Below are 110,641 nucleotides of genomic sequence, written 5' to 3' on the forward strand. Positions count from 1 at the left end.
GACGCCGCCTGACGTCATCACGCAGGTGATCCTGTTCGTCGTGGTCTACGGCCTCTACGAGATTTCGATCCAGCTGGTGAAGCGGGTCGAGCGCAAGCGGGTCGAACAGCTCAGGGAAGAAGGCATCCTGGGCGAGGACGAGGACTTGTGGGACGACCTCGACGATGACGAGCCCGAGGACGATCAGCGGTGAAGGACGCGATGAGTGATCCGATGGAGCGCATCGCCGCGGCGCTGGAGCGGATGGCTCCGGCGCCGGCCGAGGCCCCTGACTTCGCCTCGGCCGACGCCTTCGTCTGGCACACCCGCCCCGACCGGCTGTCACCGGTCGGGAGCGTGAACCGGGTCGAGATCGACCTGCTCGTCGGCATCGAACGGGCGCGGGACATCCTTCTGGAGAACACGCGCCAGTTCGCCCGCGGCCTGCCGGCCAACAACGCGCTGCTCTGGGGCGCGCGGGGCATGGGTAAGTCCAGCCTCGTGAAGTCGGCCCATGCCGCCGTTCTGGCCGAAGGGCTGGACGTGAAGATCGTGGAGCTGCAGCGCGAGGACCTGCCGTCCGTCGGACGCCTTCTGTCGCTGTTGCGGCCCGCGCCGCATCGGTTCGTCCTGTTCTGCGACGACCTGTCGTTCGGGCATGACGACGAGCATTACAAGTCGCTCAAGGCGGTGCTCGACGGCGGGGTCGAGGGGCGCCCCGAGAACGTCGTGCTGTACGCCACGTCGAACCGCCGCCACCTGATGCCGCGCGACATGATCGAGAACGAGCGGTCGAGTGCGATCTCCCCGTCGGAGGCGACGGAAGAGAAAGTGTCGCTGTCGGACCGGTTCGGGCTGTGGCTGGGGTTCCATCCGTGCAGTCAGGACGAGTATCTCGACATGATCCGCGGCTATTGCGCGGCCTACGGCGTCGAGATCGACGAGCAGACGCTGCGTGCCGAGGCGATCGAATGGCAGGCCACGCGCGGCAGCCGCTCGGGCCGGGTTGCGTGGCAGTACTTCGTGGACCTCGCCGGGCGAAAGGGCGTGCGGCTTTAGCGCGGGCGGCCGCTCGGCCTCGCATGATCGGATGCCCGTCCGCCGCCTCCGAAGGGACGCGGCGGCGAAGGCTTGGCCTCACTCCAGATAGGGACCGGGATCGACGCTCTCGAAGCCTTCCAGCACCTCGAAGTGCACGAACGAGGGATCGCCCTCGCTGACCTCGGCGATCGTCTGGCCGCGCTGGACGCTGTCGCCCTTTTCCACGTTCAGCGCATTCACGCCGGCATAGACGGTCAGCAGGCCATCGGGGTGGCGCAGCACCAGGATCGGGACCTGGCCGGTGTCGCGGGTGATCGTGGCCACCGTGCCGTCCTCGGCGGCCCGCACCGGGGTGCCGGCGGCGGCCTGGATGTCGATGCCGTCGTTCTCGCCCTTCGAGAAGCCGCGGATGATCGGCCCGCTGACCGGCAGCGCCAGTTCCGAGGTGTCGGACACCTCGGTCGCCGATGTGCCGAGGTCGGGCGAATCCGGCGTCTCTTCGGCGGGGCCGGGCTCTTCGTCCTGTTGCGGCAGCGGTTCGTCGGCCGACGGCGGCGTCGGCGTGGCGGTGCCCTCGCCGGGGCGCGTCACGTCTTCGTCCTGCGGTTCGGGCGCGGGGGCGCCCTGGGCGACGGGGATCAGCAGGTATTGCCCCTCGCGCACGGTCAGGTCCGAGCCGAGCCCGTTCCATTCCCCAAGCGCCGAGACCGGGACGTCGTAGCGCCGCGCGATCGAGAACGCCGTCTCGCCGGGTGCGACCTTGTGGCGGACCGGCTCTTCGCCGGATTGTGTGGGCGCGGGGGCAGTGGGCTGCGATTGCGTGCGGCTGGCGGTTTGAGTCTGCGACTGCGATGAAGGCGTGTCGGCCCGGTTGATGGCGTCCCCGGCGAGCGTCTGGACATCCACGCTCTCGCTGCGGAGCGCGCCGGCCTGCGCCGAGGATTGCGACTGGCCGGCCGCCGTTCCCGAGGTGTCGTCGACACGGCGGGGCAGGGCGATCACCTCTCCCTGTCGCAGGGAGACGTCCAGCGGGATGCCGTTGTAATCGGCGATTTCCTGCGCGGGCAGGCCCACGCGGCCGGCGACGTCGGCCACCGTGTCGCCCCGCCGCGCCACGGCCACCTGGTAGTTGGGGTAAGAGATCACGCCGCGGCTGTCCGGTTCGGGCCGGTTCGAGACGGTGCCCGAGACCGCCTGGCTGGTGTCGAAAGCGCCGGTGAAGTTGTCGCGAAAATCGAAGTCCATGCCGCCGCTGCGGTCGCATGCCGCCAGCATCGTCAGCGCGGTCGCGCCCAGAACCACGCCCCGCATCCCGAGAGTCCCGTGTGCCATTCTGCCCGTCCTCGTATCCTCGCCGGACGGCCCCTCTTGTCGGGGGCGCGCGGCAATCTGGTTTGCGTCAGTCCTGGCCCAGCCCCTCGAGCAGAGGCACGAAGCGCACCGGGCGCAACTCGTCATAGCGGAAGCCCTCGGCCGTGCGCGTGACCTTGATCAGGCTCTGCACGGCATCCGACTGTCCCACCGGCAGCACCATGATACCCCCCTCGCGCAGTTCGGCCAAGAGGGGCCCCGGCGGATCCTCGGCGGCCGCCGTCACCAGGATCCGGTCGAACGGCGCCTGCTCGGCCAGACCGCGGCTGCCGTCCGCCGCGAAGGCGGTGACGTTCGCAAGGCCGAGGTCCTCGAACACCTGCCGTGCCTCCTGCACCAGCCGCCGGTGCCGGTCGACGGTATAGACCCGGCGGGCGAGGTGGCTGAGGATCGCCGCCTGGTATCCCGAGCCCGTGCCGATCTCGAGCACCTTGTCGCGCGGCTGCACGTTCAGCGCCTGTGTCATCAGGCCGACCACCGAGGGCTGGCTGATGGTCTGTCCGCAGGCGATCGGCAGGGGCATGTCGTCATAGGCGCGGGTCGCGAAGATGCCGCGCACGAACGCGCCCCGGTCGACCTTTTCCATCGCCTCGAGCACGCGCTTGTCGGTCACGCCCTTCGATCGGAGCGCGAACAGGAACTGCATCTTGCGTTCCGCGTCGTCGGTCATTCCAGGCGCGTTCCCAGCTCTTCTATCAGGTCGTGGGCGGTCAGATCGGCCCGCATCGGCGTGATCGAGATCCGGTCCTCAAGGTTGGCGGCCACATCGGTGCCCGGAGCGGTTGCCACGTCCTGCCGGCCGCCCGCGACATACAGGAACTTGCGCCCCGAGGGCGAGACATGGGGCATCACGCCGTGGCTGGTCTCCGTCCTCCAGCCCTGTGCGGTGACGGCGTGACCCTTGACCTGCGCCGCCGGGCAGGGCGGGAAATTGACGTTGTAGAACAGGCGGTAATCCGCGCTGTCCCACAGCCCGCGGTCGAGCAGGGCGCGCACGATGCCGGCGCCGTGGGTGGCGGCGGCTTCGAACGGGTTGTCGAGTTTGGCGTTGTCGGGTCCGAAGTACTGGCTGAGCGCGATGGCCGGCAGGCCCTGCAGCGCGGCCTCCATCGCGCCGCCGATCGTGCCGGAATACAGCACGTTCTCGGCCGCGTTGTTGCCGCGGTTGACGCCCGACAGCACCAGGTCCGGCGGCGCCGGCATGACATCGTGCACCGCCGCAAGCACGCAATCGGCGGGGCTGCCCTCGACCGCCACGCGCCGCGAGTCCAGCTCGGCCACCATCATCGGGTGGGTATAGCTGATGCAGTGGCCGACGCCCGATTGCTCGAAGGCGGGGGCGACGGTCCAGACCTCGCCGTTCGGGCCTGCGATCTCGTGCGCGATCGCTTCGAGAACCTTGAGGCCGCGGGCCGAGATGCCGTCGTCGTTCGTGATCAGGATACGCATGCTGCTCTGCTTCTCGCCGGGGGTTTGCCCTGAATAGGTCAGCGCGTCGGTGGCAGCAAGCGAGGCCATTTCACAGATCCAGCTGTTGCAGGAGGCGCGCGGCCTCGGTGTCGGGATGGGTCAGCGCGTCGCGGTCCTCTCCGGGGAAGAAGCGGGCGCGGACGGCCGTCGGCATCGGCTCGGGCGTCAGGATGTCGACCTTGGGTCCGATCCGCTCGCTCTCGGCGGCCCAGGACCGCACGAGCGCCATCTGTGCGGCCTTGCTGGCGGCGTAGGCGGAAAAGAACTTCTGCCCGACGCGCGGATCGTCGAAGAACACCGCCCGGCCGGCGGGCGCGGCGTTCAGCAGCGGCTCGACCATGCGGATCAGCGTGGCGGTCGCCGTGGCGTTGACGTCGAGGCTGGTTTTCCAGTCCTTCTCGGCCAGGTGCGGCGTCGGCGTCAGCGGCGGCGCGTGGACGGCGGTGTGCAGCCACAGGTCCGCGTGGCCCCACCGGTCGTAGATGCCCCGGCAGAGATGCGCCATCGCGTCGGCGTCGGTCACGTCCATCGGGGCGAGCGTCGCCGCGCCGCCCTTGGCCTGGATGCGGTCGTCGAGCTCTTCCAGCCCGCCGGTCGTGCGCGCGACGGCGATGATGTGATAGGCGGGCGCCAAAGCCAGGGCGAGGGCCGCGCCAAGTCCGCGGCTGGCGCCGGTGACGAGGGCGACGGGGCGATCTTCGGTGTCACTCATGGCCCGCCTGATGGCGGTTTCGCGCGCCGTTGGCAAGGTCGGGACGCTTGACGCCGCGCCTCTGCGGCCCGACAACGAGGATCGACACAAGATCACTCGCGACAGGAGCCTGCCCGATGAGCAACGACATTCCCCTTTCCCGTGCCGCCGGCCTTCAGAGCCTGCCGGTCAAGGCCTTCATGGTGGTGGCCGGCTCGGCGCTGATCGCCATCTCGGCGCAGGTTTCGGTGCCGATGTTCCCGGTGCCGATGTCTCTGCAGACGCTGGCGATCTCGATGATCGGCCTGACCTTCGGCGCGCGGCTGGCCGCCGTCACGCTGCTGGCCTATCTCGCGCAGGGCGCCGCGGGCCTGCCGGTCTTTGCGGGCGGCCATTCCGCGCCGGCGCTGATCGGGCCGACCGCCGGCTTCCTCTACGGCTTCGTCGCGATGGCCTGGCTGACCGGTTTCCTGGCCGAGCGGGGCATGGCGCGCGGCTTTGGCCGACTGTTCATCGCCGCGTTCATTCCCGCCACGCTGCTGTTCGTGCCGGGCGTGGCCTGGCTCTGGGCCGCGACGCCGCTGGACTTCGGCGGTGCGATGAATGCCGGCGCCATCCCGTTCCTGCTGGGTGACGTGGTCAAGTCGACGCTGGCCGCCCTGGCCGTCGCCGGCGGGTGGAGCCTGCTCGGCCGCCGCTGAGCCTAACGCTGCGCATTGCGCTGACAGGCCCGCCGGCGCGATGCCGGCGGGCCTTTTCTTTGTCCCGACCGGAGGTGGGGCCATGTTCAACGACACCGTACGCGACGAGGCGGCCGCTTCGGTCCTGTGCTGGCTGGCGACCGTGGACGGCGACGGCGTGCCGTCGGTCACGCCCAAGGAGATCTTCGCCCTCGACGTCGCGGACAGGGTTCTGATCGCCGACATCGCCTCGGCCGGGAGCGTGCGGAACGCGCAGGCGCACGGGGATGTCTGCGTCAGCTTCGTCGACATCTTCCGGCAGCGGGGCTTCAAGCTGATCGGGCGGGCCGAGGTCGTGTCGCCGGAGGATTCGGGCTGGGCGGCGCGCGTGGCCCCGTTGATGGCGAAGGCGGGGCAGGCGTTCACCATCCGTCATGTCATCGTCGTGACCGTGACGCGGATCGCCAGGATCCGAGCGCCCAGCTACCACGCCTTTCCGGACAAGACCGAACAGGACCTTCGCGCCGAGGCGTACCGCACCTACGGCGTGCGGCCGGCCGACACCTAGCCTGCGTGCAGCTCGGCCAGCGCGTCCTCGCAATAGCCCAGCGACAGCCACTGGCAGCCCGCGCACAGCGTGGCCAGATCTCCGGGGCGCACGTTGTCGCGGATGCGGCGCCGCGCTTCGCCCCAGCTCAGCCGGTCGCCCGGCGCCACCCCGAGCGCTTTGCCATGTGCGGCGTCGAGACGGTCGATCTTGTCCTGCGAGACGCAGCCCGCGCCGCGGCGCTTGGGGCAGGGGCCGCAGATGCCGTCGGCGCTGCCGGTGACCTCGATCACCGTGCCCTCGCCGCCGGGGGCGCGCAGACCGCCGACGATGCGGGCCATATTGGCGGTGAATCCGTCGGAATAGCCCGCGCCGCGAAAGCCCAGAGAACAGAGAAAATGATGCGGACGGTAGCGCAGCGTCACTCGGCCGCCTTCAGCGCGAAGCCCTTCTCGATCTGGTCGGTGGGCGTGACGGGATAGTCGCCCGAGAAACAGGCATCGCAGTATTGCGGGCACGTGGCATCGCGGCCATCGGCCTCGCCCACGGCGCGGTAGAGCCCGTTAAGGGTGATGAAGCGCAGCGAGTCGACCTGAAGATGCGCGCGCATCTCTTCCTCGGTCATGCTCGCGGCCAGCAGCTTGTCCCGGTTGGGCGTGTCGACGCCATAGAAGCAGGGCCACGCCGTCGGGGGCGAGGCGATGCGGAAATGCACCTCGGCCGCGCCGGCATCCAGGATCATCTCCTTGATCTTGCGGCTGGTGGTGCCGCGCACGACGCTGTCGTCGACAAGGATCACCCGCTTGCCGCGGATCAGGGCGCGGTTGACGTTCAGCTTGAGCCGCACGCCCATGTTCCGGATCTGCTCGGTCGGTTCGATGAAGGTCCGGCCCATGTACTGGTTCCGGATGATGCCCATCGCGTAGGGGATGCCGCTTTCCTGGCTGAAGCCGATCGCGGCAGGCGTGCCGCTGTCGGGCACGGGGCAGACGAGGTCGGCCTCGGCCGGGGCCTCGCGCGCCAGTTCCACGCCGATCTGGCGCCGCGTCTCGTAGACGGAGCGGCCGCCGAGAATCGAATCGGGGCGCGAGAAGTAGACATGCTCGAAGATGCAGAACCGGGGCCGCTCTTGGCGGAAGGGGCGGTGGCTCTGAAGCTCGCCGTTCTCGACGACGACCATCTCGCCCGGTTCGACCTCGCGCACGAACTCGGCACCGATGATGTCGAGCGCGCAGGTCTCGGAGCTGAGTGCATAGACGCCCTCGGAGATCCGGCCAAGCACCAGCGGCCGCACGCCCAGCGGATCGCGCACGCCGATCAGCTTGGTCCGGGTCATGGCGACGATCGAGAACGCGCCCTCGACCCGGCGCAGGGCGTCCATCATCCGGTCGGGCACCTTGCGCTGCAGCGAGCGTGCCATGAGGTGAATGATGCATTCGCTGTCGGACGAGGACTGGAAGATCGAACCGGCGTCGATCAGTTCGCGCCGCAGCGCCTCGGCGTTTGTGATGTTGCCGTTGTGGGCGATGGCCGCGCCGCCTAACGAGAACTCGCCGAAGAACGGCTGCACGTCGCGCAGCTGCGTGTTGCCCTTCGAGCCGGAGGTCGAATAGCGCACGTGACCGATCGCCAGCGGCCCCGGCAGGGTTTCCATCAGCGAGGCCTTGGTGAAGTGGTCGCGGACGTAGCCGAAGCGGCGGGCTGAGTTGAAGCCGTGCTCGGGGTCGTGGCTGACGATGCCACCGGCCTCCTGCCCGCGGTGTTGCAGGGCGTGCAGGCCGAGCGCGACGAAGTTCGCGGCCTCGGCGACGCCGGTCACGCCGAACACGCCGCACTCTTCGTGCAGGGCGTCGTCGTCCCAGGGCAGGGTCTTTTCGGATTCGGTGATGTCAGAGGTCACTGGGCAGCTTCCGGTTGCGGGGCGCTGAAGGAACGCGCCCCTGTTACCGGCTCGGCGCGGGAATGTCACGAAACGATAACGTCACGATACCGCGCGAGCGCGATCAGATTTCGCAGCTGCTCACCAGCTGCTCGTAGCGGCGCACGATCCAGCCCGGCGCGTCTTCGGGAATCTGTTCGTCGATGGTGTCCTGGCTTCGCGCGAAGATGGTGGCGGTGCGGCTGTTGTCCACCGACTCGACCCCGTCTGTCGTCACGACGCGGTCGTAGACCACGAAGGCCACCGCGACGAGCAGGATGCCCCGCGCCGCGCCGAACAGGAAGCCGAGCCCCTGGTCCAGCCCGCCGAGGGCGCTGTCGCGGACGGCGGACGAGAACAGCGGCGTGAACAGCGACACGATGACCAGCGCCACGGCGAAGACCGCCGCGAAGGCGGCAATGATCGAAAGCTCGCACGAGTCGCCGAGGAAGCCCCCGATCACGGGAAGTTCGGTCATCAGCGGTTCGACGGTGGGAGCGAAGATGAAGGCCACGATCGCCGCGGCGATCCAGCCGGCGATGGACATCGCCTCGCGCACGAACCCCCGCGAATAGGCAAGGATCGCCGATATGACGATCACGGCAGCCACGATGCCGTCGACGACAGTGAAACCTTCCATCAGCGTCTGCCTTCAACCCGCCCCGAACATGTCGCCCACCAGAGCCGCCAGATCGGCGTGCGGGCGCAGGGTCAGATCGGTGCCGGGACCGGTCTTGCTGCGCGCTGGGACGATTGCGCTGGTGAAACCAAGTTTCTGCGCCTCTTTCAACCGGTTTTCGGTCTGACCCGCGGGCCGGAGCGCCCCGGACAGTGAGATCTCGCCGAAGACGACCGCCTGCGGGGGCAGGGCGGCATCCTCGCGCGCGGACAACAGGGCGCAGGCCACGGCGAGGTCGGCGGCGGGATCGCTGATGCGCAGGCCGCCGGCGACGTTGAGATAGACGTCGAGTCCGGCGAACGGGATGCCGCAGCGCGATTCCAGCACGGCCAGGATCATCGCCAGCCGCCCGCCGTCCCACCCGACGGTGGAGCGGCGCGGCTGGCTGTGCGGGGTGGGCGCGACGAGGGCCTGGAACTCGCAGAGAACCGGCCGCGTGCCCTCGATCCCGGCGAATACCGCCGAGCCGGGCGCGGGATCCTCGCGGTCGCTCAGGAACAGGGCCGAGGGATTCGCGACCTCGGACAGGCCGCCGCCGGTCATCTCGAACACGCCGATCTCGTCGGCGGGGCCGAAGCGGTTCTTGACCGCGCGCAGGATGCGGAACTGGTGCCCGCGCTCGCCCTCGAAATAGAGTACCGTGTCGACCATGTGCTCGACCACGCGGGGCCCGGCGATCTGACCCTCCTTGGTGACGTGGCCGACAAGCACGACGGCCATGTTGTTGCGCTTGGCGAAGCTCGTCAGCTCGTGCGCGGCGGCGCGGACCTGCGCGACCGAGCCCGGCGCGCTGTCGACCTGGTCGGACCACATGGTCTGAACCGAGTCGATGATCGCGATGTCGGGCTTTTCGGCCTCGAGCGTGGTGAGGATGTCGCGCAGGTTGGTCGCGGCGGCCAGTCGGACGGGGGCGTCGGCCAGGCCGAGCCGTTGGGCGCGCATGCGGACCTGCGCACTGGCCTCTTCGCCCGAGACGTAGACCGCGTCGAGGCCGCCGCGCGCAAAGCTCGCCGCCGCCTGAAGAAGAAGGGTCGATTTGCCGATGCCGGGATCGCCGCCGACGAGGATGGCCGAGGCCGGAACGAGCCCGCCGCCCAGCACCCTGTCCAGTTCGGCGATGCCTGAACTGGTGCGGGGCGGGGGCGTTTCGGCCGTGGCGAGATCCACGAGAGTTAGGGGAGTTCCGCGCACCGCGCCCAGCGTCTTGCCGCCGGGGCCCGAGCTGAGCGGTTTCTCTTCCTGTATGGTGTTCCAGGCGCCGCAGGAATCGCAGCGCCCGGACCACTTGGCGTGGCGGGCGCCGCAAGCGGTGCACACGTAGTCGAGCGTCTTGGCCATCGCCGCCTTGTGCCTCAGGAGGCGCGGGCCGACAAGCGGGCGTTACTCGGCCGCCGTGACGTGGGGCAGCTTGATGACCGCGGCGCTGTCGTCGCCCCCGCACTGGCGCCGGGTGAAGCCGAGGTATTCCAGCGTGTCGCCAAGCTGTTCCTCGAGTTGGCGCAGCTGGCTCTCGGCGGTCGCCTCTTCCATTTCGACCTGGTCGAGCCAGCGGCGCAAGCGGTGCGCCTGGGCGGTCGCGTTCTCGATGCGAGCCTGGAAGGTCTCGATCTCTTCCTGGCGCGATTTTAGGAAGCGTTCCGCGCGGGTCACGTTCTCGTCCGAATAGGTTTCGGCCAGCTCGTGGCTCACGGTGCTCATCTCGGCGGCGGCCTCCATTACCTCGGGCTCGAGATTGCCCAGGTCGGGATGGCGGCGCAGGAACTGGATGCGCTCCTTCACCTGATCGAACTGTTCCGACATGGTGAAGGCGTCAGCGCGGTCGGCCGCGTGGCAGACGCGGTAGGCCTCGGCGACGTCGCTCATGGTGATGGCAAAGTCTCGGTGACTGCGCTCGAGCGCGGAGACGCGATGGCTTGGCGCGACGAAGGTGGTCATCAGAACGAGGAAGGCCGCGATCCCCGTCTGGACGACGATTCCGGCCTGCGGGAAGGTGGTATCACCAAAGGTCAGGGGCAGGTTCAGCCAGGGCATCATGCCCAATCCGGCGAAAATACATGTTGCGACGGCCCCAGCCGCAATGAGAATCAGTATAAGGCTCGCGATCCAAAGGCCTTGCGAGCGCAGTGACTGGCCGGGCTGGCGATGCTGATGAGCCATTTTCTTCCCCCGCTATTGCTTGGTGGGCAATTTGTTGCCTGTCGCAAGAAAGCGTATGAGCGGGAAATGGTTCCCGATAGGCTCTATTTAGAGGTAGATCGTTCGGTTTAGGCCTATCGGACCGCCTCGATCGGGCCCTCTGCGCGGCCGTTCACGAACTGGTCGAGATACGGGTCTCCGCTGTCGTCAAGCCGGCTGACCGGGCCGTGCCACTTGATCACGCCGTCATGCAGCATGGCCACGCTGTCGGCGATGGCGCGGACGCTGGACATGTCGTGCGTGATGGTCACCGCGGTCACGCCCATCTCGGTCACGATCTCGCGGATCAGGTCGTTGATGACGCCCGCCATGATCGGGTCGAGCCCGGTCGTCGGTTCGTCGAAGAAGATGATCTGAGGCTCGGCGGCGATTGCGCGGGCAAGGCCGACCCGCTTTTGCATGCCGCCGGACAATTCCGCCGGATACAGGTCCGCCACATCCGGACGCAGCCCGACCCGGCGCAGTTTCTCGATCGCGATCTCGCGGGCCTCGCGACGCGGGCGCTTGAGCGTGCCGCGCAGCAGGCGGAAGGCGACGTTCTGCCAGACCGGCATCGAATCGAACAGCGCGGCGCCCTGGAACAGCATCCCGAAGCGCGCGAGGAAGGCGTCGCGGTCCGTGCGGGTGACATCCTGTCCGTCTACGCGGATGGTGCCCGAATCCGGCATCGCGAGGCCAAGCACGCACTTTATGGTCACAGACTTGCCCGTGCCCGATCCGCCGATGATGACGCAGCTTTCGCCCTTGGGAACCGACAGGGTGACGCCGCGCAGGACCGGCGTGCCGCCGAAGCTCTTGTGGATGGCCGACAGCTCGATCATGCCGAGAAGAACGCCTCGGTCAGCAGGAAGTTCGCCGCCAGGATCAGGACGCTGGCGCTGACGACGGCGTTGGTGGTGGCGCGGCCGACGCCCTGCGCGCCGCGGCCGGAGTTCATCCCGTGATAGCAGCCCATGAGGGCGACGATGAAGCCGAACACCGACGCCTTCACGAGACCCGACAGCACGTCCCAGAGTTCGAGGAAGTCGACCGTGTTCTCGAGATAGGCCTGCGCGTTGAAGTCGAGCCGCGCCACGCCCACGACGAAACCGCCCAAGACGCCGATGGAATCGCCCACCGCGACGAGCACCGGCAGGACGAGCGTCGCGGCCAGCACCCGAGGCGCGGTCAGGTATTTCATCGGGTTGGTCGAGAGCGTGACCAGCGCGTCGATCTGCTCGGTCACCTTCATCGTGCCGATCTCGGCGGCGATGGCGGCGGCGACCCGGCCCGCGACCATCAGCCCGCCCAGGACGGGGCCCAACTCGCGCACCATGCCGATGGCGACGATCGAGGGGACGACCGACTCGGCCGAGAACCGCGCGCCGCCGGCATAGATCTGCAGCGCCAGCGCGCCCCCGGTGAAGAACGCGGTCAGGCCCACGACGGGCAGGCTGAAATAGCCGATCGCCAGAAGCGCGTGGCCGAACTCACGGAAATAGAAGGGCGGCCGCACGATGTGCCCGATGGCCGCGCCGGCAAAGATCGCCACCCGGCCGATCGCGGCCAAAACCCCTATGACGGCCCGGCCGAGCCGCGCCAGCCAGCTCATCCCTGGCCGCCGGAATAGCGCCGCGCATAGCGCGCCCCGAGGGAGGTGAGGATCTCGTATCCGATGGTGCCCGCGACATCCGCGATGTCGTCGACGGTCTGATGCTCGCACAGCAAGTCGAGATGGCTGGGCACGTGGTCGAGATGGGTGATGTCGATGGTCAGCAGGTCCATCGATACGCGGCCGACGAGGGGGCAGGGCACGTCGCCGTCGAACAGCACCGCCTTGTTGCCCATCGCCCGGATGATGCCGTCCGCATAGCCGCCCGAAACGGTCGCCACGCGGGTCGGCTCCTCGGCGGTCCAGGTGCAGCCGTAGCCCACCGGCTCGCCCGGTTCGACGTCGCGCGTCTGGATCACCGGAAGCGAGAGATGCGCGACCGGGTGGGCGTCGTCGAACGGCGCGCCGCCATAGAGACCGATGCCGGGGCGCGTCATCTCGAGATGGTAGTCCGGCCCCAGCAGGATGCCGCCCGTCGCGGCGATCGATCGGGGCGTGTTCATGCCTTCGGTCATCTCGATGAACTGCTGAAGCTGCGCGCGATTCATCTCGCTGTCGGGCTCGTCCGCGCAGGCGAGGTGCGATTGCAGCAGCGCGGGGCCCTGCGCCTCGACGATGGGGCGTGCGGCGGCCCATTCCGCGGGCTCCAGGCCCAGCCGGTTCATGCCCGAGTCGAGCTGCACGCCGAACGGATGACCCGGCAGCGCCTCGAAGTGGCGCGTCAGTTGCTCGATCGAATTGAGCATCGGCGTCAGGTGCAGGTCGCCGATCATGTCCGAGTCGCCCGGCATGTGGCCGGAATAGACGAAGATCTCGGGGCTCGGCCCCAGCGCCTCGCGCATGGCGGCGCCTTCCTCGGCCACGGCGATGAAGAAGCGGTTCACGCCGGCGCGGGACAATGCGCGCGCCACCTTTCCGACGCCCAGCCCATAGCCGTCGGCCTTGACCGTCGCCGCGGTTTCAACCTGCGCTCCGCTGGCGGCGTCCAACGCCTTCCAGTTCGCGACGAGCGCGTCGAGATCGATCTGTAGATGCCCGGTACCCATGGCGCTCTTTTGACAGAGAGACGGTGGCGGTCAAGGGCCGCCGCGACGGTTCGGCGGCCCACCCCGCGGCAACCTGTCGGGCGTCAGCGAAAGTTGTCGCGACCGAAGCTGCGGCGCCACATCTTTTCGCCGGCAAGACAGTCGTAGGAGGGCGTCTCGTATCCCTCGAACTGGGCCGGAACGATCATCGGATCGCGGCCCACGAGTTCGAGCACCAGCTTGCGCCGGACCGCCCCGGCGAAATCGTCCCAGTCGGTCACCGGGATCACGAAGGCGCCGGGACCACCGATCACGCAGGCCTCGTAGTAGAGATCGAGGTCGGCGAGGTGCCAGCGGCTGCCGGTGCCCTCCTGCGTCATCAGCGGAAGGCCGTTGACGACGATGCCGCTGCCAACAACCGCGTCGCGGGCGTCGGTGACCAGGGGGCCGGTGTTGTTCGGCCCGTCGCCCGAGATGTCGATGACGCGTCGCAACCCCGCATAGCCGTTGCCCGCAAGGCTTGCCGAGCCATGGGCCAGCGCGCCCGAGATCGAGGTGCGTCGCAAGGCCCGGCCCACGCCGATGCGCAGGTCGTCGGCGAAGGCCTCGGCATCCGCGCGGGTGCGCAGCAGGCGCCAGTCGATGATGGTATTCTGGGAATGTGCGCCCGCCCATTCGATGAAGGTGACGGCGACCTGTCCGATCAGGCCCGAGCCGATGGCATCGACCACCTCGTCGCTGCGCAGCGCGTCGGCATAGCCGCGGCGCTGTATCTCCATCTCGCGCGGGGACATCGACCGCGAGACATCGACCATCAGGACGAGCTCGACATCGACCTCCACGGGCTGCGCCCGCGCCGGAGCGGCCAGCGCGAGGGCAGAGAGAATGAAGAGCGCGATGCAACGCATGCTTGAAGATCCGGAGCGGACGCGCCGTTGTCCAGCTTCAATACAATCTACACGCGAATTTGAGGCGTCTGCCTCACTCTTGGGCATCCGGGGCGCGACGGCGTCCGGAATCGGGCGCCGCGCGTCTCTCCGGTGCCGGAACCGTCAGCCGAAGTCGCCGCCGCCGGCCTGCCACGGTTTCACAAGGTTGCCGAAGCGGGTGAAGCGGCCCTCGAAGGCCAGGTCGACGGTGCCGATGGGGCCGTGACGCTGCTTGCCGATGATGACCTCGGCCTTGCCGTGCAGCTTCTCCATCCGGGCCTGCCATTCGGCCATCTTGTCGAGCTGGTCGTCGCCGGGCTTTTCCCGTTCGACGTAGTATTCCTCGCGGAACACGAACATCACAACGTCTGCGTCCTGCTCGATCGAGCCCGATTCACGCAGGTCGGACAGCTGCGGGCGCTTGTCCTCGCGCGACTCGACCTGGCGTGACAGCTGTGACAGGGCCACGACGGGCACGTCGAGCTCCTTGGCGATGGCCTTGAGGCCCTGGGTGATCTCCGAGACCTCGTTGACGCGGCTGTCCTTCGCCGAGGCAGGGCGGACCAGCTGCAGGTAGTCGACGAAGACCGCGTCCAGACCGTGCTCGCGCTTGAGCTTGCGGGCGCGGGCGGCAAGCTGGCTGATCGGCAGCGCCGGGGTGTCGTCGATATACAGCGGGCAGGCCTCCAGCGCCTTCGCCGCCTCGACGAAGCGGCGGAACTCTTCCTCGGTCATGTCGCCGCGCCGGATCTGCTCGGACGGCACCTCGGACGCCTCGGACAGGATACGTGCCGCCAGCTGTTCGGCCGACATCTCGAGGCTGAAGAACCCGACCACGCCGCCGTCGATGGCGCCCTCGTTGCCGTCGTGCTTCTTGCCGCGGCGGTAGGCCTTGGCAATATTGAAGGCGATGTTGGTGGCCAGCGACGTCTTGCCCATCGACGGGCGCCCGGCAAGGATCAGCAGGTCCGACTGGTGCAGACCGCCGAGCTTCTTGTCCATGTCGACGAGCCCGGTCGACACCCCGGCCAGCCCGCCGTCCCGCTGGTAGGCGGCGTTGGCGACGTTCACGGCGTCGGTGACCGCGCGCAGAAACGACTGGAAGCCCTGGCTAGCCTGTCCGGCCTCGGCCAGCTTGTAGAGCCGCTGCTCGGCCTCGACGATCTGTTCCTTGGGTTCGCTCTCGATGTCGACCTTGGCCGCCTTCGACGAGATGTCGCGGCCAAGCGCGATCAGTTCCCGCCGGATCGCAAGGTCATAGATCATCTGCGCATAGTCGCGCGCCGCGAAGGACGAGATGGCGGCGTGGGCAAGGCGGACGAGGTATTGCGGGCCGCCCAGCTCGGCCAGGGCGGGGTCGTCCTCGAGAAACGCTTTCAGCGTGACCGGCGAGGCGAGGGCGTTCTTGGCGATCCGCGAGGCCGCGACCTCGTAGATGCGGCCGTGGACGGGTTCGTAGAAATGCGCGCCCGAGATCGTGCTGGCCACGCGGTCGTAGACGTCGTTGTTCGTCAGGATCGCGCCCAGGAGCTGCTGCTCGGCCTCGATATTGTGCGGGAGGGTTTCGCCATCGCCGCCGGTGCCCTCGCTCTGGCCCGCCACGGCCATGCCCTTGGCTGGAAACTGCGCCAGGTCCGTCATTGCCCACCTCTGTTCTGCTCAGGGCCACCTCTTATCCGCGCCGGGGCGTCCGCGGCAAATTGTATGTTTTTGTGGGCGGCCTGTGGATAAGTGCCCAACGTCCGCATCTTGCGGCCAATCCGTGCATCGGGTCAACATCTGGCGGCCGGCGGGGCCGGCCGGCCAGCGGCTCCGTGCCGGGCGAGTTACGCGCGGCGGTTCGCCTCCTGCCAGGCGCGCGGGTCGTCCAGGAAGCTCGCTACCTCGTCCAGCGTCTCGGAATCGAAGCTCTCGCGCCGCCGGGCCTCGGCCAGGACATCGTGCCAGGTGCACAGGCCGTGCAGCCGGACGCCGTGACCGCCCAGGATGTCGTCGGTATCCGGGAAAATCCCGTAGGAGAAGATGACGGCGGTATGCCCGCATTCTCCGCCCGCCTCGCGGATCGCGTCGACGAAGGACAGCTTGGAGCCGCCGTCGGTCGCCAGGTCCTCGACCAGCAGCACCCGGTCGCCGTCGCCCACGACGCCCTCGATCCGGGCGTTGCGGCCGTAACCCTTGGGCTTCTTGCGGATATAGGCCATCGGCAGGCCGAGCCGCTCGGCGACCATCGCGGCAAAGGGTATGCCGGCGGTCTCGCCCCCGGCGATCACGTCGAACGCCTCGTACCCGGCCTCGCGCGACACGGTGGCGGCGAGGAAGTCCATCAGTGTCGCGCGGATGCGCGGGAACGAGATCAGTTTCCGACAGTCGACATAGGTGGGCGAGGGCAGGCCCGAGGCCAGGGTGAACGGTTCGCGCGCGTTGAAGTGAACCGCGCCGACCTCCAGCAGCATCCCTGCGCTGAGCCGCGCGATCTCGGTTCTCTCTGCGGTCGCCGTCATGCGCCCATCCCCTTGCTGGTGATCCGGTGGCCCGCCCGGGCCGGGAGCCGGTTCGTGAGTTCGGTCGGTGTCGCCGAGGGCGCTACACAATCCGGGCGCGCGTGACCAGTGGTCATCTCCGTGCGGGAACGGCTGCCCAATTTTTGGGCGTCGCGGGCGAAGGTGCCGAAGATTCTTCCGCAATCGTCCCGCCGCCCGTTGCGCCCCCCGGCGCGGTGCCTAGCGTGGGGCCGCGAAAGGATGCCCATGTTCGACGACACCGGATCACAGACGATGCAACGGGTCCGCGGCCGCGCGGCCGTGGGGTTCTCGTCCCGTGCGGACGGATCGTGCCGGCTGTCGCAACTGGATCAGGCAGGGTCGGCCAAGGCGTTCCTGCCGTCCACCCACCGGGCGGTGCCCGAGGTCGTGTTTCTCAACACCGCCGGCGGCCTGACATCGGGCGACCGGCTGGAATACCGGATGACGGTGCCGCAGGGCGGTGTGGTCACGGCGACGACCCAGACCGCCGAGCGGGCCTATGACGCGGGCGGGGGGCCTTCGGCCGAGGTCTCGGTCGGCGCCGAGGTGGCTGCGGGCGGGCGGCTCGACTGGTTGCCGCAGGAGACGATCCTCTACGACGGTGCCGCGCTGACGCGGCGGACCGAAATCGCGCTGTCAGGCGATGCGACCTGCCTCTTGGCCGAGACGCTGGTCCTTGGCCGTGCGGCGATGGGCGAGACCGTCGGGCGGCTGGCCCTCTTCGACAGCCGGCGCGTCCTGCGGAACGGCATCCCGGTCTTTGCCGACCCGGTCAGGCTTGCTCCGGATGTTCTGTCGGACGACGGTCCGGCCTTGCTGGGCGGGGCACGCGCGCTGGCGACGGTTGCCCTGGTCGGGCCCGGTGCCGAGGATGCCGCACACGGCCTGCGCGCCCTGACCGCTCCGGAGGGCGTGCGATGGGCGGTCTCGGGCTGGAACGGACGGACGCTGATCCGGGCCGTGGCCGGAGACGGATTCGAGATGCGCCGCGCGGTGGCGCAATGGCTGCAACACCTGCGCGGCGGACCGCTGCCGCGCGTCTGGCAAGGATGACGAGGAACGGCGATGAACCTGACGCCTAGGGAAAAGGACAAGCTCATGGTCAGCGTGGCCGCGATGGTGGCGCGCGGGCGACTTGAGCGTGGGGTGAAGCTGAACCACCCCGAAGCGATCGCGCTGATCACCGATTACGTGGTCGAGGGCGCGCGCGACGGGCGCGCGGTGTCCGACCTGATGTCCGCCGGGGCGCAGGTCGTCGCCGCCGAGCAGTGCATGGAGGGTGTGCCCGAGATGATCGAGTCGGTGCAGGTCGAGGCGACCTTCCCCGACGGCACCAAGCTGGTCACCGTGCATCACCCGATCCGGTGAGCGGACCGGATCCACGACAACAGGCGGGAGCGACAGGATGATTCCAGGCGAAGTGATGACGGCCCCGGGCGAGATCGAATTGAACGCGGGCCTCGACCCAGTGACGCTGGAGGTGGCCAATACCGGCGACCGGCCCGTGCAGGTGGGCAGCCACTACCATTTCGCCGAGGCGAACGCCGCGCTGGAGTTCGACCGCGCGGCGGCGACCGGCATGCGGCTCGACATCGCGGCGGGCACGGCGGTGCGGTTCGAGCCGGGCCAGCGGCGCGAAGTCCGGCTCGTGCCCTATCGCGGCGGTCGCCGGGTCGTTGGCTTCAATCAGAAGGTCATGGGCGCGCTCTAGGCGGAACGCTTTCCGCACTGCGGCATTGAGGTCGGTCACAGCCGAGGAGCCTGACGATGCCGCGTCCCCACACGATCCACGACTACTGGGTTCTCCAGACCAAGATGGCCACCATGATGCTGAACGCGCAGACCGTGATCGGCATGCGCATGTTGGGCATGGCCGGTCTCTGGCCCGTCACGGCCGGTGAGAACGACCGCATGGTGAGTGAAAAGTCCACCGCCTTCGCGAAGGCCGCGACGGCAGCGTGGGGGGCCGCCCTGTCGGGCAAGCGGCCCGATCAGGTCACCTCGGCCTGGCTTGCGCCGATCTCGCGGCGGGCGGCGTCGAACCAGCGGCGGCTGTCCGGGCGCCGCAAGCGATAAAGCACTGCGGGGCTCCACTCGACCATGCTATCGTTCCCCTGTTTTCAGACAGACCGATTTGAGGAACGACATGAAATTTCTAGCGCTCGCGGCCTTTCTCGCCGCACTTCCCGCTTTCGGGGCGGCGCAGGGGTACTGCCCCGGCGCCACCCAGATCGATATCAACTTCTGCACCAAGGCCCGCTGGGAGGCGGCGGATCGCGAGCTGAACCGTCTGTGGTCCATGGTCAAGCCGGCGGCCGACGCGCGCGGCACCGGGCCGCAACTGCTGCAGGAACAGCGCGCGTGGCTGCAACGCCGCGATGCGGCCTGCGAGCCTGAGCTCTCGTCCGGCGGCAGCGCGGCGGCGATGTTCTACTGGTCCTGCATGGAGGATCTCACCGTGCAGCGGAATACCGCGCTGCAGGCGATGCGGTAGCGGCGCCGGCGGCGCTGCTGAAAAAATGGGCGCCCCGCTCCGGAAACCGGCCATTCCGGCGCTCCGGGGCGGGGCACGCCTTGTCTGCCGCGGTCGGCTTTGCGCAGTCTGCGCCTGACGCACGACAACGGAGCCCCCGCCGATGCCCGCCACGATTTCCCGCGCCACCTATGCCGACATGTACGGCCCCACCACGGGCGACCGGGTGCGGCTGGCCGACACCGACCTGATCGTCGAGGTCGAGCGCGACTGCACCACCTACGGCGAAGAGGTGAAGTTCGGTGGCGGCAAGGTGATCCGCGACGGCATGGGCCAGAGCCAGGTGAGCCGCGCCGACGGGGCGATGGACACGGTGATCACCAACGCGCTGATCGTCGACGTGACCGGCATCTACAAGGCGGATGTCGGGCTGCGGAACGGCCGGATCGAGAAGATCGGCAAGGCCGGCAATCCCGACACCCAGCCCGGCGTAGACGTGATCGTCGGGCCGGGCACCGAGATCATCGCTGCCGAGGGGCGCATCCTCACCGCCGGGGGCTTTGACAGCCACATCCACTGGATCTGCCCGCAGCAGATCGAAGACGCGCTCCATTCCGGCGTGACCACGATGCTGGGGGGCGGCACTGGACCGGCGCACGGCACGCTCGCCACGACCTGCACGCCGGGTCCCTGGCACATCGCGCGCATCCTGCAGGCGATGGACGCTGTGCCGGTCAACATCGCCCTGTCGGGCAAGGGCAACGCCTCGACCCCCGACGCCCTGGTCGAGCAGGTGCACGCCGGGGCGGCGGCGCTGAAGCTGCACGAGGACTGGGGCACGACGCCGGGCGCGATCGACAATTGCCTGTCGGTGGCCGACGAGTGGGACGTGCAGGTGATGATCCATACCGACACGCTGAACGAGTCCGGCTTCGTCGAGAACACAGTCGCCGCGATGAAGGGCCGGACGATCCACGCCTTCCATACCGAGGGGGCGGGCGGGGGGCACGCGCCCGACATCATCAAGGTCTGCGGGCTGGAACACGTGATCCCGTCCTCGACCAATCCCACGCGCCCGTTCACCGCGAACACGCTGGAAGAGCATCTCGACATGCTCATGGTCTGCCACCACCTCGACAAGTCGATCCCAGAGGATGTCGCCTTTGCCGAAAGCCGCATCCGCCGCGAGACGATCGCGGCCGAGGATATCCTGCACGACATGGGCGCGTTCTCGATCATCGCGTCCGACAGTCAGGCGATGGGCCGCGTGGGCGAGGTGCTGCTGCGCACCTGGCAGACCGCCGACAAGATGAAGAAACAGCGCGGGCGCCTGGCGGAAGAGCAGGGCGACAACGACAACCTGCGCGTCCGCCGCTACATCGCGAAATACACCATCAACCCGGCCGTCGCGCACGGGATGTCGGCCGAGATCGGTTCGATCGAGCCAGGCAAGCGGGCAGACCTGTGCCTTTGGTCGCCGGCGTTCTTCGGGGTCAAGCCCGAGATGGTTCTGGTCGGCGGCACCATCGCGCTGTCGCAGATGGGCGATCCCAACGCCTCGATCCCGACGCCGCAGCCGGTCTATTCGCGGCCGATGTTCGGCGCGATGGGGCGCGCGGTCGAGAATTCGGCCGTGCTGTTCGTCAGCAAGTCGGCGGACGAGGCCGGAGTGGGCGCCGCGCTGGGGCTTGCGAAACAGACGGTCCCGGTTACCGGCACGCGCGGCATCTCCAAGCGCGACATGGTGCTCAACGACGCTCTGCCCGAGATCGACGTGAACCCCGAGACCTACGAGGTCCGCGCCGATGGCGAGCTTCTGACCTGCGAGCCGGCGGACGTCCTGCCGATGGCGCAGCGATACTTCATGTTCTGAGAGCGATACCGCGGTGCAAAGCGTTGCACGCGGCGCATCGCGGGATCCCGCAGATGTCTGTGGGGTCGGACCTCCCTGATCCCTATGTCTTCGATCCGAGGGTAACACGCACGGACATGAAAGACTCGACCAATGACTTCCATCACCTTCACGAACCACACCGTTGCGCATGGCAGCGTCGTGCGCCAGACCGCGCAACGGTTCGCCGCGGCCGTCGAGGCGTATGCGGCAGCCTACTTCGCCCGCATCTCGCGCACCGACGAACTGGAGCGCCTGCACGCGATGGACGATGCGCAGCTGGCCAAGCTCGGCATCACGCGCGCCGGGATCCCGGCCTACGTCTTCCGCGACAAGTGCATGTGGCAGTAACGGCGCGGGGCGCCACGGCCAAGACGCCCCGACGAGCCTTGCACTTGCTGCAACGCGGCATCCAGAAAACGGAAGTTTTCGATGGCCGCACCGCGGCATACCTTCATGGCCAAGGGGGGAGACCACCGAAGACACATTCTGGGGTTTCCAATGGCACAGACGACTTTCGACCACAGCGCTGGCACAATCAGCCGGCCCAACTTCTTCTCTCGTGCTCTGGACGGCGTTGCCCGTTTCATGGAGTACTACATGCAGGCCCGCGACCGCTCCGAGCAGGTCCGCCGCCTGCAGGCCAAGAGCGACGCGGAACTCGCCCGCATGGGTCTGACCCGCGAGGGCATCGTGTCCCACGTCTTTCGCGACGTGATGTGGCTCTGACCGATGCGGCGCGGAGGCCCGCATGACGGGTCTCCCGCGCGCCTCCCGCATCGATCGGAACGCCGCACCGGCGGCGGATCATATCGACCTGACGCACGAGGCGCGGTTCCTGCGCCGCAAGCGTCTGACGGCGGCCAGCGGCCTGGACTTCCTGGCCGACCTCGCCGAGGTCACCGACCTTCACGACGGCGACGCGTTCGTGCTGGACGACGGCACCCGAGTCACGGTCCGGGCCGCGCCCGAACGCTTGATGGAGGTCACGGGGCCGAACCTCGCCCGGCTGGCATGGCATGTCGGCAACCGGCACACTCCCTGCGAAATCGGTGAAACGGCGCTGCGCCTCAAGGCCGACCATGTCCTGCGCGGCATGCTCGAGGGGCTGGGCGGCACCGTGAGCGACGTGGTCGCGCCCTTCCGTCCCGAAGGCGGCGCGTACGGGCACGGGCGCACCCTTGCGCACAGTCATGGGCCCGGCGATGGTGACGCCGATCATCACCATAACTACCACGACTGACACTGGCAGGCATGACCCTTTTCCATCCCGGCAACCGTCACAAATCCGGCGACCACGAACGCATCTGGGCGATCACCGAGATCGTCTACACGATCGTCGACTTTCTCGCGGCGTTCGCGTTCGTGATCGGATCGGTGTTCTTCTTCTACAAGTCGCTTCAGACCGCCGGCACCTGGCTGTTCCTCATCGGGTCGATCTTCTTCGCGGTGAAGCCCTCGATCCGCCTGGCGCGCGAGCTGAAATATGCGGCGATGGGCGACGCCAAGGATGTCGCGGACAAGTTGGAGGGCTAGGACCGGCATGCGGCACGCGGACCTCCTGACACTGGCACAATGGCTGTCGCCGTCCTTTCCGGTGGGCGGGTTCGCCTGGTCGCACGGTCTGGAAAGCGCCATCGCCGCCAACGAGGTGCGCGGGCCGGATGATCTGTTCGCATGGCTCGACGGCGTGCTTCGCCACGGCAGCGGGCGCGTCGATGCCGTTCTGCTCTGCGCCGCGATGGCGCCCGGGGCAGATGCCGTTGCGCTGCATGCCGAGGCCGAGGCTCGCGCCGCCGGGTCCGAGCGCTGGGCCGAAACGCTGGCGCAGGGCGGGGCGTTCGCGCGCACCGTCTCGGCCCTTGGCGGAGAGGCCGTGCCAGAACTGGCGATGCCCGTCGCGGTGGGCGTGGCCGCGCGGCGGCTTGATCTGCCGCCCGGCCTTGTCGCCGCCCAGTACCTGCAGGCGTTCGCCGGCAACCTCGTGCTCGCGTCTGTCCGGCTGATCCCGCTGGGGCAGACGGATGGGCAGGCGGTGGTCGCGCGCCTTTCGCGCGTCTGCGAAGCGGTCGCGCAAGAGGCGGCGGTCAGCCGGCTCGAGGATGTCGGCGGGGCGGCTGTCCTGTCCGACCTTGCCGCGATGGATCACGAAACGAAGGACGTGCGCCTGTTCCGCAGCTGAGGGCGCCAGGTAGGAGATGGCAATGGCGAGCGAACACGGTCCGCTGCGCGTCGGGATCGGCGGGCCGGTCGGAGTCGGCAAGACCACTCTGACCGCCGCGCTGTGCCGCGCGATGGCGCCGCGATATTCCATGGCGGTGGTCACCAACGACATCTACACCCGCGAGGACGCCGATTTCCTCGTTCAGATGCAGGTGCTGTCCGAGGATCGCATCCGCGGAGTCGAGACCGGGGGATGCCCGCACACCGCCATCCGCGAGGACGCGTCGATCAACCTCGCGGCCATCGCGGACCTGCGCCGGAGCTTCGATGACCTGGACCTCGTGCTGATCGAATCCGGTGGCGACAATCTGGCGGCGACGTTCAGCCCCGAGCTGGCAGATCTGACGATCTACCTGATCGACACCTGCGCGGGGCAGGACATCCCGCGCAAGCGCGGGCCCGGCGTGACCCGTTCGGATCTGCTGGTGGTGAACAAGACCGCTCTGGCGCCACATGTGGGCGTCGATCCGGACTTGCTGCGCGCCGATGCCGAAGCCTCGCGCGAGGGCCGGCCGTTCGTGATGGCGGATCTGAAAGAAGGACGCGGCGTCGACGAGATCGTCGCCTTCCTCGAACGCGAGGGCGGGCTGGCCTAGCCGGCGCCGTCGCGTTGGGGGGGCAGGTGGAGTCCCCGCCCGGCAAGCTGAGCGGTCAGTTCGTCCAGTCGCTTGCGATAGCGCTTGCGCCCCTGCTGCTCTGCCAGAAACCGCACGACGATCGCCTCGAGATACGGGCGGCCCGCGGCATCGAGCCGCCGCACCAGCCGCCGCAGGTAGGGGCCGTGATTGTGGCGCGCGCGTAGCGCCGTGTAGAATTGCTGCGCCGTCAGCGTACCCTCCATCGCTTCGGCAACGATGTCGTCGAGCACGCCGAGTTGGTCGAGCGTCGCGTCGAGGTCGGGGCCCAGATGCCGGCACTGCAGGGGGAGCGTCACGTCGCTTGCAAGTGCCTCGGCATGGCGCCCGTCCTCGGGGATGGTGGGGTCGAACGGCAGGAGGATGCTTTCCGCCACTTCGAGATGGTCGGCGCTCGGTACGTAGCGGGCGGCGAAATCGACACCGTTCGCCGCGCCGCCGAAGCGCGTGTCCCAAGGCGCTTCGGGCCCCAGCGCCGCCTGCGGGGCCAGCGCCAGAACGCGGGCCATTGGCGCCGTGATGGCAAAGGACAGCGCGGCATGGCCGCCCGACGAGGCGCCGTAGAACAGCACGTTCTCGAACTGGTCCAGCAGGGTGCCGTCGACGAGCGCGTCGAAGAACCCGATCACCTCGGGGCGGCGGAACCACGTGTGCCCGCGCGACACCAGCGACAGCGTCGACCACTCCATTTCCTGCGCGAGCGGGTCGAGCCGCGGCGTCACCGCTTCGAGCGGGGTCTCACCGTCCATCGTGGGCTCGAACGACACCAGAAGGTTCGGTCCCCGGCGCTGGAAGCGGATGAAGTGATCGGCGTCCAGCGCATAGGCGAAGGAATCAACGTCCGCGCCCTGCGCGCCGTCCATGTCTTCGTCGGACTCTTCCGGTATCGATGTATCCAGAGCGCTCATGCGGTCACGCCTTTCGGAGGGGCGGTAATCGGTCGCCCATATGTAGCTGTGAATTACTATCTCAATGCGTAAAGAATATGCCTTTTTTCGCCGTATTCCAAATCTTGCCCGCCGGGTTCACCCTGGGGGCGATCAGATCCAGTCCAGGTTGATGTGGCGGGGCGAATAGGCCTGTGCGATGCGGCTGCGCAAAGCGCGGTAGCGGGGGCGAAGCTCTTTGAACTTCCGCTCGTGCGTCTCGGCGACGAGGCATCGGATCGCGCGCAACATGTCGCGCCGCTCGAGCTCTTCGAGGATCTCCAGCTCGGCCCCCTCGATATCCATCTTCACGAAGGCGATCTCGCCGCGGCGGGCGATCTCGGCTTCGAGAATGTCGATGAAGTTGCGGATCGGAACCTCGACCGCGTGGCCGTCGTCCATCCTGCGCCCGCCGTCTAGGATCGTCGACTTGACCGAGGCGCCGTCGGGGTTGTCGGCAAAGTTGTCCGCCCGCCGCAGGGTCGCGGTACCCGCGCGGAGGCCCACCGCCGCATTGTCGAGTGAGATGCCCGGCTGATCCGCGAACCGGGTTTCGAGATGCGCGAAGGCATGGGGGTCGGGTTCGAACGCCATCACGTCGGCCCCCGTCCGCGCGAGGATCGCGGTCACCACGCCCATGTTCGCGCCGCAATCCATCGCCACGTCGCCGGGCCGCAGCATCGCCGCGACGCCGTCGAGAAAGCCCTCGGCCCGCGCCTTGCGCAGGTTCCGGTCGTGACGCTTGAGCACCTTCTCGGCCCGGCGTTCGGCCTCGGTCCTGTCGGGGGGCGCGTCCGTCACGTTTGCGCCTCCTGCGTTTGCAACGCCTCGGGCACCAGGCGCCGGACATAGGGCACGCCCGTTTGCGCCGCGAGCATCGACTTGGCGTAGGAGTATAGCCCGACCTCCTTCAGCACGCCGCGATTGCGGTAGTGCAGGGTGTGGATCGCCCTGTCCTGCGGCAGCGGCTGCTTCCTGATCCTGCCGCCGAGAATGTAGTGCTGTTCTTCCGGCAGGATGTTCCACCTGCGCTGTGACCGCAGGATCGCGGCAGGCAGGGACATCTGATCGAGATAGGGACGGGTGTTGTCGAGCCCCTCGATCCGGTCGACCCGGCGGGCGGTATCGTACCAGACCTCGGGGAACGGGGTCGGGCCGCCCTCTTCGAACGTGACTAGCCCCGACGAGAAATAGGGCAGCACCGGCCCCACGGGACGCCGCATGTATTCGATCCGCTCTTCGGGTAGCGGCAGGTCGAGTGCGGCATAGATCGGGGGCCAGAGGTCCTGGTCCGCCCAGACCATCGATGCCGCGACCGAGCATGAGACGTGGCCCGGCTTCGTGATGGCGGCGGGGGCGTTCTCGCGGATGAACAGGACGTCGCTGTCCACGAAGGCCGACCACGCGCTGTCCCGCGGCTGCATCGCGGCGATGATCTTGTTCCCGTGGGGGTAGGGCGTGTCCCACATCCCCTCGGTCCGCACCGGCCGGATCTCGGCCCCCATCATCGCGTGCGCCTTGAACACGGCCGGGTGCAGATCGTCCCAGCGATGTTCGGGGCAATAGCCCACCGCCGCGACGTCCCTTCCGAAATGCGTCCGGATCGAGGCGAGCAGCGTGCAGGCCAGGATCTGATAATCTGGCGGCTCGACGATGTAGAAGAAGGTCAGACCGGCCTTCGCCACGCGCTCACTCCAGTGCCTGCGACGGGTCCACGCCGACCTCGCGGCACATCCGCTCGGCGAACGAGCCCTCGAGCGGCGGGTTCTTTCGCCACCAGGGTTTCGTGCCGTTGGTATAGAGATGCACCGACAGCGTGGCGTCGGTGAACCATCCCTCGACGTTCGAGTGAGGGTCGTAGAACACGTCGTTGAGCTGGAACGGCACGGGATAGAGGACATCCGCGCCCATGGCGCGATCGTAGTCGCCCGTTTGTCCGGCGAACCAGGTGAAGGCCTGCGGGCCGAAGGCCGTCCGCTCGGTCCGGTAGATCTTCACGGCGTGGGACAGTTCGGGTTCCTTCTTGTGCAGCCGGTCGATCTTCTTGTGCTGGTTCTTGTTCCACCACGGCGGTGCGGGGGGCAGGTTCTCGTAATAGTCCAGCAGCATGTCCATCAGCTCCCCCTCGCGGGGAATCTTGACGACGCCGCAGTTCAGCGCCCCGCGGAACCCGTGGCCGGCGAAGATGTGGTCGGTGTCGTCGGGAAAGGGCCGGTGGCAGAACGCGTCGCAGTCGATCCAGACCGCGTCGGTCTGGCGGATCATCCGGTAGCGGAATACGTTCGACAGGAACGAGGCCGAGGTCTGCTCGACGATGTCCAGATCGATGTCCATGATGTCAGTCGCCGGCCGCACCCGGACCCCCTCGGGCACATTCGTCACCCCGTGCGTGCAATAGAGCGTCGTGGGGTGGCCGTGGCGCACGTGGCTCAGCAGACAGAGCTGATTGAGGTACTGCAGCCGCTCGCCGATCCAGAGCGATGCGACGGGCCTGCGTTCCGGTGTTGCCATCTCTGTCCCTTGTGTCCGCCGCTAGAGGGCGGGAAATGTTGAATTCTTCGCGCGGAAGATGCCGGATCGCCAACATACTGTCCAGTTGCGCAACGGTCGGGCGCACCGAGTTGTGCCGCGCGCGCCAGCCCGGTTATCGTCGGACAAAGTGAAGAATTCGGGGCGAACTCCCGAAGAGTTCCGGGCGGCAAGGACGAACATGGACGGAGCGTCGAGCGATCGGAAGCCGCGACTGCCGCAGAAGCCCGTCAGCCGGCACGGTTGCATCACGGCCGTGTCGATGATGAAGGACGAGGGCCCGTTCGTGCTGGAGTGGATCGCGCACCACCTCGCCGTCGGGTTCACCGATCTCGTGGTGTTCACGAACGACTGCACCGACGGCACCGATGACATGCTGATCCGGCTCGAGGAACTGGGGCTGGCGCACCACCGCCGCAACATCATTCCGGAGGGCGTGAAACCGCAGCCTTCGGCGATCAAGCATGCCCAGGCCGACCCGCTGGTGGGGCAGAGCGACTGGCTGATGGTCTTCGATGCCGACGAATTTCTGTGCGTCCATTACGGCGACGGCACACTCGACGATCTGCTCGACGCTGTGACCGCCGAGGGGGCGAACGGTCTGGTCGTGACGTGGCGGATCTTCGGCTCCGGCGGCGTGCAGCACTGGTCGCGGCAGCCGGTGACCGAGCAGTTCCTGAACGCCGCGCCGCCGATGTGGAACAAGGGCTGGGGCGTCAAGACGCTGTTCCGCCACGATCCCGAAAGGTGGAAGCTCGGCATCCACCGGCCGAGCATGAAGAACAAGGTCCTGGACACGGACTATCCCCACGGCATCAAATGGCTGAACGGCTCGGGGCAGGAAACGGAAGAGTATTTCAAGTTCCGCGGCTGGCGGTCGATCATGCGGACCGTCGGCTATGACTGGGTCCAGATGAACCACTACGCAGTGAAGTCGATCGACGCCTTCGCGTTGCGGCGTCTCAGGGGCAACGTGAACAACAAGGCGAACAAGTACGACAGCGGATACTGGGCCCTGCAGGACCGCAACGAGGTGCGCGACGACTCGATGCTGCGCTATTCGGCCGCCCGAAAGCACATCTTCGACGGTCTTCTCTCGGACCCCGTGCTGAGCCGCCTGCACCATGCCGCGCTGGACAGCGCCGAGGCACGGCTTGCGGATTTCAAGGACAGCGCGGCCTACGAGCCGTTCGTGGCAGAGCTGAAGGCCGCCAGCCAGGTGCCGATCACGGCGGTGTCGGCAAAACCGCCGAAGGAGCGTGATCCCGAGAAGATCGCAGCGCGGATGTCCGAGATCGAGAGACGCGCGGGCGCCCGTCATGCCGCCGAGCGCCGGGCGGACGGGCGCACCGAAGTCCGTCCGACGGGCCTCTATGTCCTGTCGGGCGTCGACATGTCGACCGAGCCGCCGATGGAGCGGGCGATGAACCACTCGATCGAGTTGCCGGCCGACCCAGGCATCTTCACGCCGCCGGCACTGACGCAGATCATGGAGGGCAAGTTCGAGCGCAACCTGGCGCGGAACCTGCCCAAGCTGCTGCCTCGCGGCGCCCGCTATGTCGAGATCGGGGCGGCCTCGGGCTTTGTCGCCGGCCATCTCCGGAACGAACGGCCCGACCTGGACCTGACCGTGCAGGAGAGCGATCCCGAGAGGATGCGGTTTATCGGAAAATTATGGAAAGCCAATGGCATAGATGTCACTCATCAGGTGAGGCTTGAAGGCGCGCCGGTCGCTGCGGACGCCGCCACCCTGGGCCGGTTCCTTGCCGACAGCCGGCCCGACGTCCTGGTGCTGGGCGATCCGGTTCTGGACGCGGAAACCCTTGAGGCGGCGGTGGCGGCCTCCGGCCTCGCGCCGCCCCGGCAGGTCTATCTTGTCGGCCGTCTCTGGAGCGAACGGTACCGCGAATTGCCCGGGTTCGAAGAGGTTCTTCACCGGCTCGGCTTCACCGAACGCCTCGGCCTCGATCCCCAGGTCGCCGCAGGCTATCGTCGGGACACGGCTTTGGCCGCGAGCCATGGCGACGGCGCATGATGGCGCCCGGTGTCGCCGTCTATTTCGTCGTCGAGGGCCGGCATCTCGAAGCGCAGGCCGTGCTGCTTGCGTCGTCCCTGCGGCGTCATGCGGTGGGTGAGGTCGATCTTATCGCCTACCGGCCGGCGGTTTCCGACGCGCCGGAACTGACGGCGGCGACGCGGGCGGCGTTCGACCGGGCGGGCGTCCGGGTCGAGACGTTCGACGTGCCGCCTGACACCTGGAAGAAGCCTTATCCGCACGGCAACAAGATCCTTGCCAGCCGCGCCCCGCGCGATGCGGACGCCCATGTCTTTCTCGACACCGACATGGTCGCCTGCGCTCCGCTGGATTTCACTGAAATGCTGGGTTCCGGCGCGGTGTCGATGGTGCCGGACGGGACGCCGAACTGGGGCAAGGACGGCGACCGGTGGGCGCGCGTCTACGGCCATTTCGGGCTCGACATGCCGGAGGAGCGCGTGCGTCTGACACGGCGGAAACGGATCGCCTTCTATCCCTACTTCAACGCCGGGATGATCGCCTACTGGGACAGCTACGCGGGCGGGCGGCAGACCTTTCCCGAGACGTGGTACGAGACGGCGCGCGAGATCGACTTCAACTGTCGCGTCGGTGGCAAGCGGCCGTGGCTGGACCAGATCGCCCTGCCGATCGCGCTCAGGCGCCACGCGCTGCGCTACAACGTTCTCGAAGATCGCTACAACTTCTCGATCTCGGCCCGTGCGTTCGAGCCTGACGCGGCCCCCGTTCTCATCCATTACCACTCGTTCCGCTACACGGCGGAGTGGCCGCAGGTCGTGAAGGAAAAAATCCGTATGTCAGAATTTTACGGGGTGCAGTTGATGTCCTGTCTGGCCGCCCAGTTCGGCGCGTTCTGGTATCCCAAGACCACCCCCGCATGACCCGCTTTGCGGTTGTCACGGCGATGCGGAATGAGGGGCCGCATCTTCTGGAATGGGTGGCCCACACGCGGGCGGTCGGGGCCGACGATATCCTCGTGATCTCGAACGATTGCGACGACGGAAGTGACAACCTGCTGGATGCCCTCGCAGCAGGGGGCGCGGTCACCCATCTGCGGCAGGAGGTGCCTCGTTCCAGGACGCCGCAATGGGCGGCACTGCGGCTGGCCGGCGAACACCCTGCAGTGCGCGACGCGGACTGGATCGCCGTGCTCGACTGCGACGAGTTCATCAACCTGCGCCCGCCGCTTAGCCGTCTCTCCGACCTGGTCGCGCGGGTCGAGGCGGACGCGATCGTGCTGCCATGGCGCCTGTTCGGCCACGCGGGCCACACCACGCGGCCCGCGGGCGGGACGCTCGCCTCGTACACGAGGGCGATCCCGGACGATGCGCTCTATCCGCCGCTCAGCCGCTTCTTCAAGACGCTCTATCGCCGCCGGGGGCCGTTCCAGAAGCCGGGCGTGCACCGGCCGAAGCAGCGGCCCGATAGCGTCCCGCACTGGGTCGACGGGTCGGGGCAGGCCTTGCCCGACAGCTTCGCCGCGGCGAGCGACCGGATCATGCTGTGGGGCGCGCCGCTGGCGACCGGGCTGGTCCAGCTCAACCATTATTCGCTGCGCTCGGCGGAAGACTTCCTTCTCAAGCGCGCGCGGGGCCTGCCGAACCGGCACACCAAGCCGATCGACATGACCTACTGGGTCGAACGGAACTTCAACACGGTCGAGGACACCTCGATCGCGCATCTTCGCCCGGCCATGCAGGCCGAGGCGGCACGCCTGCGTGCGCTGCCCGGCGTCGCCGAGGCCGAGGCCGCGTGCCTGTCCCGTGCCCGCGCCGCGTTCGAACGGCTGCTGGACGATCCCGAGACGCTTCAGTTCTATGGCCGGCTGCTGCTTGCAGCCGATAGCACGCCACCGGATGCCGAGACGGCGCTGCGGCTTGTCCGACGCTTCGCGGCGGCGCGCGGCGCGGGCGCTTGACGCGCCTTCGGGCAGATGCAGCAATGCGCCGAGCCGCGTGCCGGGAGGAGCAGCATGAGTCAGTTACCCCAAGATATCGACGCCGTGGAGCGCCTGCTGACGGATGAGGATTACGTCTGCGGACGCCCCCTGGCGACGGTCGTCTTCCTCGCGCTCAAGCTGGGCCGGCCGCTGTTCCTGGAAGGCGAGGCGGGCACCGGCAAGACCGAGATCGCCAAGGCCCTGAGCGCGGCGATGGGCCGCCGCCTGATCCGGCTGCAATGTTACGAGGGGCTGGATTCCGCATCGGCAGTCTATGAATGGAACTTCGCCGAACAGATGATCGCGATCCGCACGGCCGAGGCGGCGGGCGGCGCCGACCGTGACGCTCTAAAATCCGAGTTGTTCACCGACGACTACCTGATCGCGCGGCCGCTGCTCGAGGCGATGCGCCCGCAGCCCGGCGGGGCGCCGGTGCTGCTGATCGATGAACTCGACCGCACCGACGAGCCGTTCGAGGCGTTCCTGCTGGAGGCGCTGAGTGATTTCCAGGTGACGATCCCCGAACTCGGCACCGTGCGCGCGCCCGAGCCGCCGATCGTGATCCTCACCTCGAACCGCACGCGCGAGGTACACGATGCGCTCAAGCGGCGGTGCCTCTATCACTGGGTAGACTACCCGACCTTTGATCGTGAGATGGAGATCCTCTCTGCCCGCGCGCCAGAAGCCTCGGACGCCCTCAGCCGCGAGGTCGTCGCCTTCGTCCAGCGGCTGCGGACCGAGGACCTGTTCAAGAAGCCCGGCGTGGCCGAGACGATCGACTGGGCGAAATGCCTGCTGGCGCTGGACGTGATGGAGCTGAGCCCGCAGGTCATCGCCGACACTCTGGGCGCGATCCTGAAGTACCAGGATGACATCCAGCGCATCCAGGGTTCCGAGGCCGGCCGTATTCTCGACGAGGTACGCGCCGAACTCCGGACCGCCTGATGACCGAACTTCCCGCACTGGAGCTGCCCGAGCATCCCAAGCTCGCCCACAACATCACGTGGTTCGCCCGCGCCTTGCGCAAGGCGGGGCTGCCCTTGGGCACCGGGCGCGTGATCGACGCGATCCGCGCGGTCGAGGCGGCGGGGTTCACCGACCGGCGCGACTTCTACTATACTCTCCAGGCCTGTTTCGTCTCGCGACCCGAGCATCGGGCGGTTTTCGACCAGGTGTTCCGGCTCTACTGGCGCGACCCGCGGTATCTTGAGCAGATGATGTCCTACATGCTGCCGGCGGTGCGGGGCGTGCAGGAAGAGCGGCTGGCCCGCGCGGCCGAGAAACGAGCGGCGGAAGCGTTGCTCGACGGTGTCGATCGCGAGGTGCCGGAGGCGCAGGACCAGGGCGAGGAGGTCGAGATCGAGATCGACGCCTCGCGGACCATCTCTGGCGAGGAGCGGCTGCGCACGCTCGACTTCGAGCAGATGTCGACCGAAGAGATGGCGGCGGCCCGACGGCTTCTGGCGCGGATCAGCCTGCCGGTGAAACCGCTCACTTCGCGCCGGACGCGGGCCGATGCCCATGGCACGATGCCCGACTGGCGCGGCACGATGCGCGGGGCGATGCGGCGCGGCGGCGAAGTACAAGCGCTGGCCCGCCGCAGGCGGCGCCAGCGCTGGCCCAACCTCGTCGTGCTCTGCGACATCTCGGGGTCCATGTCGCAGTATTCGCGGGCGGTGCTGCACTTTCTCCACGCCGTCTCGAACCAGAAGGGTGCAGGCTGGGCGCGGGTCCATGCCTTCACCTTCGGCACGCGGCTGACCAACATCACCCGCCATTTGCGCACCCGCGACGTCGACGCCGCCCTCGCCGCCGCCGGGGCCGAGGCGCGGGACTGGGAGGGCGGCACGCGCATCGCCTCATGCCTGCACGCGTTCAACCGCGACTGGTCGCGTCGAGTCATGGGTCAGGGGGCGGTCGTCCTGCTGATCACCGACGGGCTGGACCGCGACCCGAACGGCGGTCTGGCGCGAGAGATGGAGCGGCTGCATCTATCCGCCCGGCGGGTGATCTGGCTCAATCCGCTGCTGCGGTGGGAGGGGTTCGCGCCAAAGGCCGCGGGCATCGCCGCGATGCTGCCCCATGTCGACAGCTTTCGTGCGGGACACAGCATCGCCTCGCTCGAAGCCCTGGCCGCCGCCATCTCGCGCCCGGACGATGTCGGCGAAAAGGCGCGCCTGATGGCGTCGCTGCCGAATTAGAGGAACCCTTGCACGGTTTCTGGGCGTTATAGGGCACAGTCGACAGGAAAGGTGCCCGACATGCGATACTCCCTGAGAACCACCACGGCGCTCGTCGCCAGTGTGTCACTTTCGCTGCCGGGAACCTTGCCGGCGCAAGAGGCGGCCGGACCGGCGCAGGCCTGCGCCGCGGGCGACGCCGCCGCGTGCCAGCAGGTGCAGGATCCCGCGATGCTGCAATCGCTGTGCGACGAAGGGGTGGCCGCGGCTTGCGCGATGGTCGAGTCCTCGGGCGCGGCCGAAGAGCAAGCTCCGGAGGCGACGCAGGAAGCTCCGGCCGACAATGCCGCCGAGGGTGGCAACGCTCCGGTTGGCGAGGCGCAGGCGCCCGATCCTTCGGGCGCGGCCGAAGGGCAGGCGCCGCAAGCGCCGGCCGCTAACGCTGCGAACGGCAACGCCCCGGCCGGCGAGGCACAGGCGTCCGATCCCGCGGCCGCGGCCGACGGTGGTGGTGCCGCGACGGACGGAAACGCACCGGCGGATGGCGGTGCTCCGGCAGACGGCGGCACGGCGGCTGAAAGCGCAACCGCTACGGATGGCGCGGCCCCGGCCGACGGGGGCGACCAGACGCCCGACGCGCCCGCCGATGCCGCGCAGAGCGCAGGCGGCGAAGCCACAGCCGAGAGCGATGGCGCGATGGCCGAGGAGCCGGCCCGGAATCCGGCTCAGGGCGAGACCGCCGCGCCGGCGGCCGAAGGCGACCTGACGTCCGACGAACCGGCGGATGCCGCGCAGATGGACGGCGGAGAAGCCACCGTCGAGAGTGAAGCCGAGGCGTCGACGCAGACCGAAGACGGCGCTGAGACCCAGAACGGCGCCGCCTCCGGCGCGGGTGCCGGTGGCGGCGCAGCCGGGCAGGCGGGTGGCGCCGTTGGGGCGCAGGGTGGCAATGCCCAAGGGAATGCCGACAGCGCCCCGGTTGGTGGCGCCGAGGGGGCGCCCGCCACGGATGTCGATCAGACCTCGGACGAGCCTGCGGACGCCGCGCAGCGTGACAACGGCGGCACGTCCGCGGAGAGCGACGGCGCGATGACGGATGAGCAGACCGGTGCTGCCGCGCAGGACCCGGCCGCGTCGGACGCGGAGGATAACCAATCCTCCGATGCGCCGGCCGAGGCCGCTCAGGACGGTGCCGAAAGCGACAGCGGGGAGCAGGGCGGCGCGGACAGCGACGCCGCGGCGGGCGATGACGGCACCGAGGGCGCCGACGCCACGCCGGAGGCTCAGCAATCCGCCCCCGATCAGGCCGGGCAGGAGACTGTCGAAGACGACATCCCCCAGGTCGAGAGCGAAGCCGTCGCCGAGGGAGAGCAGACGGGCGAGGCCGACTCCAGCGCGCCGCCGGCGGCCCTGAACGCCGAGTCCGAGGCAAGCGAGGTCGAGAGCGAGACGGTGACCGAAGAGACCGCCCGCTCGAGCGACGAGGATTTCGACAGCCAGATTCAGACCGAGCAGGATCAGGCGAGCTCGGAAGAGGATGACGAGGACGAGGGCCTAAGCACCTTCGAGCGTGCGCTCCTGGTCGGTGCTGGGGCGCTGGCGGTCGGCAGTCTCGTCAGCGGCAACCGCGAAGTGGTCAGCCGGTCCGATGACCGGGTTGTGCTCCAGCAGCCGAATGGCGAATACCAAGTGCTGAAGGATGACAACGCGCTGTTGCGCCAGCCCGGTGCCGAGGTGCGGACAGAGAACTTCAACGACGGCTCGAGCCGTACCATCGTGGAACGCCAGGACGGCAGCCGCATCGTCACGATCCGCGATTCGAACCTGCGGGTCGTACGCCGCGTGCGCATCCTTCCCGATGGACAGGAGGTCGTCCTGATCGACGACTCGCAACAGGCCGAGCAGATCGACGTCACGCAACTGCCGCAGCCGCAGCAGTCGCGCGTCCAGAACTATGATCCGAACTCGGATGTCGAGGCGCTGCGCCGGGCCCTGCAGGCCGAGGCGGGCGTGAATCAGGCCTACACGCTGGCCCAGGTGCGTGACACCGAGCAGTTGCGGACGCTGGCCCCGGCCTTCGACCTCGACAACATCACCTTCGCCACCGGATCGGCGGCGATCACGCCGGAGCAGGCCGAACAGCTGTCGAGCCTCGGTCAGGCGATCAGCGAGGCGATCGACGAGAACCCGCGCGAGATCTTCCTCGTGGAGGGGCACACCGACGCCGTGGGCGGTGCGGTCTACAACCTCGCCCTGTCCGACCGCCGGGCCGAATCGGTGGCGCTGGCGCTGACCGAGTACTTTGGCGTACCGCCGGAGAACCTCGTCGTGCAGGGCTATGGCGAGCGTTTCCTGAAGGTGCCGACCGAAGAGGCAGAGCGCGCCAACCGCCGCGCGACGGTCCGCCGGGTCACGCCGCTCCTGCGCTCCGCCGCGGCGAACTGATCGGCGTGCGCGGCAGGGTGGACACCACCGCCGTGCAGGCGCAGATTGGCCCCCGTCACACGTGACGGGGGCCTTTTCATCATGACGAACCGTGACTTCGACGCGATCCCAGAGTCGGCGCTCGACTGGCACCGGCAGGGCGCTGGGGCGGCGCTCGCCACCGTGGTCGAAACCTGGGGCTCGGCCCCGCGGCCGGTCGGCAGCCAACTTGCCATTTCCGGGGAGGGCGAGATCGCCGGCTCGGTCTCGGGCGGCTGCGTCGAGGGCGCAGTCGTGGTCGAGGCGCTGGAAGCGCTCGACGACGGCAGACCGCGCATTCTGGACTTCGGCGTCAGCGACGACGAGGCCTTTGCCGTCGGGCTCGCCTGCGGCGGGCGCATCCGCGTGATGGTCGAGCCGGTCGGCGACGCCCTTGCGCCCGACCTGCTGGAGCGTCTCGTCGCGGCCCGTGCGGACCGGAAGGCGGTGGGCTACGTGGTCGACACCGTCGCCTGGGACCGCCGGTTGGTCGGGCCCGACGATTTCCCCGACCGGTTCCGGATGGACCGCTCGGGCTTCGAGTCGGACGAGTCGACCTTCGTGGGCATCCACAATCCGCCCTTGCGCATGGTTGTCGTCGGCGCCGTCCACATCGCCCAGCCGCTGTTGTCGATGGCGCGGTTGGCGGGCTACGATCCGTTCCTCGTGGACCCGCGCGAGGCCTTTGCCAGCGAAAGCCGCTTTCCGGGCGAGGCGATCAGCACGGAATGGCCCGACGCGGCGCTGGCGGCCCACGGGCTCGACGCGCGGACGGCGGTGGTGACGCTGACCCACGATCCCAAGCTGGACGATCCCGCCATCGTCTCGGTGCTGAACTCCGAGGCCTTCTATGTCGGCTGTCTCGGCTCGACCCGGACCCATGCCAAGCGCGTGGACCGGTTGAAGGACTCGGGCCTGGGCGACGCGCAGATTGAACGGATCCATGCGCCGGTCGGCCTCGATATCGGCGCGCGCTCTCCGGCCGAGATCGCGATCTCGATCATGGCCGAGATCACCCAGCGGCTCAGGCAAGGCTGATGGAGTTCGGAAGCGTGCCGCTCGACCGCGCCGAGGGTGCGGTCCTGGCCCATTCGCTGGCGACGCCGCAGGGGCGGCTGAAGAAGGGGCGGGTGCTGTCCGCGGCCGATATCGACGCGCTGCGCGAGGCGGGGGCCGACGAGGTCGTCGTCGCCCGGCTTGGGGCGGGGGACGTGGGCGAGGACGAGGCCGCCCGCCGCATCGCCGCCGCCCTGGTCCCCGATGCCGACGCCGCGCGGGTCCGCGTGACCGCGGCCTCGACGGGGCGGGTGAACGTCTACGCGATCGGGCCGGGCGTGCTGGAACTCGACGCCGCGCGGGTGCACGCGATGAACCGCGTCGACCCGATGCTGACCCTCGCGACGCTTCCGCCCTACGCGGCGACCCAGGAGCGGACGATGCTGGCGACGGTCAAGGTTATCTCGTACGGCGCGGCGGCCGAGGCGGTCGACCGCGCGGCCGAGGCGGTGCGCGATGCGCTGCGGGTCCGGCCCGTGGTGATGCGGGATGCCGGGCTGATCCTGACCGATCTGGGGCAGGGACCGGGCAAGGGCGAGGCCGCGATGGAGGGGCGCCTGTCGGCGCTCGGAATGACGCTGGCCGAGACGCGCGTGGTGCCGCACCGCACCGAGGCCATTGCCGAGGCGCTGCGGGACCTGCCGGGCGAGATGGCGCTGATCCTGACGGCCTCGGCCACCTCCGATGCGGCCGACGTGGGGCCCATGGCCCTGCAGCGGGCCGGCGGGCGCGTGATCCGTTTCGGGATGCCGGTCGATCCCGGCAACCTGTTGTTCGTCGGCGATCTGGCGGGGCGGCCGGTCATCGGGCTGCCCGGCTGCGCGCGGGCGCCGGCGCTGAACGGCGCGGACTGGGTGCTTGAACGCCTCGTCTGCGGCCTGCCCGTCGGGGACGCCGAGATCGCCGACATGGGGGTCGGCGGGCTCTTGAAGGAAAGCCCCGCACGGCCCCACCCGCGCGAGCGCGCGGGCCGAAAGGGCTGAGCGCGGCGGCTGCCAGAAATAATTGTTGGAAAACGCGCGCCTCCCTGCAATTCTGCCGCCATCGGGAGGAGACTTCGAGGGTCCGGTGCCCGGCCGGACGGCCGTGGCGCCGGGCCCGAGAGGCCGCCCGCGCCAGGCAACCCGCCCAGCAAGGAGTGACGCGATGGAACTCAAGGACAGTCGCGAGGTCGCAGCCGAAAGGCCCGTCGTCTGGGCGGCGATTCTGGACCCCGAGGTGCTGAAGGCCTGCATCCCCGGCTGCACGGAACTCGAGGGCAGCGTCGAAGAGGGTTACGCGGCGACAGTCGTGCAGAAGGTCGGCCCCGTGAAGGCCACGTTCAAGGGCACCGTCACGATCTCCGACATGGTCGAACCGACGAGCCTGACGATCACCGGCGAGGGCAAGGGCGGCGCGGCCGGATTCGCCAAGGGCGGCGCCGACGTGACCCTGACAGAGACGGACGGAGGCACGCGGCTGGACTACGACGTCGAGGCCAAGGTCGGCGGCAAACTCGCCCAGCTGGGCAGCCGCGTGATCGATGGATTCGCCAAGAAGATGGCCGACCAGTTCTTCACCCGCTTTCAGGAGGCCGTCGAAGGCCCCGCCGACCCCGACGAGGCGCCCGAGGCCGAGGAGACGGGCGGCAAGAAGGGATGGTTCAAGCGGCTCGTCAAGAACTGAGGCGCCCGCCCACATAGCAAGATCGACTTTAGGGAGAGAAAAATGGCATCGGTAACGATGAACGTGAACGGAAAGCCGGTCACGGGCGAGATCGAGGGGCGGACGCTACTTGTGGAGTTCCTGCGCAACGGGCTGAGCCTGACCGGCACCCATGTCGGCTGCGACACGTCCCAGTGCGGCGCATGCCTCGTCCATGTCGACGGCGAGGCGGTCAAGGCGTGCACGATGTTCGCCGCCGAGGCCGAGGGCGCCGAGGTCACGACGATCGAGGGCGTGTCGAATCCCGACGGGTCGCTCAACACGATCCAGCAGGCGTTCCAGGATTACCACGGCCTGCAATGCGGCTTCTGCACGCCCGGCATGGTGATGTCCGCCGCCGCGCTCTTGAAGGACAATCCCAGCCCGTCCGAGCAGGAGATCCGCGAGTACCTGCAGGGCAACATCTGCCGCTGCACCGGCTATCACAACATCGTCAAGGCGATCATGGCCGCTTCGGGACAGGATGTAAGCCGGATCGCCGCCGAGTGATCCGCCACCGGCGGCCCGTTGGGGAGGCGGGCCGCCGGACCTGAACATTGTACGAGGACGCGGACCGGGCGGTCCCCGGCGGGCGATCCTCAGGGAGGAGTGAGATCATGCCCAAGGATACCGGCATCGGCGCCAGCCCCAAGCGGCGCGAGGACGTGCGTTTCCTCACCGGCGACGGCAACTACACCGACGACATCAACGTGCACGGCCAAGCCTACGTCCATTTCCTGCGCTCGGACGTGGCGCACGGACGCATCACCAGCATCGACACGGCCGAGGCCGGGGCGATGCCGGGGGTCGTGCGTGTCTTTACCGGCAAGGATTTCGAGGGGGTCGGCTCGATTCCCTGCGGCTGGCAGGTGACGGGACGCGACGGCAAACCCATGCAGGAGCCCGCGCATCCTGTCCTGGCGCAGGGCAAGGTGCGTCACGTGGGTGATCCGATCGCCGCCGTCGTGGCCGACACCCCGGCGCAGGCTCGCGACGCCGCCGAGGCGATCATGGTCGACATCGAGGATCTGCCCGCCGTGGTCGACATGAAGGCCGCGGTGGCCGACGGCGCGACGAAGGTGCACGACGATCTCGAGAACAACCTCTGCTACGATTGGGGCTTCGTCGAGGACAACCGCGACGCCGTCGACAAGGCGATCAAGGACGCCGCCCATGTCACGACGCTGGAACTGGTGAACAACCGTCTCGTCGCCAACCCGATGGAGCCACGTGTCGCCGTCGGCGTGTGGGAGAAGGGCACCGATAACTACACGCTCTACACCACGTCTCAGAACCCGCATGTCATCCGCCTGCTGATGGGGGCCTTCGTGCTGGGCATCCCCGAGCACAAGCTGCGCGTTGTCGCGCCGGATGTGGGCGGGGGCTTCGGCACCAAGATCTTCCATTATGCCGAAGAGGCGTTCTGCACCTTCGCCGCCAAGGCCTGCCGCCGCCCGGTGAAATGGACCGCGTCCCGGTCCGAGGCGTTCATGTCGGACGCCCACGGCCGCGACCACGTCACCAAGATCGAGCTGGCGCTGGACGCCGATCACAACTTCACCGCGGTCCGGACCGAGACCTATGCGAACATGGGCGCCTACCTGTCGACCTTTGCGCCGTCCGTTCCGACATGGCTGCACGGCACGCTGATGGCGGGGAACTATCGCACACCGCTGATCTACGTGAACGTGAAGGCCGTGTTCACCAATACCGTGCCGGTGGACGCCTATCGTGGCGCCGGCCGGCCCGAAGCGACGTTCCAGCTGGAGCGGGTGATCGACAAGGCCGCGCGTGAGCTGGGCGTCGATCCGATCGAGCTGCGGCGGAAGAACTTCATCACCGAGTTCCCCTATGCCACGCCGGTCGCGGTGGAATACGACACCGGCGACTATCCCGCCACGATGGACAAGCTGTCCGAGATTGCCGACCTCTCGGGCTTCGACGCCCGCCGGAAAGAGAGCGAGGCCAAGGGCAAGTGGCGCGGTCTCGGCGTGAACTGCTATATCGAGGCGTGCGGCATCGCGCCCTCGAACCTGGTGGGTCAGCTCGGCGCCCGGGCCGGTCTCTACGAAAGCGCGACGGTCCGCGTGAACGCGACCGGCGGCATCACCGTGATGACCGGCAGCCACAGCCACGGGCAGGGGCACGAGACCTCGTTCCCGCAGGTCATCGCCGAGATGATCGGCATCGACGAGAGCATGGTCGAGATCGTGCACGGCGACACCGCGAACACGCCGATGGGCATGGGCACCTACGGCTCGCGCTCGATCGCCGTGGGCGGCTCTGCGATGGTCCGCGCGGCCGAGAAGGTCGTGAACAAGGCCAAGAAAATCGCGGCGCACCTGCTCGAAGCCTCCGACAGCGACATCGAGCTGAAGGAGGGCAAGTTCAGCGTCGCCGGCACCGACAAGTCCGTGGCCTGGGGCGATGTCACGCTGGCCGCCTACGTGCCGCACAACTACCCGCTCGAGGATATCGAGCCGGGCCTCGAGGAGACGGCGTTCTACGACCCGGCGAACTTCACCTATCCCTCGGGCGCCTATGCCTGCGAGGTCGAGGTCGATCCCGAGACGGGACAGGTCACGATCGAGCGTTTCGCCGCGGCGGATGATTTCGGTAATGTCATCAACCCGATGATCGTCTCGGGGCAGGTCCATGGCGGGATCGCCCAGGGCGTCGGCCAGGCACTGCTCGAGAACTGTTCCTATGACAGCGAGGGCCAGCTTCTTAGCGCGTCCTACATGGACTACGCCATGCCCCGGGCGGCCGACCTGCCGATGTTCACGGTGGATCACTCCTGCCAGACGCCCTGCACCCACAATCCGCTGGGTGTGAAGGGCTGCGGCGAGGCCGGCGCGATCGGCTCGCCCCCGTCGGTCGTGAACGCCGTCATCGACGCGCTGCATTCGGGCGGCTGCAAGATCGACCATATCGACATGCCGCTGACCCCGTCGCGGGTCTGGGCCGCCATGACCGGGGCGGCGGCCGCGGGCCACGGCACGGCCGAGGGCCGCTCGGTCGGCGGCGAGGTCTGAGTTCCGCTCCCGGCGGCCGCGGGGCGGCGGCCGGGAGCACGATCGAAATGCGAAGCAGAGGGGCGGCGCCCCTCATGCGAGGAGAGAGACGAGATGTACAATTTCGACTTCGAGCGGCCCAAGAGCGTGGCGGATGCGGTCAAGGCCCTGCAAACCGAAGAGGCCCAGCCCCTCGGCGGCGGCCAGACCCTGATTCCGACGCTGAAACAGCGGCTTGCCATGCCCTCCAAGCTGGTGAGCCTGGCCGGCATCGACGAGATCAAGGGCGTCTGCAAGGACGACCAGAACCGGCTGTGTATCGGCGGCGGTACCGTGCACCGGGTGATCGCCGAAAAGGCGATGTCCGAGGGCTTTCCCGGTCTCACCGGCCTTGCCTCGAAGATCGGCGACCCGGCGGTGCGCAACCGCGGCACGATCGGCGGTTCGCTGGCCAACAACGACCCCTCGGCCTGCTACCCCGCCGCCGCGATGGCCACCGGTGCGACCATCGTGACCGACCGGCGCGAGATCGCGGCCGACGACTACTTCAAGGGGCTGTTCGAGACCGCGCTGGAAGAGGGCGAGATCATCACCGAGGTGAAGATGCCGATCCCCGAGGCCTCGGCCTACATGAAGTTCGAGCAGCCGGCCTCGCGCTTTCCGCTGGTCGGCGTGTTCGTCGCGCGGTTCTCCGACCGCGTGGGCGTCGGCGTGACCGGCGCGTCGGAGAGCGGTGTCTTCCGTTGGACCGAGGCCGAGCGGGCGCTCGGCTCGGACTTTTCGGCGGATGCGGTCAAGGGGCTGAGCGTGCCGGCGGACGGCATGATCTCGGACCTGCACGGCACGGCCGAGTACCGCGCCCACCTCGTCGGCGTGATGACACGCCGCGCCGTGGCCGCCGCACAGTGATCCGGCCGCGCCGCCCGCTCCTTGCAGCGGGCGGCGCCCGGCTCAGCTGGGCCGGGCCTTCGTCATCACCATGAGCGTCATCATTCCCAGCGGCGGGATGCTACGCTGTTCCTCGACATGCAATTCGGGCTCCTGCAGCACCGTCTCGATGCTGAAATCGGGATGCCAGCCCAGCACGTTCGTCAACGGTGCGGTCATGCGCTCGATTGCGCCCATGACGCCGCCGGTGCTCATGAAGTGGTTGGTGATGACGACCTTGCCGCCAGGCCGGCAAACCCGTGCGATCTCGGACATCACGCGCTCGGGCTCGGGCACCACCGACAGGACGTGCATCGCCGCCACCGTGTCGAACTGGTCGTCCGGAAAGTCGAGATAGCGCGCGTCCATCTGGCGGAGCGACACGACGTTGTCGAGCTTCTGCTGCGCCACCTTCTCGCGCGCCTTTTCCAGCATCTCGTCGCTGTAGTCGACGCCGGTCACCGACAGGTGCGGCGCATAGTTCTCCAGCGCCAGCCCTGTGCCCACGCCAAGCTCCAGCACGCTGCCTTTGTGGCTGTTGATGATCTCGACCGCGCGGCGGCGGCCGCTCTGGGTCACCGCGCCGAAGGAACGGTCATAAATCCGGGCCCAGCGGGCGTATGATGTGCGTACGGCGTCGATGTCCACTGTCTCAGTGTCCCCGTTTCTTCTTCAGTCTGTCGTCGACAAGGGTCCAGGTGACCGCTCCTGCATAGATGAGGCAAAGCGCCGTCAGGGCAACCCAGGCGAATGTCAGAAGTGCCGCGCAGAGGGCGGCGAAGCCGACGAGGAAGAACTTGACGTTCTCGCGCGAGATCCGCGTGGCCTTGAACGACCATGTGGGCACGCGGCTGATCATCAACAGCCCCATCGCGATCATCCAGGCCCCGATCAGAGCGTCGGGCAGCAGCGGCGCGTCGGTGAAGGCGAACGAGACATACATCGGCATCATCGACATCAGCGCCCCGGCGGGGGAAGGCACGCCGACGAAATACTTCTTGCTGTCCTCGTCCGCGGGGATGTCCGACTTGCCGGCCACGTTGAATCGCGCCAGCCGCATGACGGCGCAGACGGCGAAGATCAGGACCGACAGCCACCCCGCGCCGCCGGCATCCTGCAGCGCCCAGAAGTACAGCAGCAGCGGTGTCGCGATCCCGAAGTTCAGGAAATCGGCGAGCGAATCGAGCTCGGCCCCCATCCGGCTGTCCGAGCCCATCAGCCGCGCGAGCCGCCCGTCCAGCCCGTCGAGCACCGCCGCCGCCAGGATCAGCAGCACCGCCTCGAGATAGGCCCCGTGCACCCCAAGCCGGATCGCCGTCAGCCCCGCGCAGATCGCCGCGACGGTCAGCATGTTCGGCACCAGATGGAACAGCGCGAATTCCTTGCGCAGCTTCTTGGGCTCGGGACGTTCGATCATGGCTCAGCCTACCGCGTGGGCGGGTTCGGCGGCCAGATTGGCCAGCATGGTTTCGCCGGCCACCATCGTCTGTCCCTCCCGCACCAGCGGGACGACACCCTCGGGCAGGTACACGTCGAGCCGCGATCCGAACCGGATCAGCCCGAACCGCTCGCCGGCCTCCAGCGTGTCACCCTCGGCGGTGAAGCACAGGATGCGTCGCGCCACGAGCCCCGCGATCTGCACCACGGCCAGCGAGCGCCCGTCGGGCAGCGTGAGCGTGACGCTGTTGCGTTCGTTGTCGTCGCTCGCCTTGTCCAGCGACGCGTTGAAGAACTTGCCCGGACGATAGGCCACCTTGGACACACTGCCCGCCACCGGCGCGCGGTTGATGTGGCAGTTGAAGACACTCATGAACACGCTGATCCGCGTCAATGGCATGTCGGGCAGTCCCAGCTCCGCCGGCGGCACGGCGGGCCCGACCTGCGAGACAATCCCGTCGGCGGGGCTCAGCACCAGGTCGGGACGGTCCGGCGGCACCCGCTCGGGGTCGCGGAAGAAGTAATAGCACCAGACCGTCAGCAGCACGCCGATCCAGCCGAGCAGGTCCGAGATCAGGAATAGCACCAGCGTGACGGCGGCGAAGATCGCGACGAAGCGGCGTCCTTCGGGGTGCATCGGCTTGGCGAAGGTAGCGAGCATCGATGCCGACATGGTAGCCTCCCGGTTGCAAGATGTCCGTTCTAGGCGCTTGGCGCCGCGTTACAAGGGGCGGGGCCGCGCAGTCCGGCTCAGCGCCGAAAGAGGATCAGCCTGTTGTCGGCGGGCATCGTCACGATCGCCGCCCGCGCCAAGCCGGCGGTCGAGGCCAGCTCCTCGATCCAGGCGAGGTCGCGCAAGCCCCAGTCCGGATTGTCGGCCCTGAGCCGCGCGTCGAAGGTCCTGTTGCCGTCGCCCAAGGGCCGGCCGGGCTCCGAGAAGGGGCCGTAAAGGGCCAGCAGTCCGCCGGGCGCAAGAACACGCCCCGCGCCCGCGACGATCCCCTCTGTCACCGCCGGGGGCGCGATATGGGTCACGTTCATCGCCAATAGGCACGAGAGCGGCGCGAGGTCGCCCACGCTGTCCGGCCAGCCGGAGTCGGACGCGTCAACGTCGCGCGCCGGGCAGGGCGGCAGCCGGAGCGCCACGCGCCACGCATCCGCCGACCGGCGGTGCGCCGGATCGGGGTCCGAGGCGTGCCAGGACAGCCCGGGGAAGGCGAGCGCGAAGTTCGCCGCGTGCTGCCCCGTGCCGGACCCGATCTCGAGCGCCGCGCCCCGCGCGCCGTTCAGCCATGGCGCGAGGGCCGCGATCACCGGCGGCCCGTTGCGCGCGACAACGTCCGCCACAAGGCGGCCGTCGGCATGACTGTCGGAGTTGTCGGGGGAATAGCGCGCCGCGTGGGAAGAGGTCGGCGCGCGCTCCATCGTTTACTTGATCGTCGGCCCGATCATCATGACCATCTGGCGGCCTTCCATCTTGGGCATGTTTTCGACCTTGCCCAGTTCCTTCACGTCGCTGGCCACCCGCTCGAGCAATTCGCGCCCGAGGTTCTGGTGCGCCATCTCGCGACCGCGGAAGCGCAGCGTCACCTTCACCTTGTCCCCCTGTTCGAGGAACTTGACCACGTTGCGCATCTTCACATCGTAGTCGTGGGTGTCAGTGTTGGGCCGGAACTTGACCTCTTTGACGTCGATGGTCTTCTGCTTCTTCTTGGCCTCGCTCTCGCGCTTCTGCTGTTCGTACTTGAACTTGCCGAAGTCCATGATCTTGCAGACCGGCGGCGTCGCGTTCGGCGAAATCTCGACGAGATCCAGACCAGCCTGTTCGGCCAGCTCCATGCCCCGGGCCGGGGCGACCACGCCGACATTCTCGCCCTCGGGGCCGATCAGACGGATCTCGGGCGCCCGGATGCGTCCGTTGACACGGGGGCCGGTGTCGCGCGTGGGAGGCGCGTTATGAGGTCTGCGAGCGATGGTGGTAATCCTTTCATTACTCAGGGATGGCGGACAAAATAGCCTCCGCTCAGGTCCTGTTCAAGAAGGCAAATCCAAGGTTGCGGTCCGCCTGGTCGAAATTTTGGGCGCCCTGCCGCCCCCGTGGCCCGTCACGGGACGGAAACGGGGCGCGGCGAAAAAATCAGGAACAGCCCCGAGGTCCGCGCGTTGCGCTCCTTAACCTACAAAAAGGGGAGACAGGACATGACCCAGCGTATCAGGACGATCCTTGTCGGCAGCGCGGTTGCGACACTGCTCGGTGCGGCGGCAGTGACGGCTCAGACTGCCGAGATGGGCAGCGGCATGACGATGAGCGATCTCGGCGTCGACACCCAGGCCGGAGAAAACGACGGCCCGCCCGCGGCCCTGACGGTGGAGGGTTTCGATGCCGCCGAGGTCCGCTCGAGGATCGAAGAGGCCGGAGCGCTCGGCACGGACCGCCGCGATGCGCTCCTGTCGCGTCTCGACGAGGTCGGGCCCGGCGACGACGATCTCGCGCCCTTCCTCGAAGAGGTCCGCGGCGCGCTCGACATCTGATGATCCCGCGCGCCCCGGTCCCGGCCGGGGCGCGGGCGACGGTCTCAGCCCACGAAGGCCTTCTCCACCACGTATTCCGCCGGCTCGCTGTTGGCGCCTTCGCGCAGGCCGTAACCCTCGAGGATTTCCTTCAGGTCGGTGTTCAGCCCGATCGAACCGCAGACCATCGCGCGGTCGGTCTCGGGCGACACACTGTCGATCCCGAGGTCCCGAAAGACGGTGCCGTCCTTCAGAAGGTCGGTGATCCGCCCCATACGCGGGCTCTCTTCCCGCGTCGTGGTGGGATAGTAGCGCAGCTTGTCCAGCCCGTCGCCCATCAGTTCGCGCAGCATCTCGTCGTTGCGCACGTTTTCGACCAGTTCCTTGCCGTAATCCAGCTCCGCCACGTCGCGGCAGGTATGGGTCAGGATGACGTCGTCGTAGTTCTCGTACGTCTCGGGGTCGCGGATCAGCGACGCGAAGGGCGCGATGCCGGTCCCGGTGGCGAACAGCCACAGCCGCTTGCCGGGCAGCAGGGCGTCGTGCACCAGCGTTCCCACCGGCTTCGGCCGCAGGATGATCTGGTCGCCCGCCTTGATGTGCTGCAGCTTCGAGGTCAGCGGCCCGTCCTGCACCTTGATCGAGTAGAACTCCAGCTCGTCGTCCCAGGACGGCGAGGCGATCGAATAGGCCCGCAGCAGCGGCTTCTGCTTGCCGGTCTTCGGATCGGGATCACCCATCAGACCGATCATCACGAACTCGCCCGAGCGAAAGCGCAGCGTGGCCGGGCGCTCGACGCGGAACGAGAACAGCCGGTCGGTCCAGTGCTGGACATGGGTCACGGTGGCGGCATCGGGCATGGCCTTGACGGCGGTCTGGTCTTGCACGGGTCTCATCTCGGTCATGGTCGTCCTTTCGGGCGCGGGCAGGCGCGCCCGGCCTCTCCTTTATCTCTATCTGCGGTGAAGGGAAACCTCAGGCCCGCAGACGGGCCTGGTAATGGTTGGCTTTCCACTGCGCCCGGCGCAGCCACTGGTCCTCGGGCTGCCGCGCGGCAAGGTCGTCGTCGATCTCGACCTCGTCGAATCCGGACCGGCGCGCCATGGCATATTGATCGGCGATCACGTGCCCCTTGGCCCGAAGCCGCCCGGCATAGCCCATCCGCCGCAGGCGCGCCGCGACGGTAAAGCCGCGCCCGTCGGCAAAGCTCGGGAAATCGACGCGGATCATCTCGATCCCGTCGAGCCGCCCCTCCAGGTCCGCGGGGTCCGCGTCCGAGGGCACGTCCACCGACAATGCCTGCCCGGCCTCGTCGCCGGGAAAGTCCTGCAATGGGATATAGCCGGCCTGCCAGTCGTCGGCCCCGAACCCCGTATCGGTCACGATCACGCTCATCCTGTCTGCCTTTCCGGGGGTCGTCCCCCGACTTCATCTTCGCGGAAATACTCACATGTCCAGGCGTCGACGCTCACGCGGCGGTGCCGCGGACCATCTTGCCGTTGACGAAGTGGATCCCGCATTCGTCCTTATCCTGGCCGCGCCAGCGGCCGGCACGCTCGTCCTCGCCATCGGCCACCTTCGAGGTGCAGGGCCAGCAGCCGATTGAGGGATAGCCCTGCGTCACCAGCGGATGCCGCGGCAGGCGGTTGTTCAGCATGTATTCGCGGATGTTGTCCTTCGCCCAGTGGGCCAGTGGGTTCACCTTGATCCGCTCGGTGCCGGGTTCGACCTCGAAGAAGTCCAGCGTCTCGCGTGCGCCGCCCTGGAACCGCTTGCGCCCGGTGATCCATGCGTCGAATCCCTCCAGCGCGCGCTGCAGCGGCTCGGTCTTGCGAAAGCCGCAGCAGGCGTCGGGATCGGTCCGGTGCAGGGTGCCGTCGGGGTCGAGCCGGGCCGCCGCGTCGGGATCGGGCCGGACCACCTGCACGTTCTCGAGCTCCAGCTTCTCGGCCACCTCGCGCTGGTAGGTCAGGGTCTCCTCGAACAGCATCTCGGTGTTGATGAACAACACCGGGGTCCGGGGGCTCATCACCGACAGCATGTGCAGAAGCACCACCGATTCCGCCCCGAAGGACGAGACGAGCGCGATGCGGCCGACCTGCGGATCGGTCAGGGCGTGCTTGAGCACGTCCGAGGCCGAGTGGTGCGAGTAGTGGCGGTTGAGATACTCCGCCCTCTCGGCCACCGGCGACAGCGGGGCTTCAAGCGGCATTGCGGGCCTCTTTTTCCGCCTGTTCGGGATAGAGCGCCGCCTTGAACGGCGCCTGCCCCAGCCGGCGGTAGGCTTGCAGGAAGGTTTCCTCGGGCCCGTCGCGGTGCTCGAGATAGGCATGGACCAGCCGCTCGATCGCCGGCACGATCTCGTCGGCCGAGAAGCCGGGGCCGGCGCGTTCGCCGACCGCCGCCGTCTCGGTCCCGTCGCCGCCGAGCGTGATCTGGTAGTTCTCGACACCCGCACGGTCGAGTCCGAGGATGCCGATATGGCCCATGTGATGGTGCCCGCAGGCGTTGATGCAGCCCGAGATCTTGATCTTCAGCTGGCCGATGTCGTGCTCGAGCTTCAGCTCCTCGAACCGGGTGGCGATCTCCTGAGCGATCGGGATCGAGCGGGCGGTCGCCAGGGCGCAATAATCCATGCCCGGGCAGGCGATGATGTCGGAGATCAGGCCGATATTCGCGGTGGCGAGGCCGGCCTCGCTCAGCGCCGCGTGCAGCTCGGGCAGGTCGCCCTTGTGGATGTGGGGCAGGATCACATTCTGCTCGTGGCTGATGCGCAGCTCGTCGTGGCCCAGCCGTTCGGCAAGGTCCGCGAGCAGGCGCATCTGGTCCGAGGTCGCGTCGCCCGGCGTGTCGCCCTGCTTCTTCAGCGAGACCGAGACCACGGCGTAGTCCGGGTTGCGGTGGGCGGTCAGGTTCGTGTCGGCCCAGGACCGGAACACCGGATCCGCGTCGTAGAGCTTGGCATAGGCGTCGGTCGGCGCCTCCTTCCACTGCGGCGGGGCAAAGGCCTGCTCGATCTCGGCCAGCAGCTCCTGGTCGACGCCGCTGAACTCGGGCCGCAGCTCCGAGAACCGCTCCTCGACGAGGCGTCGGATCTCGTCGATGCCGGTCTCGTGGACAGTGATCTTGATCCGTGCCTTGTACTTGTTGTCGCGCCGGCCCAGCCAGTTGTAGACGCTGAGGATCGCCTCGACATAGGGTAGCAGATCCGCCTTGGGCAGAAACTCCCGCACAACCTGGCCGATCATCGGCGTCCGGCCCAGGCCACCGCCGACCAGCACTTCGTAGCCCGGCTCGCCGTCGCGCTCGACCATGCGCAGGCCGATGTCGTGCGCCCGCGTCACGGCGCGGTCGTTAGGGCTGCCGGTGACGGCGATCTTGAACTTGCGCGGCAGGAACTGGAACTCGGGGTGGTCGGTCGACCATTGCCGCAGCAGCTCGGCCGTGGGGCGGGGATCCTCGATCTCGTCCGCCGCGGCGCCGGCGAAGTGGTCCGCCGTCACGTTACGCACGGTGTTGCCCGAAGTCTGATGCGCGTGCATCTCGACATCCGCCAGCGCCGACAGGATGTCGGGCACGTCGGCCAGCTTGGGCCAGTTGAACTGGATGTTCTGGCGCGTGGTGAAGTGGCCGTAGCCGCGGTCCCAGCGGTCGGCGATCATCGCCAGCTGGCGCATCTGGCCGCTGTTGAGCGTGCCGTAGGGAATGGCGATCCGCAGCATGTAGGCGTGCAGCTGCAGATAGAGCCCGTTCATCAGGCGCAGCGGCTTGAACTCGTCCTCGGTCAGGGCGCCGTCGATCCGGCGCTGCACCTGGCCGCGGAACTGGTCCACGCGCTCGCGCACGAAGGCTTCGTCGAAATCGTTGTACTTGTACATGCTTGCGTCCTTTCCGGGCTGGCGGCGGCGGGCCTCAGGCCTGCCGCTCCGCCTGCTTGCCGAGGAAGTAGTTGGAGGGTCCGCGGGTCCGGAAATCCTCGCGGAAATGCGTGGGCTCGGGGCCTTCGCGCCCCATCTTGGCGTTCGCCAGGTAGGCGCCGACGACGACGTTCGGCTGGCTCTGCGCGTCGAGCAGGCGCATCTGTGCGTGGGCCTCGTCCTCGAGGAACTCGGCCTCGCGCATGTCGCGGGTCCAGCGGTCGTCCTCGGTCAGCCAGACGGCGTCGCCCTCGAGCAGGTGATTGGCGGTCACGACCTTGGGGGTGAATTTGCGGCTCATTGCACGGCCTCCTGCAGTGCGGTGTCGTCGATTGCGGCCAGCGCGGCGCGGGGCGCGAGGCCATAGAGCATGAGGGCGGGGCCGGTCATCGCCGCATCGCGCAGCGCGGGTTCCAGCTGAGACAGCCGGGTGGAGAGGATGCGCTGGTCGGCACGCGAGGCGTTCTCGATCACCGTCACCGGGGTTTCCGGATCGGCGCCGTGCATCAGCATCCGGCCCTGGATGAAACGGGCGGATTTCTTGCCCATGTAGATCGCCGCGATCTCGCCGGGGCGGGCCAGGGCGCGCCAGTCGTGCTCGGCGAAGCCCTTCATGTCGTGACCGGTCAGGATGCGCAGGGACGAGTTGCGGTCGCGCTTCGTCAGGCTCTGCCCGATCCCGGCCACCGCGGCGCTCGCGGCGGTGATGCCCGGCACGATCGACCAGCGCAGGCCGGCCCCGTCGCAGGCCTCGATCTCTTCGTCGAGCCGGCCATAGACCGTGGGATCGCCCGATTTCAGCCGCACGACCTGCGCGCCGTCCGTGGCGTGGCGCACGATCAGCGCGTTGATGTCCTCCTGCGTCATCGAGGGGCCGAAGCCGGTCTTGCCGGCCTCGATGATCGTCGCTTCGCGGCGGGCCAGTTCAAGCACGCCTGCCGGGACCAGCCGGTCGTGGATCACCACATCGGCCTCGTGCAGCGCGTTGCGGGCCTTGAGCGTCAGCAATTCTGGGTCGCCGGGACCGGCGCCCACGAACGACACATGCGTGTCGCGACCGTTCTTCGCCTTGTAGCTCGCGAGCAGCCCGTCGAGAGCCTCCTGCGCGCCGTCGGCGCCATTCTCGGCCACGGCCCTGGGTCCCTTGTCGAAGTAGTACTCCGACCAGAAGTCGCGCCGCTTGCGACCCATCGGTAGCGCCTCGACCATCGGGCGGAACGCCTTGCCGATCCGCGCGAGCAGGCCGAGCGCCGAGGGCAGGCTCTCTTCGAGGTCCTTCTTGATCTTGCGGGCCACGACCGGCGCGGCGCCCTCGGTGCCGATCGCGACGGTAACCGGATCGCGGTCCACGATCGCCGGCGTGATGAACTCGCTCTCGCCCAGATTGTCGACCCAGTTGACGAGGGCGCCGTCGGCGCGGGCCAGGGCGGCCACGCGCGCATCCTCGGCGTCGTCGTCGTTCGCGGCATAGAACAGCGCGGCGCACAGCGCGTCGCCCGGCTCCGCCGCCCGGCGGACGAGGCGCAGCTTGCCCTGGTCGGCCCATCCCTCGATCTCGGGGACTGGGTCGGCGGCAAAGACCGTGATGCGGCCCTCGGTCTTCATCAGCAGGCGCAGCTTGGCCAGGGCGGCGTCTCCGCCACCTGAAAGAACGATGCGCCGGCCCTCGACGGCCAGGAAGATCGGAAAGTGTTTCATGACTCGGCCTCTCCGCTGCTTAGGTTGCAACATAGGATATTGTTCCGGTTTTCTGCTAGACGGCAGCGGGAATAAGGACGTATGTTCCTCCAGATACCGAAAGAGGAACACATGTCGCACGAGCCGGAAGACAGGCGAATGAGCGTTCGGATCGACGAGACCGACCGGAAAATCCTTTCCGAGCTGCAGCGCGACGCCTCCCGCTCGCTCGACGAGATCGCCAAGGCGGTGGGGTCGTCCAAGACCCCCGTTTGGAACCGGATCCGCAAGTTGCGCGAGGCCGGGGTGATCGGTCAGCAGACCGTCGTGCTCGATGCCGAGAAGCTGGGATTCGATGCCTGCTTCTTCGTCCTGGTCCGCACCTCCGAGCACGAGGCCGACTGGCAGCGCCGCTTTCTCGAGGCGCTCCGCGCCCGCCCCGAGGTGCAGGAGGCGCACAGGCTGGCGGGGGACATCGACTATATCCTCAAGGTCCGGGTGCCCAATGCGCGCGCCTACGACGCCTTCTACCAGGCGCTGATCGGTGAGGTGAAGATTCACAACGTCACCGCGCTTCTGTCGATGGAAGAGCTCAAGTCGACGACGATGCTCCCGCTCTGAGCTGCGTCTGGCCATTGCCGCGCCGCCGGGGCTAGAGTTTCACGATGACCCGGTTGCTTCGCCCGCGCGCCCTGATCTTCGCCGCCTTCGTGGGGGTGGTGGCGGCCGTGGCCGGCGCGGTCTGGTGGGGGGCCTACGATTCCGCGCTGGACCGGCTTGAGGAACGCGGCCGCTCGGACCTGCGTCTGGCGGCGGACCGGTTGGTGGGCGAATTGCAGCAGTACCGCGAGATGGCGGTGCTGATGGCCGACCATCCCGTGCTGCATGACATCGCCACGGGGCAGGGCAACGCCGCGCGGGCCGAGGCGCTGTTGCGCGACGTGGCCGACAAGACCGGCTCGCTCGACGTGTCGGTGATCGGTGGCGCGGGCCGGGTGCTGGCCTCGGCCGGGGGCGCGTCGCGCGACCGCTCGGACAACCCGGCCGTGCGGCGGTCGCAGCAGGGCGCGCTGGGGGTGCATCACGGGCTGGACGGGGTGTGGGGCGACCGGGTGTTCACCTTTGCCGCGCCGATCTTTGCCGAGACGGGGCGGGTCGCGGGTGCGGTCGCCGTCGATGTCAGCGTGCGCGCGGTCGAGGGCGCCTGGGTGGGCGAGCCCGAAGCGGTCTTCTTCACCGACACCGCCGGCGTGATCTTCATTTCGAACCGCGAGGAACTGCTGCTGCGGAGCCGCGGCGACGCCGCACCGACGATGGCCGAGCGGATGCGCCACGGCTACGGGATCACGGCGGTGCGGCCGTTCTACGAGGTGGCCCGCACCTGGCGGGCTGGGCACGAGATCTGGCGCATCAACGCCGGCCGTTACCTGCCCGATCGCGCCGTCCATCTCAGCCTGCCGCTGCCGGTGATCGACATGCAGGGCGAGCTTCTGATCGGCACCGGTCCCGCGGCGCGGATCGCGGCGTTGCAGGCGCTGGTCGCCGCGGCGCTGTGCCTCGTCGTGGGCGCCGCGTTGTTCCTCGCCTCCGAGCGGCGCCGCGCCCTGGCCGAGCGGCTCGAGATCGAGGCGGCGGCGAACGCGGCGCTCGAGGCGCGGGTCGCCCGCCGCACAGCGGAACTGAGCGCCGTGAACGCCGACCTGCGCCGCGAGATCGCCGAACGGGAAGAGGCCGAGGCCGCGCTGAAGAAGGCGCAGGCCGACCTCGTGCAGGCGGGCAAGCTCAGCGCGCTGGGGCAGATGTCGGCCGGGATCAGTCACGAGCTGAACCAGCCTCTCATGGCGATCCGCTCCTTCGCCGAGAACGGCGCGCTGTTCATCGACCGCGGCAAGCCCGAGACCGCCCGCCAGAACCTAGACCGCATCTCCGAGATGGCGCGGCGCATGGGGCGTATCATCCGCAACCTGCGCGCCTTCGCCCGGCAGGAGAGCGAGCCTGTGGGCGATGTCGACCTTGTCGCCGTCGTCGACGCCGCGCTCGAGATGGCCGTGGGGCGGGCCCAGCAGGCGGATGTCACGTTGGACTGGCGGCGCCCGGATGCGCCCGTCATGGTGCGCGGCGGCGAGGTCCGGTTGCAGCAGGTGGTGATGAACCTGGTCTCGAACGCAATCGACGCGCTCGCCGGCGCCGACGAGCGCCGCGTGACGCTGGAAGTCGAAGCTGGCGATGTCGTGCGCCTGAGCGTGCGCGACACCGGGCCCGGCATCTCGGCGCCCGACCGCATCTTCGACCCGTTCTATTCCACCAAGGAGGTCGGCGCGTCCGAGGGCATGGGGCTGGGCCTGTCGATCTCGTACGGTCTCGTGCAGTCCTTCGGCGGCGCGATCCGGGGCCGCAACGCCGAGGACGGCGGCGCGGTGTTCACCGTCGAACTGCATCCCGGCGGCGCCGGGGCCGAGGAGGCCGCATGATCCGCAAGGTGCTTCTGGTCGACGACGAACCAGCGGTGCGCGAAGCGCTGGCGCAATCGCTGGAGCTGGCCGATCTGGAACCGGTGACGGCGGGCTCGTTCACCGTGGCGCGCGACACCATCTCGGCCGAGTTCGACGGCGTCATCGTCAGCGACATCCGGATGCCCGGCAAGGACGGCTTCGTCCTGCTGGACCATGCGCAGAACGTCGATCCCGAGCTTCCGGTGATCTTCCTGACGGGGCAGGGCGACATCCCGATGGCCGTGCGGGGCATGTCGGCGGGGGCGTTCGATTTTCTCGAAAAGCCCTGCGCGGCCTCCGATCTTGTCGCCGTGGTCGAAAAGGCGCTGCGGACCCGCGCACTGGTGCTCGAGAACCGCCGCCTGAAGCTCAAGCTCGAGACCGGCGATGCGGCCGCGCGGATGATCTTCGGCGAAAGCCGTCTGGCCGCCGCTTTGCGCGACCGTGTCCGCGCGGTCGCTCGCACCACGGCGGAGGTCCTGCTGACCGGGGCGCCCGGCTCGGGGACGGGGAAGGTGGCCGAGGTCATTCACCTGTTGTCCGGCGCGGCACAGCGACCGTTCCAGAAACTGCCCGGCGCGCTGGCCACGCCCGAGACCCTGCGGGATGCCTTCACCGCCGGTCGGGGCGGCACCGTGTTCATCGACGAGGTGGCCGAACTCACGCCCCCGGCGCAGCACGCGCTGCTCGATCTGCTGGAGGCGCGGGAAGGCGCGCGCGTCGTCGCCGGCACCTATCGCGACCTCACCGAAGAGGTCGAAGCCGGCCGCTTCAACGCCGACCTGTTCTATCGCCTCGACCTTGTCCGCGTGCGCATCCCCGCGCTCAAGGAACGCCCCGAAGACATCCCCGTGCTGTTCCGCCACTACGTCTCGCAGGCCTGCGAGCAGGCGGCCCTGCCGCAGCCCGAGATCGACCCCGAAACCCTCAGCCGGCTCATGGAGCAGGACTGGCCGGGCAACGCGCGTGCGGTGATGAACGCGGCGATGCGCTTTGCCATGGGCCTGCGCGAGGACGACGGCGAGGCGGGGGAACTGGGCCTGAGCGAACGGCTGGCGCAGGTCGAGCGCTCGCTTTTGATCGACGCGCTGCGCCGGGCGGGCGGCAACGCGACCGAGGCCGCCCGCGGGCTGAAGCTGCCGCGCAAGACGTTCTACGACAAGCTCGCTCGGCACGGGATCAGCGCCGGGGTCTACCGCGACTCGTGACTGTGCGGTTTTCCGCACAGCTCGCTCACAGAGTTGTGTGGGATTATGCCCAGTTTTTCGGCCCGCCGTCCTACTGACAATTGATGTATCAGTTAATGCGCTGATTTTTAATAGTTATCCGGAACATGGTCCGCATGTCGCGTCGGCGCTTGATCGCTTCCGTCGGCCCGCGCATCACTTTCGCCAGTCGCCGCTCCGGGAGGGAGCGGTGCGATAGAGACCACTTCGGGAGGATAACTCGACATGAAATTCATGATCACCGCCGCCAGCGTCCTTGCTCTCACCGCCGGTGCCGCGGCTGCGCAGGAGGCCGGCGAAGAGTGCAGCGATGGCGAGATCGTGGTGAAGTTTTCCCACGTCACCAACGCCGACCGCCACCCCAAGGGCATCGCCGCCTCGCTGCTCGCCGAGCGCGTGAACGACGAGATGGACGGCACCATGTGCGTGCAGGTGTTCCCCAACTCGACGCTCTACAACGACGACCAGGTGCTCGAGGCGATGCTCCAGGGCGATGTCCAGCTCGCCGCCCCGTCGCTGTCCAAGTTCGAGACCTTCACCAAGCAGTTCCGCCTGTTCGACCTGCCATTCATGTTCAAGAACATCGACGCGGTCGACGCCTTCCAGAACTCCGAGGCGGGCGCCGAGATGAAGGACAGCATGCAGCGCCGCGGCCTGCAGGGGCTGGAATTCTGGCACAACGGCATGAAGCAGTTCTCGGCCAACGTGCCGCTCGAGACGCCCGAGGACGCCGCCGGGCTCAAGTTCCGCGTGCAGCCCTCGGACGTGCTCGTGGCCCAGATGGAGGCGCTCGACGCCAGCCCGCAGCCGATGGCCTTCTCCGAGGTCTACGGCGCGCTGCAGACCGGCGTCGTCGACGGGCAGGAGAACACCTGGTCGAACATCTACGGTCAGAAGTTCTTCGAGGTGCAGGACGGCGTGACCGAGACCAATCACGGCGTGCTCGACTACCTCGTGGTGGCCAGCGTCGACTGGCTCGACAGCCTCGACCAGGATGTTCGGGATCAGTTCACCACGATCCTGTCCGAGGTCACCCAGACCCGGAACTCGGAATCCGCCGCGGTGAACCAGGAGGCCAAGCAGGCGATCATCGACGCCGGCGGCACGGTGCGCACGCTGTCGCCCGAGCAGCGCCAGCAGTGGGTCGACGCGATGAAACCGGTCTGGAGCGAGTTTGAGAGCGACGTGGGCGCCGAGAACATCGAGGCCGCCCAGGACATCAACGCCTCGAGCTGAGCGCGTCGCGCCGGGCCCCGCGCGGGGGCCCGGCCCACCGGAACCCGCCGGCGCCGGACGCGCCGGCCGACGGGATCGCGGTGCCGCCGCGGTCCCACCCGTTCCGGCCCACATCCAAGGGAGGAGTGAAGTCATGTCCGGTTCGTCCCGCTCGGGCCTCGGCCGCGCCGTCAACGCGTTCGAGGAGACCGCCATTGCCGTGATCCTGGGCCTGATGACGCTGGTGACCTTCGCCAACGTCGTCCTGCGCTACGGCTTCAACGAGACGCTGATCTGGGGGCTCGAGGTCACGCTGATCCTGTTCGCGTGGCTCGTGATCTTCGGTGTCAGCTACTGCGTGAAGATCACCGCGCATCTCGGGGTGGACGCGCTGATCAACGTGGTGCCGTCGCGCCCGCGGCGGATGCTCGCCGTCCTGTCCGGCCTGATCTGCTGCGCCTACGCGTTCCTGATGCTGAAGGGCGCGTGGGACTACTGGGCGCCGTTCGCCGCGCTGCAGCCGACCGAGGGGCGCTGGTTCCCGCTGGGCTTCGCCGAGGGCGTCCGCGACCGCGCCTTCTACGTCACCGACCAGGTGCCGATGCTGGGCATCTTCCGCTGGCTCGAACCCACGATCAACTACGGCGAAAGCTACGAGAAGCTGCCCCGCGTGATCCCCTACGCCATCCTGCCCGTCGGCGCCGCGCTGCTCCTGTTCCGCTTCGTTCAGGCCACGGTCGACGTCGTCCGCGGCCGCCGCGAGAGCCTGATCGTCAGCCACGAGGCCGAGGACGCCGTCGCCGACGCCGCCCGTGCCAACCGCGAGGAGTGAAGAGAAATGGATGTCGTTCTCCTGTTCGCGATGGTCATCGGCCTCTTGCTGATCGGCGTGCCGATCGCCGTATCGCTTGGCCTGTCCTCGATCATCTTCCTGCTGGTGTTCTCCGACACCTCCCTCGCCTCGATCGCGCAGAGCTTCTACCAGGGGATGGCGGGGCACTACACGCTGTTGGCGATCCCCTTCTTCATCCTGGCCTCGTCCTTCATGTCGACGGGGGGCGTGGCGCGCCGGATCATCCGCTTCTCGATCGCGCTGGTGGGGCACCTGCCGGGCGGTCTGGCCATCGCCGGCGTCGTCGCCTGCATGATGTTCGCCGCGCTGTCGGGCTCGTCCCCGGCGACGGTCGTGGCGATCGGTTCGATCGTGATCGCCGGCATGCGGCAGGTCGGCTACAGCCGCGACTTCGCGGCGGGCGTGATCTGCAACGCCGGGACTCTGGGCATCCTGATCCCGCCGTCGATCGTCATGGTCGTCTACGCCTCGGCCACCGATGTCAGCGTCGGCCGGATGTTCCTGGCGGGTGTGATCCCGGGGCTGCTGGCGGGCCTGATGCTGATGTCCGCGATCTACATCATCGCGGTCAAGCGCGACCTGCCACGCGGCGAGTGGCTGGGCTGGGGCGAGGTCTGGGCCTCGGCGCGTGACGCGGGCTGGGGCCTGTTCCTGGTTATCATCATTCTCGGCGGCATCTACGGCGGCATCTTCACCCCGACCGAGGCGGCCGCGGTCGCGGCGGTCTACGCCTTCGTCATCGCCTGCTTCGTCTACCGCGACATGGGCCCCCTCAAGCACGAACCCGAGTCCGTCGCCGCCCCCTACGTGCAGCCCTCGGGCGAGCGATCGATCGGCGCGGCCGAGGCTCCCTCGCAGCTCGGCAACAACTACACGCTGATGCAGAAGCCCTGGGCGCTGGTGACGGCCTTCGTCCACCGCGACGTACGCGACACCCTGTTCGAGGCGGCGAAGCTGACGGTCACGCTGATGTTCATCATCGCCAACGCGCTGATCCTCAAGCACGTGCTCACCGACGAGCAGATCCCGCAGGAGATCGCCGGCGCGATGCTGAATGCCGGCTTCGGCGCGGTGATGTTCCTGGTGATGGTCAACGTGATCCTGCTGATCGGCGGGCAGTTCATGGAGCCGTCCGGCCTGATCGTCATCGTCGCGCCGCTGGTGTTCCCCATCGCCATCGAGCTCGGCGTGGACCCGATCCACCTGGGCATCATCATGGTGGTGAACATGGAGATCGGGATGATCACCCCGCCGGTGGGCCTGAACCTCTTCGTCACCTCCGGCGTCGCCGGCATGCCGATGATGAAGGTTGTGCGCGCCGCGCTGCCCTTCCTCTGCGTCCTGCTGGTGTTCCTGGTCCTCGTGACCTACGTGCCCTGGCTCTCGACCTTCCTGCCGACCCTGTTCATGGGGCCAGAGCTGATCACCAACTGACCGACGCCAGGGGCCGGCACCGCGCGCCGGCCCCCGCACCACAAGAAGAACTCCCCCCTGCATACCAAGGGCCGCCCCCGACGCGAAACGGCCCCTTTTTCTTCTGCCCGAAAATATCCCCGCCGGAGGCGGTCCCGCCCTCAGCCGCGGTCCCGCCCGGCAAAGCGGGGCAGCATCGCCGAAAAATCGCGGCCCTCGCCGTCCTCGCGCTCGACGAAGGTCTCGTAGAGATCCCGCGCCGCCAGCCCCAGCGGCGTGTCCGCGCCCGCCGACTCGGCGGCGAGTTGTGCCAGCCGCAGGTCCTTCAGCATCAGGTCGGCCGCAAAGCCCGGGGTGTAATCCCGGTCGGCGGGGCTTTCGGGCCCGATGCCGGGGGCGGGGCAGTAGGTGGTGAGCGACCAGGACTGCCCCGACGAGGTCGAGACAACGTCGTACATCGCCTGCCGGTCGAGCCCCAGTTTGTCGGCCAGGGCGAAGGCTTCGCAGGTGCCGATCATCGTGATCCCGAGGATCATGTTGTTGCAGATCTTCGCCGCCTGGCCGTTGCCCGACGGTCCGCAATGGACCGCCTTGCGCCCCATGATGTCGAACAGTGGCGTGGCCTTGGCAAAGCCCGCCTCGTCACCGCCGACCATGAAGGTCAGCGTGCCGCCCTCGGCGCCGCCGACGCCGCCCGAGACCGGCGCGTCCAGCGCCGACAGCCCCGCGGCCAACGCCTGCTCGGCCACCGCGCGGGCGCTGTCGACATCCACGGTCGAGCAGTCGAGGAACACCGCGCCCGCGCGCATCGCCGGAACGATCTCGTCCGCGACCTTCCGCAGGATGTCGCCGTTGGGCAGCATCGTGATGACCACCTCGGCGCCCGCCGCGCAGGCGGCGGCGTCGCCTGCCGCGGTGACGCCCTCGGGCATCTGCGCCGCCGGGTCGAACCCCGTGACCTCGTGCCCTGCCTGGGCGAGGTTGGCGGCCATCGGACCGCCCATGTTGCCCAGCCCGATGAATCCGATCTTCATGCCGTTTCTCCCGGTTCCCGTGTTTCGTTGTCCAGCGGCGCCAGCATCGCTGCGACCTCCTCGTGCGTCACGGCGCGCGGATCGCCGTGTTTCCAGATCGGCGCGCGGTCCTTGTCGATGATCTGCGCGCGCACGCCCTCGATCAGGTCTCCCTGCTCGATGCAGCGCCAGGTGCAACGGTATTCCAGCTCGAGCGCGGCCTCGATAGTGCCGGCCTCGCGGCTGCGGCGGATCAGTTCCAGCGTGGTCGCCGCGGACAGGGGCGAGCCGCGCGACAGCTCGGCCTCGGCCGTCTTCGCGAAGGGCGTGCCGCTGGCGTCCAGCCGGTCGAGGATGCCCGAAAGCGTGTGCGCCTCGAACGCGTGGTCGATCTCACCGGCCACGGCGGCAAGCTCGGCCCGACCGGGATCGGTGGCCACGCCGGCGATCGCCGAGATGTCGCCGGTGTCGCATAGCGCCCGCGTCAGGCCGCGCCAGGCTTCCTGCGGGACATGGGCGTCGGCGAAGCCCGCGCGCAGCGCATCGGCCGGGCCCATGCGGGTGCCGGTCAGGCCGAGGTATTCGCCCAGCCGGCCCGGCGCCCGCGCCAGCAGGAGCGAGCCGCCGACATCCGGCACCAGGCCGATGGCGCATTCTGGCATCGCGATCTTCGTCGTCTCGCCCACCACGCGGTGCGCCGCGTGGCAGCCGATGCCCACGCCGCCGCCCATCACGTAGCCCTGCATGAGGGCGACGACCGGCTTGGGATGCCGCGCGATCTTGCGGTTCATCCGGTACTCGTCGCGCCAGAAGGCGCGCGGGCCGGCGAAGTCTCCGGTGCGGCCGGAATGGTACATGTAGGCGATGTCGCCGCCGGCGCAGAACGCGCGGTCGCCCTCGGCGTCGATCACGATCAGGCGGACGGACTCGTCCTCGGCCCAGGCGTCGAGCGCCGCCTCGATCTCCAGCGACATGTCGTGCGTCAGCGCATTCAGCGCCTTGGGACGGGTCAGGGTGATGCGGCCGGCGTGGCCGTCCGTGCGGATGTTCAGGTCTGTCATGCTGCCACCATCTGCCGCGCCACGATCAGGCGCATGATTTCGTTGGTGCCTTCGAGGATCTGGTGAACGCGAAGATCGCGCACCAGTTTCTCGACTCGGTACTCGGCGAGGTATCCGTATCCGCCGTGGAGTTGCAAACACTGGTCCGCGACACGGCTTCCCGCCTCGGTGACGAAGGCCTTGGCCATCGCGCAGTGCCGGGTGGCGTCGGCAGCGCCGGTGTCGAGCTTCCACGCGGCCTGCCGCAGGAACACCCGCGCGGCCTGCAATTCGATCTCGAGATCGGCAAGCCGGAACTGCAACGCCTGGAACTTGTCGAGCGTCCTGCCGAAGGCACGCCGCTCGGCCATGTAGGCCAGCGTGGCGTCCAGCGCCGCCTGCGCCGCGCCAATAGAGCAGGCGGCGATGTTCAGCCGCCCGCCGTCGAGTCCCGCCATCGCATAGGCAAAGCCGCGGCCCTCGTCGCCCAGCAGGTTCTCGGCCGGAACACGGCAGGCGTCGAACTGGACCTGGCGCGTCGGCTGCGCCCGCCAGCCCATCTTGTCCTCGAGTCCTCCGAAGCTGAGCCCCGGCGTGCCGTCCTCGACCACGATTGCTGAAATGCCGCCCGGCCCGTCGTCTCCTGTGCGGCACATCACGACATAGGCGTCGGAATAGCCGCCGCCCGAGATGAAGGCCTTGGTGCCGTCAAGCACCCACGCGTCGCCGTCCCGCATGGCGCGGGTGGTCAGTGCGGCCGCATCGCTGCCCGATCCCGGCTCGGTCAGGCAATAGCTCAGCACGCTGTCCATCGCGACGGCCGGGCCGAGATGCCGGGCGCGCAGCGCTTCGGCGCCGTGGCGGTCAAGCATCGCGGCGCACATGTTGTGGATCGACAGGAACGCCGCGACCGAGGGGCAGGCGCGGCTGAGCGCCTCGAACACCAGCGTCGCGTCCAGCCGCGAGAGGCCGACGCCGCCGTTCTCCTCGGCGACGTAGAGCCCGCCAAAGCCCAGCTCGGCCGCCTTCGCCCAGAGGTCACGCGGGATCGTGCCCTCTTTCTCCCATGCAAGGGCGTGTGGCGCGATGTGCTCGTCGCCGAAGGCGCGCGCCATGTCGAAGATCGCCGTCTGCTCGGACGACAGCGCAAAATCCATGTCTCCTCCCCCTGGCAGATCATGCCCGTGCCGAGATGTCTGATGTTCGCGCCGCCATTGCAAGCCGGTGGTGCGCCGGCCTGCGGGCGATTGCCCGTGCCGGAAGGGCCGGCGCGCGTTTGTCCTTGGGCCACGGCGGAACCGCGGGTACCCTTTCCCCGCGAAGGTTGCGGGGGGACGGGAATGGCACAGCGCTTGGCAGTCGCGGTGATCCACGGGATGGGCAGCCAGAAGAAGGCGCCTGACGACTCGAGCGCGACGCGCACGTTCTCGGCCGGCCTCCACGGTCGGTTGATCGCGCAGCTCGGCGCCGCGTGGATGGCCGATGTCGCCTGGCGCGAGATCTACTGGGCCGACGTGGTGCAGGCGCGCGAGGACGCCTTCATCGGGCGCCTTAACCTCGGTAGCGTATGGCAGTTTCCCCGTCGCTTCGTCATGCACCGCCTGTCCGATGCCGCGCTCTACCGCGTCTCGCGCGACCCCCGGCATCGCATCTACCAGGACATCCATGCGCGGGTGGCGACGGTGCTGGACGAGCTGCGGGCCGAGGTCGGGCCGGACGCGCCGCTCGTGCTCATCGCCCACTCGCTCGGCGGGCACATCCTGTCGAACTTCATCTGGGATGCCATGTCGGCCGGAGAGACCGGCTTTTCGGGGATGGAGACGATGCGATCGCTCGTCACCTTCGGCTGCAACATCCCGGTCTTCGTCGTGGGCTACGACGAGTCGGCGCTGGACGCCATCGCGCCGCCGGTCGCGCAGGCGCACCGTCCGGGCGATCCGCCGTGGTGGCTGAACTACTGGGACAGGCATGACGCGCTGGGCTTTCCGCTGGCGCCGCTCGGCGGCGGCTATGGCCGGCTGGCCGGGGCGGGACAGCTGGCGGATCACCGCGTCACGGCCGGTCTGGGGCTGCCGCTGCTGGCGCACGCCTTCGCTCACAACGGGTACTGGACGGATGCCGAGGTCACCTCGGGGATCGCCGGGGCGTTGCGACGCGCCGCCGGCTGAGGGCGGGGCCCGGTCGGCCCCGCCATGCCTTGGGCTCACTCCATCTGCTTGAAGTGGAATTCGCCGCCTTCCTTCAGGCCCGACGGCCAGCGCGCCGTCACGGTCTTGGTCCGGGTGTAGAACTTGAAGCTGTCCGGGCCGTGCTGGTTGAGGTCGCCGAAGCCCGACTTCTTCCAGCCGCCGAAGGTGTGGTAGGCCAGCGGCACCGGGATCGGGACGTTAACGCCGACCATGCCGATGTTGATCCGGTTGGTGAAGTCGCGCGCGGTGTCGCCGTCACGGGTGAAGATCGCCGTGCCGTTGCCGTACTCGTTGTCCATCGCCAGCTTCAGCGCCTCTTCGTAGCTGTCCGTGCGCACCTGACTCAGGACCGGCCCGAAGATCTCCTGCTTGTAGATATCCATGTCCGGCGTGACGCGGTCGAACAGGTGGGGCCCGACGAAGAAGCCGTCCTCGTAGCCCTGGAGCGAGAAGTCGCGCCCGTCGACCACCAGCTCGGCGCCCTGGTCCACGCCCGACTGCACGAGCCCGAGGATCTTCTCCTTGGCCTGCGGCGTGACCACGGGGCCGTAATCCACGTCGTCGCCCGCGGTGTAGGGGCCGACCTTGAGCTTCTCGATACGCGGCACGAGCTTGTCGATCAGCGCGTCGGCGGTCTTCTGACCCACCGGCACGGCGACCGAGATCGCCATGCAGCGCTCGCCCGCGGCACCGTAGCCTGCGCCGATCAGCGCGTCGGCGGCCTGGTCCATGTCGGCGTCGGGCATGACGATCATGTGGTTCTTGGCACCGCCGAAGCACTGCACCCGCTTGCCGTTCGCGCAGCCGCGGCCATAGATGTACTCGGCGATCGGGGTCGAGCCGACGAAGCCGACCGCCTGGATCGTCTCGTTGTCGAGGATCGCGTCGACCGCTTCCTTGTCGCCGTTGACGACCTGCAGGATGCCGTCGGGCAGGCCGGCTTCCTTCATCAGCTCGGCCAGCATCAGCGGAACCGAGGGGTCACGCTCGGACGGCTTGAGGATGAAGGCGTTGCCGCAGGCGATCGCAGGACCGAACTTCCACATCGGGATCATCGCCGGGAAGTTGAACGGCGTGATGCCCGCCACGACGCCGAGCGCCTGGCGCATCGAGTACATGTCGATGCCGCGGCCCGCGCTGTCGGTGAAGTCGCCTTTCAAGAGATGCGGAGCGCCGATGCAGAACTCGATCACCTCGAGCCCGCGCTGCACGTCGCCCTTGGCGTCGGGGAAGGTCTTGCCGTGCTCTTTCGACAGCGCCTCGGCCAACTTGTCCATGTCACGGTTCAGAAGGCGCACGAACTCCATCAGCACGCGGGCGCGGCGCTGGGGGTTGGTGGCGGCCCAGGCGGGCTGGGCCTCGGCGGCCTTGGCGACCACGGCGTCCAGCTCGTCCTTGGACGCCAGCGGCACCTTCGCCTGCACTTCGCCCGTCGCGGGGTTGTAGACATCGGCGGTCCGGCCCGAGCCCTTCACGTGCTCGCCGTTGATCCAGTGGGTCAGTTCCTGCATCTGCAGCTCCTCCTTGTTCGGTTGCGCGCAGGATAGGCTTGCGTATCTGCGGCGGAAAGCGGCAGTTTGCCAAAAGGGTTTTGCATTTTCGCAAAGAAAGGCACCGCATGAACTGGGACGACATGCGCATCTTCCTTGCCGTGGCGCGCGAGCAGAGCCTTTCGGGCGCCGGCCGCCTGCTGCGCCTCGACCCGGCCACCGTGGGCCGCAGGGTGGGGCGGCTGGAAGAGGACCTGGGCGTGCCGCTTTTCCTCAAGACGCCGCAGGGCTATGCGCTGACCGAAGCCGGCGAGCGCGCGCTGGAGCATGCCGAACGGGCAGAGACGGCCCTTGGCGGCGTGTCGAACGCGCTGAGCGGGGACGGCGAGGCGCTGACCGGGGCGATCCGGCTTGGCGCCCCCGACGGCTGCGCGAACTTCCTGCTGCCCCAGGTCTGCGCCCGCATCCAGAGCGACAATCCCGGACTCGACGTACAGGTCGTGGCGCTGCCGCGGGTGTTCAACCTGACCCGGCGCGAGGCTGACATGGCGATCGGCGTCTCCGCGCCGACCGCGGGGCGCCTGACCGTGCAGAAGATCGCCGACTATCGCCTGCACCTCGCCGCGCATCGCCGCTACCTCGACCGGGATGGACGGCCCGCCCGGCTGGCGGATCTCAGGGCGCATCGGATCGTCGGCTACATCCCCGACATGGTGTTCGACAAGGAACTCGACTACCTCTCCGAGACGGGCGCCGAACGGGTCGCGCTGGCCTGCAATTCGGTGTCGGTGCAGTTCCAGTGGCTGCGCCAGGCGGCCGGAATCGGCATCGTCCACGACTTCATGCTGCCCGCGGATCCCGAGATCGTGCGGGTGCTGCCCGAGGCGCTGTCGCTGACCCGGACCTTCTGGCTGATCCGGCACGAGGCCGACCGGCGGGTCGAGCGGCTGAACCGGTTCGCGGCGGCGCTGGTCGCGGGGCTCAGGGCCGAGATCGCCCGGCTCGAGGCCGCGGCCGGCGACGCGGGGGAGGGTCAGCGCGCTTGACAGCGCGACCTGCGCCGCGCCACGCTTCCTCAATGGAAATAGTTGCCGTGGGAGGAACCGCGACATGAAGGTGCATCAGATCCTGAAATCCAAGTCGGACGACAGCGTCGCGACGATTGAACCGGGCAAGACCGTGGCCGATGCAGCCGCGCTGCTGTCCGAGCGGAGGATCGGGGCGGTCATCGTCTCGGAGGATGGCACCTCGCCGATGGGCATCCTGTCCGAGCGGGACATCGTCAAGGCGCTCGGCGCCCGCGGCACCGACTGCCTGCAGGACGAGGTGCAGGCGATGATGACCTCGAAGATCGTCAGCTGCGCGCGCGAGGACGCGGCCGAAGATGTCCTCACCAAGATGACCGAAGGACGCTTTCGCCACATGCCGGTGATCGAGGAGGGGCGGATGGTCGGCCTGATCTCGATCGGCGACGTGGTCAAGGCGCGGCTTTCGGAACTGGCGATGGAGCGCGACGCGCTGCAGGACATGGTGATGGGTCACTGATCCCCTTGCATCCGCCTACGCAATAATGTTGCGTGCGCGGAGCAGGAAGGGGGAGTGCCATGCGCATCGGACTTTATCCGGGAACCTTCGATCCCGTGACGCTCGGCCATGCCGACATCATCGGCCGGGCGATGGCGCTCGTCGACCGGCTGGTGATCGGTGTCGCGATCAACGGCGACAAGGGGCCGATGTTCACGCTCGAAGAGCGCACGGAGATGATCCAGTCGGATTGCGCCGCGCTCGCCGCGTCGAACGGCTGCGAGCTGGTCGTGCATCCCTTCGAGAACCTGCTGATCGACTGCGCCCGCGACGTGGGCGCGGGCGTCATCATCCGCGGTCTGCGCGCGGTGGCCGATTTCGAGTACGAGTACCAGATGGTCGGCATGAACCGGCAGCTCGACGACAGTATCGAGACGGTGTTCCTGATGGCCGACGCCCAGCATCAGGCCATCGCGTCGAAGCTGGTGAAGGAAATCGCGCGGCTGGGCGGCGACGTCTCGCACTTCGTCTCGCCGACGGTGCGCGACGCCCTTATCGCAAAGAACGCCCGCTGAAACGCGAAGCGGGCCACGCGGGCCCGCCTTGGTTCGTTCGTAGGCTTGGCGCGACTCAGCGGCCGTAGACGGCCTGCCGCGCCATCAGGTCGGCGTCTTCGCGGGCCATGTCCAGGTCCAGCGCGACATCCAGCGGCATCGCGCGCAGCTCGCGGCGCGTGCGGTTGAACTGGCGGCGTTTCTGGAAGCCGGTCTGCAGGCGGTCGATCATGCTCATGGCGGCGTCTCCTCTGTTGTCGTTGGCGTGGGCCTTGGCCCCGTTTCACGACAGAATCTCGGGTCGGAGGACGCGATGAACAACGTCCGCAAGTGTCATGCTGCTATGCAGCACCGGCAAGGCGGACGCGAAAGGGCGCGGGCCGGCGAGACCGGCCCGCGCGCGCTGTCTTACACGTGCTTGCCCATCTCGACGGCCGTGTCGACCATGCGGTTGGAGAAGCCCCATTCGTTGTCGTACCACGACAGGATGCGGCACATCGTGCCTTCCATCACCTTGGTCTGCTCGGTGTGGAAGATCGACGAATGGGCGTCATGGTTGAAGTCCATGCTGACGAGCTTTTCGTCGGTGTAGCCCAGGATGCCCTTCAGCTCGCCGTTGGCCGCGGTGCGGATCGCCTCGTTGATCTCGTCGGCCGAGGTGTCGCGCTTGGCCTCGAAGGTCAGGTCGACGACGGACACGTTCGGGGTCGGCACGCGGATCGCGACGCCGTCGAGCTTGCCGGCCAGGTCGGGAAGGACCAGACCCACGGCCTTGGCGGCGCCGGTCGAGGTCGGGATCATGTTCAGGCCGGCGGCACGGGCGCGGTAGAGATCCTTGTGCATCGTGTCCAGCGTGGGCTGGTCGCCGGTATACGAGTGGATCGTCGTCATGAATCCCTTAACGATGCCGATCGAGTCGTTCAGCACCTTGGCCACCGGCGACAGGCAGTTGGTCGTGCACGAGGCGTTCGACAGGACCTTGTCCTCGGCCGTGATCGACTCGTGGTTCACGCCGTAGACGATGGTCTTGTGCGCGTCCGAGCACGGCGCCGACACCAGCACCTTCTTCGAGCCGTTCTCGAGGTGCAGGCCGGCCTTGTCGCGCGAGGTGAAGATGCCGGTGCATTCCAGCGCGATGTCGACATCGGACCAGGGCAGGTCCTTGGGGTCCTTGATCGCGGTCACGCGGATCGGGCCGCGGCCGACGTCGATCGAGTCCTCGGTCGACGTGACCTCGGCCGGAAAGCGGCCGTGGACGCTGTCGTAGCGCAGCAGGTGGGCGTTCGTCTCGACCGGGCCGAGGTCGTTGATCGCCACCACCTCGATATCGGTGCGGCCGGATTCAACGATCCCGCGCAAGACGTTGCGGCCGATCCGGCCGAATCCATTGATGGCGACTTTGACGGTCATGTCATGTTCCTCCGGGATGGTGGCCCGCGGGGGATCCGCGGCGCGTCTCGCCGCAGACACAAGGCAATTCGCGTCCGAAGGTCAACCGCTCTTAGCGCCAGAACGCCACCCACGCGACCAAAGCCGTGAACTCGCGCCCGAGATGGATGAGCGCGTCGGGCGCGTACCATGCCGTCAGCGCCAGCGCGGCGGCGAGTGTCAGGCCCAGTCCCAGGGCGATGGAATTGGTCATGTCGTCCCCTCGGGCTTGCCGGCCTCCCTGCCTTGTGCCATGCGCCGCGCGGCCGGGCCAGCCCCGGCGGGATGGAAGGGGCACGCCATGGCACGGGATCTCTGCGGGTTCGTGGGACGGCTATTGTTGGCGCTGTTGTTCCTCGCCGGCGCGGCGCAGAAGGCGCGTGACCCCGCGCCCGTGATGGCGCTGCTGGACGGTGCCGGCTGGCCCGAGGGGCTGGTGTGGCCGGCGCTTGCGTTCAACGCGGCGGCGGGGCTCATGCTGATCGCAGGGCTGTGGCTGACGCCGCTTGCGCTGACGCTTGCCGCCTATTGCGCGGTGACGAGCTGGTTCCACTTTCAGCCGGACGATCCCTGGCAGATCAGCATCTTCGTCAAGAACTGGGCCATCACCGGCGGCCTGCTGTGCTTGGCCGCGAACGGCGGCGGACGCTGGCGGCTCGGCCCGCGCTGATAGGGCGCTCCGGGGAGGGGACACGTGGTTCCGGTCGGCGTCCGCTCAGATCGTGCGGCGCGACACTTCCCGGCGATGTGATCGGCCTGACGGATCGCCAGCGCGAAGAGCCACTTGCCCGCCAAGTTCTCGCGATGGTCGAGCGCGGTCGGGGCGCGGCGCCCAAAAGGAGGCGCCGCGCCAGTGATGTCAGCGCTTGTGGCCGAGCAGCAGGTCGCGCACCTGGTCGGCCGCCGCGTCTGCGGTGATATTGAAGTACTTGTACAGTTCCTCAGCCGGGGCCGAGGCGCCGAAGCTGTTCATGCCGACGAAGCCGGCCTTGCCGCGGCTGCCGCGCTCGCCCAGGAGCCACTCGTCCCAGCCGAAGCGGACGGCGGCCTCGATGCCCACGCGGACGGGGCCCGCGGGCAGGACCTTGCGACGATAGCTCTCGTCCTGCTGCGCGAAGAGCTCCCAGCACGGCATCGAGACGACGCGCGTGCCGATGCCCTCGGCCTGCAGCATGTCGCGCGCTTCCAGGGCCAGCGATACCTCGGACCCGGTGGCGAGCAGGATCGCCTGCCGCTTGCCCTCGGCCTCGGCAAGCACGTAGGCGCCGCGCGAGGTCAGGTTGTTGGTCCGGTGCTTGGTGCGCAGCGTGGGCACGCCTTGGCGGCTCAGCGCCAGCACGCTGGGCGTGCTGGTCGAGCTCAGCGCCAGTTCCCAGGCCTCGGCGACCTCGACCGCGTCGGCTGGGCGGAACACGTTGATGTTTGGCGTCGCGCGCAGCATCGCCAGATGCTCGACCGGCTGGTGGGTCGGGCCGTCCTCGCCCAGGCCGATGCTGTCATGGGTCATCACGTAGGTCACGGGCGAGCCCATCAGCGCCGAGAGGCGGATCGCGCCGCGGGCGTAGTCCGAGAACGTCAGGAACGTGCCGCCATAGGGACGCAGGCCGCCGTGCAGCGCGATGCCGTTCATCGCCGCCGCCATGCCGTGCTCGCGGATGCCGTAGTGGATGTAGCGGCCCTTGCGGTTCTTGGCGTCGAACACGCCCAGATCTGCGGTCTTGGTGTTGTTCGAACCGGTGAGGTCGGCCGAGCCGCCGACGGTCTCTGGCGTCACCGGGTTCACCACCTCGAGCACCATCTCGGACGCCTTGCGCGTGGCGACCTTCGGCTCGGTCTCGCTGACCTGCTTCTTCAGCGCGCGGATCGTTGCCGACAGCTTTTTCGGGACCTCGCCGGACATCATCCGGTCGAAGGTGGCGCGGCGGCCCGAGCCGAGCCCTTCGAGTCGTTCCTTCCAGTCGGCATGGGCCTTGGCGCCCTGGCGGCCGACCTCTTCCCAGGCCTGCTTGATGTCGCTGGGGATCTCGAACGGGCCGTAGGACCAGCCATAGGCCTCCTTGGCGTCCTTGATCAGCTGCTCGTCGGTCAGCGCGCCGTGTCCCTTGGCGGTGTCCTGCGCCGAGGTGCCGAGCGCGATATGCGTTTTGCAGGCGATCATCGAGGGGCGGTTTGCGGCCTTGGCGGCGGTGATCGCGGCGTCGATCGCCTCGGGATCGTGGCCGTCGATTTCCTGCACGTGCCAGCCCGAGGCGGCAAAGCGCTTCTTCTGGTCGGTGGAATCGGCCAGCGACGTTCCGCCGTCGATGGTGATGCCATTGTCGTCGAAGAACACGATGAGCTTCGACAGGCGCTTGTGGCCGGCCATGCTCAGCGCTTCCTGGCTGATGCCCTCCATCAGGCAGCCGTCACCAGCGAAAACGTAGGTGTTGTGGTTCATGATCTTCGAGCCGAAGCGCGCCCGCAGGATCTCTTCGGCCAGCGCGAAGCCGACCGAATTGCCGAGGCCCTGGCCGAGCGGGCCGGTCGTCGTCTCGATCCCCTTGGCGAGGAAGCTCTCGGGGTGGCCCGCGGTGATCGCGTGGAGCTGCCGGAAGTTCTTGATCTGGTCGAGCGTCACTTCCCGGTCGCCGGTCAGGTAGAGCAGCGCGTAGAGCAGCATCGAGCCGTGGCCGTTCGACAGGATGAACCGGTCGCGGTCGGGCCATTCGGGGTCGGCGGCGTCGAACTTCAGGTGGTTGCGGTAGAGGACCGTCGCCACGTCGGCCATGCCGATGGGCATGCCGGAGTGGCCGGAACTGGCCGCGGCGACGGCGTCCAGGGCGAGGGTGCGAATGGCCGCCGCCATGTTCCAATGGTCGGGGTGGCGGTCGCGCAGCGTGGCGATGTCCAGCATGACAATCCTTCGTGGAAGACGTTGCGTTTCCTCGCCTGATAGTTAGCGGTAGCGCAGAGATCAAGCTCTGGAGGCCGTTTGCGCCCTCGTGCGGGGTTGCAGGAGGGGGCGGAAATAGGATTTGACTTGAGTTGACGCTAGGCCGCCGGCGCGCGGGGCCGCGACTCGCTGGCCCCGCCGGCGGCATTGGGACAGGAGAGGCGCGATGCAGGACGTCACCGAACTGGAACGGCGGATCAACGCCGCGCTCGACCGGATCGGGTCGGGCGTCGAAGCGATGGCGCCGCCACCGGCCCCCGAGGCGCCGGCCGCGGACCCCGAGGAGGTAACGCGCCTGCAGACCGAGCTCAAGGTTGAGCGCCAGGTCACCGCGCAGCTCGAAGAGCGGGTGCGCGCCCTCAAGGACCGTCAGGACGCGCGTGTCACCGCGCTGGAGGGCGATCTGGAGACCGCGCAGACCCGCATTACCGCGCTCGAGGCCGAGCGCGCGCAGCTCAAGAAGGTCAACGACGAGTTGCGCGGCAGCAATGCCGCCCTGCGCGAGGCGAACGCGGCAGGCCTGGCCGATGCCTCGCTCGTGGACAGTTCCGCCCAGGCCGAGCTCGAGGCGCTGCGCCGCGTCCACGAAAGCGACCGCGCCGAGCTGGACGAGATCCTGGCCGCGCTGCAACCCATTCTCGAGGAGACCGCCGATGGCTGATATCACGATCACGATCGGCGGCCGCGATTTCCAGGTCGCCTGCCAGGAGGGCGAAGAGGTGTTCCTGCGCGCGGCCGCCAAGTTTCTGGACGGCGAGGCATCGGTGCTGACGAACCAGTTCGGCCGGCTGCCCGAGGGGCGGATGCTGCTGATGGCCGGGCTGATGCTGGCCGACAAGACCGCCGGCCTGCAGGAGCAGGCCCGCGACCTGGAGGAAAAGCTGGCCGCCCAGACCGCCGAGTTCGAGGCGCTGAAGAACGCCCCCGCGCCCGAGCCCGAGCGTGTCGAGGTGCCGGTCATCCCCACGAGCGTGGTCGAGACGATGGCCGAGATCGCGGCCCGAGCGGAATCGCTCGCCGATACGGTGGACGAGAAAAAGGCCGGCTGAAGTTCAGCCGGCCTTTTTCAATTCCGATGCCTTGCCGGGGCGGCGCCCCGGTTCAGGCGTTGGCTTCGCGGATCTTCTCGGCCGCGGCCTTGTCGAACGAGATGCCCTTGTCGGCCAGCATCTGATCCAGTTCGCCCGACAGCGTCATCTCGGTGATGATGTCGCAGCCGCCGACGAATTCGCCCTTCACATAGAGCTGCGGGATCGTCGGCCACTCGCTGTAGTCCTTGATGCCCTGCCGGATCGCATCGTCGGCCAGCACGTTCACGTCGGTGTATTCGACACCCATGAAGTTCAGCACGCCGGCGACGCGGCTGGAAAAGCCGCATTGCGGCATCGACTTGGTGCCCTTCATGTAGAGCACGACGTCGTTGCTGGTGACGGTGTCTTGGATCTGGTCTTCGGCGGTCATGGTATCCTCTCCGTTCTGGCGGGGCGGCCGGTCAGTCGGGCACCTTGGTGGTCAGCGCCAGCGCGTGCAGCTCGCCTTGGTTGCCGTCCATCTTGCCCTTGAGCGCGGCGTAGACCGCCCGCTGCTGCTGGACGCGATTCATGCCGCGGAAGCTCTCGTCGATCACCTCGGCAGCATAGTGGTTTCCGTCGCCGGCAAGATCCGTGATGGTGACCCTGGCGTCCGGAAAGCTTTCCCGGATCAGGTCCTCGATCTCGTGCGCCTGCATCGCCATCGTCTTATCTCCCGGAATGTAATCTCGATCTAAAGTTGGCAGGCCGATGCTGCAAGGGGCGCCGCTCAGGCGAGCGCCCCGGCAAAGGCCGTACGGTAGAGGGCGGCCAGTTCCGCCAGCGGCGCCTTGGCACTCCCCAGCTGCACCTGGTCGCCGCCGAAGCGGCCCACATGCAGCAGCGGCACGCCGGCCTGGCCGGCGGCGACCATCAGCCCCTCGGCGTTGTCGAAGGGGCAGGCCACGAGATAGCGGCCCTGATCCTCGCCGAAGAGGCTGGCGGTCGTCTTCTGGCGGTCGATGCTGACGCCGATCCCGGCGCGTTCTGCCATCCGGAACGCTGCCAGCGCGAGCCCGCCGGTGGACAGTGGCGCCGCGCAGGTCACCCAATCGCGATGGGCCAGCAGGAATTCTCCGTTCTGACGCTCGACGCTGAGGTCGACGGGCGGCGGCGGGCCGTCGCTGCGGCCGAAGGCGCGGGCGAGCAGGGCGCTGCGGCCCAGGTGGCCGGTCGTGTCGCCGATCACCAGCGCGAGGTCGCCGTCCCGGGGTGTGCAGCCGATGATCTCGTCGAGGCTGTCGATCAGGCCCACCGCGCCGATCGTCGGCGTGGGCAGGATCGCGGCGCCGTCGGTTTCGTTGTAGAGCGAGACGTTGCCCGAGACGATCGGCATGTCGAGCGCCCCGCAGGCCGCGCCGATGCCCTCGATCGCGCCGACGAGCTGGCCCATGATTTGCGGTTTCTCGGGATTGCCGAAGTTCAGGTTGTCGGTCGAGGCGAGCGGCTTGGCGCCGGTGGCCACGAGATTGCGGTAGGCCCCGGCGACGGCCTGCTTGCCGCCCTCGACCGGATCGGCCTGGACATAGCGGGGCACGACGTTGCTGGTGAACGCCAGCGCCTTGTCGGTGCCGTGGACCCGGACGATGCCCGCGCCGCGACCGGGACCGCGCACGGTATCGGCCATGACCATCGTGTCGTACTGTTCGGTGACCCAGTCCTTCGCGGCGTGGTCGGGGTGGCCGATCAGTGATTTCAGCCCCTCGATCGGGTCGATCTTCGGCGTGTCTTCCAGCGGGGCAGCGGGGGACGTCGGCTCCCACGGGCGGTCGTATTCCGGGGCCTCGCCCGACAGCGCCTTGAGCGGAAGGTCGGCCTTCACCTCGCCGCCATGCATCACGAGGAACCGGTCCTCGGCGATCGTCTCGCCGACGATGGCGAAATCCAGGTCCCACTTGTCGAAGATCGCCTTCGCCTCGGCCTCGCGGTCGGGGCGCAGGACCATCAGCATCCGCTCCTGGCTCTCAGACAGCATCATCTCGTAGGCCGTCATGCCCTGTTCGCGGCACGGCACCGAATCGAGGTCGAGCCGCACGCCCAGGCTGCCCTTGTCGCCCATCTCGACGGCCGAGCAGGTGAGCCCGGCCGCGCCCATGTCCTGGATCGAGATCACGGCGCCGGTGGCCATCAGTTCCAGGCAGGCCTCCATCAGCCGCTTCTCGGTGAACGGGTCGCCGACCTGCACCGTGGGCCGCTTGTCTTCGATGCTCTCGTCGAACTCGGCCGAGGCCATCGTCGCGCCGCCCACGCCGTCGCGCCCGGTCTTGGCCCCGAGATAGACGACGGGCATGCCGACGCCCGACGCGGCCGAATAGAAGATGCCGCCCGCATCCGCGAGACCGGCGGCAAAGGCGTTGACCAGGCAGTTGCCGTCATACGCGGCGTCGAAGCGCACTTCGCCGGCAACGGTGGGAACGCCGAACGCGTTGCCGTAGCCGCCGATCCCCTCGACCACGCCGGACACGAGGTGCCGCGTCTTGGGATGGTCGGGCCGCCCGAAGCTGAGCGCGTTCATCGCCGCGATGGGCCGCGCGCCCATGGTGAACACGTCGCGCAGAATGCCGCCCACGCCGGTCGCCGCGCCCTGGTAGGGCTCGATATAGGAGGGGTGGTTGTGGCTCTCCATCTTGAAGACCACGACCTTGCCGTCGCCGATGTCCACCACGCCCGCGTTCTCGCCGGGGCCGCAGACCACCTGCGGGCCGTCGGTCGGCAGGGTGCGCAGCCATTTCTTCGACGACTTGTAGGAACAATGCTCGTTCCACATCGCCGAGAAGATGCCGAGTTCGGTGAAGGTCGGCGTGCGGCCGATCAGGTCGAGGACACGCTGGTATTCGTCGGGCTTCAGCCCGTGCGCGGCGATCAGGTCGTCGGTGAGGGTCGGCTCGGCCATGGAGGGGTCCGCGGTCTTTGGAAGGGCGCGCCCTCTGTAACGGCAGCCGCCGCACGGCGACAAGCGGTTTCGCCGCCCCTGCGTCACACGAGGCGCATGGCGCAAAAAAAAGGGCCGGACGCGAAGTCCGGCCCAGTCCAACAGGGAGGTAAAGACAGGGGCGTCGCCCCAGCGTCTTCACGGTTCATCTATGGGGCGAGGCCGCGCGGCTCAAGCAAAAGATGCAAACAATCTGTGCAAATCGGGTATGCTACTTGTGCATGACCGGTGAAAATCGCGACAGAATGTTAACGCTCCCGCTCTGCGGTCTGTAGCCTGCGGCGGTGCTCGAAGATCTCGTCGACGACGAAATCGCGGAAGGCGGCAATCCGTTTCGATTGGCGCAGTTCCTCGGGATAGGCGAGGAAAACCGGCACCTCGGCGGATTCGAGATCGGGCAGGACACGCACGATCGAGGGGAAATCCTCGATCACGTAGTCCGGCAGAAGCCCCACGCCGAGCCCCGCGATCGTCGCCTGCAGCACACCGAAGTAGTTGTTCACGGTCAGCATCGAGGGGATGTCGTGAGTCAGAAGCTCCTGGACCATCACGGCGCCGGCGCTGACCTGGGGGGTGTTCGGGCTCTGGCAGATCAGGCGGTGGTTGCTGAGATCGCTGGCCTTTTCCGGGGTGCCGCGCTGCGCGAGGTATTCGGGCGAGGCGTAGAGCCGCATGCGGATCGTCATCAGCCGCTTGCGGATCAGGTCCGCCTGGCTCGGTTCCTTCATGCGGATGGCGATGTCGGCCTCGCGCATGGGCAGATCCAGCACGCGCTCTTCCAGCATAAGGTCGATCTTGAGATCGGGGTACTTTGCATAGAGCGCGGGCATCCGCGGCGTCAGCCAGAGCGAGCCGAAACCCGTCGCCGTCGTGACCCGCAGCTCACCGAACACCTCTTCCTCGCTGTCGCGGATCCGCGCGGCGGCGGTGTCGATCCGGCGGCGCATGGAGCTGGTGGCGTCGAACAGCAGCTCTCCCTGCTCGGTCAGGATCAGGCCGCGGGCATGACGGTGGAACAGCGTCGTGTTCAACGACTCTTCCAGGGCCCGGATCTGCCGGCTGACGGCCGATTGCGACAGGTGCAGTATGTCCCCGGCGTGGGTCAGGCTGCCCGCATCCGCAACCGCGTGAAAAATTCTCAGCTTGTCCCAGTCCATCATTCCGGTTTTCCATGAGATAGCAGGTATCGCGCACTTACATGGCTGGACCCTAGAGCAAAAGCATCAATGTCGCCCGGTCCGGTGCAGGCGCGCTGCCGCGTGCGCGGGCGTCTGCCCAAAATCTGGCGCCCAAACCTTAAGAAAGGTTATTCAATGGTGCGCCAGGATGTCCGTCTGACCGACCGCTTCGATCTCGAAAAAGAACACGTTCTGCTGAACGGCACGCAGGCTCTCGTGCGGCTGATGCTCATGCAGAAGGCCCGCGATACCGCGGCGGGGCTGAACACCGCCGGCTACGTGACCGGCTATCGCGGCTCGCCGCTGGGCAGCGTCGACCTGCAGATGGCGCGGGCGGGCGAGCTGCTGAACGCCTCCGACATCCGGTTCGAGCCCGGCCTGAACGAGGACCTTGCCGCCACCGCGCTCTGGGGCAGCCAGACGGCCGAACTGCGCGGCGAGGGCAAATACAACGGGGTCTTCGGCCTGTGGTACGGCAAGGGGCCGGGGGTCGATCGCTCGGGCGATGCGATGCGGCATGCGAACATGGCCGGCACCTCGCCCCATGGCGGCGTGCTGATGGCGATGGGCGACGACCATACCGGCGAATCCTCGACCACCTGCCACCAGTCGGACTGGGCGCTGGTCGATGTCTACATGCCGGTCCTGTCGCCCGCCGGTGTGCAGGAGATCCTAGACTACGGCGCCTATGGTTTCGCGCTCTCGCGCTTTTCGGGGCTGTGGTGCGGGCTGAAGCTGATGAAGGACACCGTCGAAGTGACGAGCGTCGTCGACGGGCGCCCGGACCGGATGCGCTTCGTCACGCCGCAGGATTTCGCGATGCCGCCCGACGGCCTGAACATCCGCCTCGGCGACCACTGGGTCCCGCAGGAGGCGCGGATCATCGACCACAAGCGGTTCGCGGCCGAGGCCTTTGCCCGCGCCAACGGGATTGACCGCCGCGTTCACGGCAAGCCCGGCGCGAGGATAGGCTTCGTGGCGGCGGGCAAGAACTGGCTGGACCTGCAGCACGCGCTGTCGCTTCTGGGGATCGACGACGACACCTGCGACCGGCTGGGGCTGACGACCTACAAGGTCGGCCAGACCTTCCCGCTGGACATGGACGGCTTCCACGACTGGGCCGAGGGGCTGGACCTGATCGTCGTGGTCGAGGAAAAGCGCAAGCTGATCGAGGTGCAGGTCAAGGAGGCGATCTTCGATGACCGGCGGGGCCGTCGGGTCTATGGCTGGCACAAGGGCGACACGTGGGAACACGGCCGCCGGATGGAGCTGTTCCCGACCCGCTACGCGCTGGACCCGACCTACATCGCCGATAAGCTGGGCGAGATCCTGGTCGAGGAGGGACGCGGCACCGACGCGATCCACGGGGCGCTTGCCCGGCTGGGCGAGGCGCGCAAGGCCGACGACGGCACCGAGATCTCGGCGCGGCTGCCGTATTTCTGCGCCGGCTGTCCGCACAACACCTCGACAAAGGTGCCCGAGGGCAGCCGGGCCTATGCCGGGATCGGCTGTCACATCATGGCGCTCTGGATGGACCGCGAGACGTCGGGCTTCACCCACATGGGCGGCGAAGGGGTGAACTGGGTAGGCGAGGCACCGTTCTCGACCCGGAGCCACGTGTTCCAGAACATGGGAGACGGCACCTACAACCATTCAGGCGTGCAGGCGATCCGCGCGGCGCTGATGTCGGGCGTGAACATCACCTTCAAGATCCTCTACAACGACGCCGTCGCGATGACCGGCGGGCAGAAGAACGATGGCGGGCTGACGCCGCAGCAGATCGTTGCCGAATTGCGGGCAATGGGCCTCACGAAGGTCTTTCTGGTCCACGACCCGAAGGAGGACCTCGACCTGTCGGTCTTTCCGAAGGACCTGGAGGTCTTCGAGCGCGACGACCTCGGCACGGTGCAGGAGCGCTGCACCGGGATCGAAGGTGTCTCTGCGATCGTCTATGTCCAGACCTGCGCAGCCGAGAAGCGGCGGCGGCGCAAGAAGGGCGCGTTCCCCGATCCCGATACGCGGGTCTTCATCAACACCGATGTCTGCGAGGGATGCGGCGATTGCGGCGTGCAGTCGAACTGCGTGGCGGTCGTGCCCGAGGAGACCGAGTTCGGCCGCAAACGCGCGATCGACCAATCGGCCTGCAACAAGGACTTTTCCTGCCTCAAGGGCTTCTGTCCGTCCTTCGTCACCGTCCACGGCGGCGAACTGCGCAAGGAGCCGACGCAGCAGGTCGAGATCGGCACGCTGCCGCAGCCCGACATCCCGACGATCGAGGGGACGCACAACATCGTCATCACCGGTGTCGGCGGCACGGGTGTGGTGACCGTCGGCGCGGTGCTCGCGATGGCGGCGCATCTCGACGGCAAGGGCGCGGGCATGATGGAGATGGCGGGCCTTGCGCAGAAGGGCGGGGCGGTGCACATCCATTGCCGCCTGGCCGAGACGCCGGACGGCATCAGCGCGATCCGCGTCGCCACCGGCGAGTGCGACGCCCTGATCGGCGGCGACCTCGTGGTCAGCGCCGGGGCCCGGACCCGCGGCTTGCTCGCGTCGTCGGCGGGGGCGGTGGTGAACAGCCATGAGATCGTCACCGGCGACTTCACCCGCGACCCCGAGTTCCGCATCCCGGCGCCCGACCTGACCGGCGCGCTGCGCGACCGGCTGGGGGAAGCCCTCTCGCTGTTCGACGCGACAGCCCTGGCCGAGGCCACGCTGGGCGACACGATCTATGCCAACATGCTGGTCTTCGGGGCGGCGTGGCAGAAGGGGCTCGTGCCCGTGTCGCTCGACGCTCTGACCCGCGCGATCGAGATGAACGGCGCCGCGGTGGAGCAGAACCTTCGGGCCTTCGAGATCGGGCGCTGGGCGGCGCACGCGCCGGAGGCGGCCGAGCGGCTGCTGGCGGCCGAGTTGGTCGCGCTGCCAAACACGACCGAGGACCGCGTCGCCCATCGCGCCCGGCACCTGGAAGCCTATCAGTCTCGCCGCCTGGCCGACCGGTACCTCGAGCGGGTCAACGCGATCGAGGACGCCGAACTGCGCGAGGCGGTGGCGCTGGGGTATCACAAGCTGTTGTCCTACAAGGACGAATACGAGGTCGCGCGCCTTCTGCAGGAGACGCGCGACAAGGCGCGGCACACTTTCACGGGCGATTTCCGGCTGGAGTATCACCTCGCCCCGCCGGTCCTGTCCGGCACCGCCTCCGACGGCCGGCCGAAGAAGCGCGCCTTCGGCCCCTGGATCGAACGCCTCTTCCCGCTGCTGGCGCGGTTTCGGACCCTGCGGGGGACGGCGCTCGATCCCTTCGGCTACAGCGCCGAGCGCCGGATGGAGCGGGAACTGATCCGCCAGTACGAGCGCGACCTGGACGAGGTGCTGCCGCGCCTGACGCCCGGGACGCGGGATGCGACGATCGCGCTGGCGCGGTTGCCGCTGTCGATCCGCGGCTTCGGACCGGTGAAGGCCGCCAACGCCGAAGCTGCCGCGCGGCAGAGGGAGGATCTGCTGGACACGATCCGCGCCGGCGGGGTGCAGCTCGACAGCGCGGCCGAGTGAGGCGGCGCGCGATGATGGACTTCCGGCGGCAGGCGACCTATGCGCTGGGAACGAGACCCTCGATTCGGGATCGGGGATCGCTGCAAGCTGCGAGGCGACATGGCGGTTGGCATTTTCGATAGCGGGCTGGGCGGCCTGACGGTTCTGGACGCGGTGCAGAAGCGTCTGCCCGACCTGCCGCTGGTCTATCTGGGCGACAACGCGCACGCGCCCTACGGCGTGCGCGATTCCGACGACATCTACGGCCTGACCACGGCCGGCGTGCAACGGATGTTCGATTCCGGCTGCGATCTGGTGATCCTGGCCTGCAACACCGCCAGCGCCGCCGCCCTGCGCCGCATGCAGGAGGCGTGGATGCCACAGGGCAAGCGGGTGCTGGGCGTCTTCGTGCCGCTGATCGAGGCCCTGACCGAGCGGCAATGGGGCGACAACTCTCCGCCGCGCGAGGTCGCGGTCAAGCATGTCGCGCTGTTCGCCACCCCAGCCACCGTGTCGAGCCGCGCCTTCCAGCGCGAGCTGGCGTTCCGGGCGATCGGCGTGGACGTCGAGGCGCAGGCCTGCGGCGGGGTCGTGGACGCGATCGAGGACGGCGATCTGATCCTCGCCGAGGCGCTGGTGCGCTCGCATGTGGAGGCGCTGAAGCGCAAGATGCCCAACCCGCAGGCCGCGGTGCTGGGCTGTACGCATTACCCGCTGATGCAGGAGGCCTTCCAGGAGGCGCTGGGCCCCGATGTCGAGGTCTATTCGCAGGCCAACCTCGTGGCCGAGAGCCTGGCCGACTATCTGGGCCGGCATCCGGACATCGCCGGGGGTGGCGCGCCCGCCTTTCTCACAACCGGCGACCCGCGCCGGGTGTCGTCCAAGGCGACGCAGTTCCTGCGACGCGGGATCACCTTCGAAGCCGCGTAACGCTTGACCCAGACCGACAGCCGCGGCCTGCACTGGCCCGCGGCGACCGTGCCCGCGCCACAGGCGGGCTGAGGAGACAGACCATGCCGCACAACATCGCCATTCTCGGCGCTTCCGGATACACCGGGGCCGAACTCGTCCGCCTGATCGCGGGGCACCCCGAGCTCGAGATCGCTGCCCTCTCTGCCGACCGCAAGGCGGGGCAGACAATGGCCTCGGTCTTTCCGCATCTGCGCCATCTCGATCTTCCCGACCTCGTCCGCATCGAGGAGATCGACTTCGGCGGAATCGACCTGTGTTTCTGCGCCCTGCCGCATGCCACCTCGCAGGCGGTGATCGCCGAACTGCCGCGCGACGTGCGGGTCATCGACCTGTCCGCCGATTTCCGTCTGCGCGACCCGGCGGATTACGAAAAATGGTATGGCAAACCGCACGCCGCGCCCGAGTTGCAGAAAGAGGCGGTCTACGGCCTGACCGAATTCTACCGCCCCGAGATCGCCGCCGCGCGGCTGGTCGCGGGCACGGGGTGCAACGCCGCGACGGGGCAGTATGCGCTGCGCCCGCTAATCGCGGCGGGGGTGATCGACCTCGACGACATCGTGATCGACCTGAAGGCCGCTGTCTCCGGGGCCGGACGGTCGCTCAAGGAGAACCTGCTGCACGCCGAGCTGAGCGAGGGCTACAACGCCTACGGCCTTGGCGGCACGCACCGGCACCTGGGCGAGTTCGACCAGGAGTTCAGCCTGATCGCCGGCCGCAAGGTCGAGGTGCAGTTCCAGCCGCATCTCGTTCCCGCCAACCGGGGCATCCTCGCCTCGGTCTATGTCAGGGGATCGGTGCAGGCGGTGCACGACACGCTGGCCGGCGCCTATGAGGGCGAGCCCTTCCTGCATGTCCTGCCGATGGGCGAGGCGCCCTCGACGCACCATGTGCGCGGCTCGAACATCGTGCATGTCGGGGCGGTGGCCGACCGCCGGGCGGGGCGGACCGTGGTGTTCGCCGCGCTCGACAACCTCACCAAAGGGTCATCGGGCCAAGCTTTGCAGAACGCCAACCTGATGCTAGGACACGATGAACGGGCGGGCCTCGACATGGTGCCGCTGTTCCCCTGAGGGACCTGCCATGGCCGGGATGAAGAGCCTCAAGAAGAAACGCCGTATCCAGGTGATCGCCGTCGCCGCGGTGGCGCTCGCGCTGTCCACCGCGATGATCGGCTATGCCATGCGCGACGGCATCAACTATTTCCGCGCGCCGACGCAGGTGATGGACGAGCCGCCCGCGCCGAGCGAGACCTTCCGCATCGGCGGGCTGGTCGAGGAGGGCACGCTGATCCGGGGCGAGGGCACGACGGTGCGCTTCTCGGTCACCGACGGCGGCGCCTCGGTTCCGGTGACCTATACCGGCGTGCTGCCCGATCTCTTCGAAGAGGGACAGGGCATGGTCGGCACCGGGCGCTACGTGAACGGCACGTTTGAAGCCTCTGAGATACTTGCCAAACACGACGAGACCTACATGCCCAAGGAAGTCGTCGACGCGCTCAAGGAGCAGGGTGTGTTCCAGCACGCGCCGGGTGAGGCACCGGCGGCACCGAACGGCTGATTTCCGACACCTTAACGCGCACTCCGGCACATTTTCCCCCGGTTCCGGTTGGGGAGGTGTGACGGGATGCAGAGCGTTATCGAGATTGCCGATGACATCGTGGCCCGCGAGGGCGGCTTCGTTAACGACCCCGACGATCCGGGCGGGGCGACGCAGCACGGTGTCACGATCGGCACCCTGCGCCGGTTGGGGCTGGACCTCGACGGCGACGGCGATGTCGACACCGAGGACGTGCGCCGCGTCAGTCGCGCCCGGGCGCGGGACATCTTCGTCGAGCATTATTTCCGACGACCGCGGATCGCCGAACTGCCCGACTGCCTGCAGGCAAGCGTGTTCGACATGTACGTCAATGCCGGCGCGAACGCGGTGAAGATCCTCCAGCGATTGCTGTGCGACATGGGGCAGTCCGTCGCCGCGGACGGCATCATCGGGCCGCAGACGCTGGCGGCGGCCGCGCTGGCCCGGTCGGCGGCGCCGCGGCACCTGGCCGACGCTTATGGAATCGCGCGGCGGAACTATTACTACGCCCTCGCCGACCGGCGCCCGGCAAGCCGCAAATACGCGCGGCGGCGGGATGGCGGCAAGGGCGGCTGGATCCGCCGGGCGGAGGATTTCATTTCTCCCCGCTACCACCTGACCGAGGCCGAGCATGCACGGAGGACGGCTGCATGGGACTGATCGACCGTGGTATGACGCTGCTGTTCGGGCAAGGCGGCAACCTCGTCGCCGAGACGGCGGAGGTGTTCCGCGTCAACGCCGAGGCCGACGCGGCGCGCGACGCGCGTCTGAAACAGGCGGCGCTGACGCAGTTCGCGGCCGAGTTCGGCGCCGGGCGAGGGCTTTTCGACAGGGCGGTCGACGGGGCCAACCGGCTGCCGCGCCCGGCGATGGCGCTGGGAACGCTCGCGCTGTTCGGTGCGGCGATGGCGGCGCCCGAGTGGTTCGCCGCGCGGATGGCGGGGCTTTCGCTGGTGCCCGAGCCGTTGTGGTGGCTGATGGGGGCGATCGTTTCGTTCTATTTCGGCGCCCGGCATCAGGCGAAGGGGCACGAGATGCAGCGCACTCTCGCACGGTCGGCCGCGGTGGCGCTGAGCGACGGCGGCACCGGCAACCCGGCGCTGGACGACTGGAGGCGCGGGCGCGATGAGTGACCTGATCCTGCGGCTGGTGGCGGAATACGGTCCCTGGGTGCTGCTCGTGTTCTACCTGCTGTTCCGCGACGCGCAGAAGGAGGACGCCACCCGCGAGGCGCTGAACAAGAACACCGAGGTGATGATCGAGATGACCACCCTGATCCGCGAGCGGCTGCCCCGCGCCGCCTTCGCCCGATGAGGGGCGCTCTTGCACCTTGGCTGCGTCGCATTTGCAGGGGGCGCGGATTGATCGCGGACGCCGCCCGGCACGGTCGCGCCGCCGCGCGCCTGGATTCGGTTCTGCGGCAGTATCTTACGCCGCGCTGAACCTTCGGTCACAGGAGTGCGACATCGACGCCGACGGGCGGCGCACCCATTGGCGGCGCCCGCGCAAGGGTCTATCCTGCCGCCATGATCGTGGAACTCGGACATTTCGCCCTGATCCTCGCGGCGCTGGTTGCGGTGGTGCAGATGATCGTGCCCATGGTGGGCGCGCAGAATGGCTGGCGCGGCTGGATGGCCGCGGCGGAACCCGCGGCGACGGCGCAGTTCCTGTTCGTCGCGTTCTCGTTCGCGGCGCTGACCTACGCCTTCGTGACCTCGGATTTCTCGCTGCGGATCGTGGTCAATAACTCTCACACGCTGAAGCCGCTGCTCTACAAGGTGACGGGCGTCTGGGGGAACCACGAGGGCTCGATGCTGCTGTGGGTGCTGATCCTGGCACTGTTCGGCGCGTCGGCGGCCTGGTTCGGGGCCAATTTGCCCGAGAGGCTCCGCGCGCGGGTGCTGAGCGTGCAGGCCGCGATCGGGGTGGCGTTCTACGCCTTCATCCTGCTGACCTCGAACCCGTTCGACCGGCTGGCCCAGCCGCCCTTTGACGGGCAGGACCTGAACCCGCTGCTGCAGGATCCCGGTCTCGCCTTTCATCCGCCGTTCCTCTACCTGGGCTATGTCGGGCTCTCGATGGCATTCTCGTTTGCCGTCGCCGCGTTGATCGAGGGGCGGGTGGACGCCGCCTGGGCGCGCTGGGTGCGGCCCTGGACACTGGCGGCGTGGCTGTTCCTGACCATCGGCATCGCGCTGGGGTCGTGGTGGGCGTATTACGAGCTGGGCTGGGGCGGCTTCTGGTTCTGGGATCCGGTCGAGAACGCCAGCTTCATGCCGTGGCTGATCGCGGCGGCGTTGCTGCACTCGGCCATCGTCACCGAAAAGCGCGAGGCGCTGAAAAGCTGGACGATCCTGCTGTCGATCCTGGCCTTCGGGTTTTCGCTGATCGGCACGTTCATCGTGCGCTCGGGCGTGCTGACCAGCGTTCATGCCTTCGCCAACGACCCCGAACGCGGCGTGTTCATCCTGCTTATCCTGGCGGTATTCATGGGCGGGGCGCTGACGCTTTATGCCGCGCGCGCCGGCGCGATGGAGGCGAAGGGCGTGTTCGCGCTGGCCAGCCGCGAGACCGCGCTGGTGGCCAACAACGTCCTGCTGGCGGTGAGCGCGTTCGTGGTGTTCATCGGCACGGTCTGGCCGCTGGTGGCCGAGCTGGCCTTCAACCGCAAGCTCAGCGTCGGACCGCCGTTCTTCGACGCGGCCTTCACTCCGTTCATGGTGGCGTTGGCGATGATCCTGCCCATAGGGTCCGCGATGCCGTGGAAGCGTGCCCGCATGGGGCGCGTCATGCGCCCGCTGTGGGGCATCATGGCGCTGTCGGTCGCGCTGGGGGCGCTGGTCTGGACGATGCAGACAGGGCGGTCGATCCTGGCGCCGGTCGGCGCTGTGCTGGCGGCGTGGCTGGTTCTGGGCGCGGGCATGGACCTGTGGCAGCGCGCGGGCCGGGGCGGGCTGTCCGACAAGGCCCGGCGACTGCGGCGCCTGCCGCGGGCCGACTGGGGCAAGGCGATCGCACACGGCGGCTTCGGGATCACCATCTTCGGCATCGCCGCGATGACCGCCTGGCAGGTCGAGGACATCCGCGTGGCCGAGGTTGGCGAGCCGTTCCGCGTCGGCCCCTACGAGATCACGCTGGAAAGCGTCGAAGAGGTCGAGGGCCCGAACTACGTCTCGACCATGGGCATGATGCAGGTGACGCGCAGCGGCCGCGAGGTGGCGACGCTGACGCCCGAGAAGCGGCGGTATCCCGTGGCGCAGATGCCCACGACCGAAGCGGGGATCGACAACGGCGTGCTGCGCGACCTCTACCTCGTGATCGGCGACCGGCAGTCGGGCGGCGCCTGGGCTGTGCGCTCGTACATCAAGCCCTTCGCCAACTGGATCTGGGCCGGGGCGATCATCATGGCGCTCGGCGGGGTTATGAGCCTGACCGACCGCCGCTATCGCGTCGCGGCCGGGGCGGGCAAGGCGCCACGTCGCGCGGTGCCGGCGGAATGAGGCGGCTGGCGCTTGCCCTGACGGTGGCGCTCTCGCTCGCGCTGCCGCCGGTCGCGGCGATCGCGGTGCAGCCTGACGAGATGCTGGAGGATCCCGCGCTCGAACAGCGGGCGCGCGAGATTTCCGAAGGATTGCGCTGCCTTGTCTGCCGCAACGAAAGCATCGACGAGAGCAACGCCGACCTGGCCCGCGACCTGCGCCTGCTGGTGCGCGAGCGGCTTGTGGCCGGGGACAGCAACGCCGAGGTCGTCGACTTCATCGTCGATCGCTATGGCGAATACGTGTTGCTGCGCCCCAATGCCCGCGGCGCGAACCTGATCCTCTGGACGGCGGGGCCGGCGCTTCTGATCCTCGGGATCGGCATTGCCGTCTTTGCCCTGCGACGCCGCCCGAGCGCTGCGCAGAACGACAGCCTGAGTTCGGAAGAGCAGGCGCGGCTGGACCGGCTTCTGGGCAAGTAACGGGGCGTTCCGCTTTCCTTGCGGAACCGGGGCGGGCATCGTCCGCCCTGACGGCAAGGAGGGATCGCCCGCGATGGATTACGAAACGATCGAGATGCAGGTCTCCGGCGGGATGGCCGTCGTGACCCTGAACCGCCCCGACCGGCGCAACGCGCTCAACAGCCAGATGCGGGCCGAGCTGCTGGACGTGATGCGCCGTCTGCCGGACGAGGTGCGGGTCGTCGTCCTGACCGGCGCGGGCGAGGCGTTCTGCTCTGGGCAGGACCTGGGCGACGGCCAGTCGCTCAATGCGGCGGATTTCGAGGGCGTGCTGCGCGACGAATACGAACCGCTGCTGAAGGCGATCTACGACTGTCCGGTGCCCACGATCTCGGCGGTGAACGGTGCGGCGGCCGGGGCCGGGGCGAACCTGGCGCTGGCGACCGACGTGGTGATCGCGGCCGAATCGGCGGTGTTCCTGCAGGCCTTCACCCGGATCGGGCTGATCCCCGACGCGGGCGGTACTTACTGGCTGCCGCGTCAGGTCGGCTTTGCCCGCGCGATGGGGGCGGCGCTGTTCGGAGAGCCCGTTGGCGCACGCCAGGCCGCCGAGTGGGGTATGATCTGGGAAGCGGTGGCCGACGACGTCTTTGACCAGCACTGGCGCCAGCGCGCGCAGGCGCTGGCCCAGGGGCCGACCACCGCCTATGCCGGCGTCAAGACGGCGATCCGTGCGTCGTTCGACAACGATGTCGACACGCAGCTGGCGCTCGAGGCGCAGTTGCAGGGCGAATGCGGCAAGAGCCGGGATTTCCGCGAAGGCGTGATGGCCTTCCTCGAAAAGCGGCCCGCCGCGTTCGAAGGACGCTAGACCGCGTTCACCGTCACGCTCTGGCGGTTCAGCGTCGCCGAGCCGTAGAGCGTCATGAACGCGATGTCGGCGGCGTCGCGGCCGACACCGACGATCGCCATGCGGTCGGGCGTCGTCATGCCCGTGGGATCGACCAGGTGCCACTTGCCGTCGAGGAACACCTGCGCCACGGCGTGAAAGTCCGGCGGGTCGATCTCGGGCGCGTAGACGCTGACGATGCGGGCGGGAATGGCCGAGGCGCGGGCCAGCGTCACGCAGACATGTGCGAAGTCGCGGCAGATGCCCTGTCGCTGTACGAATGTGTCGGTGGCGGTGGTCCAGGGCCCGCTCACGCCCGGCACGTAGGCGAGGTTATCGGTGATCCAGTTCAGGATCGCGACCATGCGCTCGCCGCCCATCGAATTGCCGAACTCGGCGGCGGCGAAGGACTGGAACTCGTCCGAGGGGCAATAGCGCGAGGCCATCAGGTACTTGATCGTCTCGGGTGGCAGCATGTGCACCGGCTGGTGCAACAGCCGAGAGATGTCGGGCGCCTGGCGCTGGATCTCCATCCTGGCGGTATAGCTGCAGACGAACCGGTCGGTCACGCGCAGCCAGATCCGCTCGCCCACGGCCTCTTCGGCGGGGATTCGGAAGAAGTGCTCGGTCGCGCCCGCGTCGATATGCGCGCGCTGGATCGACTGGTCGATCAGCGGCGAGGCCTCGATTTGCAGAAGGATATCAGTGATGCCGGCGAGGTCGTAGTCGAGCTGGACGTCGATATCGATGAGCATGGAGCGCGGGCCTTGTGATGAGGGGGCGAAGGACACGCCCGATGACGCACGGCGAGGCCCCTGACAAGCCCGTGTGTGCGCGCCATGTCCCGGGCGGGATGCCGCGTTGCAGCGGCGCACATTCAGTGTGCGTGGGGATGACGCACGGGGCCGGAACGCCCAGATGGCCGGGACGTTCCGGACCGCATTGTCGATCCCGACCCTAAAAAGGAAAAGACGGATGACCGATCACGCACCTCTCTTCCAGACCGCCCGGATGGGCGATCTCGACCTTCCGAACCGTGTCCTGATGGCGCCGCTGACGCGCAACCGTGCGCAGTCCGACGGCACGCCTTGGGACGTCTCGCAGACCTACTATGCCCAGCGGGCCAGCGCCGGCCTGATCGTGTCCGAGGCGACGCAGATCAGCGCGCTCGGCAAGGGTTATGTCGACACGCCGGGCATCCACACCGAGGCCCATGCCGAGGCCTGGTCCAAGATCACCGACGCCGTGCACGCCAATGGCGGTCGCATCTTCCTGCAATTGTGGCATGTCGGGCGGATCAGCCACGTGTCCCTGTTGCCCGACGGCGCGACGCCGCAGGCGCCCTCGGCCGTGCGGGCCAATGCCCAGACCTTCACGCAGAACGGGTTCGAGGATACCTCCGAGCCCCACGCGATGACCGAGGACGAGATCGCCGACCTGATCGCGCAGTACCGCCACGCCGCAACACTCGCCAAGCGCGCCGGGTTCGACGGCGTCGAGGTGCATGGGGCGAATGGCTATCTGCTGGACCAGTTCCTGCAGGACATCTCGAACAAGCGTACCGATGCCTATGGTGGCAGCGTCGAGAACCGGGCGCGGCTGCTGTCCGAGGTCGTCGATGCCGTGACCGAGGTCTGGGGCAGCGACCGCGTGGGCGTCCGCCTGTCGCCGCTGGGGCAGGCGAACGACATGGGCGACAGTGACCCCGAGGCGCTGTTCGGCCATGTCTACGGCATGCTCGACAGGAAGCGGCTGGCCTACCTGCACGTGGTCGAGAAGTTCCCCGGCAACGACACCGACGACGCGTCCCGTGCGCTGCTGGAGCGTCTGCGCGGGCTGTGGTCGGGGTTCTACATCGGCAATGGCGACTACACCGCCGACAGTGCCGCGACGGCCATCGCCAAGGGCCATGCGGACGCCGTGACCTTCGGGCGCGACTTCATCGCGAACCCCGATCTGCCCGAGCGCTTCCGCCGCGGTGCCGAGTTGAACCCGCAGGATCGCGACACCTTCTATGGCGGCGACGAGCGGGGCTATACGGACTATCCGTTCCTCGACGGCACCCGCAAGGCCGCCTGAGGCCAGCGACGGGCGGTCGCCCTGCGCGGCCGCCCGGTCCGATCACAGGTCGGCGAAATCGTCCGTGTCGTCGTCGTCCTGCGCCTGCTGTTCGTCCTCGAGCGCATGTTCGTCGATCTCGACCATCGGCACGGGGAAGTCGACGACGGTATCGTCGTCCTCCGCGACCTCATCCTCTTCGGGCTCGTCCTGCAGGAGCGGCACCTGGCCCTCGACCTTGAGGCTGTCGCCGTTCGGGTCGTCGTCGCCGGGCGACAGGCGCACGGCCATGTCCATCCCCTCGAAATCCTCCAGGAACAGCGGCGCGCTGACATGCCCGAGCGTGAAGGTCGCCGGACCCTTCGCGGGATCCAGCGAAACGCCGCCGTCATAGAGGTCGCCATCCGGGGGCAGGGAGGACGAGTGTCCCATCACGCCGTCGACACCGCCGGCGGCAAAGGCCTGACCGTCGACCTGGGCGCCCTGCGCGAACAGGCCGGAGGACAGGTCGTCGTCCACGGCATCGAGGAACACGCCCTGCACGTTGCCCGATCCGTGGCTGTCGAACACGTCAAGCGTGAAGGTCAGCGTGCCGTCGCCGTTCTCGGAGATCGAGACGCCGATGCTCGCCTTGCCCTCCATCATGAACGACAACGACTCGCCGTCGACCGTCTCGAACTGCTCGTCATGCGCGTGATCGGTATCGCCTGCATCCTGAGCCGCGCCGGCTTCGTCCTTGTCGGCGGAGGTGTTTCGTCCGAACAGCTTCACCTTCGGCAATGCCATTTTTCTTGTCCTGTTCGTATTGCAGCTGTTTACGAATTGGCTGCGGACTGGGGCGAAAAAAGGGCAGACCTGTCTTTCGGGTCAGGTGCGCTGCCACTGTGTCGCCCAAGAGTATAATGAACTATTGATCGAACGATAGGTGCGGCACGACGAACGGTCAGGTCCCAACCTATCGTATCACGCGATTCGTGCCGGCGGTCAGCGCATGAAAAAGGCCGCCACGGCGATGCGTGGCGGCCTTTCTGTCCTGTCGGAGCGCGGTCCGGTCAGCGGTTTTCGACGTCCACGTAGTCGCGCAGCGTCTTGCCCTGGTACAGCTGGCGCGGCCGGCCGATACGCAGCTGCGGGTCGCTGATCTGCTCTTTCCACTGCGAGATCCAGCCCACGGTCCGCGCCACGGCGAAGATCGGCGTGAACATCGACGTGGGGAAGCCCATCGCGTCGAGGATGATGCCCGAGTAGAAGTCGACGTTGGGGTAGAGCTTCTTCTCGACGAAGTAGTCGTCCTCCAGCGCGACACGTTCCAGCTCCTTGGCGGTCTGCAACGTCGGGTTGTCCTCGATCCCGAGCAGGTCCAGCACCTCGTCGGCGGACTGCTTCATCACCTTCGCGCGGGGGTCGAAGTTCTTGTAGACGCGGTGGCCGAAGCCCATCAGGCGGAACGGATCGTTCTTGTCCTTCGCGCGGGCGATGTATTCGGGGATCTGGTCCGGCGTCCCGATCTCGCGCAGCATCTCGAGACAGGCCTGGTTGGCGCCGCCATGTGCCGGTCCCCAGAGACAGGCGATGCCGGCCGCGATGCAGGCGAACGGGTTCGCGCCCGAGGACGAGGCGAGACGCACCGTCGAGGTCGAGGCGTTCTGCTCGTGATCGGCGTGCAGCGTGAAGATGCGGTCCATCGCGCGGGCCAGCACCGGGTCCACGTTGTAATCCTCGGCCGGGACGGCGAAGCACATGCGCAGGAAGTTCGACGCATAGTCCAGGTCGTTGCGCGGATAGATGAACGGCTGGCCGACCGAGTACTTGTAGGCCCAGGCGGCGATCGTCGGCATCTTGGCGATCAGCCGGATCGAGGCGACCTCGCGCTGCCAGGGATCGGAGATATCGGTGGAATCGTGGTAGAAGGCCGACATCGCGCCGACAACGCCCACCATGACGGCCATCGGGTGCGCGTCACGGCGGAAGCCGCGGAAGAAGTTCTGCATCTGCTCGTGCAGCATCGTGTGGTTGGTCACGCGATGCTCGAAATCCTCGAGTTGCTCTGCGGTCGGCAGTTCGCCGTAGAGCAGGAGATAGCAGACCTCGAGGAAATGCGACTTGGACGCGAGCTGGTCGATCGGGTAGCCGCGGTGCAGCAATTGCCCCTTGTCACCGTCGATGAAGGTGATCGTGCTGTCGCAGGCGGCGGTCGAGGCAAAGCCCGGATCGTAGGTGAAGACGCCGCCCTCGGAATAGAGCTTGCGGATATCGATCACCTCGGGCCCGGCCGTGGGGGCGTACATGGGCAGCTCGAGCTCCTTGTCGTCGAAGCTCACTTTGGCTGTCTTCTGGCTGTCGGACATGCGTTATTCCCTTCCAGGTGGCCCGGGCGCGTCGGGCGCGCGCGGGGAATGTTCCGGGCGGGGGCGCAGACCAAGCGCCCCAGCGTTCAAGCCGCAGCGTCGGTCAGCCGGGCGAGTGTTTCGTCCCGGCCAAGGACGAGCATCATGTCGAAGACGCTGGGCGAAACCGTGCGGCCGGCCAGTGCGGCCCGAAGCGGCTGAGCCACCTTGCCGAGTCCCAGCCCGTGCTCTTCCGCAATGCCGGCCACGATGCCTTCCAGCGTGTCGCGGGACCAGCTAGCATTTCGCAGGTGCGGCGTCAATTCTGACAGTATACCTTTGGATACAGTGTCCAGGGATTTGGACGCTTTCTCGTCCGGCTCGATCGGACGCTGCGTCAGGCAGAAATGCGCTTTTTCAAGCAGTTGCGGCAGCGTCTTCGCGCGGTCTTTCAGGCAGTACATGGCCCGGCCCAGCACCTCGCGCTCGGCCTCGGCCAGGGGATCGGCCCCGATCGCGGCCCGGAAACTGTCGATTTCTGAAAGCAGTGCAGCATCCTCCATCGCAGCGATGTGATGACCGGAAATGCTTTCCAGTTTCTTGAGGTCCAGCCGCGCCGGCGACTTGCCGATCCCGTCGAGCGAGAACCATTCCACCGCCTGCTCGGTGGTGAACACCTCGTCGTCGCCGTGGCTCCAGCCGAGCCGGGTGAGATAATTGCGCATCGCCGGCGAGGGGAAGCCCATCTCGCGGTATTCCTCGACCCCGAGCGCACCGTGCCGCTTGGACAGCTTCTTGCCGTCGGCGCCGTGGATCAGCGGGATATGGGCCCAGACCGGCGCCGGCCAGCCCATCGCCTGGTAGACGGTCATCTGCCGGGCCGCGTTGTTGAGGTGATCGTCGCCGCGGATCACGTGAGTCACGCCCATGTCGTGATCGTCCACCACCACGGCGAGCATGTAGGTGGGCGAGCCGTCCGAGCGGAGGATGACCATGTCGTCGAGCTGGTCGTTGCGGACCCGGACCTGGCCCTGGACCTTGTCCTCGATCACGGTCTCCCCCTCGCGCGGGGCCTTCACGCGGAGCGCGTAGGGCGCGTCGGGATGGGTCGCGGGATCGGCGTCCCGCCAGGGACTTTCGAACAGGGTCGAGCGGCCTTCCTGCCGGGCGGTTTCACGGAACGACTCGATCTCTTCCTGGGTCGAGAAGCACTTGTAGGCGGTGCCGGCGGCCAGCATCTCGCGCGCGACCTCGGCGTGACGGTCGGCGCGGGCGGCCTGGCTGATCGCCTCGCCGTCATGGTCCAGGCCAAGCCAGTCGAGCCCCGCGAAGATCGCCTGCGTCGCCTCCTCGGTCGAGCGCGCGCGGTCGGTATCCTCGATCCGCAGCAGGAAGCGGCCGCCATTGGCGCGGGCGAAGAGCCAGTTGAACAGCGCCGTCCGCGCGCCGCCGATATGCAGGAACCCGGTCGGGGACGGGGCGAAACGGGTGACCACCGGCGGCTGGGACATCGGCGTTAACCTCTCATAAACAGGCGGGGAGATAGCGTGCCAGCGGTCTAGTCAATCGCTCTCTGGAGGACAAGTGGGCGCGCTGGCCACCGCAATCGCCAGGCTGTTCGACGGGCAGCGCGGCGCGTTGGTCTGCTGGGTTCCGGTCTGCCTTGGCGCGGGCATCGGCGCCTACTTTGCGCTGCCGGTCGAACCTGCGCCCTGGGCGCTGGGGACCGGCGCGCTGATCCTGCTGGCATGCGCTGTTGCCGGGCGGCGCGTCGCGGCACGGATGCCGCCTGCCGTGGCGCTCTGGCTGATATGCGCGGGGCTGGCGCTGGCCGGCGCGCGCAGCCTCTGGGTGGCGGAGCCAGTGCTGGGCTGGCGCTACTACGGGCCTGTGGAAGGGCGGGTGGTCAAGGTCGACCGTTCGGCCAGCGATGCGCCGCGGCTGACATTGGATCGCGTGGTGCTGGCCGACACAAGCCCCGAGCGGACGCCGCGGCGGGTGCGGGTCTCTCTCCACGGTCCGCCACCGCGACTTGCGGCGCGACCGGGGCAGACGGTGATCCTGACCGGGCACCTCTCGCCGCCGGCCGGGCCGGTCGAGCCCGGCGGGTTCGATTTCCGCCGCATGGCCTGGTTCGCCGGCATCGGCGCGGTCGGCTATACCCGCAGCCCCGCCCTGGTCTATGCGCCGCCTGCACCACGTGCGGTGCCGGTGGCGCAAGCGCGGGCCGCGATCTCTGCCGCGGTGCGCGCCGTGCTGCCGGGCGAGGTCGGGGCCTTCGCCGCGGCGATCACCACCGGCGACCGATCGGGCATCTCGGCCGAGACGGTGGAAGAGCTGCGCCTGGCGAACCTCGCGCACCTGCTGGCGATCTCGGGGCTGCACATGGGGCTCTTGACGGGGGTCGTCTTCTACGCCCTGCGGCTGGGGCTCGTGCTGCCGCCGTCCGTCGCCCTGCGCTGGCCAGTCAAGAAGATCGCCGCCGGCGGGGCGCTGGTCGCGGCGGCGGCCTATCTCGCGCTGTCGGGGGGCAACGTGGCGACGCAGCGGGCCTTCGTGATGGCGGCGGTGGTGCTGGTGGCGGTGATGCTGGATCGGCGGGCGCTGACGCTGCGGGCGGTGGCCGTCGCCGCGACGATCGTGCTGGTGCTCCGGCCCGAGGCGATGACCGGCCCCGGCTTCCAGTTGTCCTTCGCGGCCACGACGGCGCTGGTCGCTGTGTTCTCGGGCCTGCGCGCGCTGCCGTGGGACGTGCCGCGCTGGCTTCGGCCGGTGCTGGCGGTCGTGCTGTCCTCGGCGGTGGCAGGGTTTGCCACGGCGCCGTTTGCCGCGGCGCATTTCAACCGCGTGCCACACTACGGCCTGATCGCGAACCTCGCCGCAGTGCCGCTGATGGGCAGCGTGGTCATGCCCGCCGCGGTGCTGGCGGCGGTGCTGGCGCCGTTTGGGCTGGGATGGGTCGGTTTGTGGATCATGGCCCCCGCGATCCGCTGGATTCTGTTCGTGGCCGAGTGGGTCGCCGCGCGGGAGGGGGCGGTGAGCCTGGTGGTGTCGCCCGGTCCCGTCGTGCTGCCGGTGCTGAGCCTGGGGCTGCTGTGGCTGGTCCTGTGGCAGGGCCGGGCGCGATGGCTGGGGGGGGCCGTGCCCGTGGCGCTCGCCTTCGGCCTGTGGAGCCAGGCGCAGCGTCCCGATCTGCTGATCGCGTCGAGCGGCCGGCTGATGGGGCTTGCGACCGAGCGGGGGCGTGTCCTGTCGAAGCCGGTCGGCGACGGGTTTCCGGCGTCGGTCTGGCTCGAGAATGACGGTGATGGCGCGACGCAGGCCGAGGCGGCGGCGCGGCCCGGCCTGTCACGCGTGGCACCGGGTATCACGGTGGCGCAACTGGAGGGCATGCGTGTCGCGATGATTTCGGGGCGGGGACAGCAGGAGAACGCGCGGGGGGCCTGCGCGACAGCGGACCTGGTCGTGCTGCCAAGCGAGATGGAGGACCCCGCCGAACAGGCAAGCTGCGATGTGCTGGACCGCGCGGCGCTGTCAGCGGGTGGTGCCGTGTCGCTAACCGTCACGCCCCATGGGATCGTGCGGCGGCAGGCCGGCGACACGGCGCGCCGGCCCTGGACGGGCGGTCAGTAGGTGCGGATCAGGCCGACCAGACGGCCCTGCACCTGCACCTGGTCGTCCCGGAACACGCGGGTCTCGTAGACCGGATTCGCCGCCTCGAGCGCGATCATGCCGCCCTTGCGTCGGAACCGCTTGAGCGTCGCCTCGTGCCCCTCGACCAGCGCGACGACGATGTCGCCGTTGTCGGCGCTTGCCGTCTCGCGGACCACGACGATGTCGCCGTCGTTGATCCCTGCGTCGATCATCGAGTCGCCCTTGACCTCGAGCGCGTAGTGGCTGCCCTGGCCAGACAGCATCGTGCCGGGAACCGACACATGCGACGCGACCTCGCTGATCGCCTCGATCGGGACACCGGCGGCGATGCGCCCCATCAGCGGCAAGTCCGATGCGTGGGACGCAACCGGAAGCGTGTTCGCGGGCGCCGGCGCGCCATCGGTCTCGGGGGCGTCGCCCTCGATCACGTCGGGCACGAAGGCGCCGCGGCTGCCCGTCTCGGGCATCTTGACGATCTCGATCGCGCGGGCGCGATGGGCGAGGCGGCGGATGAAGCCTCGCTCTTCGAGCGCGGTGATCAAGCGGTGGATGCCGGACTTCGACCGCAGGTCCAGCGCCTCCTTCATTTCGTCGAAGGACGGGGGCACACCGTCGCGCTGCACGCGATCGTTGATGAAGGTCAGCAAATCCAATTGCTTGCGGGTCAGCATAGCCGGCACTCCCATCCTGTACGCCGCTCGGACGTTCGGCATGTGTTCTGCCAGCGTTCCCGCTTTGTGTCAAGCCTCGGGCGACAGGGACAGGTATTCGACGGTGTCGCCCGCGTCGCGGGGGCCGTCATGGGGCGGTCGGACGATCAGCGCCTGCGCGGCGGCGAAGACGCTCATCAGCGAGCTGTCCTGCCGGTCGAACGCGGACAACCCCTCGGGGCCGAGCGTCGCGCGCATGTAGTGCTCGCGCGGCCCGTTCGCCGCGACGGGGGCGGCCAGCGGCGCGCGGGCGCGGGGCGCCGGGGCGGCGCCGAGGCCCAGCATGGCGCGGAGCGCGGGCAGGACGAATACGTGCCCGCAGACCATGGACGAGACGGGGTTGCCCGGCAGACCGATCATCGGCGCGCCGTCCAACCGGCCCGCCATCAGCGGCTTTCCGGGCCGCATGGCGATCTTGTAGAAGGCGCGTTCCATCCCGCGGGCGGCAGCGACCCGGTCGACGATGTCGTGGTCCCCGACTGACGCGCCACCGATCGTGACGACGAGGTCCGCGCCGCGGGCGAAATCGAAGGCCTTGGTCAGCGAGGCGGCATTGTCCCGCGCGATGGGCAGCAGGCGGGCGCGGCCGCCGGCGGCCTCGATCATCGCCTTCAGCCCGAACGTGTTCGACGCGATGATCTGGTCGGGCCGGGGGGCCTCGCCCGGCATCGCCAGCTCGTCGCCGGTGGCGATCAGCGCGACCTCGGGCTGGCGGGCGGCGCGGATTGTACCGGTATTCATCGCCGCCAGCAGCGTCAGGTCGGCCGCGCCGAGCCGGCGGCGCGGAAAGACCTCGTCGCCGGCGCGGAAATCGCCGCCCTCGGGCCGGACGTAGAGATTGTCGTCGAGCGTCTCGCCCAGCGTGACCGTGTCGCCCTCGGCCGCGACGTCTTCCTGGATCACCACGCGGTCGGCCCCCGGCGGCACCGGGGCGCCGGTGAAGATGCGCACCGCCTCGCCGGGGCCGACGGTGCCGTCGAAGCCGTGGCCGGCCGCGCTCTGGCCGATCACCCTGAGCCGGGCGCCGGGGCGCGCATCGCCGGCGGCGAGGGCATATCCGTCCATTGCGGAGGACGGGAAGGGGGGCTGGGCCCGTGCGGCGCGCACGGGCGCCGACAGGACGCGGCCACGCGCCTCGGCCAGGGGGACGTCCTCCGGATCGAGCGGGGCGACCAGCGCGAGGATGCCGTCCAGCGCCTCTTCGACCGAAATCACGGGGCGGCCTCGTAGCGGCCCGACTTGCCGCCCGCCTTCAGCCGCAGGCGGATGCCGCCGATCTCCATCCCCCGCTCGACCGCCTTGACCATGTCGTAGACCGTCAGGAGCGCGGTGGAGACGGCGGTCAGCGCCTCCATCTCGACGCCGGTCTGGCCGGTGGTCTTGACCGTGGCCGTGGCGCGCAGGCCGGGCAGGGCGGTGTCGGGCACGAGGTCGACGGACACGTTGGTGACCGGCAGCGGGTGGCAGAGGGGGATCAGGTCGGCGGTCTTCTTGGTGCCCATGATCCCGGCAAGGCGCGCGACGCCGATCACGTCGCCCTTCTCGGCGCGGCCCTCGGTGATGAGGTCGAGCGTCTCGCGGCGCATCGTGATGTGCCCCTCGGCCACCGCGAGGCGGGCGGTCGCGGCCTTGTCCGAGACGTCGACCATGTGGGCGTGGCCCTCGGCGTCGAAATGGGTGAGGTCGGGCATCAGGCGTGCACCGGGTCTTTCAGGATCGCGCGGGTGGCGTCGGCGACGTCCGGCTGGCGCATCAGGCTTTCGCCGATGAGGAAGCTGCGGGCACCGTGCCGGGCGAGTTCGGCGAGGTCGGCGGGGGTCGACAGGCCGGATTCCGCGACGAGCAGGCGGTCGCCGCCGACGCGGGCGGCGAGCTGGCGCGTGGTGTCGAGGCTGGTCTCGAAGGTGTGCAGGTCACGGTTGTTGATGCCGATCAGCGGCGAGTTCAGGCGCAGGGCGCGGTCGAGTTCGTCGGAATCGTGCACCTCGACCAGCACGTCCATCCCCCAGGACTGCGCCGCGCTCTCGAGTTCGGCGGCCTGGGCGTCGGTGACCGAGGCCATGATGATCAGGATGCAATCGGCATGGAGCGCCCGCGCCTCGGCCACCTGGTAGGTGTCGTAGAGGAAGTCCTTGCGCAGCGCGGGCAGCGACGTCGCCTCGCGCGCGGCGGTGAGAAAGGCGTCGGAGCCCTGGAAGGAGGGCCCGTCGGTGAGCACGCTGAGACAGGCCGCGCCGCCGGCCTCGTAGGCGCGCGCCAGTGCGGGCGGGTCGAAATCGGCACGGATCAGACCCTTGGACGGGCTGGCCTTCTTGACCTCGGCGATCAGGCCGTAGCCATCCTGTTGCGCGCGGCGCAGGGCGGCGGCGAAACCGCGCGGCGCGGGGGCCGCGCGGGCGGCGGCGTCGACCTCGGCGGGAGGGACGGCTTTCTTGCGCGCGGCGATCTCGTCGAGCTTGTAGGCCTTGATGCGGTCGAGAACGGTGGTCATCGGCGGTGCTCCTGTCGGGCGGCGCGGGGGGCTGTCCGCCCCCCGCCGGTCCTGCGGACCGGCTCCCCCCGAGGATATTTGGGGACAGAAGAAGACATCGCCGCGCTAGCCGGCGAGGGTGACGAGCGCGTGGCGTTTCTTGCCCGCGCTGAGCTTCTTGGGTTCGGCGAGGGCGGCGGCGTCGAGCATCAGGCCCGGATCGGTGAGCGGAGCGTCGTCGAGGCGGGCGCCGTTGTCGGCGATCAGGCGCTTGGCCTCCTTGCCGGTCCTGGCGAGGCCGGAGCGGACGATCAGCTGCACGATCGAGATGCCCTCGCCGACCTCGTCTGCAGAGAGCGCGAGGGTGGGCAGGTCGTCGCCCGCGCCGCCCTTCTCGAACACCTCGCGGGCGGTCGCCTCGGCCGTGGCGGCGGCGTCGGCGCCGTGGCACAGCGTGGTGACGGCATTCGCGAGGATGACCTTGGCGGCGTTGATCTCGGATCCGCCGAGGGCGCCGAGGCGGTCGCATTCCTCGACCGGCAGCTCGGTGTAGAGCCGGGCGAAGCGGCCGACGTCGGCGTCGGTGGTGTTGCGCCAGAACTGCCAGAACTCGTAGGGCGAGAGCATGTCGGCGTTCAGCCAGACGGCGCCGCCGGCGCTCTTGCCCATCTTGCGCCCGTCGGAGGTGGTCAGGAGCGGCGAGGTCAGGCCGAAGATCTCGTGGTCGAGCACGCGGCGGGTGAGGTCGATGCCGTTGACGATGTTGCCCCACTGGTCGGAGCCACCCATCTGCAGCAGGCAGCCGTAGCGGCGATTCAGCTCGAGGAAGTCGTAGGCCTGCAGGATCATGTAATTGAACTCGAGGAACGACAGTGACTGCTCGCGGTCGAGCCGGGACTTCACGCTTTCGAACGAGAGCATCCGGTTGACCGAGAAGTGGCGGCCGATGTCGCGCAGGAATTCGAGGTAGTTCAGCCCGTCGAGCCATTCGGCGTTGTCGAGCATCAGCGCGTCCGTGGGCCCATCGCCGTAGGCGAGGTACTTGGCGAACACGCCCTTCATGCCCGCGATGTTTTCGGCGATGGCGTCGGGCGTCAGCAGGGGGCGTTCGTCCGAGCGGAAGGACGGGTCGCCCACCTTGGTCGTGCCGCCGCCCATCAGCGTGATCGGCTTGTGCCCGGTCTTCTGCAGCCAGCGCAGCATCATGATGTTCAGCAGGTGGCCGACATGGAGCGACTGCGCCGTCGCGTCATAGCCGATATAGGCGGGCACCACGCCGGCGGCCAGCGCCTCGTCCAGACCCTGATAATCGGTGCAGTCGGCCAGGAAGCCGCGGGACATCATGACGTCCAGAAAATCCGATTTCGGGTGGTAGGTCATCGCTCTTTCGGTCCATTCTCCTGGGTGCGGCCCCTTCTATACCGGGCCGGTCGGGCAGAGGAAAGGTTTCATGGGCAGAGGTCTCAGGGCAGTGTTGAGCGACGGCCCGGTCTGGGCCCTGGGTGCGATGTCGGGCACCTCGCTGGACGGGGTGGACGCGGCGATGATCCGCACGGACGGCACCACGATCGAGGCGTTCGGAGAGACCCGCTATCGCCCCTACAGCGGCGCCGAGCGCGAAGTGCTGCGGGCGGCCCTGGGCCACTGGAGCGGGCCAGAGGTGGGCCGCGCGACGGAAGTGGTCGAGACCGCCCATGCCGAGCTGCTGACCCGGTTCGACGGGGCCGAGCTGGTGGGCTTTCACGGACAGACCGTGGCGCACGACCCGCGCGGTCGCGGCACGCTGCAGCTGGGCGACGGGCATGTCCTGTCGGAGCTCCTGGCGTTGCCGGTGGTGTGGGACTTCCGCTCGACCGACGTGGGCATGGGGGGCGAGGGCGCGCCGCTGGCGCCGTTCTTTCATTTCGCCTGCGCGCGGTGGCTGGGCGCGCGGGCGCCGGTGGCGTTCCTCAATTTGGGCGGCGTCGGCAACCTGACCTGGGCGGACCCCCGGTTCGACGCGCCGGAGGCCGAGGGCGCGTGCCTGGCCTTCGATACCGGGCCGGCCAACGCGCCGGTCAACGACCTGATGCAGGCGCGGCGCGGGCTGGGCCACGATGCCGACGGCGTGCTGGCGGCCGAGGGCGAGGCGGATGCCGGCGTGGTGACGCGGCTGCTGCGCGAGCCCTATTTCCGCCGGATGCCGCCGAAATCGCTCGACCGGGACAGCTTTGCCTGGCTGCCCGATGCGGTGGAGAGCCTGTCGGATGCCGACGCGGCGGCGACGCTGACCGCCTGCGCGGCGGCCTGCGTGGCCGAGGCGATGGCGCATTGTCCGACGCCGCCCGCGCAACTGCTCGTGGCCGGGGGCGGGCGGCTGAACCCGACGCTGATGGCGATGATCGCCGCGATGGTGGAGTGCGAGGTCGCCGCGGTCGAGGAGGTCGGTCTGAACGGCGACATGCTGGAGGCGCAGGCGTTCGCGCACCTGGCGGTGCGGGTGGCGCGGGGGATGCCGACCTCGGGGCCGTCGACGACCGGCGTGGCGGCGGCGATCGGTGGCGGCACGGTCAGCTTGCCGGGCGTGCCGGCCTGACCGCGCGCCGCGTCAGTCGCGGCCGCGATAGGGCTCGACGTATTGCAGCGCCATGTCCCAGGGGAAGAAGATCCAGGTGTCCTGGCTGACCTCGGTGATGAAGGTGTCGACCATCCCGCGGCCCTTGGGCTTGGCGTAGATCGTCGCGCAATGGGCGCGGGGATAGAGCTCTCGCACCAGTTCCAGCGTCTTGCCGCTGTCCACGAGGTCGTCGACGATCAGGATGCCGTGGCCGTCGCCCATGAGATCGGCGTCGGGGGATTTCAGCACCTGCGCCGCGGCCTGCGTCTGGTGGTTGTAGGACTTGACGCTGATCGTGTCGACGGTGCGAATGTCGAGCTCGCGCGCGACGATCATCGCCGGGGCCATGCCGCCGCGGGTGATCGCCACGACCCCGCGCCAGGCGCCGTCGGCCGGTCCGTCGTCGAGGCGCCAGGCAAGGGCGCGGGCGTCGCGGTGAAGCTGGTCCCAGCTGACGTGGAATCCCTTTTCGTGGGGCAGGCGGGTCGTGGACATGGGGGTCATCCTATGGCGATGCGCAGGTCCGGTCGCGCGCTTGGCGCGCTCCGGCACGGGCGCAGGGTGGCTACGGGCGGGATGGAACTGCGCTGATCGCGGGGGCCGAACGCTGGGTCGGGTCCCGACGCAGCGGGTAGAAGGGGGGATGGTGTCAACGGTGCGGTGCGAAGCGCCCGAAATGCGCGGGAGCGCGCGGCATCGGTCCTGGTGGGGCGGGGCTGTCGCCTTGCGGCCGGGACGGCGCGGTGGGCACTCTGCCGGGTCTCGGGCCCCATCACGCGCCTACGCCTTGGTGATGTCCGGGGCGTCGACCGCCTTCATGCCCACGACGTGATAGCCGGCGTCAACGTGCAGGACCTCGCCGGTCACGGCGCTGCCGAGATCGGACAGGAGATACAGGGCGGACTTGCCGACCTCTTCCTGGGTCACGTTGCGGCGGAGCGGCGAATTGTACTCGTTCCACTTCATGATGTAGCGGAAATCGCCGATGCCGCTGGCGGCGAGCGTCTTGATCGTGCCGGCGGAGATCGCGTTCACGCGTATGCCGTCCTTGCCCAGGTCCTCGGCAAGGTAGCGCACCGACGCCTCGAGCGCGGCCTTGGCGACACCCATGACGTTGTAGTGCGGCATCACCTTCTCTGCGCCGTAATAGGTGAGGGTCAGGGCGGCGCCGCCCTCGTTCATCAGCTTTTCGGCACGCTGCATCACGGCGGTGAAGGAATAGACCGATATGTCCATCGACATACGGAAATTCTCGGGGCTGGTGTCCACATAGCGGCCGCGCAGCTCGGACTTGTCGGAAAAGCCGATGGCGTGGACCACGAAGTCGAGCCCGCCCCAGACTTCCTTGATCCTGTCGAAGAGCGCGTCGAGCGACGCCGGGTCGCCGACGTCGCAGGGGACGACGAAATCGGACCCCAGGCTTTCGGCCAGCGGGCCCACACGCTTGAGAAGCTGCTCACCCTGGTAGGAGAACGCAAGTTCGGCCCCGGCCTCGGCGCAGGCCTGGGCGACGCCCCAAGCGATGGACTTGTCGTTCGCAAGCCCCATGATCAGCCCGCGTTTTCCTTCGAGCAATCCAGTCGCCATTTCCCGCCCCGTATCAGCCGCCTTGCACGTTTCGGTCGTTTAGGCGATTGGCTTGGGGGCATCAAGGGCGCCGGGCGCCTTGGCGACGACAGGAGCGACCATGCCAGCACAACAGGACGTTTTCGACGGCGACGACCCCTTCGCGCTGGCGCGCCTCTGGATGGACGAGGCCGCGCCCGAGGAGGTGAACGATCCCAACGCGATGGCCCTGGCCACGGTGGATGCCGACGGGATGCCGAATGTCCGGATCGTGCTGCTCAAGGAGATCGAGGCGGACGCCTTCGTCTTCTACACCAACTACGACAGCGCCAAGGGCACCGAGCTGCTGAACAGCGGTACCGCCGCCTTCGTGCTGCACTGGAAGGCCACGCGCCGGCAGGTGCGCGTGCGCGGGCTGGTCGAGCGCGAGGACGGGGCGAAGGCGGATGAGTACTACCATTCGCGCCCGCTCGACAGCCGTCTGGGCGCATGGGCGTCGCAGCAATCCCGGCCGCTCGACAGCCGCGAGACCCTGATGCGCGCGGTCGAGCAGGCGCGTGACCGGTTCGGAGAGGATCCGCCGCGGCCCGCGCACTGGGGCGGGTTCCGGATCCGGCCGCTCGAGATGGAGTTCTGGGCCGATGGCGCCTATCGGCTGCACGACCGCGAGCGCTGGACCCGCGACACCCTCGAAGGTGGGTGGAGCCGTACCCGACTTTTCCCGTGACTTTCTGCGGGTATCAATGTCAGATTTAATTCCGGGGAGGGGCCAACGACCCGCTTGCGGCGCGACGCGGTGCGGCCGGAGCGGGCTCGGCGTCGAATGACCGAGGCAGAAGCTATGTCTGAGGACACACCGCAGCAGGACCCAATCGAGGGGCGGGTCAAATGGTTCGATCCCGGCAAGGGCTTCGGATTCGTGGTCGCCGATTCGGGTGGGCCTGACATCCTGTTGCATGCAAATGTGCTGAGAAACTTCGGCCAGGGTTCCGTGGCCGACGACAGCCGTGTGCTGATCCGCGTGCAGCACACGCCGCGGGGTCGGCAGGCGACCGAGGTCCTGTCGATCACGCCGCCGGCGCCCACCGACGACGGCGAGGGCTTCGCCGAGGCCGCGCTGCCGTTCGAGCACGACCTCGAGGCCGGACCCCTCGTGCCCGCGCGGGTCAAGTGGTTCGACAAGGCCAAGGGGTTCGGCTTTGCCAACGTGTTCGGCGACGGCGCGGACGTTTTCATTCATATCGAGGTGCTGCGGCGGGCCGGGCTTGCGGACCTGCAGCCGGGCGAGGCCGTGGCGCTGCGCGTGGCCGAGGGCCGGCGCGGCAAACTGGCGACGGAGGTGACGACATGGGAAGCCGGAGTGCAGCCGCGCTCGTGACCGTGGCGGCGATGCTGGCCGCCGGATCGGGCATGGCGGAACCGCGCTGCTCCGACGACCTGGTGCAGTTGCGCGGCGATTGGGGCCGGGCGCAGTTCGGGGTCGAGGTGGCCGACGATCCGGGCGAGCGTGCCAAGGGTCTGATGGGCCGCGAGACCCTGCCGCGGTCGCGCGGGATGCTGTTCGTCTACGAGGAGGCGGGGCCTGCGAGCTTCTGGATGCGCAACACGCTCATCCCCCTCGACATGCTGTTCATCGGCCCCGACGGCACGGTCGACCGGATTCACCGCAATGCCGAGCCGCTGGACGAAACGCCGATCCCCGGCGGCGACAACGTGAAGTTCGTGCTCGAGATCAACGGCGGCCTGAGCCGCGCGCTGGGAATAGACGAGGGCAGCGAGATCCTGCATCCGGCGGTCGATCCGGACGCCGCGGCGTGGCCCTGCGCGGCATCTTGAGGCTTTTCAAGCGGTCCCGCGCGCGCTAGTGCAGGGCCGTCGGGGCGTAGCGCAGCCTGGTAGCGCGTCTGTTTTGGGTACAGAAGGTCGTGAGTTCGAATCTCGCCGCCCCGACCATCCTGCGCAGGAAACCGGCACTCCGGCGTGGACGTGACCGCCTGCCACGAGTGAAACGTCATCGGCCCGCTACGGCGATGCCCGACTTCCGCCACGTTCCTCTGGAAATTTAACACCTTGTTAACGCCGCGCCGGGATGCGCGGTTTTCTTTCGTGAGGACAAGATGAAGGTTTACGAGTTCTTGGCCCGCCGGAGCTGGCCACGCACGTTCAGTGGCAAGATCCTGTTGGTCAGTTTCCTGGGGGTGCATGTGCCGATGTTCGGCGCGGCGGCCTATGCCTTGCTGGCCGACAGCACTCCGTTCCTGCAGCAGCTGGACGTCCTCGCCGCGATGCTGGTGGCCACGCTGTTGGGCACCGCGGCGACGATGGGCGTCCTGCACGCTCTGCTTGCACCGGTCCGCCGGGCGAGCGAGGCTGCAGACGGGTATCTGCGTCACCGCACGGTGCCGCGCCTGCCAACCCGCTATACCGACGGGGCGGGTGTGCTGATGGCCAGTGTGCAGGAATGCATCACGCGGCTCGACACGACCCTGGCCGCGGCCGAGCGGCGGCATGACGATCTCGAGCGCGACCATGTCGAGACCTTCCGCATGCTGTCGGGGCTGAAGCACGATTTCCGCACGCCGCTGACGCATATCCTGGGCTTTGCCGAGATCATGCGGGCCGAGGCGATCGGACCGCTGGGCAGCGACGCCTACCGCCAGTATGCCGGCCGGATCGGTACGACCGGGCAGGAGCTGCTGACGACGCTGCAATCGGTGATCGACCTGTCCGACGCGCAGGTGCAGGCGCAGCTCACCGAGGACAGCGTCACGCTGGACCTTGCCGAGGCGGCTCGCGAGGCCATCGCCCTGGAACACCTGCATGCCGAGAAGCGCGGTGTGCAGGTCGACATCGAGGCGCCCGCCGCCGTGCAGGTTCGCGCGGTGCCAGAGGCGACGCGAAACCTGCTGTCGGCCCTTTCGCAGGCCGCGGTGGCCGGTGCACCCGAGAATGGTCGCGTCGTGCTGACGGTCTCGGCGCGCGGCGATTGCAGTGTGCGCAGCGTCGGCGGGCAGCTGATGCGCGAGGACCTTCCCCGGCAGATGAGCGGCCCGGTCGAGGGCACGTTCGACAGCAGCGCGGGCAACGGCGCCAATGCGCCAGAAAGCGCCTCGCCCATGGCCCTGCGGCTGTCGCTGATCGACACGCTGGGGACTGCGCTGGGGCGGCATGTGAGGGTGCGCCAGACCGACGGTGACGGCTTCGAGATCGCCGTAATGCAGGCGCCGCTGGACGTGGAGATGCCCGCCGCGGCGTAACGGGCTGGTCCTTGAGTTGATTCGCTGGCGGCACCCGATCTGGTAGGTCGGGTGCCGCTTTTTTCTACATTCGGTGTCTCGGGCGTCAAAGGTTGAATGTTGCCCCGGTGCGACACAGTGATTCGCAGCACAGGCCGCTCGCCCGGCCCAGTCGCACGACCGCGCCTTGTGGCAGCCCCCGGTTTTCCAGCCCCGGCAGTGGATAACTTTCGGCCTTCCCTGTGCAGGAATCGGGACAAGTGTTCCCGGCTGTAAAGGGGGGCGCTGGTCAACGTGGTAAATTGAGTGAACTGCGAGATTTTTGCGTTGACCACTCCCATCGATCTACGCCAGCTTGTGCGGGCCGGCTGATGGCGTACTAGATATGGTGCCAGGCTGCGGCAGACAGGCATAAACGGAACAAGCCGTCGACCACGACGGTGCCCGCGGGCGAGGGTGCGCGGGGCAGGGTCGTTTTCCCGTCATGTCGCGGCGTCGGGCGGCGGAATGCGCAGCGGCGCATGAACCACTGAAGAAACGGGGCAGAGACATGAAGATCGATCGCACCTTCACCAAGGCCGGAGCGGACGCGTACGCGGAGCTGGAGTTCACCCTCACCGCGTCGGAGATCCGCAATCCGGACGGGACCATCGTGTTCCGGAACGACAAGGTGGAGGTGCCCGCGAGCTGGAGCCAGGTCGCCAGCGACGTGATCGCGCAGAAGTACTTCCGCAAGGCCGGCGTGCCCGCCCGCCTCAAGAAGGTGCGCGAAAAGGACGTCCCCGAGTTCCTGTGGCGCTCTGTTCCCGACGAGGCCGCCCTGGCCGAGCTGCCCGAGGACGAGCGCTTCGGCGGCGAGAGCTCGGCCAAGCAGGTGTTCGACCGCCTTGCCGGCGCCTGGGCCTACTGGGGCTGGAAGGGTGGCTACTTCACAACCGAGGCCGACGCGCAGGCGTATTTCGACGAGATGCGCTACATGCTGGCCTCCCAGACCGCCGCGCCGAACAGCCCGCAATGGTTCAACACCGGCCTGCACTGGGCCTACGGCATCGATGGGCCGGGGCAGGGCCACTTCTATGTCGACTACAAGACCGGCAAGCTGACCCGCTCGAAATCCGCATACGAGCATCCGCAGCCGCATGCCTGCTTCATCCAGTCCGTCGGCGACGACCTCGTGAACGAGGGCGGCATCATGGACCTGTGGGTGCGTGAGGCGCGGCTGTTCAAGTACGGGTCCGGCACCGGCACGAACTTCTCGTCGCTGCGCGCCGAGGGCGAAAAGCTGTCGGGCGGCGGCAAGTCGTCGGGGTTGATGGGCTTTCTCAAGATCGGCGACCGGGCGGCCGGCGCGATCAAGTCGGGCGGCACCACGCGCCGCGCGGCGAAGATGGTGATCTGCGACGCCGACCACCCCGACATCGAGGACTTCATCAACTGGAAGGTCATCGAAGAGCAGAAGGTGGCGAGCATCGTCGCCGGCTCGAAGATGCACGAGCAGAAGCTGAACGGCATCTTCGCCGCGATCCGCGCCTTCGACGGAGCGGTCGAGGCGGCGCACGACCCGAAGCGCAACGACGCGCTGAAGGAGGCCGTGAAGGACGCCAAGCGCGTCGCGATCCCCGAGACCTACGTAAAGCGTGTGCTGGACTACGCCAAGCAGGGCTATGCCTCGATCGAGTTCCCGACCTACGACACCGACTGGGACAGCGAGGCCTATGCCAGCGTCTCGGGCCAGAATTCGAACAACTCGATCCGCGTGACGGACGCCTTCCTGAAGGCGGTAAAGGAAGACGCCGACTGGGAACTGATCCGCCGCACCGACGGCAAGGTGGCAAAGACGATCAAGGCCCGCGACCTGTGGGAGCAGATCGGCCACGCCGCCTGGGCCTGTGCCGATCCGGGCATCCAGTACCATGACACGATCAATTCGTGGCACACCTGCCCCGAGGACGGCCCGATCCGCGGCTCGAACCCGTGCTCGGAGTACATGTTCCTCGACGACACGGCGTGCAACCTGGCGTCGATGAACCTGCTGACCTTCTACAGGGACGGCGCGTTCCGGGCCGAGGAGTACATGCACGCCACCCGGCTCTGGACTCTCACGCTCGAGATCAGCGTGACGATGGCGCAGTTCCCCTCGAAGGAGATCGCGCAGCTTTCGTACGACTTCCGGACCCTGGGGCTGGGCTATGCCAATATCGGCGGTCTGCTGATGAACATGGGTCTCGGCTATGACAGCGACGAGGGACGGGCGCTTTGCGGCGCGCTGACCTCGATCCTTACGGGCGTGTCCTATGCCACCTCGGCCGAGATCGCCGGCGAGCTGGGCGCGTTTCCGGGCTATGAGAAGAACGCCGAGCACATGCTGCGCGTGATCCGCAACCACCGCGCCGCCGCCCACCGGCAGGAGGACGCCTACGAGCAGCTGGCGGTCAGGCCCGTCGCGCTCGACCACGACAACTGCCCCGACCCGCGGCTGGTGAACCTGGCCACCGCGGCCTGGGACGAGGCGCTGGAGCTGGGCGAGACCCACGGCTACCGCAACGCGCAGGTGTCGGTCATCGCGCCCACCGGCACGATCGGTCTCGTGATGGACTGCGACACCACGGGCATCGAGCCCGACTTCGCGCTGGTGAAGTTCAAGAAGCTGGCCGGAGGCGGCTATTTCAAGATCATCAACCGCTCGGTTCCGGGCGCGCTTGAGACGCTGGGATACTCGTCGGCCCAGATCGAGGAGATCGTCTCTTACGCTGTGGGCCACGGCACGCTGGGCAACGCGCCGGGGATCACCCACTCGGCGCTGATCGGCCACGGCTTCGGCCAGGCCGAGATCGAGAAGATCGAGGCGGCGCTGCCCTCGGCCTTCGACATCCGCTTCGTGTTCAACCAGTGGACCCTCGGCGCCGAGTTCTGCACCGGTACGCTGGGCATCCCGGCCGAGAAGCTGACCGATCCCACCTTCGATCTGCTGCGCCATCTCGGCTTTACCAAGGCGCAGATCGAGGCGGCCAACGACCATGTCTGCGGCACCATGACCCTGGAAGGAGCGCCGCATCTCGATCCGAAGCACTACCACGTGTTCGACTGCGCCAACCCCTGCGGCAAGAAGGGCACGCGCTTCCTGCACGTGGACAGCCACATCCACATGATGGCGGCGGCGCAGAGCTTCATCTCAGGGGCGATCTCGAAGACGATCAACATGCCCAACGACGCCACGATCGAGGATTGCAAGGCGGCCTACGAGCTGTCCTGGAGCCTCGGCGTCAAGGCCAACGCGCTGTATCGCGACGGCTCCAAGCTGTCGCAGCCGCTGGCCGCCGCGCTGGTCGAGGACGACGAGGAAGCCGAAGAGGTGCTCGCCTCGGGCAGCCAGTCCGAGAAGGCGCAGGTGCTCGCCGAGAAGATCGTCGAGAAGGTCATCGTCAGGGAGGTCGCCAAGGGCCGCGAAAAGATGCCCGAACGGCGTCGCGGCTATACCCAGAAGGCGATCGTCGGCGGGCACAAGGTCTATCTGCGGACCGGCGAGTATGGCGACGGCAAGCTGGGCGAGATCTTCATCGACATGCACAAGGAAGGTGCCGGCTTCCGTGCGATGATGAACAACTTCGCCATCGCCGTGTCGGTTGGCCTGCAATACGGCGTGCCGCTGGAAGAGTTCGTCGACGCCTTCACCTTCACCAAGTTCGAACCCGCCGGCATGGTGCAGGGCAACGAGACGATCAAGAACGCGACCTCGATCCTCGACTACATCTTCCGCGAGCTGGCGGTGTCCTACCTCGACCGGACGGACCTGGCGCATGTCCAGCCCGACGGCACCAGCTTCGACGAGCTCGGCCGAGGCGAGGACGAGGGCAAGCGCAACTTCACCGAGGTGCCCGACAGCTCCGGCTCGTCGCCGCTCGAGGTGCTGCGGCAGGTCGCCTCCACCGGCTACCTCCGCAACCGGGTGCCGCAAGAGCTGGTCGTCCTGCAGGGGGGCAACGGCACGACAGGATATGCCGGCTCCGAGAGTGCGTCCCCGGCGGTGCAGGGCGTGGCCGAAACCGCCACCACGACCGAGACCGTCGCCAAGCCGGGCCCGATGGACGCCCGCGCCAAGGCCCGGATGCAGGGCTACGAGGGCGACCCCTGCGGCGAGTGCGGCAACTACACGCTGGTGCGAAACGGCACCTGCATGAAGTGCAACACCTGCGGCGGCACCTCGGGCTGCAGCTGAGGAAATTGAAGGGCATTGTCGGTCCGGGCATAGAAGTTCCCAAATGGGCGTCATCTGTCCCGGATCGGCAGCAAAGTCTGTCCCAAGCCCGGAAACTAGGATTTTCGCAGGGAGCGAAGATGACGGGTAAACAAATTGGTCCTCGCCCGGCCAAGCTGCAGGCAGAAACGTCG

The 110,641-nt window shown here is 68.4% G+C and carries 113 protein-coding genes and 1 tRNA gene (1 of these 114 cut by a window edge); 61 read left to right on the forward strand and 53 right to left on the reverse strand.

What is annotated here, in order from left to right; all coding sequences use genetic code 11:
• Positions 1–193 carry the 3' portion of a twin-arginine translocase subunit TatC gene (gene tatC, locus BMZ25_RS12035; protein ID WP_092693889.1) on the forward strand. The gene continues 692 nt to the left of window position 1, outside the view, so only the last 193 of its 885 coding nucleotides appear in the window; its start codon lies beyond the left edge, outside the window; the stop codon is at positions 191–193.
• Between the two features lie 8 nt (positions 194–201).
• On the forward strand, positions 202–1,038 hold the full coding sequence (locus BMZ25_RS12040) for an ATP-binding protein (protein ID WP_092694121.1): 837 nt from the start codon (positions 202–204) through the stop codon (positions 1,036–1,038).
• A 78-nt stretch (positions 1,039–1,116) separates the two neighbouring features.
• On the opposite strand, the gene BMZ25_RS12045 is transcribed toward BMZ25_RS12040, so the two are convergent.
• The 4 genes from BMZ25_RS12045 to BMZ25_RS12060 all read right to left on the reverse strand — a co-directional run bounded on the left by BMZ25_RS12045 (position 1,117) and on the right by BMZ25_RS12060 (position 4,573).
• Complete coding sequence (locus tag BMZ25_RS12045; protein ID WP_092693891.1) at positions 1,117–2,352, reverse strand: M23 family metallopeptidase; 1,236 nt, start codon at positions 2,350–2,352, stop codon at positions 1,117–1,119.
• Between the two features lie 67 nt (positions 2,353–2,419).
• Entirely contained in the window at positions 2,420–3,061 is a 642-nt protein-coding gene (locus BMZ25_RS12050; protein ID WP_092693893.1) for a protein-L-isoaspartate(D-aspartate) O-methyltransferase, read from the reverse strand.
• Positions 3,058–3,840, reverse strand: coding sequence for a 5'/3'-nucleotidase SurE (gene surE / locus BMZ25_RS12055; protein WP_092694123.1), 783 nt, complete (start codon positions 3,838–3,840; stop codon positions 3,058–3,060). Before surE ends, BMZ25_RS12050 begins: the two co-directional genes overlap by 4 nt.
• A gap of 70 nt (positions 3,841–3,910) precedes the next feature.
• Positions 3,911–4,573: an SDR family NAD(P)-dependent oxidoreductase gene (locus tag BMZ25_RS12060; protein WP_092693895.1), complete on the reverse strand. Its 663-nt coding sequence runs from the start codon at positions 4,571–4,573 to the stop codon at positions 3,911–3,913.
• 116 nt (positions 4,574–4,689) lie between these two features.
• Between BMZ25_RS12060 and BMZ25_RS12065 the strand changes: the two genes are divergently transcribed.
• Entirely contained in the window at positions 4,690–5,253 is a 564-nt protein-coding gene (locus BMZ25_RS12065; protein ID WP_092693897.1) for a biotin transporter BioY, read from the forward strand.
• An 82-nt stretch (positions 5,254–5,335) separates the two neighbouring features.
• Entirely contained in the window at positions 5,336–5,800 is a 465-nt protein-coding gene (locus tag BMZ25_RS12070; RefSeq protein ID WP_092693899.1) for a pyridoxamine 5'-phosphate oxidase family protein, read from the forward strand.
• Here BMZ25_RS12070 and BMZ25_RS12075 read toward each other — a convergent pair.
• The 11 genes from BMZ25_RS12075 to BMZ25_RS12125 form a co-directional block, all read right to left on the reverse strand.
• The gene (locus tag BMZ25_RS12075) at positions 5,797–6,204 is read right to left on the reverse strand and encodes a DUF1284 domain-containing protein (protein WP_235859856.1); all 408 of its coding nucleotides are present in this window, start codon (positions 6,202–6,204) and stop codon (positions 5,797–5,799) included. The two genes, BMZ25_RS12070 and BMZ25_RS12075, sit on opposite strands and share 4 nt — an antisense overlap.
• The gene (purF, locus tag BMZ25_RS12080; protein ID WP_235859857.1) at positions 6,201–7,679 is read right to left on the reverse strand and encodes an amidophosphoribosyltransferase; all 1,479 of its coding nucleotides are present in this window, start codon (positions 7,677–7,679) and stop codon (positions 6,201–6,203) included. The genes BMZ25_RS12075 and purF overlap by 4 nt, the downstream gene beginning before the upstream one ends.
• Positions 7,680–7,782: 103 nt before the next feature.
• Positions 7,783–8,337, reverse strand: a complete 555-nt coding sequence (locus tag BMZ25_RS12085; protein WP_092693901.1) for a CvpA family protein — start codon at positions 8,335–8,337, stop codon at positions 7,783–7,785.
• Positions 8,338–8,349: 12 nt separating this feature from the next.
• The gene (gene radA / locus BMZ25_RS12090; protein ID WP_092693903.1) at positions 8,350–9,714 is read right to left on the reverse strand and encodes a DNA repair protein RadA; all 1,365 of its coding nucleotides are present in this window, start codon (positions 9,712–9,714) and stop codon (positions 8,350–8,352) included.
• 42 nt (positions 9,715–9,756) lie between these two features.
• Positions 9,757–10,410, reverse strand: coding sequence for a hypothetical protein (locus BMZ25_RS12095; protein ID WP_092693905.1), 654 nt, complete (start codon positions 10,408–10,410; stop codon positions 9,757–9,759).
• Positions 10,411–10,646: 236 nt separating this feature from the next.
• Positions 10,647–11,393, reverse strand: a complete 747-nt coding sequence (locus BMZ25_RS12100; RefSeq protein ID WP_092693907.1) for an ABC transporter ATP-binding protein — start codon at positions 11,391–11,393, stop codon at positions 10,647–10,649.
• Complete coding sequence (locus BMZ25_RS12105) at positions 11,390–12,163, reverse strand: MlaE family ABC transporter permease (protein WP_092693909.1); 774 nt, start codon at positions 12,161–12,163, stop codon at positions 11,390–11,392. Before BMZ25_RS12105 ends, BMZ25_RS12100 begins: the two co-directional genes overlap by 4 nt.
• Positions 12,160–13,209 (reverse strand): alanine racemase, encoded by a 1,050-nt coding sequence (gene alr / locus BMZ25_RS12110; RefSeq protein ID WP_092693911.1) that lies wholly within the window; start codon positions 13,207–13,209, stop codon positions 12,160–12,162. The genes BMZ25_RS12105 and alr overlap by 4 nt, the downstream gene beginning before the upstream one ends.
• 83 nt (positions 13,210–13,292) lie before the next feature.
• Entirely contained in the window at positions 13,293–14,096 is an 804-nt protein-coding gene (locus tag BMZ25_RS12115) for a DUF1194 domain-containing protein (protein ID WP_092693913.1), read from the reverse strand.
• 144 nt (positions 14,097–14,240) lie between these two features.
• Positions 14,241–15,758 (reverse strand): replicative DNA helicase, encoded by a 1,518-nt coding sequence (locus BMZ25_RS12120; protein WP_092693915.1) that lies wholly within the window; start codon positions 15,756–15,758, stop codon positions 14,241–14,243.
• Between the two features lie 185 nt (positions 15,759–15,943).
• On the reverse strand, positions 15,944–16,618 hold the full coding sequence (locus BMZ25_RS12125) for an orotate phosphoribosyltransferase (RefSeq protein ID WP_092693917.1): 675 nt from the start codon (positions 16,616–16,618) through the stop codon (positions 15,944–15,946).
• A gap of 246 nt (positions 16,619–16,864) precedes the next feature.
• On the opposite strand from BMZ25_RS12125, the gene BMZ25_RS12130 reads away from it, so the two are divergent.
• From BMZ25_RS12130 to ureG, 12 genes are all read left to right on the forward strand, one after another.
• The gene (locus BMZ25_RS12130) at positions 16,865–17,692 is read left to right on the forward strand and encodes an urease accessory protein UreD (protein WP_092693919.1); all 828 of its coding nucleotides are present in this window, start codon (positions 16,865–16,867) and stop codon (positions 17,690–17,692) included.
• A gap of 12 nt (positions 17,693–17,704) precedes the next feature.
• Positions 17,705–18,007 carry an urease subunit gamma gene (locus BMZ25_RS12135; protein ID WP_092693921.1) on the forward strand — a complete coding sequence of 101 codons (303 nt, stop codon included), beginning with the start codon at positions 17,705–17,707 and terminating at the stop codon, positions 18,005–18,007.
• Positions 18,008–18,044: 37 nt separating this feature from the next.
• A complete protein-coding gene (locus BMZ25_RS12140) occupies positions 18,045–18,350 on the forward strand; it encodes an urease subunit beta (RefSeq protein ID WP_092693923.1) in 306 nt (101 codons plus the stop codon).
• 56 nt (positions 18,351–18,406) lie between these two features.
• Positions 18,407–18,715, forward strand: coding sequence for a hypothetical protein (locus BMZ25_RS12145; RefSeq protein ID WP_092693925.1), 309 nt, complete (start codon positions 18,407–18,409; stop codon positions 18,713–18,715).
• A 70-nt stretch (positions 18,716–18,785) separates the two neighbouring features.
• Positions 18,786–19,133, forward strand: a complete 348-nt coding sequence (locus BMZ25_RS12150; RefSeq protein ID WP_092693927.1) for a lysozyme inhibitor LprI family protein — start codon at positions 18,786–18,788, stop codon at positions 19,131–19,133.
• Between the two features lie 142 nt (positions 19,134–19,275).
• A complete protein-coding gene (gene ureC, locus BMZ25_RS12155; RefSeq protein WP_092693929.1) occupies positions 19,276–20,985 on the forward strand; it encodes an urease subunit alpha in 1,710 nt (569 codons plus the stop codon).
• 132 nt (positions 20,986–21,117) lie between these two features.
• Positions 21,118–21,354: a hypothetical protein gene (locus BMZ25_RS12160; RefSeq protein ID WP_092693931.1), complete on the forward strand. Its 237-nt coding sequence runs from the start codon at positions 21,118–21,120 to the stop codon at positions 21,352–21,354.
• Positions 21,355–21,504: 150 nt separating this feature from the next.
• Positions 21,505–21,732 (forward strand): hypothetical protein, encoded by a 228-nt coding sequence (locus BMZ25_RS12165; RefSeq protein WP_143071528.1) that lies wholly within the window; start codon positions 21,505–21,507, stop codon positions 21,730–21,732.
• A gap of 22 nt (positions 21,733–21,754) precedes the next feature.
• The gene (locus tag BMZ25_RS12170) at positions 21,755–22,246 is read left to right on the forward strand and encodes an urease accessory protein UreE (protein WP_092693935.1); all 492 of its coding nucleotides are present in this window, start codon (positions 21,755–21,757) and stop codon (positions 22,244–22,246) included.
• 11 nt (positions 22,247–22,257) lie between these two features.
• Positions 22,258–22,539 carry a YrhK family protein gene (locus BMZ25_RS12175; RefSeq protein WP_092693937.1) on the forward strand — a complete coding sequence of 94 codons (282 nt, stop codon included), beginning with the start codon at positions 22,258–22,260 and terminating at the stop codon, positions 22,537–22,539.
• Positions 22,540–22,546: 7 nt separating this feature from the next.
• Positions 22,547–23,185 (forward strand): urease accessory protein UreF, encoded by a 639-nt coding sequence (locus tag BMZ25_RS12180; RefSeq protein ID WP_092693939.1) that lies wholly within the window; start codon positions 22,547–22,549, stop codon positions 23,183–23,185.
• A 22-nt stretch (positions 23,186–23,207) separates the two neighbouring features.
• Entirely contained in the window at positions 23,208–23,822 is a 615-nt protein-coding gene (gene ureG / locus BMZ25_RS12185; RefSeq protein ID WP_092693941.1) for an urease accessory protein UreG, read from the forward strand.
• Here ureG and BMZ25_RS12190 read toward each other — a convergent pair.
• The 4 genes from BMZ25_RS12190 to BMZ25_RS12205 all read right to left on the reverse strand — a co-directional run bounded on the left by BMZ25_RS12190 (position 23,819) and on the right by BMZ25_RS12205 (position 27,298).
• Positions 23,819–24,769 carry a hypothetical protein gene (locus tag BMZ25_RS12190; protein WP_092693943.1) on the reverse strand — a complete coding sequence of 317 codons (951 nt, stop codon included), beginning with the start codon at positions 24,767–24,769 and terminating at the stop codon, positions 23,819–23,821. The genes ureG and BMZ25_RS12190 overlap by 4 nt on opposite strands.
• Before the next feature lie 132 nt (positions 24,770–24,901).
• Complete coding sequence (locus BMZ25_RS12195) at positions 24,902–25,588, reverse strand: FkbM family methyltransferase (protein ID WP_235859858.1); 687 nt, start codon at positions 25,586–25,588, stop codon at positions 24,902–24,904.
• Entirely contained in the window at positions 25,585–26,472 is an 888-nt protein-coding gene (locus BMZ25_RS12200) for a hypothetical protein (protein WP_092693945.1), read from the reverse strand. The genes BMZ25_RS12195 and BMZ25_RS12200 overlap by 4 nt, the downstream gene beginning before the upstream one ends.
• A gap of 4 nt (positions 26,473–26,476) precedes the next feature.
• The gene (locus tag BMZ25_RS12205; RefSeq protein ID WP_092693947.1) at positions 26,477–27,298 is read right to left on the reverse strand and encodes a hypothetical protein; all 822 of its coding nucleotides are present in this window, start codon (positions 27,296–27,298) and stop codon (positions 26,477–26,479) included.
• 199 nt (positions 27,299–27,497) lie between these two features.
• Between BMZ25_RS12205 and BMZ25_RS12210 the strand changes: the two genes are divergently transcribed.
• From BMZ25_RS12210 to BMZ25_RS12265, 12 genes are all read left to right on the forward strand, one after another.
• A complete protein-coding gene (locus BMZ25_RS12210; protein ID WP_235859859.1) occupies positions 27,498–29,351 on the forward strand; it encodes a glycosyltransferase family 2 protein in 1,854 nt (617 codons plus the stop codon).
• Positions 29,348–30,250 (forward strand): glycosyltransferase family protein, encoded by a 903-nt coding sequence (locus BMZ25_RS12215; RefSeq protein ID WP_092693949.1) that lies wholly within the window; start codon positions 29,348–29,350, stop codon positions 30,248–30,250. Before BMZ25_RS12210 ends, BMZ25_RS12215 begins: the two co-directional genes overlap by 4 nt.
• Positions 30,247–31,287: a glycosyltransferase family 2 protein gene (locus tag BMZ25_RS12220; protein WP_092693951.1), complete on the forward strand. Its 1,041-nt coding sequence runs from the start codon at positions 30,247–30,249 to the stop codon at positions 31,285–31,287. Before BMZ25_RS12215 ends, BMZ25_RS12220 begins: the two co-directional genes overlap by 4 nt.
• A gap of 54 nt (positions 31,288–31,341) precedes the next feature.
• Positions 31,342–32,253, forward strand: a complete 912-nt coding sequence (locus BMZ25_RS12225; protein WP_092693953.1) for an AAA family ATPase — start codon at positions 31,342–31,344, stop codon at positions 32,251–32,253.
• Positions 32,253–33,509, forward strand: a complete 1,257-nt coding sequence (locus BMZ25_RS12230; RefSeq protein WP_092693955.1) for a vWA domain-containing protein — start codon at positions 32,253–32,255, stop codon at positions 33,507–33,509. Before BMZ25_RS12225 ends, BMZ25_RS12230 begins: the two co-directional genes overlap by 1 nt.
• A gap of 60 nt (positions 33,510–33,569) precedes the next feature.
• Positions 33,570–35,933, forward strand: a complete 2,364-nt coding sequence (locus tag BMZ25_RS12235) for an OmpA family protein (RefSeq protein ID WP_092693964.1) — start codon at positions 33,570–33,572, stop codon at positions 35,931–35,933.
• Between the two features lie 81 nt (positions 35,934–36,014).
• Positions 36,015–36,989 carry an XdhC family protein gene (locus tag BMZ25_RS12240; RefSeq protein WP_092693966.1) on the forward strand — a complete coding sequence of 325 codons (975 nt, stop codon included), beginning with the start codon at positions 36,015–36,017 and terminating at the stop codon, positions 36,987–36,989.
• Entirely contained in the window at positions 36,989–37,990 is a 1,002-nt protein-coding gene (locus tag BMZ25_RS12245) for a molybdopterin-binding protein (RefSeq protein WP_092693968.1), read from the forward strand. The genes BMZ25_RS12240 and BMZ25_RS12245 overlap by 1 nt, the downstream gene beginning before the upstream one ends.
• A 163-nt stretch (positions 37,991–38,153) precedes the next feature.
• Positions 38,154–38,672 carry an SRPBCC family protein gene (locus tag BMZ25_RS12250; RefSeq protein WP_092693970.1) on the forward strand — a complete coding sequence of 173 codons (519 nt, stop codon included), beginning with the start codon at positions 38,154–38,156 and terminating at the stop codon, positions 38,670–38,672.
• Between the two features lie 42 nt (positions 38,673–38,714).
• Positions 38,715–39,200: a (2Fe-2S)-binding protein gene (locus BMZ25_RS12255; RefSeq protein WP_092693972.1), complete on the forward strand. Its 486-nt coding sequence runs from the start codon at positions 38,715–38,717 to the stop codon at positions 39,198–39,200.
• 107 nt (positions 39,201–39,307) lie between these two features.
• Positions 39,308–41,725 (forward strand): xanthine dehydrogenase family protein molybdopterin-binding subunit, encoded by a 2,418-nt coding sequence (locus BMZ25_RS12260; protein WP_092693974.1) that lies wholly within the window; start codon positions 39,308–39,310, stop codon positions 41,723–41,725.
• A 93-nt stretch (positions 41,726–41,818) separates the two neighbouring features.
• Complete coding sequence (locus BMZ25_RS12265; protein WP_092693975.1) at positions 41,819–42,613, forward strand: FAD binding domain-containing protein; 795 nt, start codon at positions 41,819–41,821, stop codon at positions 42,611–42,613.
• Positions 42,614–42,655: 42 nt separating this feature from the next.
• Here BMZ25_RS12265 and BMZ25_RS12270 read toward each other — a convergent pair whose 3' ends face one another.
• The 5 genes from BMZ25_RS12270 to infC all read right to left on the reverse strand — a co-directional run bounded on the left by BMZ25_RS12270 (position 42,656) and on the right by infC (position 46,066).
• Positions 42,656–43,279 carry a class I SAM-dependent methyltransferase gene (locus BMZ25_RS12270; RefSeq protein ID WP_092693977.1) on the reverse strand — a complete coding sequence of 208 codons (624 nt, stop codon included), beginning with the start codon at positions 43,277–43,279 and terminating at the stop codon, positions 42,656–42,658.
• Between the two features lie 4 nt (positions 43,280–43,283).
• Positions 43,284–44,048 (reverse strand): CDP-alcohol phosphatidyltransferase family protein, encoded by a 765-nt coding sequence (locus BMZ25_RS12275; RefSeq protein WP_177190455.1) that lies wholly within the window; start codon positions 44,046–44,048, stop codon positions 43,284–43,286.
• Between the two features lie 3 nt (positions 44,049–44,051).
• Positions 44,052–44,741 (reverse strand): phosphatidylserine decarboxylase, encoded by a 690-nt coding sequence (locus BMZ25_RS12280; protein ID WP_092693979.1) that lies wholly within the window; start codon positions 44,739–44,741, stop codon positions 44,052–44,054.
• 77 nt (positions 44,742–44,818) lie between these two features.
• Positions 44,819–45,493 (reverse strand): DUF938 domain-containing protein, encoded by a 675-nt coding sequence (locus BMZ25_RS12285; protein WP_092693981.1) that lies wholly within the window; start codon positions 45,491–45,493, stop codon positions 44,819–44,821.
• 3 nt (positions 45,494–45,496) lie between these two features.
• Entirely contained in the window at positions 45,497–46,066 is a 570-nt protein-coding gene (gene infC, locus BMZ25_RS12290; protein WP_328586859.1) for a translation initiation factor IF-3, read from the reverse strand.
• Positions 46,067–46,267: 201 nt separating this feature from the next.
• On the opposite strand from infC, the gene BMZ25_RS12295 reads away from it, so the two are divergent.
• Positions 46,268–46,600 carry a hypothetical protein gene (locus BMZ25_RS12295; protein WP_092693985.1) on the forward strand — a complete coding sequence of 111 codons (333 nt, stop codon included), beginning with the start codon at positions 46,268–46,270 and terminating at the stop codon, positions 46,598–46,600.
• 44 nt (positions 46,601–46,644) lie between these two features.
• On the opposite strand, the gene BMZ25_RS12300 is transcribed toward BMZ25_RS12295, so the two are convergent.
• The 6 genes from BMZ25_RS12300 to cysG form a co-directional block, all read right to left on the reverse strand.
• The gene (locus BMZ25_RS12300) at positions 46,645–47,484 is read right to left on the reverse strand and encodes a ferredoxin--NADP reductase (RefSeq protein ID WP_092693987.1); all 840 of its coding nucleotides are present in this window, start codon (positions 47,482–47,484) and stop codon (positions 46,645–46,647) included.
• Positions 47,485–47,554: 70 nt separating this feature from the next.
• Complete coding sequence (locus tag BMZ25_RS12305; protein WP_092693989.1) at positions 47,555–47,974, reverse strand: DUF934 domain-containing protein; 420 nt, start codon at positions 47,972–47,974, stop codon at positions 47,555–47,557.
• A 73-nt stretch (positions 47,975–48,047) separates the two neighbouring features.
• Positions 48,048–48,791: a phosphoadenylyl-sulfate reductase gene (locus BMZ25_RS12310; RefSeq protein ID WP_092693991.1), complete on the reverse strand. Its 744-nt coding sequence runs from the start codon at positions 48,789–48,791 to the stop codon at positions 48,048–48,050.
• Positions 48,781–50,457 (reverse strand): nitrite/sulfite reductase, encoded by a 1,677-nt coding sequence (locus BMZ25_RS12315; protein ID WP_092693993.1) that lies wholly within the window; start codon positions 50,455–50,457, stop codon positions 48,781–48,783. The genes BMZ25_RS12310 and BMZ25_RS12315 overlap by 11 nt, the downstream gene beginning before the upstream one ends.
• A 34-nt stretch (positions 50,458–50,491) precedes the next feature.
• The gene (locus tag BMZ25_RS12320; RefSeq protein ID WP_092693995.1) at positions 50,492–50,797 is read right to left on the reverse strand and encodes a DUF2849 domain-containing protein; all 306 of its coding nucleotides are present in this window, start codon (positions 50,795–50,797) and stop codon (positions 50,492–50,494) included.
• Entirely contained in the window at positions 50,794–52,194 is a 1,401-nt protein-coding gene (gene cysG, locus BMZ25_RS12325) for a siroheme synthase CysG (protein WP_092693997.1), read from the reverse strand. Before cysG ends, BMZ25_RS12320 begins: the two co-directional genes overlap by 4 nt.
• A gap of 138 nt (positions 52,195–52,332) precedes the next feature.
• Here cysG and BMZ25_RS12330 point away from each other — a divergent pair, with 138 nt between their 5' ends.
• From BMZ25_RS12330 to BMZ25_RS12355, 6 genes are all read left to right on the forward strand, one after another.
• Positions 52,333–52,794 carry an Lrp/AsnC family transcriptional regulator gene (locus tag BMZ25_RS12330; RefSeq protein ID WP_092694135.1) on the forward strand — a complete coding sequence of 154 codons (462 nt, stop codon included), beginning with the start codon at positions 52,333–52,335 and terminating at the stop codon, positions 52,792–52,794.
• Positions 52,795–52,838: 44 nt separating this feature from the next.
• Positions 52,839–54,644 carry an ATP-binding protein gene (locus BMZ25_RS12335; protein ID WP_092693999.1) on the forward strand — a complete coding sequence of 602 codons (1,806 nt, stop codon included), beginning with the start codon at positions 52,839–52,841 and terminating at the stop codon, positions 54,642–54,644.
• Positions 54,641–55,873: a sigma-54-dependent transcriptional regulator gene (locus tag BMZ25_RS12340; protein WP_092694001.1), complete on the forward strand. Its 1,233-nt coding sequence runs from the start codon at positions 54,641–54,643 to the stop codon at positions 55,871–55,873. Before BMZ25_RS12335 ends, BMZ25_RS12340 begins: the two co-directional genes overlap by 4 nt.
• A 243-nt stretch (positions 55,874–56,116) precedes the next feature.
• Positions 56,117–57,127 (forward strand): DctP family TRAP transporter solute-binding subunit, encoded by a 1,011-nt coding sequence (locus tag BMZ25_RS12345; RefSeq protein ID WP_092694003.1) that lies wholly within the window; start codon positions 56,117–56,119, stop codon positions 57,125–57,127.
• A gap of 133 nt (positions 57,128–57,260) precedes the next feature.
• Positions 57,261–57,938 carry a TRAP transporter small permease gene (locus tag BMZ25_RS12350; RefSeq protein WP_092694005.1) on the forward strand — a complete coding sequence of 226 codons (678 nt, stop codon included), beginning with the start codon at positions 57,261–57,263 and terminating at the stop codon, positions 57,936–57,938.
• Between the two features lie 6 nt (positions 57,939–57,944).
• On the forward strand, positions 57,945–59,393 hold the full coding sequence (locus BMZ25_RS12355) for a TRAP transporter large permease (RefSeq protein WP_092694007.1): 1,449 nt from the start codon (positions 57,945–57,947) through the stop codon (positions 59,391–59,393).
• A 140-nt stretch (positions 59,394–59,533) separates the two neighbouring features.
• On the opposite strand, the gene mmsB is transcribed toward BMZ25_RS12355, so the two are convergent.
• The 3 genes from mmsB to BMZ25_RS12370 are packed head-to-tail and all read right to left on the reverse strand — an operon-like array spanning position 59,534 to position 62,582.
• Entirely contained in the window at positions 59,534–60,406 is an 873-nt protein-coding gene (gene mmsB, locus BMZ25_RS12360; protein WP_092694009.1) for a 3-hydroxyisobutyrate dehydrogenase, read from the reverse strand.
• Positions 60,403–61,446, reverse strand: a complete 1,044-nt coding sequence (locus BMZ25_RS12365) for an enoyl-CoA hydratase/isomerase family protein (RefSeq protein WP_092694011.1) — start codon at positions 61,444–61,446, stop codon at positions 60,403–60,405. Before BMZ25_RS12365 ends, mmsB begins: the two co-directional genes overlap by 4 nt.
• A complete protein-coding gene (locus tag BMZ25_RS12370) occupies positions 61,443–62,582 on the reverse strand; it encodes an acyl-CoA dehydrogenase family protein (protein ID WP_092694013.1) in 1,140 nt (379 codons plus the stop codon). Before BMZ25_RS12370 ends, BMZ25_RS12365 begins: the two co-directional genes overlap by 4 nt.
• A 183-nt stretch (positions 62,583–62,765) precedes the next feature.
• Here BMZ25_RS12370 and BMZ25_RS12375 point away from each other — a divergent pair, with 183 nt between their 5' ends.
• A complete protein-coding gene (locus BMZ25_RS12375; protein WP_092694015.1) occupies positions 62,766–63,593 on the forward strand; it encodes a hypothetical protein in 828 nt (275 codons plus the stop codon).
• A 35-nt stretch (positions 63,594–63,628) separates the two neighbouring features.
• Here the strand turns inward: BMZ25_RS12375 and BMZ25_RS12380 are convergent, their stop codons facing one another.
• Positions 63,629–65,125, reverse strand: a complete 1,497-nt coding sequence (locus BMZ25_RS12380; RefSeq protein WP_092694017.1) for a CoA-acylating methylmalonate-semialdehyde dehydrogenase — start codon at positions 65,123–65,125, stop codon at positions 63,629–63,631.
• 107 nt (positions 65,126–65,232) lie between these two features.
• On the opposite strand from BMZ25_RS12380, the gene BMZ25_RS12385 reads away from it, so the two are divergent.
• The 3 genes from BMZ25_RS12385 (at position 65,233) to coaD (ending at position 67,203) form a co-directional block, all read left to right on the forward strand.
• A complete protein-coding gene (locus BMZ25_RS12385; RefSeq protein WP_092694019.1) occupies positions 65,233–66,150 on the forward strand; it encodes a LysR family transcriptional regulator in 918 nt (305 codons plus the stop codon).
• Positions 66,151–66,214: 64 nt separating this feature from the next.
• On the forward strand, positions 66,215–66,649 hold the full coding sequence (locus tag BMZ25_RS12390; protein WP_092694021.1) for a CBS domain-containing protein: 435 nt from the start codon (positions 66,215–66,217) through the stop codon (positions 66,647–66,649).
• 59 nt (positions 66,650–66,708) lie between these two features.
• Positions 66,709–67,203 carry a pantetheine-phosphate adenylyltransferase gene (coaD, locus tag BMZ25_RS12395; RefSeq protein WP_092694023.1) on the forward strand — a complete coding sequence of 165 codons (495 nt, stop codon included), beginning with the start codon at positions 66,709–66,711 and terminating at the stop codon, positions 67,201–67,203.
• A gap of 55 nt (positions 67,204–67,258) precedes the next feature.
• Here the strand turns inward: coaD and BMZ25_RS20885 are convergent, their stop codons facing one another.
• The 3 genes from BMZ25_RS20885 to BMZ25_RS20475 all read right to left on the reverse strand — a co-directional run bounded on the left by BMZ25_RS20885 (position 67,259) and on the right by BMZ25_RS20475 (position 68,824).
• Positions 67,259–67,420: a hypothetical protein gene (locus BMZ25_RS20885; protein ID WP_177190456.1), complete on the reverse strand. Its 162-nt coding sequence runs from the start codon at positions 67,418–67,420 to the stop codon at positions 67,259–67,261.
• A gap of 170 nt (positions 67,421–67,590) precedes the next feature.
• Positions 67,591–68,592, reverse strand: coding sequence for a type I glyceraldehyde-3-phosphate dehydrogenase (gap, locus tag BMZ25_RS12400; protein WP_092694025.1), 1,002 nt, complete (start codon positions 68,590–68,592; stop codon positions 67,591–67,593).
• Positions 68,593–68,683: 91 nt separating this feature from the next.
• Entirely contained in the window at positions 68,684–68,824 is a 141-nt protein-coding gene (locus tag BMZ25_RS20475; RefSeq protein ID WP_143071529.1) for a glyceraldehyde-3-phosphate dehydrogenase, read from the reverse strand.
• 87 nt (positions 68,825–68,911) lie between these two features.
• Between BMZ25_RS20475 and BMZ25_RS12405 the strand changes: the two genes are divergently transcribed.
• Entirely contained in the window at positions 68,912–69,280 is a 369-nt protein-coding gene (locus tag BMZ25_RS12405; RefSeq protein WP_092694027.1) for a DoxX family protein, read from the forward strand.
• Positions 69,281–69,469: 189 nt separating this feature from the next.
• Here the strand turns inward: BMZ25_RS12405 and tkt are convergent, their stop codons facing one another.
• Positions 69,470–71,500, reverse strand: a complete 2,031-nt coding sequence (gene tkt / locus BMZ25_RS12410) for a transketolase (RefSeq protein ID WP_092694137.1) — start codon at positions 71,498–71,500, stop codon at positions 69,470–69,472.
• Positions 71,501–71,708: 208 nt separating this feature from the next.
• Here tkt and BMZ25_RS12415 point away from each other — a divergent pair, with 208 nt between their 5' ends.
• Together BMZ25_RS12415 and BMZ25_RS12420 are read left to right on the forward strand one after the other, a co-directional pair.
• Positions 71,709–72,203, forward strand: coding sequence for a hypothetical protein (locus BMZ25_RS12415; protein ID WP_092694029.1), 495 nt, complete (start codon positions 71,709–71,711; stop codon positions 72,201–72,203).
• A complete protein-coding gene (locus BMZ25_RS12420; RefSeq protein ID WP_092694031.1) occupies positions 72,196–72,591 on the forward strand; it encodes a cell division protein ZapA in 396 nt (131 codons plus the stop codon). The genes BMZ25_RS12415 and BMZ25_RS12420 overlap by 8 nt, the downstream gene beginning before the upstream one ends.
• Positions 72,592–72,643: 52 nt before the next feature.
• Here the strand turns inward: BMZ25_RS12420 and grxD are convergent, their stop codons facing one another.
• From grxD to BMZ25_RS12440, 4 genes are all read right to left on the reverse strand, one after another.
• Entirely contained in the window at positions 72,644–73,003 is a 360-nt protein-coding gene (grxD, locus tag BMZ25_RS12425) for a Grx4 family monothiol glutaredoxin (RefSeq protein ID WP_092694033.1), read from the reverse strand.
• A 31-nt stretch (positions 73,004–73,034) separates the two neighbouring features.
• Complete coding sequence (locus BMZ25_RS12430) at positions 73,035–73,277, reverse strand: BolA/IbaG family iron-sulfur metabolism protein (RefSeq protein ID WP_092694035.1); 243 nt, start codon at positions 73,275–73,277, stop codon at positions 73,035–73,037.
• A gap of 65 nt (positions 73,278–73,342) precedes the next feature.
• Positions 73,343–75,505, reverse strand: a complete 2,163-nt coding sequence (gene purL, locus BMZ25_RS12435) for a phosphoribosylformylglycinamidine synthase subunit PurL (RefSeq protein WP_092694037.1) — start codon at positions 75,503–75,505, stop codon at positions 73,343–73,345.
• A 287-nt stretch (positions 75,506–75,792) separates the two neighbouring features.
• Positions 75,793–76,701 carry a LysR family transcriptional regulator gene (locus BMZ25_RS12440; protein ID WP_092694139.1) on the reverse strand — a complete coding sequence of 303 codons (909 nt, stop codon included), beginning with the start codon at positions 76,699–76,701 and terminating at the stop codon, positions 75,793–75,795.
• Positions 76,702–76,857: 156 nt separating this feature from the next.
• On the opposite strand from BMZ25_RS12440, the gene BMZ25_RS12445 reads away from it, so the two are divergent.
• From BMZ25_RS12445 to BMZ25_RS12490, 10 genes are all read left to right on the forward strand, one after another.
• The gene (locus BMZ25_RS12445; protein ID WP_092694039.1) at positions 76,858–80,280 is read left to right on the forward strand and encodes an indolepyruvate ferredoxin oxidoreductase family protein; all 3,423 of its coding nucleotides are present in this window, start codon (positions 76,858–76,860) and stop codon (positions 80,278–80,280) included.
• Positions 80,281–80,379: 99 nt separating this feature from the next.
• The gene (locus BMZ25_RS12450) at positions 80,380–81,189 is read left to right on the forward strand and encodes a glutamate racemase (protein ID WP_092694041.1); all 810 of its coding nucleotides are present in this window, start codon (positions 80,380–80,382) and stop codon (positions 81,187–81,189) included.
• An 83-nt stretch (positions 81,190–81,272) separates the two neighbouring features.
• Positions 81,273–82,301: an N-acetyl-gamma-glutamyl-phosphate reductase gene (argC, locus tag BMZ25_RS12455; protein ID WP_092694043.1), complete on the forward strand. Its 1,029-nt coding sequence runs from the start codon at positions 81,273–81,275 to the stop codon at positions 82,299–82,301.
• 19 nt (positions 82,302–82,320) lie between these two features.
• Positions 82,321–82,788 carry a cytochrome c maturation protein CcmE gene (ccmE, locus tag BMZ25_RS12460; RefSeq protein WP_092694141.1) on the forward strand — a complete coding sequence of 156 codons (468 nt, stop codon included), beginning with the start codon at positions 82,321–82,323 and terminating at the stop codon, positions 82,786–82,788.
• Positions 82,789–82,854: 66 nt separating this feature from the next.
• Positions 82,855–83,466, forward strand: a complete 612-nt coding sequence (locus BMZ25_RS12465) for a holin-associated N-acetylmuramidase (protein WP_092694045.1) — start codon at positions 82,855–82,857, stop codon at positions 83,464–83,466.
• On the forward strand, positions 83,457–83,939 hold the full coding sequence (locus BMZ25_RS12470; protein ID WP_092694047.1) for a holin family protein: 483 nt from the start codon (positions 83,457–83,459) through the stop codon (positions 83,937–83,939). Before BMZ25_RS12465 ends, BMZ25_RS12470 begins: the two co-directional genes overlap by 10 nt.
• Entirely contained in the window at positions 83,932–84,120 is a 189-nt protein-coding gene (locus BMZ25_RS12475) for a hypothetical protein (protein ID WP_092694049.1), read from the forward strand. The genes BMZ25_RS12470 and BMZ25_RS12475 overlap by 8 nt, the downstream gene beginning before the upstream one ends.
• Positions 84,121–84,332: 212 nt before the next feature.
• Positions 84,333–86,306, forward strand: a complete 1,974-nt coding sequence (locus tag BMZ25_RS12480; protein ID WP_092694051.1) for a heme lyase CcmF/NrfE family subunit — start codon at positions 84,333–84,335, stop codon at positions 86,304–86,306.
• Positions 86,303–86,767, forward strand: coding sequence for a cytochrome c-type biogenesis protein (locus BMZ25_RS12485; RefSeq protein ID WP_092694053.1), 465 nt, complete (start codon positions 86,303–86,305; stop codon positions 86,765–86,767). The genes BMZ25_RS12480 and BMZ25_RS12485 overlap by 4 nt, the downstream gene beginning before the upstream one ends.
• A 73-nt stretch (positions 86,768–86,840) precedes the next feature.
• Positions 86,841–87,617, forward strand: coding sequence for an enoyl-CoA hydratase-related protein (locus tag BMZ25_RS12490; protein WP_092694055.1), 777 nt, complete (start codon positions 86,841–86,843; stop codon positions 87,615–87,617).
• On the opposite strand, the gene BMZ25_RS12495 is transcribed toward BMZ25_RS12490, so the two are convergent.
• Positions 87,614–88,390, reverse strand: coding sequence for a transglutaminase-like domain-containing protein (locus BMZ25_RS12495; protein ID WP_092694057.1), 777 nt, complete (start codon positions 88,388–88,390; stop codon positions 87,614–87,616). The two genes, BMZ25_RS12490 and BMZ25_RS12495, sit on opposite strands and share 4 nt — an antisense overlap.
• A 220-nt stretch (positions 88,391–88,610) precedes the next feature.
• Here BMZ25_RS12495 and BMZ25_RS12500 point away from each other — a divergent pair, with 220 nt between their 5' ends.
• Entirely contained in the window at positions 88,611–89,714 is a 1,104-nt protein-coding gene (locus BMZ25_RS12500; RefSeq protein ID WP_092694059.1) for an alkene reductase, read from the forward strand.
• A gap of 42 nt (positions 89,715–89,756) precedes the next feature.
• Here BMZ25_RS12500 and BMZ25_RS12505 read toward each other — a convergent pair whose 3' ends face one another.
• The 3 genes from BMZ25_RS12505 to gltX all read right to left on the reverse strand — a co-directional run bounded on the left by BMZ25_RS12505 (position 89,757) and on the right by gltX (position 93,531).
• Positions 89,757–90,479, reverse strand: a complete 723-nt coding sequence (locus BMZ25_RS12505; RefSeq protein WP_092694061.1) for a hypothetical protein — start codon at positions 90,477–90,479, stop codon at positions 89,757–89,759.
• A gap of 266 nt (positions 90,480–90,745) precedes the next feature.
• Complete coding sequence (gltA, locus tag BMZ25_RS12510) at positions 90,746–92,041, reverse strand: citrate synthase (RefSeq protein WP_092694063.1); 1,296 nt, start codon at positions 92,039–92,041, stop codon at positions 90,746–90,748.
• An 86-nt stretch (positions 92,042–92,127) separates the two neighbouring features.
• Entirely contained in the window at positions 92,128–93,531 is a 1,404-nt protein-coding gene (gltX, locus tag BMZ25_RS12515; protein ID WP_092694065.1) for a glutamate--tRNA ligase, read from the reverse strand.
• Positions 93,532–93,604: 73 nt separating this feature from the next.
• On the opposite strand from gltX, the gene BMZ25_RS12520 reads away from it, so the two are divergent.
• A complete protein-coding gene (locus tag BMZ25_RS12520) occupies positions 93,605–95,653 on the forward strand; it encodes a ComEC/Rec2 family competence protein (protein ID WP_235859860.1) in 2,049 nt (682 codons plus the stop codon).
• Here the strand turns inward: BMZ25_RS12520 and lexA are convergent.
• From lexA to tyrS, 5 genes are all read right to left on the reverse strand, one after another.
• Complete coding sequence (lexA, locus tag BMZ25_RS12525) at positions 95,647–96,345, reverse strand: transcriptional repressor LexA (RefSeq protein ID WP_092694067.1); 699 nt, start codon at positions 96,343–96,345, stop codon at positions 95,647–95,649. The two genes, BMZ25_RS12520 and lexA, sit on opposite strands and share 7 nt — an antisense overlap.
• A 69-nt stretch (positions 96,346–96,414) precedes the next feature.
• Positions 96,415–97,599, reverse strand: coding sequence for a molybdopterin molybdotransferase MoeA (locus tag BMZ25_RS12530; protein ID WP_092694069.1), 1,185 nt, complete (start codon positions 97,597–97,599; stop codon positions 96,415–96,417).
• Positions 97,596–98,075, reverse strand: a complete 480-nt coding sequence (gene moaC, locus BMZ25_RS12535; RefSeq protein WP_092694071.1) for a cyclic pyranopterin monophosphate synthase MoaC — start codon at positions 98,073–98,075, stop codon at positions 97,596–97,598. The genes BMZ25_RS12530 and moaC overlap by 4 nt, the downstream gene beginning before the upstream one ends.
• Positions 98,075–98,875 carry an indole-3-glycerol phosphate synthase TrpC gene (trpC, locus tag BMZ25_RS12540; protein ID WP_092694073.1) on the reverse strand — a complete coding sequence of 267 codons (801 nt, stop codon included), beginning with the start codon at positions 98,873–98,875 and terminating at the stop codon, positions 98,075–98,077. The genes moaC and trpC overlap by 1 nt, the downstream gene beginning before the upstream one ends.
• A gap of 105 nt (positions 98,876–98,980) precedes the next feature.
• Entirely contained in the window at positions 98,981–100,234 is a 1,254-nt protein-coding gene (gene tyrS, locus BMZ25_RS12545) for a tyrosine--tRNA ligase (RefSeq protein ID WP_092694075.1), read from the reverse strand.
• Between the two features lie 91 nt (positions 100,235–100,325).
• On the opposite strand from tyrS, the gene BMZ25_RS12550 reads away from it, so the two are divergent.
• Positions 100,326–101,429, forward strand: coding sequence for an anhydro-N-acetylmuramic acid kinase (locus tag BMZ25_RS12550; protein ID WP_177190458.1), 1,104 nt, complete (start codon positions 100,326–100,328; stop codon positions 101,427–101,429).
• A gap of 12 nt (positions 101,430–101,441) precedes the next feature.
• Here BMZ25_RS12550 and gpt read toward each other — a convergent pair whose 3' ends face one another.
• Positions 101,442–101,945, reverse strand: a complete 504-nt coding sequence (gene gpt, locus BMZ25_RS12555) for a xanthine phosphoribosyltransferase (protein ID WP_092694079.1) — start codon at positions 101,943–101,945, stop codon at positions 101,442–101,444.
• A 285-nt stretch (positions 101,946–102,230) separates the two neighbouring features.
• A complete protein-coding gene (gene fabI / locus BMZ25_RS12560) occupies positions 102,231–103,037 on the reverse strand; it encodes an enoyl-ACP reductase FabI (protein ID WP_092694081.1) in 807 nt (268 codons plus the stop codon).
• 100 nt (positions 103,038–103,137) lie between these two features.
• Here fabI and pdxH point away from each other — a divergent pair, with 100 nt between their 5' ends.
• From pdxH to BMZ25_RS12590, 6 genes are all read left to right on the forward strand, one after another.
• Positions 103,138–103,743: a pyridoxamine 5'-phosphate oxidase gene (pdxH, locus tag BMZ25_RS12565; RefSeq protein ID WP_092694083.1), complete on the forward strand. Its 606-nt coding sequence runs from the start codon at positions 103,138–103,140 to the stop codon at positions 103,741–103,743.
• A 114-nt stretch (positions 103,744–103,857) separates the two neighbouring features.
• Entirely contained in the window at positions 103,858–104,394 is a 537-nt protein-coding gene (locus BMZ25_RS12570; RefSeq protein ID WP_092694085.1) for a cold-shock protein, read from the forward strand.
• Positions 104,364–104,852 carry a DUF192 domain-containing protein gene (locus tag BMZ25_RS12575; RefSeq protein WP_092694087.1) on the forward strand — a complete coding sequence of 163 codons (489 nt, stop codon included), beginning with the start codon at positions 104,364–104,366 and terminating at the stop codon, positions 104,850–104,852. The genes BMZ25_RS12570 and BMZ25_RS12575 overlap by 31 nt, the downstream gene beginning before the upstream one ends.
• Positions 104,853–104,892: 40 nt before the next feature.
• Positions 104,893–104,969, forward strand: a tRNA-Pro gene (locus BMZ25_RS12580).
• A 164-nt stretch (positions 104,970–105,133) separates the two neighbouring features.
• Positions 105,134–106,273: a sensor histidine kinase gene (locus tag BMZ25_RS12585; protein ID WP_092694089.1), complete on the forward strand. Its 1,140-nt coding sequence runs from the start codon at positions 105,134–105,136 to the stop codon at positions 106,271–106,273.
• Between the two features lie 529 nt (positions 106,274–106,802).
• Complete coding sequence (locus BMZ25_RS12590; RefSeq protein ID WP_092694091.1) at positions 106,803–110,468, forward strand: vitamin B12-dependent ribonucleotide reductase; 3,666 nt, start codon at positions 106,803–106,805, stop codon at positions 110,466–110,468.
• Positions 110,469–110,641 lie beyond the last annotated feature (173 nt).

This window comes from Tranquillimonas rosea (assembly GCF_900111315.1).
GTDB classification, from domain to species: domain Bacteria; phylum Pseudomonadota; class Alphaproteobacteria; order Rhodobacterales; family Rhodobacteraceae; genus Tranquillimonas; species Tranquillimonas rosea.

Coding starts and splice junctions, on each gene's coding strand:
- BMZ25_RS12040 (WP_092694121.1), top strand. CDS start 202: ATGAGTGATCCGATGGAGCGCATCGCCGCGGCGCTGGAGCGGATGGCT.
- BMZ25_RS12045 (WP_092693891.1), bottom strand. CDS start 2,352: ATGGCACACGGGACTCTCGGGATGCGGGGCGTGGTTCTGGGCGCGACC.
- BMZ25_RS12050 (WP_092693893.1), bottom strand. CDS start 3,061: ATGACCGACGACGCGGAACGCAAGATGCAGTTCCTGTTCGCGCTCCGA.
- surE (WP_092694123.1), bottom strand. CDS start 3,840: ATGCGTATCCTGATCACGAACGACGACGGCATCTCGGCCCGCGGCCTC.
- BMZ25_RS12060 (WP_092693895.1), bottom strand. CDS start 4,573: ATGAGTGACACCGAAGATCGCCCCGTCGCCCTCGTCACCGGCGCCAGC.
- BMZ25_RS12065 (WP_092693897.1), top strand. CDS start 4,690: ATGAGCAACGACATTCCCCTTTCCCGTGCCGCCGGCCTTCAGAGCCTG.
- BMZ25_RS12070 (WP_092693899.1), top strand. CDS start 5,336: ATGTTCAACGACACCGTACGCGACGAGGCGGCCGCTTCGGTCCTGTGC.
- BMZ25_RS12085 (WP_092693901.1), bottom strand. CDS start 8,337: ATGGAAGGTTTCACTGTCGTCGACGGCATCGTGGCTGCCGTGATCGTC.
- radA (WP_092693903.1), bottom strand. CDS start 9,714: ATGGCCAAGACGCTCGACTACGTGTGCACCGCTTGCGGCGCCCGCCAC.
- BMZ25_RS12095 (WP_092693905.1), bottom strand. CDS start 10,410: ATGATGCCCTGGCTGAACCTGCCCCTGACCTTTGGTGATACCACCTTC.
- BMZ25_RS12100 (WP_092693907.1), bottom strand. CDS start 11,393: ATGATCGAGCTGTCGGCCATCCACAAGAGCTTCGGCGGCACGCCGGTC.
- BMZ25_RS12105 (WP_092693909.1), bottom strand. CDS start 12,163: ATGAGCTGGCTGGCGCGGCTCGGCCGGGCCGTCATAGGGGTTTTGGCC.
- alr (WP_092693911.1), bottom strand. CDS start 13,209: ATGGGTACCGGGCATCTACAGATCGATCTCGACGCGCTCGTCGCGAAC.
- BMZ25_RS12115 (WP_092693913.1), bottom strand. CDS start 14,096: ATGCGTTGCATCGCGCTCTTCATTCTCTCTGCCCTCGCGCTGGCCGCT.
- BMZ25_RS12120 (WP_092693915.1), bottom strand. CDS start 15,758: ATGACGGACCTGGCGCAGTTTCCAGCCAAGGGCATGGCCGTGGCGGGC.
- BMZ25_RS12125 (WP_092693917.1), bottom strand. CDS start 16,618: ATGACGGCGACCGCAGAGAGAACCGAGATCGCGCGGCTCAGCGCAGGG.
- BMZ25_RS12130 (WP_092693919.1), top strand. CDS start 16,865: ATGTTCGACGACACCGGATCACAGACGATGCAACGGGTCCGCGGCCGC.
- BMZ25_RS12135 (WP_092693921.1), top strand. CDS start 17,705: ATGAACCTGACGCCTAGGGAAAAGGACAAGCTCATGGTCAGCGTGGCC.
- BMZ25_RS12140 (WP_092693923.1), top strand. CDS start 18,045: ATGATTCCAGGCGAAGTGATGACGGCCCCGGGCGAGATCGAATTGAAC.
- BMZ25_RS12145 (WP_092693925.1), top strand. CDS start 18,407: ATGCCGCGTCCCCACACGATCCACGACTACTGGGTTCTCCAGACCAAG.
- BMZ25_RS12150 (WP_092693927.1), top strand. CDS start 18,786: ATGAAATTTCTAGCGCTCGCGGCCTTTCTCGCCGCACTTCCCGCTTTC.
- ureC (WP_092693929.1), top strand. CDS start 19,276: ATGCCCGCCACGATTTCCCGCGCCACCTATGCCGACATGTACGGCCCC.
- BMZ25_RS12160 (WP_092693931.1), top strand. CDS start 21,118: ATGACTTCCATCACCTTCACGAACCACACCGTTGCGCATGGCAGCGTC.
- BMZ25_RS12165 (WP_143071528.1), top strand. CDS start 21,505: ATGGCACAGACGACTTTCGACCACAGCGCTGGCACAATCAGCCGGCCC.
- BMZ25_RS12170 (WP_092693935.1), top strand. CDS start 21,755: ATGACGGGTCTCCCGCGCGCCTCCCGCATCGATCGGAACGCCGCACCG.
- BMZ25_RS12175 (WP_092693937.1), top strand. CDS start 22,258: ATGACCCTTTTCCATCCCGGCAACCGTCACAAATCCGGCGACCACGAA.
- BMZ25_RS12180 (WP_092693939.1), top strand. CDS start 22,547: ATGCGGCACGCGGACCTCCTGACACTGGCACAATGGCTGTCGCCGTCC.
- ureG (WP_092693941.1), top strand. CDS start 23,208: ATGGCGAGCGAACACGGTCCGCTGCGCGTCGGGATCGGCGGGCCGGTC.
- BMZ25_RS12190 (WP_092693943.1), bottom strand. CDS start 24,769: ATGAGCGCTCTGGATACATCGATACCGGAAGAGTCCGACGAAGACATG.
- BMZ25_RS12205 (WP_092693947.1), bottom strand. CDS start 27,298: ATGGCAACACCGGAACGCAGGCCCGTCGCATCGCTCTGGATCGGCGAG.
- BMZ25_RS12210 (WP_235859859.1), top strand. CDS start 27,498: ATGGACGGAGCGTCGAGCGATCGGAAGCCGCGACTGCCGCAGAAGCCC.
- BMZ25_RS12215 (WP_092693949.1), top strand. CDS start 29,348: ATGATGGCGCCCGGTGTCGCCGTCTATTTCGTCGTCGAGGGCCGGCAT.
- BMZ25_RS12220 (WP_092693951.1), top strand. CDS start 30,247: ATGACCCGCTTTGCGGTTGTCACGGCGATGCGGAATGAGGGGCCGCAT.
- BMZ25_RS12225 (WP_092693953.1), top strand. CDS start 31,342: ATGAGTCAGTTACCCCAAGATATCGACGCCGTGGAGCGCCTGCTGACG.
- BMZ25_RS12230 (WP_092693955.1), top strand. CDS start 32,253: ATGACCGAACTTCCCGCACTGGAGCTGCCCGAGCATCCCAAGCTCGCC.
- BMZ25_RS12235 (WP_092693964.1), top strand. CDS start 33,570: ATGCGATACTCCCTGAGAACCACCACGGCGCTCGTCGCCAGTGTGTCA.
- BMZ25_RS12240 (WP_092693966.1), top strand. CDS start 36,015: ATGACGAACCGTGACTTCGACGCGATCCCAGAGTCGGCGCTCGACTGG.
- BMZ25_RS12245 (WP_092693968.1), top strand. CDS start 36,989: ATGGAGTTCGGAAGCGTGCCGCTCGACCGCGCCGAGGGTGCGGTCCTG.
- BMZ25_RS12250 (WP_092693970.1), top strand. CDS start 38,154: ATGGAACTCAAGGACAGTCGCGAGGTCGCAGCCGAAAGGCCCGTCGTC.
- BMZ25_RS12255 (WP_092693972.1), top strand. CDS start 38,715: ATGGCATCGGTAACGATGAACGTGAACGGAAAGCCGGTCACGGGCGAG.
- BMZ25_RS12260 (WP_092693974.1), top strand. CDS start 39,308: ATGCCCAAGGATACCGGCATCGGCGCCAGCCCCAAGCGGCGCGAGGAC.
- BMZ25_RS12265 (WP_092693975.1), top strand. CDS start 41,819: ATGTACAATTTCGACTTCGAGCGGCCCAAGAGCGTGGCGGATGCGGTC.
- BMZ25_RS12275 (WP_177190455.1), bottom strand. CDS start 44,048: ATGATCGAACGTCCCGAGCCCAAGAAGCTGCGCAAGGAATTCGCGCTG.
- BMZ25_RS12280 (WP_092693979.1), bottom strand. CDS start 44,741: ATGTCGGCATCGATGCTCGCTACCTTCGCCAAGCCGATGCACCCCGAA.
- BMZ25_RS12285 (WP_092693981.1), bottom strand. CDS start 45,493: ATGGAGCGCGCGCCGACCTCTTCCCACGCGGCGCGCTATTCCCCCGAC.
- BMZ25_RS12295 (WP_092693985.1), top strand. CDS start 46,268: ATGACCCAGCGTATCAGGACGATCCTTGTCGGCAGCGCGGTTGCGACA.
- BMZ25_RS12300 (WP_092693987.1), bottom strand. CDS start 47,484: ATGACCGAGATGAGACCCGTGCAAGACCAGACCGCCGTCAAGGCCATG.
- BMZ25_RS12305 (WP_092693989.1), bottom strand. CDS start 47,974: ATGAGCGTGATCGTGACCGATACGGGGTTCGGGGCCGACGACTGGCAG.
- BMZ25_RS12310 (WP_092693991.1), bottom strand. CDS start 48,791: ATGCCGCTTGAAGCCCCGCTGTCGCCGGTGGCCGAGAGGGCGGAGTAT.
- BMZ25_RS12315 (WP_092693993.1), bottom strand. CDS start 50,457: ATGTACAAGTACAACGATTTCGACGAAGCCTTCGTGCGCGAGCGCGTG.
- BMZ25_RS12320 (WP_092693995.1), bottom strand. CDS start 50,797: ATGAGCCGCAAATTCACCCCCAAGGTCGTGACCGCCAATCACCTGCTC.
- cysG (WP_092693997.1), bottom strand. CDS start 52,194: ATGAAACACTTTCCGATCTTCCTGGCCGTCGAGGGCCGGCGCATCGTT.
- BMZ25_RS12330 (WP_092694135.1), top strand. CDS start 52,333: ATGAGCGTTCGGATCGACGAGACCGACCGGAAAATCCTTTCCGAGCTG.
- BMZ25_RS12335 (WP_092693999.1), top strand. CDS start 52,839: ATGACCCGGTTGCTTCGCCCGCGCGCCCTGATCTTCGCCGCCTTCGTG.
- BMZ25_RS12340 (WP_092694001.1), top strand. CDS start 54,641: ATGATCCGCAAGGTGCTTCTGGTCGACGACGAACCAGCGGTGCGCGAA.
- BMZ25_RS12345 (WP_092694003.1), top strand. CDS start 56,117: ATGAAATTCATGATCACCGCCGCCAGCGTCCTTGCTCTCACCGCCGGT.
- BMZ25_RS12350 (WP_092694005.1), top strand. CDS start 57,261: ATGTCCGGTTCGTCCCGCTCGGGCCTCGGCCGCGCCGTCAACGCGTTC.
- BMZ25_RS12355 (WP_092694007.1), top strand. CDS start 57,945: ATGGATGTCGTTCTCCTGTTCGCGATGGTCATCGGCCTCTTGCTGATC.
- mmsB (WP_092694009.1), bottom strand. CDS start 60,406: ATGAAGATCGGATTCATCGGGCTGGGCAACATGGGCGGTCCGATGGCC.
- BMZ25_RS12365 (WP_092694011.1), bottom strand. CDS start 61,446: ATGACAGACCTGAACATCCGCACGGACGGCCACGCCGGCCGCATCACC.
- BMZ25_RS12370 (WP_092694013.1), bottom strand. CDS start 62,582: ATGGATTTTGCGCTGTCGTCCGAGCAGACGGCGATCTTCGACATGGCG.
- BMZ25_RS12375 (WP_092694015.1), top strand. CDS start 62,766: ATGGCACAGCGCTTGGCAGTCGCGGTGATCCACGGGATGGGCAGCCAG.
- BMZ25_RS12380 (WP_092694017.1), bottom strand. CDS start 65,125: ATGCAGGAACTGACCCACTGGATCAACGGCGAGCACGTGAAGGGCTCG.
- BMZ25_RS12385 (WP_092694019.1), top strand. CDS start 65,233: ATGAACTGGGACGACATGCGCATCTTCCTTGCCGTGGCGCGCGAGCAG.
- BMZ25_RS12390 (WP_092694021.1), top strand. CDS start 66,215: ATGAAGGTGCATCAGATCCTGAAATCCAAGTCGGACGACAGCGTCGCG.
- coaD (WP_092694023.1), top strand. CDS start 66,709: ATGCGCATCGGACTTTATCCGGGAACCTTCGATCCCGTGACGCTCGGC.
- BMZ25_RS20885 (WP_177190456.1), bottom strand. CDS start 67,420: ATGAGCATGATCGACCGCCTGCAGACCGGCTTCCAGAAACGCCGCCAG.
- gap (WP_092694025.1), bottom strand. CDS start 68,592: ATGACCGTCAAAGTCGCCATCAATGGATTCGGCCGGATCGGCCGCAAC.
- BMZ25_RS20475 (WP_143071529.1), bottom strand. CDS start 68,824: ATGACCAATTCCATCGCCCTGGGACTGGGCCTGACACTCGCCGCCGCG.
- BMZ25_RS12405 (WP_092694027.1), top strand. CDS start 68,912: ATGGCACGGGATCTCTGCGGGTTCGTGGGACGGCTATTGTTGGCGCTG.
- BMZ25_RS12415 (WP_092694029.1), top strand. CDS start 71,709: ATGCAGGACGTCACCGAACTGGAACGGCGGATCAACGCCGCGCTCGAC.
- BMZ25_RS12420 (WP_092694031.1), top strand. CDS start 72,196: ATGGCTGATATCACGATCACGATCGGCGGCCGCGATTTCCAGGTCGCC.
- grxD (WP_092694033.1), bottom strand. CDS start 73,003: ATGACCGCCGAAGACCAGATCCAAGACACCGTCACCAGCAACGACGTC.
- BMZ25_RS12430 (WP_092694035.1), bottom strand. CDS start 73,277: ATGGCGATGCAGGCGCACGAGATCGAGGACCTGATCCGGGAAAGCTTT.
- purL (WP_092694037.1), bottom strand. CDS start 75,505: ATGGCCGAGCCGACCCTCACCGACGACCTGATCGCCGCGCACGGGCTG.
- BMZ25_RS12440 (WP_092694139.1), bottom strand. CDS start 76,701: ATGGACTGGGACAAGCTGAGAATTTTTCACGCGGTTGCGGATGCGGGC.
- BMZ25_RS12445 (WP_092694039.1), top strand. CDS start 76,858: ATGGTGCGCCAGGATGTCCGTCTGACCGACCGCTTCGATCTCGAAAAA.
- BMZ25_RS12450 (WP_092694041.1), top strand. CDS start 80,380: ATGGCGGTTGGCATTTTCGATAGCGGGCTGGGCGGCCTGACGGTTCTG.
- argC (WP_092694043.1), top strand. CDS start 81,273: ATGCCGCACAACATCGCCATTCTCGGCGCTTCCGGATACACCGGGGCC.
- ccmE (WP_092694141.1), top strand. CDS start 82,321: ATGAAGAGCCTCAAGAAGAAACGCCGTATCCAGGTGATCGCCGTCGCC.
- BMZ25_RS12465 (WP_092694045.1), top strand. CDS start 82,855: ATGCAGAGCGTTATCGAGATTGCCGATGACATCGTGGCCCGCGAGGGC.
- BMZ25_RS12470 (WP_092694047.1), top strand. CDS start 83,457: ATGGGACTGATCGACCGTGGTATGACGCTGCTGTTCGGGCAAGGCGGC.
- BMZ25_RS12475 (WP_092694049.1), top strand. CDS start 83,932: ATGAGTGACCTGATCCTGCGGCTGGTGGCGGAATACGGTCCCTGGGTG.
- BMZ25_RS12480 (WP_092694051.1), top strand. CDS start 84,333: ATGATCGTGGAACTCGGACATTTCGCCCTGATCCTCGCGGCGCTGGTT.
- BMZ25_RS12485 (WP_092694053.1), top strand. CDS start 86,303: ATGAGGCGGCTGGCGCTTGCCCTGACGGTGGCGCTCTCGCTCGCGCTG.
- BMZ25_RS12490 (WP_092694055.1), top strand. CDS start 86,841: ATGGATTACGAAACGATCGAGATGCAGGTCTCCGGCGGGATGGCCGTC.
- BMZ25_RS12495 (WP_092694057.1), bottom strand. CDS start 88,390: ATGCTCATCGATATCGACGTCCAGCTCGACTACGACCTCGCCGGCATC.
- BMZ25_RS12500 (WP_092694059.1), top strand. CDS start 88,611: ATGACCGATCACGCACCTCTCTTCCAGACCGCCCGGATGGGCGATCTC.
- BMZ25_RS12505 (WP_092694061.1), bottom strand. CDS start 90,479: ATGGCATTGCCGAAGGTGAAGCTGTTCGGACGAAACACCTCCGCCGAC.
- gltA (WP_092694063.1), bottom strand. CDS start 92,041: ATGTCCGACAGCCAGAAGACAGCCAAAGTGAGCTTCGACGACAAGGAG.
- gltX (WP_092694065.1), bottom strand. CDS start 93,531: ATGTCCCAGCCGCCGGTGGTCACCCGTTTCGCCCCGTCCCCGACCGGG.
- lexA (WP_092694067.1), bottom strand. CDS start 96,345: ATGCTGACCCGCAAGCAATTGGATTTGCTGACCTTCATCAACGATCGC.
- moaC (WP_092694071.1), bottom strand. CDS start 98,075: ATGCCCGACCTCACCCATTTCGACGCCGAGGGCCACGCCCACATGGTC.
- trpC (WP_092694073.1), bottom strand. CDS start 98,875: ATGACCACCGTTCTCGACCGCATCAAGGCCTACAAGCTCGACGAGATC.
- tyrS (WP_092694075.1), bottom strand. CDS start 100,234: ATGACCTACCACCCGAAATCGGATTTTCTGGACGTCATGATGTCCCGC.
- gpt (WP_092694079.1), bottom strand. CDS start 101,945: ATGTCCACGACCCGCCTGCCCCACGAAAAGGGATTCCACGTCAGCTGG.
- fabI (WP_092694081.1), bottom strand. CDS start 103,037: ATGGCGACTGGATTGCTCGAAGGAAAACGCGGGCTGATCATGGGGCTT.
- pdxH (WP_092694083.1), top strand. CDS start 103,138: ATGCCAGCACAACAGGACGTTTTCGACGGCGACGACCCCTTCGCGCTG.
- BMZ25_RS12570 (WP_092694085.1), top strand. CDS start 103,858: ATGTCTGAGGACACACCGCAGCAGGACCCAATCGAGGGGCGGGTCAAA.
- BMZ25_RS12575 (WP_092694087.1), top strand. CDS start 104,364: ATGGGAAGCCGGAGTGCAGCCGCGCTCGTGACCGTGGCGGCGATGCTG.
- BMZ25_RS12585 (WP_092694089.1), top strand. CDS start 105,134: ATGAAGGTTTACGAGTTCTTGGCCCGCCGGAGCTGGCCACGCACGTTC.
- BMZ25_RS12590 (WP_092694091.1), top strand. CDS start 106,803: ATGAAGATCGATCGCACCTTCACCAAGGCCGGAGCGGACGCGTACGCG.